General features: G+C 66.1%; 103 protein-coding genes and 1 pseudogene (2 of these 104 running past the window's edge). 61 read left to right on the forward strand and 43 right to left on the reverse strand.

Features of this window, described 5'->3' with window-relative positions; all coding sequences use genetic code 11:
• On the reverse strand, positions 1-1,350 hold the 5' portion of the coding sequence (locus ACZY0R_RS21520; protein ID WP_488861062.1) for a 3-hydroxyacyl-CoA dehydrogenase. The gene continues 174 nt to the left of window position 1, outside the view; 1,350 of the gene's 1,524 nt are visible here — the first part of the coding sequence; the start codon lies at positions 1,348-1,350; the stop codon falls past the left edge of the window.
• Between the two features lie 221 nt (positions 1,351-1,571).
• On the opposite strand from ACZY0R_RS21520, the gene ACZY0R_RS21525 reads away from it, so the two are divergent.
• Positions 1,572-2,213: a glutathione S-transferase gene (locus tag ACZY0R_RS21525; protein WP_488861064.1), complete on the forward strand. Its 642-nt coding sequence runs from the start codon at positions 1,572-1,574 to the stop codon at positions 2,211-2,213.
• Positions 2,214-2,359: 146 nt separating this feature from the next.
• Here ACZY0R_RS21525 and ACZY0R_RS21530 read toward each other — a convergent pair whose 3' ends face one another.
• Both ACZY0R_RS21530 and ACZY0R_RS21535 read right to left on the reverse strand, forming a co-directional pair.
• A complete protein-coding gene (locus tag ACZY0R_RS21530) occupies positions 2,360-3,556 on the reverse strand; it encodes a pyridoxal phosphate-dependent aminotransferase (protein WP_488861066.1) in 1,197 nt (398 codons plus the stop codon).
• A gap of 54 nt (positions 3,557-3,610) precedes the next feature.
• Entirely contained in the window at positions 3,611-4,159 is a 549-nt protein-coding gene (locus tag ACZY0R_RS21535; RefSeq protein ID WP_488861068.1) for a putative toxin-antitoxin system toxin component, PIN family, read from the reverse strand.
• 39 nt (positions 4,160-4,198) lie between these two features.
• Between ACZY0R_RS21535 and yaaA the strand changes: the two genes are divergently transcribed.
• Both yaaA and ACZY0R_RS21545 read left to right on the forward strand, forming a co-directional pair.
• Complete coding sequence (yaaA, locus tag ACZY0R_RS21540; protein ID WP_488861070.1) at positions 4,199-4,984, forward strand: peroxide stress protein YaaA; 786 nt, start codon at positions 4,199-4,201, stop codon at positions 4,982-4,984.
• A 111-nt stretch (positions 4,985-5,095) separates the two neighbouring features.
• Positions 5,096-6,238, forward strand: coding sequence for a M14 family metallopeptidase (locus tag ACZY0R_RS21545; RefSeq protein ID WP_488861072.1), 1,143 nt, complete (start codon positions 5,096-5,098; stop codon positions 6,236-6,238).
• A gap of 82 nt (positions 6,239-6,320) precedes the next feature.
• Here the strand turns inward: ACZY0R_RS21545 and ACZY0R_RS21550 are convergent, their stop codons facing one another.
• The 3 genes from ACZY0R_RS21550 to ACZY0R_RS21560 all read right to left on the reverse strand — a co-directional run bounded on the left by ACZY0R_RS21550 (position 6,321) and on the right by ACZY0R_RS21560 (position 9,270).
• Positions 6,321-7,142, reverse strand: coding sequence for a BspC domain-containing protein (locus ACZY0R_RS21550; RefSeq protein WP_488861074.1), 822 nt, complete (start codon positions 7,140-7,142; stop codon positions 6,321-6,323).
• A gap of 256 nt (positions 7,143-7,398) precedes the next feature.
• Positions 7,399-8,271: an N-formylglutamate amidohydrolase gene (locus ACZY0R_RS21555; RefSeq protein ID WP_488861076.1), complete on the reverse strand. Its 873-nt coding sequence runs from the start codon at positions 8,269-8,271 to the stop codon at positions 7,399-7,401.
• A 12-nt stretch (positions 8,272-8,283) separates the two neighbouring features.
• The gene (locus tag ACZY0R_RS21560; protein WP_488861078.1) at positions 8,284-9,270 is read right to left on the reverse strand and encodes a tripartite tricarboxylate transporter substrate binding protein BugE; all 987 of its coding nucleotides are present in this window, start codon (positions 9,268-9,270) and stop codon (positions 8,284-8,286) included.
• 129 nt (positions 9,271-9,399) lie between these two features.
• Between ACZY0R_RS21560 and gcvA the strand changes: the two genes are divergently transcribed.
• The 3 genes from gcvA to ACZY0R_RS21575 all read left to right on the forward strand — a co-directional run bounded on the left by gcvA (position 9,400) and on the right by ACZY0R_RS21575 (position 13,265).
• A complete protein-coding gene (gcvA, locus tag ACZY0R_RS21565; protein ID WP_045238105.1) occupies positions 9,400-10,302 on the forward strand; it encodes a transcriptional regulator GcvA in 903 nt (300 codons plus the stop codon).
• A gap of 423 nt (positions 10,303-10,725) precedes the next feature.
• Positions 10,726-12,111 (forward strand): DUF1800 domain-containing protein, encoded by a 1,386-nt coding sequence (locus ACZY0R_RS21570; RefSeq protein ID WP_488861080.1) that lies wholly within the window; start codon positions 10,726-10,728, stop codon positions 12,109-12,111.
• A gap of 5 nt (positions 12,112-12,116) precedes the next feature.
• Positions 12,117-13,265: a DUF1501 domain-containing protein gene (locus ACZY0R_RS21575; protein ID WP_488861082.1), complete on the forward strand. Its 1,149-nt coding sequence runs from the start codon at positions 12,117-12,119 to the stop codon at positions 13,263-13,265.
• Between the two features lie 47 nt (positions 13,266-13,312).
• Here the strand turns inward: ACZY0R_RS21575 and ACZY0R_RS21580 are convergent, their stop codons facing one another.
• The 3 genes from ACZY0R_RS21580 to ACZY0R_RS21590 are packed head-to-tail and all read right to left on the reverse strand — an operon-like array spanning position 13,313 to position 16,082.
• A complete protein-coding gene (locus tag ACZY0R_RS21580; RefSeq protein ID WP_035868545.1) occupies positions 13,313-14,488 on the reverse strand; it encodes a vWA domain-containing protein in 1,176 nt (391 codons plus the stop codon).
• Between the two features lie 52 nt (positions 14,489-14,540).
• Positions 14,541-15,155 carry a GNAT family N-acetyltransferase gene (locus ACZY0R_RS21585; protein ID WP_488861084.1) on the reverse strand — a complete coding sequence of 205 codons (615 nt, stop codon included), beginning with the start codon at positions 15,153-15,155 and terminating at the stop codon, positions 14,541-14,543.
• Between the two features lie 48 nt (positions 15,156-15,203).
• A complete protein-coding gene (locus tag ACZY0R_RS21590; RefSeq protein WP_045238101.1) occupies positions 15,204-16,082 on the reverse strand; it encodes an AAA family ATPase in 879 nt (292 codons plus the stop codon).
• A gap of 408 nt (positions 16,083-16,490) precedes the next feature.
• On the opposite strand from ACZY0R_RS21590, the gene ACZY0R_RS21595 reads away from it, so the two are divergent.
• Both ACZY0R_RS21595 and ACZY0R_RS21600 read left to right on the forward strand, forming a co-directional pair.
• Entirely contained in the window at positions 16,491-16,838 is a 348-nt protein-coding gene (locus tag ACZY0R_RS21595; protein ID WP_045238100.1) for a c-type cytochrome, read from the forward strand.
• A 12-nt stretch (positions 16,839-16,850) separates the two neighbouring features.
• Complete coding sequence (locus ACZY0R_RS21600) at positions 16,851-17,249, forward strand: c-type cytochrome (protein ID WP_045238099.1); 399 nt, start codon at positions 16,851-16,853, stop codon at positions 17,247-17,249.
• A 143-nt stretch (positions 17,250-17,392) separates the two neighbouring features.
• Here ACZY0R_RS21600 and aroG read toward each other — a convergent pair whose 3' ends face one another.
• Both aroG and ACZY0R_RS21610 read right to left on the reverse strand, forming a co-directional pair.
• Positions 17,393-18,472, reverse strand: coding sequence for a 3-deoxy-7-phosphoheptulonate synthase AroG (aroG, locus tag ACZY0R_RS21605; protein WP_488861087.1), 1,080 nt, complete (start codon positions 18,470-18,472; stop codon positions 17,393-17,395).
• 314 nt (positions 18,473-18,786) lie between these two features.
• Positions 18,787-19,098 carry a helix-turn-helix domain-containing protein gene (locus ACZY0R_RS21610; protein WP_488861089.1) on the reverse strand — a complete coding sequence of 104 codons (312 nt, stop codon included), beginning with the start codon at positions 19,096-19,098 and terminating at the stop codon, positions 18,787-18,789.
• 216 nt (positions 19,099-19,314) lie between these two features.
• Here ACZY0R_RS21610 and ACZY0R_RS21615 point away from each other — a divergent pair, with 216 nt between their 5' ends.
• The gene (locus tag ACZY0R_RS21615) at positions 19,315-20,370 is read left to right on the forward strand and encodes a class I SAM-dependent methyltransferase (protein WP_488861091.1); all 1,056 of its coding nucleotides are present in this window, start codon (positions 19,315-19,317) and stop codon (positions 20,368-20,370) included.
• 36 nt (positions 20,371-20,406) lie between these two features.
• Here the strand turns inward: ACZY0R_RS21615 and tldD are convergent, their stop codons facing one another.
• From tldD to ACZY0R_RS21630, 3 genes are all read right to left on the reverse strand, one after another.
• Entirely contained in the window at positions 20,407-21,867 is a 1,461-nt protein-coding gene (gene tldD / locus ACZY0R_RS21620; protein ID WP_276287790.1) for a metalloprotease TldD, read from the reverse strand.
• 103 nt (positions 21,868-21,970) lie between these two features.
• The gene (locus ACZY0R_RS21625; protein WP_488861093.1) at positions 21,971-22,819 is read right to left on the reverse strand and encodes a carbon-nitrogen hydrolase family protein; all 849 of its coding nucleotides are present in this window, start codon (positions 22,817-22,819) and stop codon (positions 21,971-21,973) included.
• Between the two features lie 152 nt (positions 22,820-22,971).
• A complete protein-coding gene (locus ACZY0R_RS21630; protein ID WP_488861095.1) occupies positions 22,972-27,291 on the reverse strand; it encodes a YhdP family protein in 4,320 nt (1,439 codons plus the stop codon).
• Between the two features lie 231 nt (positions 27,292-27,522).
• Here ACZY0R_RS21630 and glnE point away from each other — a divergent pair, with 231 nt between their 5' ends.
• Positions 27,523-30,360, forward strand: coding sequence for a bifunctional [glutamate--ammonia ligase]-adenylyl-L-tyrosine phosphorylase/[glutamate--ammonia-ligase] adenylyltransferase (gene glnE / locus ACZY0R_RS21635; RefSeq protein WP_488866093.1), 2,838 nt, complete (start codon positions 27,523-27,525; stop codon positions 30,358-30,360).
• Complete coding sequence (rrtA, locus tag ACZY0R_RS21640; protein WP_488861097.1) at positions 30,357-30,983, forward strand: rhombosortase; 627 nt, start codon at positions 30,357-30,359, stop codon at positions 30,981-30,983. Before glnE ends, rrtA begins: the two co-directional genes overlap by 4 nt.
• 45 nt (positions 30,984-31,028) lie before the next feature.
• Here the strand turns inward: rrtA and ACZY0R_RS21645 are convergent, their stop codons facing one another.
• From ACZY0R_RS21645 to ACZY0R_RS21660, 4 genes are all read right to left on the reverse strand, one after another.
• The gene (locus ACZY0R_RS21645; protein ID WP_488861099.1) at positions 31,029-32,702 is read right to left on the reverse strand and encodes a S8 family peptidase; all 1,674 of its coding nucleotides are present in this window, start codon (positions 32,700-32,702) and stop codon (positions 31,029-31,031) included.
• Between the two features lie 193 nt (positions 32,703-32,895).
• Positions 32,896-33,330, reverse strand: coding sequence for a hypothetical protein (locus tag ACZY0R_RS21650; RefSeq protein WP_035868517.1), 435 nt, complete (start codon positions 33,328-33,330; stop codon positions 32,896-32,898).
• Positions 33,331-33,376: 46 nt separating this feature from the next.
• Positions 33,377-35,101 (reverse strand): DNA repair protein RecN, encoded by a 1,725-nt coding sequence (gene recN, locus ACZY0R_RS21655; RefSeq protein ID WP_488861101.1) that lies wholly within the window; start codon positions 35,099-35,101, stop codon positions 33,377-33,379.
• An 81-nt stretch (positions 35,102-35,182) separates the two neighbouring features.
• The gene (locus ACZY0R_RS21660) at positions 35,183-36,100 is read right to left on the reverse strand and encodes an NAD kinase (RefSeq protein ID WP_488861103.1); all 918 of its coding nucleotides are present in this window, start codon (positions 36,098-36,100) and stop codon (positions 35,183-35,185) included.
• 114 nt (positions 36,101-36,214) lie between these two features.
• Between ACZY0R_RS21660 and hrcA the strand changes: the two genes are divergently transcribed.
• The 3 genes from hrcA (at position 36,215) to ACZY0R_RS21675 (ending at position 38,909) form a co-directional block, all read left to right on the forward strand.
• Positions 36,215-37,252, forward strand: a complete 1,038-nt coding sequence (gene hrcA, locus ACZY0R_RS21665) for a heat-inducible transcriptional repressor HrcA (protein WP_488861105.1) — start codon at positions 36,215-36,217, stop codon at positions 37,250-37,252.
• 112 nt (positions 37,253-37,364) lie between these two features.
• Positions 37,365-38,480 carry a ferrochelatase gene (gene hemH, locus ACZY0R_RS21670; RefSeq protein ID WP_488861107.1) on the forward strand — a complete coding sequence of 372 codons (1,116 nt, stop codon included), beginning with the start codon at positions 37,365-37,367 and terminating at the stop codon, positions 38,478-38,480.
• A gap of 33 nt (positions 38,481-38,513) precedes the next feature.
• Complete coding sequence (locus tag ACZY0R_RS21675; RefSeq protein WP_035868507.1) at positions 38,514-38,909, forward strand: RNA-binding S4 domain-containing protein; 396 nt, start codon at positions 38,514-38,516, stop codon at positions 38,907-38,909.
• 44 nt (positions 38,910-38,953) lie between these two features.
• Here the strand turns inward: ACZY0R_RS21675 and ACZY0R_RS21680 are convergent, their stop codons facing one another.
• The gene (locus ACZY0R_RS21680; protein WP_035868505.1) at positions 38,954-39,109 is read right to left on the reverse strand and encodes a hypothetical protein; all 156 of its coding nucleotides are present in this window, start codon (positions 39,107-39,109) and stop codon (positions 38,954-38,956) included.
• Between the two features lie 275 nt (positions 39,110-39,384).
• On the opposite strand from ACZY0R_RS21680, the gene grpE reads away from it, so the two are divergent.
• Positions 39,385-39,939: a nucleotide exchange factor GrpE gene (gene grpE / locus ACZY0R_RS21685; RefSeq protein WP_035868503.1), complete on the forward strand. Its 555-nt coding sequence runs from the start codon at positions 39,385-39,387 to the stop codon at positions 39,937-39,939.
• Between the two features lie 89 nt (positions 39,940-40,028).
• On the forward strand, positions 40,029-40,469 hold the full coding sequence (locus tag ACZY0R_RS21690; RefSeq protein WP_488861110.1) for a thioredoxin family protein: 441 nt from the start codon (positions 40,029-40,031) through the stop codon (positions 40,467-40,469).
• Between the two features lie 33 nt (positions 40,470-40,502).
• Here ACZY0R_RS21690 and ACZY0R_RS21695 read toward each other — a convergent pair whose 3' ends face one another.
• Together ACZY0R_RS21695 and ACZY0R_RS21700 are read right to left on the reverse strand one after the other, a co-directional pair.
• Entirely contained in the window at positions 40,503-41,816 is a 1,314-nt protein-coding gene (locus tag ACZY0R_RS21695; RefSeq protein WP_488861112.1) for a phospholipase A, read from the reverse strand.
• Between the two features lie 137 nt (positions 41,817-41,953).
• Positions 41,954-42,385 carry a DUF1841 family protein gene (locus ACZY0R_RS21700; protein WP_488861114.1) on the reverse strand — a complete coding sequence of 144 codons (432 nt, stop codon included), beginning with the start codon at positions 42,383-42,385 and terminating at the stop codon, positions 41,954-41,956.
• Positions 42,386-42,522: 137 nt separating this feature from the next.
• Here ACZY0R_RS21700 and ACZY0R_RS21705 point away from each other — a divergent pair, with 137 nt between their 5' ends.
• Both ACZY0R_RS21705 and ACZY0R_RS21710 read left to right on the forward strand, forming a co-directional pair.
• Positions 42,523-43,467, forward strand: coding sequence for a DMT family transporter (locus ACZY0R_RS21705; RefSeq protein ID WP_488861116.1), 945 nt, complete (start codon positions 42,523-42,525; stop codon positions 43,465-43,467).
• Between the two features lie 84 nt (positions 43,468-43,551).
• Positions 43,552-44,139, forward strand: coding sequence for a malonic semialdehyde reductase (locus tag ACZY0R_RS21710; RefSeq protein ID WP_035868490.1), 588 nt, complete (start codon positions 43,552-43,554; stop codon positions 44,137-44,139).
• 83 nt (positions 44,140-44,222) lie between these two features.
• Here ACZY0R_RS21710 and nth read toward each other — a convergent pair whose 3' ends face one another.
• Positions 44,223-44,867, reverse strand: coding sequence for an endonuclease III (nth, locus tag ACZY0R_RS21715; protein WP_488861118.1), 645 nt, complete (start codon positions 44,865-44,867; stop codon positions 44,223-44,225).
• Positions 44,867-45,688, reverse strand: coding sequence for an electron transport complex subunit RsxB (gene rsxB, locus ACZY0R_RS21720; RefSeq protein WP_488861120.1), 822 nt, complete (start codon positions 45,686-45,688; stop codon positions 44,867-44,869). The genes nth and rsxB overlap by 1 nt, the downstream gene beginning before the upstream one ends.
• Positions 45,689-45,891: 203 nt before the next feature.
• Here rsxB and ACZY0R_RS21725 point away from each other — a divergent pair, with 203 nt between their 5' ends.
• The gene (locus ACZY0R_RS21725; RefSeq protein ID WP_045238081.1) at positions 45,892-46,527 is read left to right on the forward strand and encodes a TetR/AcrR family transcriptional regulator; all 636 of its coding nucleotides are present in this window, start codon (positions 45,892-45,894) and stop codon (positions 46,525-46,527) included.
• 71 nt (positions 46,528-46,598) lie between these two features.
• On the opposite strand, the gene ACZY0R_RS21730 is transcribed toward ACZY0R_RS21725, so the two are convergent.
• Both ACZY0R_RS21730 and ACZY0R_RS21735 read right to left on the reverse strand, forming a co-directional pair.
• Positions 46,599-47,840: a polyhydroxyalkanoate depolymerase gene (locus tag ACZY0R_RS21730; RefSeq protein ID WP_488861122.1), complete on the reverse strand. Its 1,242-nt coding sequence runs from the start codon at positions 47,838-47,840 to the stop codon at positions 46,599-46,601.
• A gap of 274 nt (positions 47,841-48,114) precedes the next feature.
• Positions 48,115-49,311, reverse strand: coding sequence for an amino acid aminotransferase (locus ACZY0R_RS21735; RefSeq protein WP_488861124.1), 1,197 nt, complete (start codon positions 49,309-49,311; stop codon positions 48,115-48,117).
• Between the two features lie 157 nt (positions 49,312-49,468).
• On the opposite strand from ACZY0R_RS21735, the gene uvrB reads away from it, so the two are divergent.
• Both uvrB and ACZY0R_RS21745 read left to right on the forward strand, forming a co-directional pair.
• Entirely contained in the window at positions 49,469-51,568 is a 2,100-nt protein-coding gene (gene uvrB, locus ACZY0R_RS21740; RefSeq protein ID WP_441629996.1) for an excinuclease ABC subunit UvrB, read from the forward strand.
• An 83-nt stretch (positions 51,569-51,651) separates the two neighbouring features.
• Positions 51,652-51,951, forward strand: coding sequence for a putative quinol monooxygenase (locus ACZY0R_RS21745; RefSeq protein ID WP_045238077.1), 300 nt, complete (start codon positions 51,652-51,654; stop codon positions 51,949-51,951).
• Between the two features lie 72 nt (positions 51,952-52,023).
• Here the strand turns inward: ACZY0R_RS21745 and ACZY0R_RS21750 are convergent, their stop codons facing one another.
• Entirely contained in the window at positions 52,024-52,434 is a 411-nt protein-coding gene (locus tag ACZY0R_RS21750) for a hypothetical protein (RefSeq protein ID WP_156177099.1), read from the reverse strand.
• Positions 52,435-52,662: 228 nt separating this feature from the next.
• On the opposite strand from ACZY0R_RS21750, the gene ACZY0R_RS21755 reads away from it, so the two are divergent.
• The 11 genes from ACZY0R_RS21755 to iscX all read left to right on the forward strand — a co-directional run bounded on the left by ACZY0R_RS21755 (position 52,663) and on the right by iscX (position 61,519).
• Positions 52,663-53,154: a low molecular weight protein-tyrosine-phosphatase gene (locus tag ACZY0R_RS21755; RefSeq protein ID WP_488861127.1), complete on the forward strand. Its 492-nt coding sequence runs from the start codon at positions 52,663-52,665 to the stop codon at positions 53,152-53,154.
• A 47-nt stretch (positions 53,155-53,201) separates the two neighbouring features.
• Positions 53,202-55,292 carry a site-specific recombinase gene (locus ACZY0R_RS21760; RefSeq protein ID WP_488861129.1) on the forward strand — a complete coding sequence of 697 codons (2,091 nt, stop codon included), beginning with the start codon at positions 53,202-53,204 and terminating at the stop codon, positions 55,290-55,292.
• Positions 55,293-55,372: 80 nt separating this feature from the next.
• Complete coding sequence (gene iscR, locus ACZY0R_RS21765) at positions 55,373-55,927, forward strand: Fe-S cluster assembly transcriptional regulator IscR (RefSeq protein WP_488861131.1); 555 nt, start codon at positions 55,373-55,375, stop codon at positions 55,925-55,927.
• Positions 55,928-55,989: 62 nt separating this feature from the next.
• Positions 55,990-57,213 carry an IscS subfamily cysteine desulfurase gene (locus ACZY0R_RS21770; protein ID WP_276288603.1) on the forward strand — a complete coding sequence of 408 codons (1,224 nt, stop codon included), beginning with the start codon at positions 55,990-55,992 and terminating at the stop codon, positions 57,211-57,213.
• A 48-nt stretch (positions 57,214-57,261) separates the two neighbouring features.
• Positions 57,262-57,666 (forward strand): Fe-S cluster assembly scaffold IscU, encoded by a 405-nt coding sequence (iscU, locus tag ACZY0R_RS21775; protein ID WP_045238072.1) that lies wholly within the window; start codon positions 57,262-57,264, stop codon positions 57,664-57,666.
• A 31-nt stretch (positions 57,667-57,697) separates the two neighbouring features.
• Entirely contained in the window at positions 57,698-58,018 is a 321-nt protein-coding gene (iscA, locus tag ACZY0R_RS21780; protein ID WP_017229301.1) for an iron-sulfur cluster assembly protein IscA, read from the forward strand.
• A 34-nt stretch (positions 58,019-58,052) separates the two neighbouring features.
• Positions 58,053-58,274 (forward strand): DUF3565 domain-containing protein, encoded by a 222-nt coding sequence (locus ACZY0R_RS21785; protein WP_488861134.1) that lies wholly within the window; start codon positions 58,053-58,055, stop codon positions 58,272-58,274.
• A 121-nt stretch (positions 58,275-58,395) separates the two neighbouring features.
• Entirely contained in the window at positions 58,396-58,914 is a 519-nt protein-coding gene (hscB, locus tag ACZY0R_RS21790; RefSeq protein ID WP_488861136.1) for a Fe-S protein assembly co-chaperone HscB, read from the forward strand.
• Between the two features lie 113 nt (positions 58,915-59,027).
• A complete protein-coding gene (gene hscA / locus ACZY0R_RS21795; protein WP_045238070.1) occupies positions 59,028-60,893 on the forward strand; it encodes a Fe-S protein assembly chaperone HscA in 1,866 nt (621 codons plus the stop codon).
• A 42-nt stretch (positions 60,894-60,935) separates the two neighbouring features.
• Positions 60,936-61,274, forward strand: coding sequence for an ISC system 2Fe-2S type ferredoxin (fdx, locus tag ACZY0R_RS21800; RefSeq protein ID WP_045238069.1), 339 nt, complete (start codon positions 60,936-60,938; stop codon positions 61,272-61,274).
• A 50-nt stretch (positions 61,275-61,324) separates the two neighbouring features.
• Entirely contained in the window at positions 61,325-61,519 is a 195-nt protein-coding gene (gene iscX / locus ACZY0R_RS21805; protein WP_428177879.1) for a Fe-S cluster assembly protein IscX, read from the forward strand.
• 70 nt (positions 61,520-61,589) lie between these two features.
• On the opposite strand, the gene ACZY0R_RS21810 is transcribed toward iscX, so the two are convergent.
• From ACZY0R_RS21810 to prfB, 4 genes are all read right to left on the reverse strand, one after another.
• A complete protein-coding gene (locus tag ACZY0R_RS21810; RefSeq protein WP_488861139.1) occupies positions 61,590-62,348 on the reverse strand; it encodes a glycine zipper 2TM domain-containing protein in 759 nt (252 codons plus the stop codon).
• Between the two features lie 266 nt (positions 62,349-62,614).
• Positions 62,615-64,153, reverse strand: coding sequence for a lysine--tRNA ligase (lysS, locus tag ACZY0R_RS21815; RefSeq protein ID WP_488861141.1), 1,539 nt, complete (start codon positions 64,151-64,153; stop codon positions 62,615-62,617).
• A 39-nt stretch (positions 64,154-64,192) separates the two neighbouring features.
• Positions 64,193-64,951, reverse strand: a complete 759-nt coding sequence (locus ACZY0R_RS21820) for an SDR family oxidoreductase (RefSeq protein ID WP_488861143.1) — start codon at positions 64,949-64,951, stop codon at positions 64,193-64,195.
• An 84-nt stretch (positions 64,952-65,035) separates the two neighbouring features.
• A protein-coding gene (gene prfB, locus ACZY0R_RS21825; RefSeq protein ID WP_276285680.1) for a peptide chain release factor 2 occupies positions 65,036-66,140 on the reverse strand; the annotation gives its coding sequence in 2 pieces (ribosomal slippage) (positions 65,036-66,058 and positions 66,060-66,140; 1,104 coding nt in all).
• A 208-nt stretch (positions 66,141-66,348) separates the two neighbouring features.
• Here prfB and ACZY0R_RS21830 point away from each other — a divergent pair.
• Positions 66,349-67,083: a peptidoglycan DD-metalloendopeptidase family protein gene (locus ACZY0R_RS21830; RefSeq protein WP_488861145.1), complete on the forward strand. Its 735-nt coding sequence runs from the start codon at positions 66,349-66,351 to the stop codon at positions 67,081-67,083.
• 21 nt (positions 67,084-67,104) lie between these two features.
• On the opposite strand, the gene recJ is transcribed toward ACZY0R_RS21830, so the two are convergent.
• Both recJ and ACZY0R_RS21840 read right to left on the reverse strand, forming a co-directional pair.
• Positions 67,105-68,802 carry a single-stranded-DNA-specific exonuclease RecJ gene (gene recJ, locus ACZY0R_RS21835; RefSeq protein ID WP_488861147.1) on the reverse strand — a complete coding sequence of 566 codons (1,698 nt, stop codon included), beginning with the start codon at positions 68,800-68,802 and terminating at the stop codon, positions 67,105-67,107.
• Positions 68,803-68,826: 24 nt separating this feature from the next.
• Positions 68,827-69,951, reverse strand: coding sequence for a hypothetical protein (locus ACZY0R_RS21840; protein WP_488866095.1), 1,125 nt, complete (start codon positions 69,949-69,951; stop codon positions 68,827-68,829).
• Between the two features lie 149 nt (positions 69,952-70,100).
• On the opposite strand from ACZY0R_RS21840, the gene ACZY0R_RS21845 reads away from it, so the two are divergent.
• From ACZY0R_RS21845 to ACZY0R_RS21860, 4 genes and pseudogenes are all read left to right on the forward strand, one after another.
• Positions 70,101-71,351 (forward strand): lipoprotein-releasing ABC transporter permease subunit, encoded by a 1,251-nt coding sequence (locus tag ACZY0R_RS21845; protein WP_488861149.1) that lies wholly within the window; start codon positions 70,101-70,103, stop codon positions 71,349-71,351.
• Positions 71,344-72,090 carry a lipoprotein-releasing ABC transporter ATP-binding protein LolD gene (lolD, locus tag ACZY0R_RS21850; RefSeq protein ID WP_488861151.1) on the forward strand — a complete coding sequence of 249 codons (747 nt, stop codon included), beginning with the start codon at positions 71,344-71,346 and terminating at the stop codon, positions 72,088-72,090. Before ACZY0R_RS21845 ends, lolD begins: the two co-directional genes overlap by 8 nt.
• 27 nt (positions 72,091-72,117) lie before the next feature.
• Positions 72,118-73,005: a TatD family hydrolase gene (locus ACZY0R_RS21855; RefSeq protein ID WP_488861153.1), complete on the forward strand. Its 888-nt coding sequence runs from the start codon at positions 72,118-72,120 to the stop codon at positions 73,003-73,005.
• A 64-nt stretch (positions 73,006-73,069) separates the two neighbouring features.
• A pseudogene (locus ACZY0R_RS21860) lies at positions 73,070-75,508 on the forward strand (DNA internalization-related competence protein ComEC/Rec2).
• Here the strand turns inward: ACZY0R_RS21860 and ACZY0R_RS21865 are convergent.
• Positions 75,420-76,358, reverse strand: a complete 939-nt coding sequence (locus tag ACZY0R_RS21865; protein WP_488861155.1) for a MurR/RpiR family transcriptional regulator — start codon at positions 76,356-76,358, stop codon at positions 75,420-75,422. The pseudogene ACZY0R_RS21860 and the gene ACZY0R_RS21865 sit on opposite strands and share 89 nt — an antisense overlap.
• 302 nt (positions 76,359-76,660) lie before the next feature.
• Between ACZY0R_RS21865 and edd the strand changes: the two genes are divergently transcribed.
• From edd to ftsB, 12 genes are all read left to right on the forward strand, one after another.
• Entirely contained in the window at positions 76,661-78,547 is a 1,887-nt protein-coding gene (edd, locus tag ACZY0R_RS21870) for a phosphogluconate dehydratase (protein ID WP_488861156.1), read from the forward strand.
• A gap of 189 nt (positions 78,548-78,736) precedes the next feature.
• Positions 78,737-79,246, forward strand: coding sequence for a gluconokinase (locus tag ACZY0R_RS21875; protein ID WP_488861158.1), 510 nt, complete (start codon positions 78,737-78,739; stop codon positions 79,244-79,246).
• A 298-nt stretch (positions 79,247-79,544) separates the two neighbouring features.
• Positions 79,545-81,017 carry a circularly permuted type 2 ATP-grasp protein gene (locus ACZY0R_RS21880; RefSeq protein WP_045238055.1) on the forward strand — a complete coding sequence of 491 codons (1,473 nt, stop codon included), beginning with the start codon at positions 79,545-79,547 and terminating at the stop codon, positions 81,015-81,017.
• Between the two features lie 94 nt (positions 81,018-81,111).
• On the forward strand, positions 81,112-82,065 hold the full coding sequence (locus ACZY0R_RS21885) for an alpha-E domain-containing protein (RefSeq protein WP_488861160.1): 954 nt from the start codon (positions 81,112-81,114) through the stop codon (positions 82,063-82,065).
• Positions 82,066-82,104: 39 nt separating this feature from the next.
• Positions 82,105-82,929 carry a transglutaminase family protein gene (locus tag ACZY0R_RS21890; protein WP_488861162.1) on the forward strand — a complete coding sequence of 275 codons (825 nt, stop codon included), beginning with the start codon at positions 82,105-82,107 and terminating at the stop codon, positions 82,927-82,929.
• Between the two features lie 130 nt (positions 82,930-83,059).
• On the forward strand, positions 83,060-83,881 hold the full coding sequence (locus ACZY0R_RS21895) for a proteasome-type protease (RefSeq protein ID WP_488861164.1): 822 nt from the start codon (positions 83,060-83,062) through the stop codon (positions 83,879-83,881).
• Positions 83,882-83,896: 15 nt separating this feature from the next.
• The gene (locus tag ACZY0R_RS21900) at positions 83,897-84,718 is read left to right on the forward strand and encodes an alpha/beta fold hydrolase (protein WP_488861166.1); all 822 of its coding nucleotides are present in this window, start codon (positions 83,897-83,899) and stop codon (positions 84,716-84,718) included.
• A 149-nt stretch (positions 84,719-84,867) separates the two neighbouring features.
• Positions 84,868-86,520, forward strand: coding sequence for a CTP synthase (gene pyrG, locus ACZY0R_RS21905; RefSeq protein ID WP_045238051.1), 1,653 nt, complete (start codon positions 84,868-84,870; stop codon positions 86,518-86,520).
• 28 nt (positions 86,521-86,548) lie between these two features.
• On the forward strand, positions 86,549-87,421 hold the full coding sequence (gene kdsA / locus ACZY0R_RS21910; RefSeq protein ID WP_045238050.1) for a 3-deoxy-8-phosphooctulonate synthase: 873 nt from the start codon (positions 86,549-86,551) through the stop codon (positions 87,419-87,421).
• Between the two features lie 90 nt (positions 87,422-87,511).
• Positions 87,512-87,802 (forward strand): DUF1330 domain-containing protein, encoded by a 291-nt coding sequence (locus ACZY0R_RS21915; protein WP_006160203.1) that lies wholly within the window; start codon positions 87,512-87,514, stop codon positions 87,800-87,802.
• 88 nt (positions 87,803-87,890) lie between these two features.
• Entirely contained in the window at positions 87,891-89,180 is a 1,290-nt protein-coding gene (gene eno / locus ACZY0R_RS21920) for a phosphopyruvate hydratase (protein ID WP_035859187.1), read from the forward strand.
• Between the two features lie 68 nt (positions 89,181-89,248).
• Positions 89,249-89,587: a cell division protein FtsB gene (gene ftsB / locus ACZY0R_RS21925; protein WP_035859184.1), complete on the forward strand. Its 339-nt coding sequence runs from the start codon at positions 89,249-89,251 to the stop codon at positions 89,585-89,587.
• A gap of 48 nt (positions 89,588-89,635) precedes the next feature.
• Here ftsB and ACZY0R_RS21930 read toward each other — a convergent pair whose 3' ends face one another.
• The 3 genes from ACZY0R_RS21930 to ACZY0R_RS21940 all read right to left on the reverse strand — a co-directional run bounded on the left by ACZY0R_RS21930 (position 89,636) and on the right by ACZY0R_RS21940 (position 91,767).
• Positions 89,636-90,067, reverse strand: coding sequence for a hypothetical protein (locus tag ACZY0R_RS21930; protein WP_488861169.1), 432 nt, complete (start codon positions 90,065-90,067; stop codon positions 89,636-89,638).
• Positions 90,068-90,174: 107 nt separating this feature from the next.
• Positions 90,175-91,203, reverse strand: a complete 1,029-nt coding sequence (hslO, locus tag ACZY0R_RS21935; protein WP_045238046.1) for an Hsp33 family molecular chaperone HslO — start codon at positions 91,201-91,203, stop codon at positions 90,175-90,177.
• Positions 91,204-91,242: 39 nt separating this feature from the next.
• Positions 91,243-91,767, reverse strand: a complete 525-nt coding sequence (locus ACZY0R_RS21940; protein ID WP_006160208.1) for a gamma carbonic anhydrase family protein — start codon at positions 91,765-91,767, stop codon at positions 91,243-91,245.
• A 188-nt stretch (positions 91,768-91,955) separates the two neighbouring features.
• Here ACZY0R_RS21940 and ACZY0R_RS21945 point away from each other — a divergent pair, with 188 nt between their 5' ends.
• Positions 91,956-92,807 carry a ferritin-like domain-containing protein gene (locus ACZY0R_RS21945; RefSeq protein WP_488866097.1) on the forward strand — a complete coding sequence of 284 codons (852 nt, stop codon included), beginning with the start codon at positions 91,956-91,958 and terminating at the stop codon, positions 92,805-92,807.
• Between the two features lies 1 nt (position 92,808).
• Here ACZY0R_RS21945 and ACZY0R_RS21950 read toward each other — a convergent pair whose 3' ends face one another.
• A complete protein-coding gene (locus tag ACZY0R_RS21950) occupies positions 92,809-93,264 on the reverse strand; it encodes a hypothetical protein (RefSeq protein WP_488861172.1) in 456 nt (151 codons plus the stop codon).
• A 232-nt stretch (positions 93,265-93,496) separates the two neighbouring features.
• Between ACZY0R_RS21950 and ACZY0R_RS21955 the strand changes: the two genes are divergently transcribed.
• Positions 93,497-94,522, forward strand: coding sequence for an IS1595 family transposase (locus tag ACZY0R_RS21955; protein ID WP_488861174.1), 1,026 nt, complete (start codon positions 93,497-93,499; stop codon positions 94,520-94,522).
• A 316-nt stretch (positions 94,523-94,838) separates the two neighbouring features.
• Here ACZY0R_RS21955 and ACZY0R_RS21960 read toward each other — a convergent pair whose 3' ends face one another.
• Entirely contained in the window at positions 94,839-96,572 is a 1,734-nt protein-coding gene (locus ACZY0R_RS21960) for an acetate--CoA ligase (RefSeq protein ID WP_488861176.1), read from the reverse strand.
• A gap of 154 nt (positions 96,573-96,726) precedes the next feature.
• Here ACZY0R_RS21960 and ACZY0R_RS21965 point away from each other — a divergent pair, with 154 nt between their 5' ends.
• Entirely contained in the window at positions 96,727-97,620 is an 894-nt protein-coding gene (locus ACZY0R_RS21965; protein ID WP_488861178.1) for an alpha/beta fold hydrolase, read from the forward strand.
• A 27-nt stretch (positions 97,621-97,647) separates the two neighbouring features.
• On the opposite strand, the gene ACZY0R_RS21970 is transcribed toward ACZY0R_RS21965, so the two are convergent.
• A complete protein-coding gene (locus ACZY0R_RS21970; protein WP_488866099.1) occupies positions 97,648-98,784 on the reverse strand; it encodes an NAD(P)/FAD-dependent oxidoreductase in 1,137 nt (378 codons plus the stop codon).
• Between the two features lie 213 nt (positions 98,785-98,997).
• Between ACZY0R_RS21970 and ACZY0R_RS21975 the strand changes: the two genes are divergently transcribed.
• The 8 genes from ACZY0R_RS21975 (at position 98,998) to ACZY0R_RS22010 (ending at position 106,359) form a co-directional block, all read left to right on the forward strand.
• A complete protein-coding gene (locus ACZY0R_RS21975) occupies positions 98,998-99,843 on the forward strand; it encodes a 3',5'-nucleoside bisphosphate phosphatase (protein ID WP_488861180.1) in 846 nt (281 codons plus the stop codon).
• A 111-nt stretch (positions 99,844-99,954) separates the two neighbouring features.
• Positions 99,955-100,578 (forward strand): L-threonylcarbamoyladenylate synthase, encoded by a 624-nt coding sequence (locus tag ACZY0R_RS21980; protein ID WP_276289521.1) that lies wholly within the window; start codon positions 99,955-99,957, stop codon positions 100,576-100,578.
• Between the two features lie 77 nt (positions 100,579-100,655).
• The gene (locus tag ACZY0R_RS21985) at positions 100,656-101,321 is read left to right on the forward strand and encodes a site-2 protease family protein (RefSeq protein ID WP_441630060.1); all 666 of its coding nucleotides are present in this window, start codon (positions 100,656-100,658) and stop codon (positions 101,319-101,321) included.
• 75 nt (positions 101,322-101,396) lie between these two features.
• Positions 101,397-102,599, forward strand: a complete 1,203-nt coding sequence (locus ACZY0R_RS21990) for a tryptophan--tRNA ligase (RefSeq protein WP_488861183.1) — start codon at positions 101,397-101,399, stop codon at positions 102,597-102,599.
• A gap of 14 nt (positions 102,600-102,613) precedes the next feature.
• A complete protein-coding gene (locus ACZY0R_RS21995) occupies positions 102,614-103,195 on the forward strand; it encodes a class I SAM-dependent methyltransferase (RefSeq protein ID WP_488861185.1) in 582 nt (193 codons plus the stop codon).
• A gap of 150 nt (positions 103,196-103,345) precedes the next feature.
• The gene (gene dapA / locus ACZY0R_RS22000; protein ID WP_045238036.1) at positions 103,346-104,230 is read left to right on the forward strand and encodes a 4-hydroxy-tetrahydrodipicolinate synthase; all 885 of its coding nucleotides are present in this window, start codon (positions 103,346-103,348) and stop codon (positions 104,228-104,230) included.
• 46 nt (positions 104,231-104,276) lie between these two features.
• Positions 104,277-105,491 carry an NlpB/DapX family lipoprotein gene (gene bamC / locus ACZY0R_RS22005; protein WP_488861187.1) on the forward strand — a complete coding sequence of 405 codons (1,215 nt, stop codon included), beginning with the start codon at positions 104,277-104,279 and terminating at the stop codon, positions 105,489-105,491.
• 79 nt (positions 105,492-105,570) lie between these two features.
• Positions 105,571-106,359: an MBL fold metallo-hydrolase gene (locus tag ACZY0R_RS22010; RefSeq protein ID WP_488861189.1), complete on the forward strand. Its 789-nt coding sequence runs from the start codon at positions 105,571-105,573 to the stop codon at positions 106,357-106,359.
• A 112-nt stretch (positions 106,360-106,471) separates the two neighbouring features.
• Here ACZY0R_RS22010 and ACZY0R_RS22015 read toward each other — a convergent pair whose 3' ends face one another.
• Both ACZY0R_RS22015 and ACZY0R_RS22020 read right to left on the reverse strand, forming a co-directional pair.
• Positions 106,472-106,702, reverse strand: a complete 231-nt coding sequence (locus tag ACZY0R_RS22015; protein ID WP_082094877.1) for a hypothetical protein — start codon at positions 106,700-106,702, stop codon at positions 106,472-106,474.
• Positions 106,703-106,901: 199 nt separating this feature from the next.
• Positions 106,902-108,110 (reverse strand): JmjC domain-containing protein, encoded by a 1,209-nt coding sequence (locus ACZY0R_RS22020; RefSeq protein WP_488861191.1) that lies wholly within the window; start codon positions 108,108-108,110, stop codon positions 106,902-106,904.
• 11 nt (positions 108,111-108,121) lie between these two features.
• Between ACZY0R_RS22020 and ACZY0R_RS22025 the strand changes: the two genes are divergently transcribed.
• On the forward strand, positions 108,122-108,655 hold the full coding sequence (locus ACZY0R_RS22025; protein ID WP_045238033.1) for an FKBP-type peptidyl-prolyl cis-trans isomerase: 534 nt from the start codon (positions 108,122-108,124) through the stop codon (positions 108,653-108,655).
• A gap of 109 nt (positions 108,656-108,764) precedes the next feature.
• Here the strand turns inward: ACZY0R_RS22025 and ACZY0R_RS22030 are convergent, their stop codons facing one another.
• Positions 108,765-109,742, reverse strand: a complete 978-nt coding sequence (locus ACZY0R_RS22030) for a hypothetical protein (protein WP_488866101.1) — start codon at positions 109,740-109,742, stop codon at positions 108,765-108,767.
• Positions 109,743-109,855: 113 nt separating this feature from the next.
• Positions 109,856-112,278, reverse strand: partial view of a DNA mismatch repair protein MutS gene (gene mutS / locus ACZY0R_RS22035; RefSeq protein WP_488861193.1) — the 3' portion only. Its footprint extends 271 nt past the window's final position; the window shows 2,423 of its 2,694 coding nt (coding positions 272-2,694); its start codon lies off the right edge, out of view; its stop codon occupies positions 109,856-109,858.

Below are 112,278 nucleotides of genomic sequence, written 5' to 3' on the forward strand. Positions count from 1 at the left end.
GAGGTTGACGGCGAGATCGATGTCGATCGGCGTGGCAATGCGCTGCTGCGCGATGTCGCTGGCGATATTGACGATGCAGCTGACAATGCGCTGGGCCACGAAACCGGCCGAGTCGCGGATCACGGTGACGGGCACGCCATCGCTGCCGAACAGGCCGTGCGCGGCCTCGCGCATGGCGGCGGAGGTGGCGGGCGTGGTCATCAGCGTGCGGCGCTTGGTGGCTTCGAACGGCAGCAGGGTGTCGATGGCGACCACGCGGGCCGGGTCCAGGCCTTCCTGCAGCGCGCAGGTGGTGGCGTCCAGGCCCAGCGGCGTGACCACGATCAGGGCGTCGCCGGAGGGATGGTTGCCGGCTTCCGGCGTCATGCCCAGCGCGAGGATCAGCTTGACGGCCATGTCATGGCCGCGCTCGTCGGCGCGGCTCACCCAGACGCTGGCGGGGCGCGCGGCCGGCACCGCGACTGCGGCGGGCACCTGCTTCTGGCCATCCGCGTATTTGTAGAACCCGGCGCCGGCCTTGCGGCCGATCAGGCCGCCCACCGAGCGGATCGCCGTGATGGGCGACGGGCGGTAGCGCGGCTCCTGGTAGAACTGGTTGTAGATGGATTCCATCACCGGGTGCGAAACGTCCAGCCCGGTCAGGTCCATCAGCTCGAAGGGGCCCATGCGGAAGCCGGCCTGCTCGCGCATGATGGCGTCGATGTCGGCGAAGTCGGCCACGCCTTCCTGCGCCACCTTCAGGCCTTCGATATTCATGCCGCGGCCGGCATGGTTGACGATAAAGCCGGGCATGTCCTTGCAGCGCACCGGCGTGTGGCCCAGGCGGCGCGACAGCGCCATCAGCGCATCACCCACGGCGGGGTCGCCCGAGAGGCCGTCGATGACCTCGACCACCTTCATCAGCGGCACCGGGTTGAAGAAGTGGTAGCCGGCGATGCGGCCGGGCTGCTTCGCGCCGACCGCGATCGCGGTGATCGACAGCGACGACGTGTTGGAGGCAATTACCGCATCCGGACGCAGGATGGCTTCCAGCTTTGCCACCAGGTCACGCTTGACTTCCAGCTTCTCGACGATGGCCTCGAGCACCATGTCGCAGCCGGCCAGGTCGTCCAGCGTGGCGCAGGGCAGCACGCGGGCCAGCGCCGCTGCGCCGTCCTCTGCACTCATCTTGCCCTTTTCGGCCAGCTTGGCGAAGGTGTCCTGCAGGTATTGCCGGGCCGCCGCCACGGCTTGCGCGTTGGTGTCATACAGGCTGACGGTCAGGCCGGCTTGCGCGGCGATCTGCGCAATGCCACGGCCCATGGCGCCCGTGCCGACGATGCCGAGGGTGTCGATGGTGAAAGTGCTCATAGTGCTTCCAGAAAAGTGTGGTTAAATTAGCACGATCGTACGTTTTTTGCATCATCCGCGACAGTGGGGCGATGCAAGCGGCGTGCGCTGATCGGCCAGAGCGGACCACCAGAGTCTGTCATGGCTCACAATGCCTGTTGATCAGGTATGCGCAGGACACGACGCCCCTGATTCCATCGCGATCCCCCCTTTGGATCGCAAATAACGAGGAGAGAGACGACATGCTGAAACTTTGTGGCTTTGCCGCCAGCAACTACTACAACAAGGTCAAGCTGGCCTTGCTGGAGAAGAACCTGCCGTTCGAGGAGGAACTGGCCTGGATCGGCAAGACCGATCTCGAAGCCTCGCCCTTGGGCAAGGTGCCCTACATGATCACCGATCACGGCCCGCTATGCGAGTCCGAAGTGCTGGACGCCTATATCGAGTCGACCTATCCGCAATCGCCGCTGCTGCCGGCGGACCCTTACCAGGCCGCGAAGGTACGCGAACTCATCACCTTCCTGGAGCTTTACCTGGAACTGACCGCGCGCGAGCTTTATCCGGAAGCGTTCTTTGGCGGCAAGGTGAGCGATGGCGTGAAGGAGCGCCAGAAGAAGCTGCTGGAGCGGTATATCCCCGCGTTCGCCAAGCTGGCGAAGTTCTCGCCTTACCTGGCTGGCGATACCTTCACGCTGGCGGACTGCGCCGCGGTGGTGCACTTCCCGCTGATTTCGTCGTGCACCAAGATCATCTACGGTACGGACATGCTGTCCGACCTGCCGGTCAGGGACTACCTGAAGCGGATGTCCGAGCGGCCCACCGTGCAGAAGGTGAATGCGGATCGCAAGGCGAATACGGAGCTGATGCTGAGCGGCCGGAAGTAAGTCAGGGTTTGCACCAGCCAGGTAAAACGCCCGCGATCAGCGGGCGTTTTGCATTGATGACTTTGCATCAGGGGCGGGAGCGGCTCGCAGGACCGATACTGCTCGAGTCACCACCGCCGAACGCAGTCCCGCAGGCGCTCTTGCTCCTACAGTGCCTTCAACCTCGCCAGAGCCAACGCCAGCGTCTCCTCCTTCTTGGCAAAACAGAACCGCACCAGGCCAGACTCGCGCGGCTGCGAATAGAACGCCGACACCGGGATCGCCGCCACCCCGATCTCGCGCGTCAGCCACATCGAGAAATCCGCCTCGCTCATATCGGAAATGGCCGAGTAGTCTACGCACTGGAAGTAGGTGCCATCCGACGGCAGCAGCTTGAAGCGCGTGGTGGCCAGCCCGGTGCGGAAGAAGTCGCGCTTGGCCTGGTAGTAAGCCGGCAGGTCCAGGTAAGGCGCGGGGTCCGCCATGTACTCGGCCAGCCCGTACTGCACCGGCGTATTCACCGTAAACACGTTGAACTGGTGCACCTTGCGGAATTCCGCGGACAGCGCTGCCGGCGCGGCCACATAGCCCACCTTCCAGCCGGTGACGTGATATGTCTTGCCGAAGCTCGACACCACGAAGCTGCGCCGTGCCAGTTCGGGATGGCGCGATACCGACTGGTGAAGCTGGCCGTCGAACACCATGTGCTCGTAGACCTCGTCGGACAGCAGCAGGATATCGGTGCCTGCCAGCAGTTCGGCCAGGCGCTCCATGTCGCCCGCGCGCCAGATGGTGCCGGTGGGGTTGTGCGGGGTGTTGATCAGCAGCATCCGCGTGCGCGGCGTGATGGCGGCGGCGAGTCGGTCGAAGGGGATGCGGAAGTGCGGCGCGTCCAGCGCGACCGATACCACCTTGCCGCCGGCCAGTTCGATGGCGGGGATGTAGCTGTCGTAGCAGGGCTCCAGCACGATCACTTCGTCGCCCGGGTGCACCGCGCACAGGATGCTGGTGAGGATGCCCTGGGTGGCGCCGGCCGTGACCGTGATCTCGCTGTCCCAGTCGTAGGCATGGCCGTACAGTTTGCCGATCTTGTCGGCGATGGCCTGGCGCAGCCTGGGCACGCCCGCCATCGGCGGGTACTGGTTGAGGCCCGAGCGCATGGCGTGCGCGACCGCATCGACGATCTTCGGGTCGCAGTCGAAATCCGGGAAGCCCTGGCCCAGGTTCACCGCGTTGCGCTCGGCGGCCAGCGCCGACATCACGGTGAAGATGGTGGTGCCGACCTTGGGCAGGCGCGACGGCGGCGGGGTGAGCGGAGCGAGGGTGCTGGCGCCGGACTGGGCGCTCGGATTGGTGGTGGGCATGGGAGGCAGCGTCAGGCTGGACGGTCTGGATGGACGAAAAACGTTGCTGGCATTCTAGCGGGGATCGGCCTGCGCCTGCGCATGGCGTTCCGCGCGTGCCGCCAGCCAGCCGGCGAAGGCCTGGGGCAGCAGGATGTCCACGCCGCTCTGGCGGCGCAACCGGCCCTTCAGCTTGAGCACAGCCTTGTCCTTGGACACCAGGCAGGCCGCCTGGGCAAAGTGCGCCAGTTCGATGAACTTCTGGTCGTCGGTGTCGCGGCAGCGCGGCAGGCGCGCCGCCAGCGTCTCGGTTTCCTCCGGGATGGCGAAGGCGGTGGTCAACTGGTCCACCGTGGCCATGGCGGCGGGAATGTCGACGCCGAAATGGGCAAATTGCGGATAAGCCAGCACACGGCGCAGTTCCTCGCGGCAGTCGGGGCGGATCACCGCGGCGATGGCGCCGCTGTGCAGCGCGGCCCGGATGGGTTCGACATGGGGGTCGGCAAAGACCAGCAGGTCGACCCAGATATTGGAGTCGAGCACGACCCGCGGCGCGGGCAGGGCGGCAAAGGCTGGCTCGGCCGGCGGGGAATTGGCGGGTACTGCGGTGGATTCGGGGTGCATTCGTTACAATCTGGCCTTTGTGTTTGCCGCGATTTTGCCATGCTCATCGTCCTATCCCCTGCCAAGTCGCTCGACTACGAGACGCCCCCGCGTCTGAAGACCCATACGCTGCCCCGTTTCATCGACCGCTCGGCGGTTTTGATCGAGCGCCTGCGCAAGCTCGCGCCGCAGGATATCGGCGCGCTGATGGACATCTCCGACAAGCTCGCGGTGCTCAATGCCGTCCGCTACGGGGACTGGTCGCCGGAGTTCACCGCGGCCAACAGCAAGCAGGCCGTGCTCGCCTTCAATGGCGACGTGTACGACGGCCTGGACGCTTCCACCCTGTCCTGCGAAGATCTCGCCTTCGCGCAGAAGCACCTCCGTATTCTTTCCGGGCTGTACGGCGTATTGCGGCCGCTTGACTGGATGCAGCCCTACCGGCTGGAAATGGGCACGCGCCTGGACAATGTGGCGGGCAAGGATCTCTATGCCTTCTGGGGCGACGACGTCACCCGCTTGCTGCAGGAGGATTTCAAGGAGCAGAAGAACGAGGGCAGCCCCACCCTGGTCAACCTGGCCTCCGAAGAGTATTTCAAGGTGGTGCGGCCCAAGGTGCTCGGGGCCAGGATCGTTACGCCGGTATTCGAGGACTGGAAGGGCGGCCGCTACAAGATCATTTCCTTCCACGCCAAGCGGGCACGCGGCTATATGGCTCGCTATGCAGTGACCCACCGCATCACCGAACCGGCAAAGCTCAAGCGCTTCGCCGAGCATGGCTACGCCTTCGACGCGGCGGCCTCCGACGACGCGCGCTGGGTATTCCGCCGGCGGCTGGAAGACTGAAAAGCAAACAGACCAACGCCGGCCGGCCTGTTGCCGGCCCGCTCCCGAACCCAGCGCCAGGGCTTGCCGAGAGAACGGTATCCCGGCGCGAACCCTGCGAGATTCCACGCCATGACCAGAGCCCTGCATATCTCCGCCAGCTTCGATGCGGGCGCCATCGAAGTCGCGTCGCTCGCCCAGGCCGACGACATCCGCCTGCGCATCCGCGCCGACTCGCACGCCGAATTTCGCCAGTGGTTCCATTTCCGCTTGCAGGGCGCGGCAGGGCAGGCCTGCCGCCTGCAATTCCTGAATGCCGGCGACTGTACCTACCCCGATGGCTGGCGCGGCTACGAAGCCGTGGCCTCGTACGACCGCGCACACTGGTTCCGCGTGCCGACCAGCTTCGACGGCAGCACCATGACGGTGGCTTTCACGCCAGAGCACGACAGCGTCTGGCTCGCCTACTTCGAGCCCTATTCCGACGACCGCCACCTGTCGCTGCTTGCCGGTTGCCAGCGCTCGCCGCTGGCGCGCCTGTCGCACCTGGGCAGCACCGTGGATGGCCGCGACATGACCGCGGTCACGGTGGGTACGCCAGGCGACGGCAAGAAGACCATCTGGATGATCGCGCGCCAGCATCCCGGCGAAACCATGGCGGAGTGGTTTTGCGAGGGTGTGCTGCAACGCCTGACGGGCACGGGCCTGTGGGCCGGGGACCCGGTGGCGCGCCGCCTGCTGGAGCGTGCTGTCTTCCACATTGTGCCAAATATGAATCCCGACGGCTCGGCGCGCGGCAACCTGCGCACCAATGCGGCCGGGGCCAACCTCAACCGGGAATGGATGGCTCCCAGCCAGCAGACGAGCCCCGAGGTGTACCACGTGCGCCGCGCCATCGAGGCCACCGGCTGCGACATGTTCTTCGACATCCATGGCGACGAAGGCCTGCCCTATAACTTCGTCGCCGGCAGCGAGATGCTGCCCGGCTTCACCGAAGCGCAGCGCGCCGAACAGCTGCGTTTCATCGACGCGTTCAAGCGCGCGACGCCGGACTTCCAGGACGTCCACGGCTACGCCGCCAGCAAGTACAACGCGGACGCGCTCAAGCTGGCCTCGAAGTACATCGGCCATACCTTTGGCTGCCTGTCGCTGACGCTGGAGATGCCGTTCAAGGACAATGCCGATCAGCCCGATCCGGCGGTGGGCTGGAACGGCGCGCGCAGCGCTTTGCTGGGCGCGGCAATGCTGCAGGCCATCCTGGAGCAACTTGGCTGAACGCACGGATGGACAGATAGCCGCCCGGCGGGCGGCTATCTGGCGGGGCGCATCAGTTCGCCTTAATGCGCGTTAGTGCGTATTAATTCGTCTTTTTGGTGGTCGACTTGCTGCTGCTCTTGCTGGCCGGCTTGGCGCTGCTGCTGCTACTGGCTTTGGAAGAGGTTGCCTTGGTGGACTTGGTGCTGGTGGTGGCCTTGCCCGAGCCCGACTTGCTGCCCTTGTGGGCTTTGCTGCTGGTGGCCTGGCGCGTAGTCGCGTTGCTGCGTACGGCGGGCGCGGCGGCCGGTTCGCTGATGATGGTGCCGCTGCCATCGAGCAGTTCGTAGGCCAGCATCATGCCGTCGGCATAGCCGCAGCGCACCTTGACCGGTTCCCACTGGGCTTCGGCACGGCGCTTGTGGGCGGTGGCGGTAAAGGTCACCACAGCGCTGACCGGAACCGCCTGCTTGCCTTGCGAGAAGCGGCCATCCCAGGGTTCCACGGTGGCCTGGCCGGCGCCGAGCGCGCCGGTGGGGATCTTCAGTGCGTCGTAGCTGGCCGAGCGGGGCACCACCCAACTGGCGTGCGCGGCGCAATCGGCCACATCCGCGCTCGCATTCTCGGTTTGCATCAGTTGCTGGCGCATCTGCGCACGGTACTCGGCCAGGCTCACGCGGCCTTGCGCGGGTAGCGTCACCGTCGTGGTGGGCGGTGACGCAGTGGCGGCAGCCACGGGCGGGGCAGGGGTTGCGGGTTTGGCGGCGGCCGCGGTGGCGGCCTGGGTGGCGATGCCGGGTGTTGCCACGGCGTCGCGATCATTGAGCGGAGTATCGGCGCAGCCCACCAGGGCGATCGCACCTGCCACTGCAGCAGCGAGCGAGCACAGCCGGCTGCTGATGAGGTCAGAGAGTCGTCGGATCACGGGATCGTCTTGCTTTGGAGCATAAGGGGTTGGCAAAGGTCTGCCATGATAGAGGAAACCCATGCAGCAAAGTTCCGAAATCTCCCGGCGTAAGGGTTCCACCCGAAGCGGGTTGCTGCCGGGTTGCAGCCGAGTGCAGCCTTCGGCGCGGCGGCAAAGACCGCCGCGGGAGCGGCGGTGCGGGAATTGGCGCGAGTTGCGGTGCCAGTGGGGCCTGCCCTGCATTGCACGGCGGGCCGCATGGTTTCCGGTGCGCTTAAGCGGCCTTGACGAAGACCTTGAGCTCGTCCAGCAGCGCGTTGAGATCGGCCTTTAGCTTGCCGAACCCGGCGTTGTGCACGAGGCCGACTTCGTCCATGTACAGCTTGCGGTTGATCTCGAGCTGCAGGCTGTGGCGCTTCTGTGCCGGCTGGCCCACCACGCGCACGATCTCCACGCCCTTATAGGGGTGGTTGCGCCAGACGTCGTAGCCCATCTCCTTGAGCACGCCTTCGACGCGGTCCGTGAAGCGCGTATCGCAGGTGGTGCCGTCGCGGTCGCCGACCACGAAGTCGGGGTGCTGCAGCCCCGGATGCTCGGTGGCGTACTGCGCAGCCTCGCTGGGCATCGAGTGGCAGTTGATGTGCCACGCGCTGCCATGGCTGGCGATAGCCTGGTCGGCCAGCTTCTGCAGTTGGGCGTAGTAGGGCAGGTAGTACTGCGCAATGCGCGCCTGCACCTCGGCCACGCTCAGCTTGCGGTCGTAGATGGCTTCGCCGGTATCCAGCACGCGCCACACCAGCCCCTTGCCGAGTCGGGTCTTGGAGGTTTCCTGGCGCGGGCCGGGCCAGGGCGTGTCCAGCAGGGCCTCGTCGATTTCCTCGATGCCGCGGTTGGCATCGAGGTAGCTGCGCGGGAAGCCCGCGCACAGCAGCGCAATGCCGCGTGCGGGAGCGTCAGCGTACAACTCGTCGACGAAGGTGTCTTCGGCCTGGCGCAGCAGCGCCAGGGGCAGGCCGGCGGCCGGCCGGAAATCAGCCGGATAGCTGGTGGCGCTGTGCGGGGAATCGAGAAAGAGCGGGCTGCTCTCGCCTTGCGGCAGTTGCAGGAGGTAAGGGCTGAGCCCGGTCTTTCGGTCTGCTTCCGTCATGATGGGTGTCGGTTAATCCAGGGTGATCTTGGCTGCGGCGGCGATGCGTTTGTTCTTCGCCACTTCGGATTTGATCTGCGCGGCGAACTCGGCCGGTGTATTGCCAACCGGCACCGCACCCAGCTTCTCCAGCTTAGCCTTTACTTCGGGCATCGCCAGTACCTTGATGGCGGCGTTGTGCAGCTTGGTCTGCACGTCGGCGGGCAGACCGGCCGGCGCGATCAGGCCGAACCAGGCGGCATCGTTGACTTCGGGCAGGCCGAGTTCGGCAAAGGTCGGCACATTGGGCAGGGCCGGCACGCGCTTGGGCGACGCTACGGCCAGGGCGCGCAGCTTGCCGCCTTCGATAAACGGCAGCGACGAGGGCAGGTTGTCGAACAGCACCTGCACCTGGTTGGCCAGTGCGTCGTTCAGCGCGGGGCCCACGCCCTTGTACGGCACGTGCAGTAGTTCGGTCTTGCTGCTCATCTTGAACAGTTCGCCCATCATGTGCGAGACGCTGCCGTTGCCGGCCGAGCCGTAGGCCATCTTGTTCGGCTGGCTCTTGGTCAAGGCGATGAAGGTCTTCATGTCGTTGGCCTTCACTGCCGGGTTGATGCTCATCACGTTGGGCACCGAAGCCAGGTTGGTGATGGTGGTGAAGTCCTTGGTGGCATCGTAGGACAGGCGCGGGTACACAGCGGGGTTGATGCCATGCGTGGAAGCCGTGGCGATGCCCAGGGTGTAGCCGTCCGGCGCGGCCTTGGCCAGGTAGCCGGTACCGATGCTGCCGCCGGCGCCGCCCCGGTTGTCCACCACCACGGTCTGGCCCAGCTGCTGGCCGAGCTTGTCGGCCACGATGCGCGCGACGATGTCGGTGGTGCCACCGGCGGGGAACGGCACGATCAGCGAGATCGGCTTGGTCGGGTAGGTGCCCTGGGCCGCGGCCGAAAGCGACAGGCCAGCGGCGGCGGCGCCAGTGGCGGCGGCAAGGAGGCGGAGCATGTTACGGCGTTGCATGGTGCGGTTCCTGAATGGGGGAGAGAGGAGAAGAAGGGCTTCCGCGATTCTGCTTGTTCGAGCAATGAGACCGCAAACGAATTAAAATCGTGGGATCATTCCATTTGGTAGTGAAGTAAGGGGTTATCTATGCGGCGCTTGTGTCCGTCGCTGACTGAATTGCAGGCCTTCGAGGCCGCCGCCCGCTACAACAGTTTTACCGCCGCGGCCCGGGAGCTCCACGTCACGCAGGGTGCGGTGAGCAAGCAAGTCCGCAGCCTGGAAGCCTTTCTTGGCGTGGAATTGTTCGAACGCGTGCGCCAGCGCCTGATGCTCACGGATGCCGGCCAGCGCTACCTGGACCGTATCCGGCCCAGCCTGACCGAGATCGAAGCCGCCACGGTGGAACTGATCGCCCGGCAAGGCCGCGGCGGCACCTTGCACATCGCCAGCATGCCCACGCTTGGCGCCAAGTGGCTCATCCCGCGCCTGCCGCAGTTTTTCGAGAAACATCCCGACGTCAGCCTGGAGTTCGTGCCGCATGCGCAGGGCTACGATTTTTCCCAGCCCGATCTCGACGCCGCCATCCGTTTCGGCGACGGCATGTGGCCGGGCAGCCTGGCCGACTACATGACCGGCCGCGAAGTCCTGCCGGTGTGCCGGCCCGCCCTGCTGGCGGGCGAGCCCGGAGGGATGGCGCGCACGCCTTCGTCCCTGCTGCGCTTCCCCCTGCTGCATCACACCACCGTGCCCGAAGCCTGGCCCGACTGGTTCGCCGAGCTTGGTGTCGCCACCCGCAAGGCGTGGAGTGGCGCGCGCTTCGACCAGTTCTCGCTGCTTACCCAGGCGGCGATGTCGGGGCTTGGCATAGCGCTGATCCCGCGCTGCCTGATCGAGGAAGAGCTTGCCACCGGCGTGCTGGTGGTGGCGCATCCGGCCCGGGTGTTGAGCAAGAAGGGCTACTACCTTTGCTATCCGGAGCAGAAACAGCATCTGCCGGCGCTCCAGACCTTCCGCCAGTGGGTGATGGAAGGGGTCGACGTGGTGGCATGACGGACCCTTTGTAATCAAGACTTACGTTTTTCCGCAAACGATTTTACGGCCGACTGCGTTTAAGAGACATGTCAGGCATGACGACCCCGGGGGCTAGTGGCGCCGGGGCCTGGACTGGACAATCTCATGTGCGGGTCGACATTTCCCTTCCCTGTTTTGCCCACGGCCAGCCTCGTACGGATTGTCGACGCTACGCTGTCCGGCTGCGCGATCTTGCCGGCGCGGCCTGCCACCACTATCGCGCGCCGGTCTTTGTCTACTGACGCGGCGGGGCCGCGCCCGGCCGGGGGCAGGCGCGGCATTCACGGAGGATGAACCGACAACGCGGGACCACAGCCATTGAGCGACAAAGCAGCAACCAGTAGGGCGGCAGGTCGCCACGCCGCCCTGGTTCAAGACGCCGGACTTCCGGGAGAGCAACGCATGACCACCACCGCCATGACAACCGCGGCCATCGCGGTCAACCGCTTCGGGCTGGGCGCGCGCCCCGACGAATCCCTGCCCGCCGATCCACGTGGCTGGCTGCTCGGCCAGTTCGAGCGCTACCAGGCCAGGCCGGCGCCCTGGAGCGGGCAGCCCGATACGGCGGCGCTGGCCGGCGCGTATGGCGCCCAGCAGCGCGAGGTCCGCCAGTCGCAGGCTGACGTCAAAGCCGCCGCTCGCCAGCAGTTGCAGCGCGAGACGCGCGAGGCCTATCGCAATGCCGTGGACGCACGCGTGACCAGCGCGCTGGTTACGCCCGCGCCGTTCGTCGAGCGGCTGGTGCACTTCTGGTCCAATCACTTCGCGGTCTCGGTCGAGAAGCCGGCGGTAGCCGCGCTGGCTGGCGCATTCGAGGCCGAGGCGATCCGCCCGCACGTGCTCGGGCGTTTCGAGGACATGCTGGTGGCGGTGGAGCGGCATCCCGCCATGCAGATCTTCCTGGATCAGGTGCGCTCGATCGGGCCGGACAGCATGGCCGCGCGGGTGGCCGCGCAGCGCGCGCCCGAACGGCAGCTCGGGCTGAACGAAAACCTGGCGCGCGAAATCCTGGAGTTGCATACGCTGGGCGTGCGCAGCGGCTACCAGCAGGCCGACGTCACCGAGTTCGCGCGCGCGCTGACCGGCTGGAGCATTGGTGGCCTCGGCGCGCGCGCAGAAGGCGAGCCAGGGCACTTCGAGTTCCGGCCGCGCCTGCATGAGCCCGGCGCCCGGACCATCCTGGGCCGCACCTACGCGCAGCAAGGCGAGGCGCAGGCACTGGCGGTGCTGCACGATCTCGCGCACAGCGAAGCCACCGCGAACCATCTGGCCACCAAGCTGGCACGGCACTTCGTCGCCGATACGCCGCCGCAGGCCCTGGTGACACGTTTGGCCGATGCATACCTGCGCAGCGGCGGCGCGCTGTCCGAGGTGTATCGCGCACTGGTGGAATCGCCCGAGGCGTGGGCCGGCGCGCCGGCCAAGTTCAAGACGCCGTGGGAGTGGGCCGTGTCCTCGCTGCGCGGGCTGGGGCTGCGCGAACCGGGCGCACAGCATTTCGCGCCAATGCTGACCCAGCTCGGCCAGCCGGTCTGGCGGCCGGGATCGCCCGCGGGCTACGACGACCTCGCCGCGAGCTGGGCCGCGCCCGACGCGCTGGTGCGGCGGGTGGAACTGGCGCAGCGCCTGGCCGCGCGCGTCGGCGACCGGCTCGATGCGCGCGAGCTTGGTCCCCGGCTGCTCGCCGGTTCGTTGTCCGCACCGACCGCCGGCGCCATCGCACGCGCCGAAAGCGCCCAGACCGCGCTGGCCTTGCTGCTGGTCTCGCCCGATTTCCAAAGGAGGTGATCGCCATGTTTTCCCGCCGAGATTTCCTGCGCGTCACCGCCGGCGCGGGCGCCATGCTTGCACTGCCACGCCTCACGCTGGCCAGCGTGGATTCCGACCGGCGCTTTGTCTTCGTCATCCAGCGCGGCGCCGCCGACGGCCTGAACACCGTGATCCCCTACGCCGATCCCGGCTACGCCCGCCTGCGCGGCGCGCTCGCCATCGACGCCACGCAGGCCACGCGGCTCGACGGCACATTCGCGCTGCATCCCGCGCTGGCGGAGACGGCGCGTCTCTATGCCGCCGGGCAGGCGCTCTTCGTGCACGCGGTGGCATCGCCTTACCGCGAGCGCTCGCACTTCGACGGCCAGAATGTGCTGGAGACCGGCGGCAACGCGCCCTACCAGGTTAAGGACGGCTGGCTGAACCGGCTGGTGGGCTTACTACCGAAGCGGACCGATAACGCGATCGCCTTCGCGCCGACCGTCCCGGCAGCCCTGCGCGGGACGGCCGATGTCAGCTCCTATGCGCCATCGGCCTTGCCGGCCGCGCCGGATGACCTGCTGGCGCGTGTCGGGCAGCTCTACGAGATGGATGCGCAACTGCATCCGCTCTGGAACGCGGCTATGCAAGCCCGCGGACTCGCCGGCGATGCCGGCGCGCGACAGGACCCGGCCAGCCTGGGACGGCTTGCCGCCGGCTTCCTGGCGCGGGCGGACGGGCCCCGCATCGCCATGATCGAAACCGGCGGCTGGGACACGCACAGCGCACAGGCACCGCGGCTGGCTGCCAGGCTCAAGGCGCTGGACGCCATGCTGGCGGCGCTGCGCGACGGGCTGGGTCCGTCATGGGAGCGCACCACGGTACTGGTGGCTACCGAGTTCGGACGCACCGCTGCCGCCAACGGCACCGGCGGCACCGATCACGGTACGGCGGCGGCGGCGATGCTGATGGGCGGCGCCGTCAAAGGCGGGCGGGTGCTGGCCGACTGGCCGGGCCTGGCGCCGGGTGCGCTCTACCAGGGACGCGATCTCGCGCCAACGACGGAACTGGACGGATTGATCGCCGCGGCAGCGGCACAAAGCTTCGGGCTGGATGGCGAGCGCGTGGCGCGCACGCTGTTCGGAGGCGGGGGCGGGCAGGGGGGAATGCTGGGCGGACTGCTGCGCGCCTGAGTCAGGCGCGCAGCAGTCCAGGCCCGGGTGATGCCGGATATTGCCGGTTACTTGGAGAGCAGGCGCATCGCCTGCTCCAGGCCGGCGAGCGTGACGGGATACATCCGCGACTTCATGATCTGGTTGATCACCGTCACCGATTGCCGATATTGCCACAGCCCTTCCGGTTCAGGGTTAAGCCACACAAAGCGCGGGAACTGCTCGATCAGCCGGTTGAGCCAGACCGCGCCCGCTTCCGGATTGTTGTACTCCACCGACCCGCCGGGCTGCAGGATTTCATACGGACTCATGGTGGCGTCGCCCACAAAGATCACCTTGTAGTCCGGCGTGTACTTGTGGATCAGGTCCCAGGTAGCGATCTTCTCCGCATGGCGGCGGCGATTGTTCTTCCACACGTAGTCATACACGCAGTTGTGGAAGTAGTAGTACTCAAGGTGCTTGAACTCGGTCTTGGTCGCCGAGAACAATTCCTCCACGCGCTTGATGTGGTCGTCCATCGAACCGCCCACATCCATCAGCATCAGTACCTTGACCTTGTTGTGGCGCTCCGGCCGCAGCTTGATATCAAGCAGGCCCGCGTTGGCCGCGGTCGAGTGGATGGTGTCGTCCAGGTCCAGTTCGGTCTCGGCGCCTTCGCGCGCGAACCGGCGCAGGCGGCGCAGCGCCACCTTGATATTGCGCGTGCCGAGTTCGACCTGATCGTCGTAATCCTTGTACGCCCGCGTCTCCCACACCTTGATGGCGGTGCGGTTGCCCTTGGAGGGACCGCCGATGCGGATGCCTTCCGGGTTATAGCCGCCATGCCCGAACGGCGAGGTGCCGCCCGTGCCGATCCACTTGTTGCCGCCCTCGTGTTTTTCCTTTTGCTCGTCGAGCAGCTGCTTGAGCCGCTCCATCAGCTTGTCGAGCCCGCCCATGGCTTCGATCTTGGCTTTTTCCTCGGCCGACAGCTCGCGCTCCAGCGTCTTCTGCAGCCAGTCCAGCGGAATGTCGGATTTCCAGTCGACCAGGCTTTCCACGCCCTTGAAGTAGGCCGCGAAGGTCTGGTCGAACTTGTCGAAGTGCTTCTCGTCCTTGACCAGCGTCATGCGCGACAAGTAGTAGAACTCGTCGATCGACGGCGTGATGACCTCGGACTTGAGGGCCTCCAGCATGGTCAGGTATTCCTTGACCGACACCGGCAGCTTGGCGTGGCGCAGCGAGAAGAAGAAATCGATCAGCATGGTGGTCTCGCTTAGAGTTTTCCGGAGCGGGGGCGGTGGTTCGCGGGCGTGTTCACGATGCGCGCCCCGGCAGGTCCAGGCGGTATTGCAGGTGGCGCTTCACGGTCGGCCATTCGCTTGCGATGATGGAGAACACCACGGTGTCGCGCAAAGAGCCGTCGGGCATGCGCTGGTGGTTGCGCAGCACGCCGTCCTGCTTGGCGCCGAGACGGGCGATGGCGGTGCGGCTCTGATGGTTCATCCAGTGCGTGCGGAATTCCACCGCGATGCACGCCAGCTGCTCGAACGCGTGCGTGAGCAGCATCAGCTTGCATTCGGTATTGACCGCGCTGCGCTGCACGCGCTGCGCGTGCCACGTATGGCCGATCTCGAGGCGCCGGTGCGTGCCGTCGACGTTAAAGTAGCGGGTCGCGCCCACCACCGCGCCCGGCACGCCGTCGCGGATCTCGCGGATCACGAACGGCATCGCGCCCTGCTGCTCGCGCATCTGCAGCGCGGTGTCGAGCCAGGCGCGGACCTGGTCAGGCGCCGGCACCGAGGTGTACCACAGCTTCCACAGTTCGCCGTCTGCGACCGCGGCCTGTACCTCCGCTTCATGCTCGGGACGCAGCGGTTCCAGCAAGGCGTGCCGGCCGCGCAGGGTGGTGGGTTCGATAAAACGTGCCATGGCTTGGTGGTCCGATGCCGTTGCGGGCTTAGCGGTGCTTAGCGGTGCTTAGCGATTGGCGCGGTTCATGAACACCAGGCGCTCGAACAGGTGCACATCCTGTTCGTTCTTCAGCAACGCGCCGTGCAGCGGCGGGATCGCGGCCTTCTTGTCCGGGCTCTTGAGCGCTTCGGGCGGGATGTCCTCGGCCATCAGCAGCTTGAGCCAGTCGATCAGCTCGGAGGTGGAGGGCTTCTTCTTCAGGCCCGGCAGGTTGCGCATTTCATAGAAGGACTCGAGCGCGGCGGCCACCAGTTCGCGCTTGATGCCGGGATAGTGCACGTCGACGATGCGCTGCATGGTCTCGGCGTCGGGGAACTTGATGTAGTGGAAGAAGCAGCGGCGCAGGAAGGCGTCGGGCAGTTCCTTCTCGTTGTTCGACGTGATGATCACCAGCGGGCGGTGGCGCGCCTTGACCAGCTCGCGCGTCTCGTACACATAGAACTCCATGCGGTCGATTTCGCGTAGCAGGTCGTTGGGGAATTCGATGTCGGCCTTGTCGATCTCGTCGATCAGCAGCACCACTTGCTGGTCGGCCTCGAAGGCCTGCCACAGCACGCCCTTGATGATGTAGTTGCGGATATCGTGGACACGGTCATCGCCCAGTTGCGAGTCGCGCAGGCGCGACACCGCGTCATATTCGTACAGGCCTTGCTGTGCCTTGGTGGTGGACTTGATATGCCACTGCAGCAGCGGCATGCCGAGCGCCGCCGCCACCTCCTCGGCCAGCATGGTCTTGCCGGTGCCGGGCTCGCCCTTGATCAGGAGCGGGCGCTGCAGGGCGCGGGCGGCGTTGACGGCCAGCTTGAGGTCATCGGTGGCGACATACTGCTGCGTGCCTTCGAAACGGGACTGCTGGTTCTGGCTGGCGTTGGTGGTGTTGGACATGAGGCAACCTGAGGGGTTTGTGCGTGTCGGAATGGGCCAGTATAAAAGAGCTTTCCGGTTCGCGTGTGGCTGGCCGCTCCATGCTGGACTGCCACGTGCAGCCTGCTGTACAATGCGGCGGTTTGACGCGCCCCCCACGTCCACGACTCCACCCCCCCGCTCTGTCCGCCTTGTCACTCCCGCGGTCCTTGCCGGGAGGCGGCGATCGACAAGAGATGGTTCCAGAATGAGGCGGAGACAGCGCCGACATGCCTGGCAGTGCCAGGTGTCCGGCCCAAGCTGGCGGCCCACACTGGCAGCGCCGCATCCGGCCGCAGGCCGATGCGATCCTGCCGGACGCATTCTGAAGCCATTTCCGACCGGTCGGGCAGGTCACGCAGGGTTTAACACTTCCAATCAGCTACGACAATGAAAAAGCTCCTCACGATGGTGGTGCTGGGCGCGGCCGCAACGGCTGCGCAAGCCCAGGAAGTCAAGGGCAATGTGGACGCCGCCAAAAACAAGGTTGCGATGTGTATTGGTTGCCATGGTATTCCCGGCTATCGGGCCTCCTTCCCCGAGGTGTACCAGGTGCCCCTGCTCGGTGGCCAGAACGCCAAATACATCGAGAACGCGCTGAAGGAATACCAGAAGGGCGACCGCAAGCACCCGACCATGCGTGGCATTGCCGCGACCCTGACCGACCAGGACATCGCCGACGTGGCTGCCTACTACGCGCAGCAGACCTCCGGCTCGCAAAACAACACCCAGAAGTAAGAGGACCCATCCATGAATACGCTTAAGACGCTTTCGCTCGCGATCGGCGCACTCGTGCTGGGCGCCTCGGCCATCACGGCCTCGGCTGCCGACCTGGCCGCCGGCAAGGCGCTGGTGGAGAAGGGCAACTGCGTGGCCTGCCACGGTGCCGGCATGAACGCGCCGATCAGCCCGGATTACCCGAAGCTGGCCGGCCAGCACGCCGACTACCTGTACCACGCCCTGGTTGCCTACCAGATCACCACCAACCCGCAGGTGGGGCGCTCCAACGCCATCATGGCTGGCCAGGTCAATGCCAACCCCGGCGTGACGGGCAAGGACGGCAAGCCGCGGCCCTTCACGCGCGAGGAACTGAAGGACATCGCCGCCTACATCGAGTCGCTGCCGGGTGGCCTGGTTCTGAAGAAGTAAGCACCCCGCCGCCGGCACGCGCCGCGCGACGAAGAAAGAAAGCCGCTGATGTCCAGCGGCTTTTTTCTTGCTTGCGGCTTGTGACACGAGGGCGGGACCTGCCCTGGAGCGCCTCGGCGCTCCGGGCCAGGTACCGGGCCGGATCAGTTGCCGGTGCTCTCGGCCAGGCGCCGTGCCTTCACGGCATTGGCCAGCGTTTCCAGCACCTTCACCGAGTCATCCCAGCCGATGCAGGCATCGGTGACCGACTGGCCATAGGTGAGGTCTTCCACCGGCGTGCCCTGGATGTGATCCTGGCGGCCGCCTACCAGGTGCGACTCCACCATCACGCCGACGATGCGCTCGTCGCCCGCTGCCATCTGGCGGCCGATGTCCTCGCAGACCGGGATCTGGTTCTCGTGCTTCTTGCTGCTGTTGGCGTGCGAGGCATCGATCATCAGGCGCGCGGCCAGGCCGGCCTTGGAGATGGCTTCGCAGGCTTCCTGCACGCTGGCGGCATCGTAGTTGGGCGTCTTGCCGCCGCGCAGGATGATGTGGCAATCCTCGTTGCCGGATGTCGAGACGATGGCTGAGTGGCCGCCCTTGGTCACCGACAGGAAATGGTGGGGTTGCGAGGCGGCCTTGATCGCATCGACCGCGATCTTGACGTTGCCATCGGTGCCGTTCTTGAAGCCGACCGGGCACGACAGCCCCGAGGCCAGTTCACGGTGCACCTGGCTCTCGGTGGTGCGCGCGCCGATGGCGCCCCAGCTGACCAGGTCCGCAATGTACTGCGGGCTGATCATGTCGAGGTATTCGGTGCCGGTCGGCACGCCCAGTTCGCTGATGTTCAGCAGCAGTTCGCGGGCGATGCGCAAGCCATCGTTGATCTTGAAGCTGCCATCCATATGCGGATCGTTGATCAGCCCCTTCCAGCCCACCGTGGTGCGCGGCTTCTCGAAATACACCCGCATCACCACTTCCAGCTCCCCGGCGAAACGGTCGCGCTGGACCTTGAGCAGTTTGGCGTACTCGAGCGCGGCGCGGGTGTCGTGGATGGAGCAGGGGCCGATGATGACGATCAGGCGGTCATCCATGCCGTGCAGGATCCGGTGCATGGTCTGGCGAGCACCGTAGATCACGTCGGACGCCTTTTCGGTGCAGCCGAATTCGCGGATCAGGTGCGCAGGCGGCAACAATTCCTTGAGTTCGCGAATGCGCAGGTCGTCGGTGTTCTTCAGCATGATGGCTCCGGATTTTGTAGGGTCGTGTGTTTGGGGTGTCTGGGCAAGAGCTTGGTGCGGGCCGGGATAAAAAAAACCGCCAGGTTCGCTGGCGGCTTTTTTTGAATTCTGGAGGCACTTACGATCGTCCCTCTCCATCCGCCAGCGGTGCGAGATCGCTAAAAAAGTAAAAATAAAACTTAGCGGACATGGATGGGATCAGGCTCAACTGGCGTCGGTTATTTGCGGCAACGCGTCACGAGATGGCAGAAAATTGCGCCAAGCCTGCCAAATCTGCGGGCTGCGGCGGTTGATCATCGGGCAACGAAGCATCTTTATAGCGCGTTTTCAGGGGCTTGGCAAGCATCCGGCAGTACCCCCGGCACATTTTCGAGCCGCCCCGTGGCGGGCCCCGGATCGAGCTCCAGCCCGCGCATCACGGCGGCAGTGCGATTCTCCACCCCCAGCTTCACGTACACATGCTGCAGGTGCTTTTGCACGGTGCGGGCACTGATGCCGAGCATGGCGGCGATCTCGCGATCCGTCTTGCCATGCGCCAGCCAGCGCAGTACCTGCTGCTCGCGCACGGTCAGCCTGGCGAGCATGGAGATCGCATGGATGTCCTGGCTAAGGCTCGATGTACGCATTGCGGCAGGTAGACGGCCAGCGCGGCGGTACGCAATGCTGCGTATTGGCGCGCTCCCGTGTGTGAACCAACATGGATGAGGCCAGTATAGGCGCAGCCGGCGCGCGCAGCGGCGCGGTGGTGGCCCCTGCACAGGTTTGCCCGGGGGAAGGCAGGCGAACGTGGCGTGCCAGGCTCGTCCGGCACGGGCGGGGCCATTTGGGGGGAGTAAAACACCATGCCGATCGACGAAGGGAGGCTGAAGGCCTTCATGGACCAGTTCGTCCAGGATTTGGGGGCGGTCATGCATGCCGCGACCATCGTGCTGGGCGATGCACTGGGTCTTTACAAGGCCCTGGCCGAGAAGCCGATGACCGTACAGGTGCTGGCCGAGAAGACGCACACGGATGAACGCTATCTGCGTGAGTGGCTGTCCGCGCAGGCGGCCAGCGGCTATGTCGTCTATGACGCGGCGGGCGAGATGTTCAGCCTGACGGAGGAGCAGGCATTCGCGCTGGCCCAGGAGGGCAGTCCCGCCTTTATCCCCGGCGCGTTCCAGATCGCGGTGGCGCAGTTCAAGGCGATCCCCAAGATGGTGGATGCCTTTCGCAACGGGCACGGGCTTGGCTGGCATGAGCACGATCCGTCGCTGTTCCACGGCACGGATCGTTTCTTCCGGCCGGGCTATGCCGCGCACCTGACCTCGGAGTGGATTCCGGCGCTCGAAGGCGTGCAGGCCAGGCTGCAGGCCGGCGCGCGCGTAGCCGACGTGGGCTGTGGGCATGGCGCCTCAACCATCATCATGGCGCAGGCTTATCCCGCATCGGAATTCCACGGCTTCGACTACCACGAGCCATCGATCCGCTTCGCCACGGAGGCGGCGGCGCGCGCCGGCCTGCGCGACCGGGTACATTTCGAGGTGGCAAAAGCCAAGGAGTATGGCGGCAAGGACTACGACCTCGTGGCCGTGTTCGATTGCCTGCACGATATGGGCGATCCGGTTGGCGCGGCCGCCCACGTGCGCGAGACCTTGCGCCCGGACGGCACCTGGATGATCGTCGAGCCTTTCGCCAACGACCGGCTGGAGGAGAACCTGAATCCGGTCGGGCGGGTGTACTACTCCGCCTCGACCTTCATCTGCACGCCGGCGTCGCGTTCGCAGGAGGTGGGCCTGTGCCTGGGCGCCCAGTCGGGCGAGGCTCGCATGCGCTCGGTGGTGCAGCAGGGCGGTTTTTCGCGCTTCCGCCGGGCAGCGCAAACGCCGTTCAATCTGATCTACGAGGCGCGGCCCTGAAGGGAAGAGCGGCCGCGCACGGCCCCAAGCCTGGCCTCAGGCGGTGCCGCCCACCGTCATGTTTTCGATGCGCAGGGTCGGCTGGCCCACGCCCACCGGCACGCTCTGGCCTTCCTTGCCGCATACGCCGACGCCCGAGTCCAGGCGCATGTCGTTGCCGATCATGGTGACGTCCTTGAGCGATTCCGGACCGTTGCCGACCAGCGTGGCGCCCTTGACCGGCGCGGTGATCTTGCCATCCTCGATCAGGTAGGCCTCGCTGGCGGAGAAGACAAACTTGCCGTTGGTGATGTCGACCTGGCCGCCGCCGAAGTTGACCGCGTAGAGGCCGCGCTTGACGCTGGCGATGATCTCCTGCGGATCCCGGTTGCCGTTGAGCATATAGGTGTTGGTCATGCGCGGCATCGGCAGCGCGGCGTAGCTTTCGCGGCGCGCGTTGCCGGTCACCGGCATCTTCATCAGGCGTGCGTTGAGCGTGTCCTGCATATAGCCCTTGAGGATGCCGTCCTCGATCAGCGTGGTGCACTGGGTGGGGTTGCCCTCGTCGTCGAGGTTGAGCGAGCCGCGGCGGTTGGCCAGCGTGCCGTCGTCCACCACGGTCACGCCCTTGGCCGCCACCCGCTCGCCCATGCGCCCGGCGAAGGCCGACGAGCCCTTGCGGTTGAAGTCGCCTTCCAGCCCGTGGCCGATGGCTTCGTGCAGCAGCACGCCGGGCCAGCCCGGGCCGAGCACGACCGTCATGGCGCCGGCGGGAGTCGGGCGTGCCTCGAGATTGACCAGTGCCGAGGCCACCGCTTCATCCACATACTTCTGCAGCAGTTCGTCGCTGAAATATCCGTAGGCATAGCGGCCGCCACCACCTGAGGAGCCGATCTCGCGGCGCCCGTTCTGCTCGGCGATCACCGTGACGGAGACCCGCACCAGCGGCCGCACGTCGGCGGCGATGACGCCGTCGCTGCGCGCCACCAGGACCACGTCGTACTCACCGGCCAGGCCTGCCATGACCTGCACCACACGCGGGTCCTTGGCGCGTGCCATGCGTTCCACGCGCTCGAGCAGCGCTACCTTGTCGGCGGCTTCCATCGAATCGAGCGGGTCGTTGGGCGAGTACAGGTTGCGCCCGCCCTGGGAGGCCATCTTGCCCGCCACCTTGACGCGGCCGCTGCCGGCGCGGCCGATGGTGCGGGTCGCGGCCCCGGCTTTCAGCAGGGCGTCGAGGCTGATGTCGTCGGAGTAGGCGAAGGCCGTCTTGTCGCCGGACACGGCGCGTACGCCGACGCCCTGGTCGATGCTGAAGCTGCCCGACTTGACGATGCCTTCTTCCAGGCTCCACGCTTCATTGCGGGTGTACTGGAAGTACAGGTCGGCGTAGTCGACCTTATGGGTGAAGATGTCCGCCAGCACGCGCTGCAGCTTCACTTCGTCGAGGCCGTAGGGAGCCAGCAGCAATTGCTGGGCGGTGGCGAGGTTGCGGATTCCGAGGTCGCCGGCGTTCATGGTTGTCCTTTATCGTCGTGCCGCGGCGGCGCCAAGGCGCCGCCGCGTGGAAATCTGGGGATGTTGGCGGCTCCGGGGAGCCGGCCTTGTCTGGTTGTACATGCTACAGCACGCGATGGCGCAGCGCAGGCAGGTTCTGCCTCACTTCGTCCAGGCGCGCGGGATCGATCAGTCCGCTCACCACGCCTTCGCCTTCCGGCAGCACCGCCATCACCTCGCCCCAGGGATCGATCAGCATGGAGTGGCCCCAGGTGCGGCGGCCGTTCTCGTGCTTCCCGCCCTGTGCCGCGGCCAGCACATAGCACTGGTTTTCAATGGCGCGGGCACGCAGCAGGATTTCCCAGTGCGCCTGGCCGGTGGTGTAGGTGAAGGCGGCCGGCATCAAAATCAAGCTGGTGCCGCCGCCAGCGGCGGCGAGCTGGCGATAGAGTTCCGGGAAGCGCAGGTCGTAGCAGACCGACATGGCGACGCGGCCGCAGGGCGCCTCGAAACTGGCCGGGGTATTGCCGGCCAGGATGGTACGCGATTCGTCGTAGCTTTCGGTGCCCCGCGTAAAGCCGAACAGGTGGATCTTGTCATAGCGCGCCACGCGTTCGCCGCGCGGGTCGTAGGCGAGCGAGGTGTTGTGGACGCGTGCCTCATCCTCGCACCACAAGGGCAAGGTGCCGCCTACCAGCCAGATGCGGTGGCGGCGCGCGGCGCCGGCCAGGAAGGCCTGGATCGGACCGTCGCCGTCGCGCTCGCGGATGGCGACCTTGTCGCTTTCGCGCAGGCCCATCATGCAGAAGTACTCCGGCAGCAGCACCAGTTCGGCGCCGCCCTGCGCCGCTTGCGCGATCAGCGCTTCGGCGCGGGCCAGGTTGGCCTCGGGCGAGACACCGCTGACGGTCTGGATGGCAGCGACGCGAAATGGTGCCGCGCTGGCGGCTTGGGCGGAGGCGTTTGCGGTCATGAAGCGGTTTCCTTGGCTGGCGGCGGCTGCAGGGGAGCGAATCCGCCCCATCCGTGCGGCTCGGCCAGATCCTGGCGGCGGCGCAGCCGGACCGGCCGGGCATCGGCGATCGCTTTGGACCCGGGCCTTAGCCGTTCATGCAAACGGGGCGGTCATGGTGCCGGGTAGACGCGATTCGACGGGCCCTGCACAGGGGGCGTGTCGGCCCTATTCTCCCCCACTTTGGTAATCTGCGGGTTCGCCCAGCTGCCGCTGATGTGGTACCGGCGGCTAAAGGCCTTGGAGAATTCATCGGCGAACATCAACTGGGCAGCCAGCGTGCCGATGCCCAGCGCCGGATTGATAAAGGCTGCCGCCACCGAGGCGGACGTGGCGTTGATACGCGGCACCACCGTCACGTCGAGGTCCTGCGTCTCGCGCGGGATATTCGCGCTGCCCGTCATCGAGGCGCGCAGTTGCGCACCCTTGAGCGCGAAGTCCTTGGTGCTGGCCACGCCGCTCTCGATGGTACCGGTGCCCGTGATCTCGTCGAACACCATGCCCTGGCCCGCCACGCCGCGGAAATCGAAGGTGGCCAGCCGCATCAGGCCCTGCAGGCTGAGCACGCCCAGCAGCTTGGCCGCGCCCGGATCCACGCTGAGGATCTGGCCATTCTCAAGCTTGAGCTTCATCTGGCCCGTCAAGGTGGGGTAGTCGATTGACATCGGCGAACCGCGCCACGCCACCCGGCCCTCGAAAGTGCCGTGGCTGTCGGCCAGGATGTGCGGCAGGCCCATGCGTTCAAGCACCTGGCCGCCGTTGCGGACATCGAGCTTGAAATCGAGCCGCGTGCGGCGCTCCGCATCGGCGCCTTCGCGCAGCCGGCGCGGCAGGCGCCAGCTGCCGCTGCCGGTGAAGGTGGCGCCGGGTTGTTCGATGACGAGGCGCTCCAGCGTCCATGCAGGCTCGCCGCCGCTTTCGCCAGAGTGCGCCTTGACCTCCAGCTTGCCGAAATCGCGGCCGTGCAGTTCGAAGCGATCGGCCACCAGGTCAATCGCGGGCAAATCGCTCGTATTGTCCGCCAGCGTCTCGGCAACGTTGCCCGCATCGGTGGTGTCGGGGATATTCAGGCGCGAAAGACGCAGCGTCAGCGCCCCTGCCGGCGTGGCTGCATCGTTACGCCAGCGCAGGTTGCCTGCGATCTGGCGAGAATCGATCTGAACGGTCCAGCCGGCGCTCTCGCGGCTGGCCTCCAGCACGACATCGTCGAGTTGCCGGCCATAGGCCTGCAGCGCGCGCACCCGCGCGGAGAACTTCTCCGGCATGAACGCGGAGGGAACGGTAACCGCGCTGGCGCCGGCCTTGCCGCTATCCGTGAGCAGGCCATGCCAGGCGTCGAGGTCGAAGCGGCCGGCGGTCAGCGCCGCCACGACGCCGCTGGCCGGTTGCGGCGCCGGCTGTTCGACGCCGATGCCGCCCGACTGCACTTCCACGCCATCGGCGTTGCGGCGCAGCAGATAGCGCGCATTGAGCACGTTGCCATACTGCAAGAGCATCTCTTCGCTGCCGGCGCGAGCCGCGGCGGGCCGGAGCTCAAAGCGCAAGGGCAGGGCCTGGCTGGCGCTCTTGGCCACCGGGGCAGGCATGCCCACCGCCAAGCCGGTCAGTTCCGAAGTGACCGTGATCTGCGGCTGATGCTCGCGCACCCCGATCACCGCGCTATAAGCGGTACTGCCTTCCAGTTTCTGCGCCAGGCCGGCCATCGGCGAGCCGGTGAGCGCCTCGCGAATGCCCTGGGCGCTGGCATTGCCGCCGGCATTGACGCGTACCGTGCCGTCCGCCTGGCTGCCGCCGCTGGCGCGAATCTCGCCGCCGAGGAAACGGGCGCGCAGATCGTTGAGCTGGAAGCCGTGCTCGTTGAAGGCGACGACGCCGGTGGTGCCCGCCAGCACGGGCAATTGCGGGGTGAGCACCACATCGTTGCCCGGTAGCCGGAACTGGCCATCGACCTTGGCGTCCTGCGCCGCGGTGAGGGGAAGATCCAGCTTGAGGCGCAGCTCGCCATTGCCCTGGGCGCGCATGTCGCTGGTCACCTGGCCGGTCCAGTCGCGTACCGGGCTGGCAGCCACGAAATGCAGGAAGCCCGTCATCGCTCCGCTGGCGCTGCCGTCCAGCACCAGGCGGCCGTGATCCGCGAGGTCGGCGATGCGGCCGTTGACATCCTGCAGCGTGACGCCGGCAACGCCTTGCACGCCGGCGCGCTGTGCCACGAAGGACAGCCCGCCGCGTTCGAACAGCAAGCGGCCGCTGATGTCGGTGAAGTCCGGCCACGCCTTGCCGCCGTTGCTGGCGGCGCTGCCCGGCGCCGCGCTCAGGTGGGGCGCGATCTGGTAGCTGACATGCTGGATCGGCACCTCGACCCGGAAGTCGCCGGCGCCTTCGTGCGGGCTGTGGAAGGGGAAGTGTTCCAGGTCGCCCTTGAGCAGGAACTTGACGTCGCTGGCTTCGCCTGTCACCAGGGCGCCGGCCAGGTACTGGCGTGTCGCGGCGGGGATGCCCGTGGGCAGGTAGCGCGGCACCCGGTTGACCTGGGCGCGCACCAGTTCACCCGTGAGATCGGCAATGCCGCCGTGCCCGTCGCCGCCGGCATGCCAGGTGCCACGCACGCTGCCCGCGGTATCCGCGTTGGCAAACTGGACGCCGTCGGTGCGCATCGCCAGCTTGCCGTTGTCGTTGGTCCAGCGCACTTCGCCGCTGATCTGGTCGAAGGGCAGGCGTGGCTCGTCGAACATGCCGGGGAACACCAGGGCGGAATTGCTGCCTTCGAAGCGGGCGCTGCCCTGCCGTTCGTCGAAACTGAAGCTGCCGGAGAGCCGCGAAAAGCCAGGCACGCCCAGGTGGGGCTTGCCGTTGGCACCTGTCGGCGGGTTTGCGGGCTGGCTCAGCACCGAGACGTTGCGCAGCGTGCCCTGCACGTTGAAGTGGCGCTGGCCATCGCGGCGGCTGAGTAAGCCCTGGCGATCGCGGGTCCAGTTCACGTCCAGGTTGTCGATATGGCCGGAGGGCTGGAGCGCGCGCAGCTGGCGCGACAAGGCGGTGTCGAGCGGCAGAGAGGTGGCTAGTGCGCGCACGGTGTTCAGGTCGAACGTGGGTGCCTTCAGCGTGAACTTGCGCAACTGGCCTTTGTTGTCGGTGGCCCAGCCCACCACCACCTTGCGCATGCCTTCGCGCCAGGCGCTTTCCCCGCTCGCCACGCTGGCGGCGGCGCCCGCCTCGGCGGCGGCGGCCGACGCCGCCGAGGCAGGCTGGTCTTGCCGTGCCAGCGGCACGGCCGGACCCTCGGCGGGTTCGGGCTGCCACAGCAGGGTGTCGATGGTGAGGATGTTGTCGCGGTCGCGGCCGGCACGGTGCAGGACGAAGGCCTGGGCGCTAGCCAGCTTGAGCTGTTCGGGCGCGCCGGCCAGTTTCAGGTCCACGCCATTGGCGCGCAGCCTCGCCTGGCTGCGGGTGATCTGGCCGCCGCGGAATTCGATCGTGCCGTCGGTGCTGAAGGTGCCGCGCGCGACCCGCTCGAAGATCGCAGTGTAGCGTTGCAGTACCGGCAGCTCAAGCCGGCCAAGGTCCCAGCTGGCCTGCCCGTGCCAGTTGTGCCAGTCGCCGGTGCGATGCAGGTAGTCATGGCGAAAATCTGCCTGCACCACAAGGGGGCGGGGCGCGAGCGTCGCCGACTGCGCTTCCAGTTTGAGGAGGTGGCGCGAGCCCAGGCGCTGCACGCTGAGCTGGATATTGCCGACGTCGAGCTGGGGCAGGTGGTTCTTGTCGTCGAGCCAGCGCAGCTTGCCGTCGGTGAGCTCGACCTTCCCCTGGGACAGCAGCCAGTCGAACAGCCGGTTGTCTTGCGGCTGGGCACCGGTGGTGTCCACTGCCAGCCCGGCTACCTGGAGCTTGCCGTCGGCGGAACGCCGTACCAGCAGGTCGGTATGGCTGGCGGATATCCGCTGGAACAGCACGTCCATGCTTAACAGCGATCGCCATGACAACTTGCCATCGAGCGCGCCGGCCGCCAGCAGCACACGCTGTTCGGCGTCGACCGCCTTGACGTCGCGGGCACGGAAAGCAGGGTGCCAGCCGTCCCAGTAGGTGTCCAGCTGGCCGATGCTCAAATGGGCCGCCAGCGCCACCGAACCGCGCTGTTCCAGCCAGATGCGGGCCGCCGAGGCCTCGGGCCAGAGCACGAAGCGGATCAGCAGGCCGGCCAGCAGGGCGACCAGCAGCAGCGACAGGGCCAGGCGTATCAATACGCGGCCCAGGCCGCGCCACATGGGATGGCGCAAGGCTGCGAGCAGGGCGCGGCCGAGCGCGCGCGCCAATGCCAGCGGGCGGCGCCTGGAAAGTTGCAAAGGAGTAGAGCCTGCACCGGCGGCCCCGTCGAGCGCCGGCGTGCCGCCGGTGGTCGGGGCGGGCTCGGCGGGTGGGGTGGCGCGGCTGGACATGCGCAGATTATCCGACAATACTAGGCGCTCTCCAATTCGGTGCCTGACCGGCCGTGCATAACGCGCGGGCCGGCACAGTGCCGGCTCACGCGCTTCCAAGTAACAGGAATGACTTCCACTGATCCGACGAGTTCCACGGCTGCGCCCAATCCCGCCGCTACCGACGCCGGCGCCGCCGGCGAACATGCTTCCGGCAACACTTCCTGCGCTGCCAGGCAAGCGGTGGCCGACATGGCCACGGGCCTGTACGCGACGGTGGCCGCCGCGGAACTCGTGCCGGTCGACTGCGCCGGCATAGCATTGTACTCGCCCGCCTATTCGTATTACACCCGCCGTATCGTGCAAGCCCGCCCGGAGCTTGCCGGAACCGTTGCGCGCGTCCGCGAGCAGCCGCTGACGCGGGCCTGGATGGACGCGCGGCTGAAGGCGCTGCATGAGCCGTCGGCCGATGTTGATGAGGCCATCAAGCGCGCGTTGCGCCGCTTGCGCGCCGAAGTGATGTGCGTGGTGATCGAGCGCGACCTGCGCGGCCTGGCGACTCTGGGCGAGGTCACTGGCGCGATGACGGACCTGGCCGAACTGGGCATCCAGTATGGCCTGGCCATGCTGGAAGCGGACCTGGCGCCGAGCTATGGCCGGCCTGTCGGGGAAAGCAGCGGCGAGGTCCAGGAACTGGTGGTGGTCGGCATGGGCAAGCTCGGCGGCCGCGAGCTCAATGTGTCGTCCGACATCGACCTGATCTTCCTGTACGACGAAGACGGCGACACGCGCGGCGGCCAGCGCAGCCTGTCCAACCACGAGTACTTCATCCGCCTGGGACGCCGCCTGATCAACCTGCTGGCCGACGTGACCGCCGATGGCTACGTGTTCCGCGTCGACATGCGCCTGCGCCCCAACGGCGACGCCGGGCCCCTGGCGTGCAGCCTCGGCATGCTGGAGCAGTACCTGATGGTGCAGGGGCGCGAGTGGGAGCGTTACGCCTGGATCAAGGGCCGGGTGGTATCGGCGCTGGACACGCCGCATGCGCAGCGCACTGCGGCGCAGCTGTCTAGCCTCACCACGCCCTTCGTGTTTCGCCGCTACCTCGATTACGGCGTGATTGCCGCGATCCGCTCGCTGCACGCGCAGATCCGCGCCGAGGCCGCCAAGCGCAGCGGCGGGCTGGCGGCGCCCGGCGGCGGGCAGCGCGTGAACCAGCGTGCCTTCAATATCAAGCTGGGCCGCGGCGGTATCCGCGAGATCGAGTTCATGGCCCAGGTCTTCCAGCTGATCCGCGGCGGGCAGGACCCGGCGCTGCGCATCCGGCCCACGCTGGAAGTCCTGGCGGTGGCCGTGGATCATGGCTTGCTGCCTGCCGGCCAGGCCGAGCAGCTGGCCGATGCCTACCGCTTCCTGCGCCAGCTCGAGCACCGCCTGCAGTATCGCGACGATGCCCAGACCCACCACCTGCCCACCGCCGCGGATGAGCAACTGGCCGTGGCGCGCATGATGGGCTGCGCCGACTGGCCGGCTTTGCTGGAACGGCTGTCGTCGCTACAGGATCCGGTGGCGCAGCAGTTCGAAGCCACCTTCTCCGATCCCGATGAAGCCCACGCGCCTTGCGAGGCGCTGTGGCCGGCGTTGATACAGGAAGAGCAGGACGAACCGCCGTGCGAGCGCCTGGCGGGTGCCGGCTTTCAGGATTGCAACGCATTGCTCGACCGCTTGCGCGCCATTGGCGCCTCGCTGCGCTACCGGGCGTTGTCGGAGCAGAGCCGGATGCGCTTCGATCTGCTGGTCAACCGCGCGCTCGACCTGGCTTCGCGCCAGGACGACGCCGACCGCACCATTGCGCGCTTTGTCGACTTTCTCGATGCCATCAGCCGCCGCGCGTCTTACCTGTCGCTGCTGTCGGAATACCCGCAGGCGATGGCGCGCGTGGCCGACACGCTGCACGCATCGAGCTGGGCGGCAGCCTATCTCACGCGTCATCCGCAACTGCTCGACGAGCTGCTCGACAGCGATGCGCTGGCCGGCGCGCCCGACTGGAATGGCTTCCGCAGCCGCCTGGCCGCACGCCTCGATGCGGCCGACGGACAGATCGAAGCGCAGATGGACATCCTGCGCCGCGAGCACCATGCCGAGACCTTCCGCATCCTGCTGCAAGACCTGCAAGGCATGCTGACGGTGGAGCAGATCGCCGACCGTCTGTCGGACCTGGCCGATGCCATGCTCGACGTGACCTTGCAGGCCGTCTGGCGCCAGCTTGCCACGCGGCATGCCGAGCAGCCGCGCTTTGCCGTGATCGCCTACGGCAAGCTGGGCGGCAAGGAGCTGGGCTATGCCTCGGACCTCGACATCATCTTCCTCTACGAGGACGAACACGAACGCGCGCCCGACGTCTATGCCGCCTACGCGCGCCGGCTGATCACCTGGCTGACCAGCCATACCGCTGCCGGCACGCTGTTCGACGTCGACACGCGCCTGCGCCCCAACGGCGAGGCGGGGCTGCTGGTGACCAGCTTCGAAGGCTTCCGTCGCTACCAGCAGCGCGAGGGCGACAACACTGCCTGGGTGTGGGAGCACCAGGCCCTCACGCGCGCACGTTTTTGCGCGGGAGACCCGGCGATCGGCGCGCACTTCGAAAGCCTGCGCGACGAGATCCTGCGCCAGCCTCGCGATGCCGCCACGCTGCGCGGCGAGATCGTCGCCATGCGCCACAAGGTGTCCGAGGGGCATCCCAACCCAAGCGGTCTGTTCGACCTCAAGCACGACCGTGGCGGCATGGTCGACATTGAGTTCACGGTGCAATACCTCGTGCTGTTGCACAGCCACGACCATCCCGCGCTGACGCGCAATGCCGGCAATATTGCGCTGCTGCGCACCGCCGGCGAGCTTGGCCTGATCGATGCCACGCTGGCGCGCGAAGTGGGCGACGCGTATCGCGTATTCCGCGCGCGCCAGCACCAGTTGCGCCTGGATGGCCAGGCTCACGCACGTGTTGCGCCGGGCGCCGTGGCGCCGCAGGCGGCGCAAGTCCGCTCGCTCTGGCAGGCGGTGTTCGGCGAGCCGGCAGAGCCCGGAAAATGAATCCGCCCGTGGCCGGCGCCGTGCGCTGGCCGGCTTTGCTGGCCGCGCTGGCGGCGACTGCCGCCCTGAGCGCCGCCTTTACCTTCGTACCATGGCTGCATGCGCAGGGACTCTATCTGCGCGACGCGGTCATGGGCCACGGCGCGGCCGGCCAGTGGTGGCGCCTGTTTACGGCGATGTGGGTCCACCTCGGCTGGCAGCACTGGCTGGCCGACCTGCTGGCTGCCGCGGGCCTGATGCTGCTGGTCGGGCGCGAGGCGCGCGCCGGCGCGATGCTGGCGGTGCTGGTTGCCTGCGGCATAGCGGTGCAGTTGGCGCTGTGCCGGGTTCCCTCGGTGGGCTGGTATGGCGGATTGTCCGGCGCGCTGCACGGGTTGGCCCTTTGGGGTGGTCTGCGCCTGCTGATTGGCAGTGGCGTGTCGCGCGTGCTTGGGGTGGTGCTTTGCCTGGGCGTGCTGGTCAAGATCTGGCTGGAGCAGTCGTGGCTCGCGCCGGTGGTATTCGACGCGCAGTGGGGCTTCGGGGTGGTGCGTATCTCGCACGCGGCCGGCACGGTGGCCGGCCTGGCGCTTTGGCTGGTGCAGGAGTGGTGGCAACGCCGTCACGGCCAGTCAGCCGCATAGGCATGCCGGAGGCAGGATGCCCGGCCTCGGCACAGCGTCATTCGCTTAGCGCGGTTTCGCCGAACGCCGACGCCGTCCGGACCAGCTCAGCAGCAAGCCAAGTGCGCACAGGCCCAGCGCGAGCGGCCACGACAGCGCACCGCCGCCACCGCCACCGCCGCCACCGTCGGAGGATGTGCCGGGCGTGCTGGGCGGAGGCGGCTGGGCCAGCTGCGTGGCGGCGATGACGGCGGCGTTTGCATCGAGCAGGCCTGCACCACATTTGCCGGTACCCGTGGTGGTCGTGCAAAACGTGCCTGCAGGGTGGGGGCGCGCAGAACTCTTCAGGGTGGCAAGCACCTGGGCGGGTGTCAGCGCCGGATTGGCCGCGAGCATCAGCGCTGCCACGCCCGACACCAGCGGCGTGGCAAAGCTCGTGCCCTGGGAACTGGTGACCGTGTAATTGCCAAGCGACGTGGTGCCGTCATTGGAGAGGGTGCGGATGAAGGAATTCGCCACCGAACACGTATTGCCGTTGCTGCCTTGCACGACTTTGGAATTGCCGCAGCCACCGCCAGGCGCGCTCAGCGAGACTTGCGGTCCCACATTGGCATAGCCGGCGTTCTCGCCGTCGTTGGCGTGGGCCGTGACGGCCACCACGCCACTGCAGTCGGCTGGCGCCTCGACCGCACTGGCGCTGTTGCCTGTGGCGGCAACCACGATCACGCCGTTGGCGGCGAGGTCGTTCACGGCCTGCTGCTCGATGCTGGAGCAGGTGCCGCCGCCCAGGCTCACGTTGATCACGCGCGCGGGGGTGGGGTTGGCCGGAGCATTGGGCACGGCGAGGCCGCCGGCCCACCGCATGCCATCCACGGTGTCGGACAGCAACGCGCCGCAGCGGCCGGATACGCGCACCGGCTGGATGCGCGCGTTCCAGTCCACGCCGGCGATATTCACCCCGTTGTTGGTCAGCGCTCCCAGCGTCCCCGCCACGCGGGTGCCGTGCCAGCTATTGTTGGTGGCAGTGGTGGTTGGCGCCGATGTGCCGGGACAGGTGAATCCGCTCGGTACGCCGTCGCCAGCATCGGTAGCATCGGTGTCGCGCCCGTCGCCGTCATTGGCGATGCTGGTGTCGGTAATGAAGTCATAGCCAGGCACGATGCGCGCGGCCAGGTCCGGGTGCGGCAGGTAGCCGGTATCGAGCACCGCGATCACGAGGCTGCTGCTGCCGCGCGTGCGGTCCCATGCCGGCGGCAGGTTGACGCCGCCCACCACTTGCGCGGGCGTACCGAGGTACGGCTGGTTGAGCGCGAATTCGGGATCGTTGGGTGCCGTGTCATGCAGGTGCAGCCAGCGGTCCGGCACCACCTCCGCGATGCGGGGATCCTGGCGCAGCCGGGCGGCGGTGGCCTCGGGGTCGGCGGCATCGCTGCCGGAGACGCTCAGCAATTGCAGGCTGCCGCCCATCTGGCGCTTGACCGCGAGCGCCACGCCAGTATTCTGGCGAACGCTCAGCATGCGGTCGGGCTGGCCGCTGGCGGCAGCGCTGCTGCTGCCGTCGCGCCAGCGTACGATGAAGTTGCCGCTGTAGCGCGGCGCCGGGCGTGCGGCGGGGTCGGGAGCCGCGCTGGCGGAGGCCGGTGCCCCCAGCCAGAGGGCGGCGCCCAGCGCCAGCAGCAGGGCGCCGTGGCGCGCTATGCGTCTTGTGCCGCATGACCGGTACTGAAGCGGTTGCTGCATGTCTGCCTTCTCCCGTTAAGCCCGCGTCGGACTGACCGCGGTGGGGCTTTCCCTGCGGAGCGCCCCGGAATCTGCAAGAGCGCGATCGCGCCGGGAACCACGGTTACAGCATTCAACCTTCAACGTTCAAGTCAGGGAAACCGGCTACAGAGCCTGCCCGCCCCGCCATGCCCGCAGTGCGGGCGCGCCGGCTTCAGCCCGGCGGCATGTCGCGTCCCATGGGCATGGTGCGATTCGGCTTGAGCACCCGGTCCGGTTCGGCCAGCTCGATGCGGGGAGCGGCTCGCAGCGTGGCCACGGCCTGATCCATCGTAGCATCACCGGATTGCGAAATGGCAGTGACCAGCCAGACGCCGCCCGACATCGGCCGCTTGACGACGAAACGGATCGGCCCGGAAATCGACTCCAGCAGGCGGCCGGCCTCTTCGGAGCCGGTCACCGGCGGCGCGCTGAAGCGCACCATGATGTCGCCCACGGCACGGTCGGCGCTGATACTGCTGGCCGGCGCGTAGGGGCGCTGCTGCGCCTGGCAAGCGGTGAGTGCGAGCAGTGCCAGCAGGCCGCAGGCGGCGGTGATCCGCAGCGGGCGAGCCATTGAGCGGGAGTGCGGCAGTTTGCCGGTTGACATGGGATAACTCCTGGATGGTTACTGGGCCGGTGCGGGACGCGGGCGATCAGCTTGCGCTCCGGCGCGAACGGCGCACTTCCCGGGCCGTGCCGGTGGCGCCGCGCACGCCTTGCGCGAGCATTTCCTCGGCGTGCTGCACGGTGGTGGCGGTCACGGTGGTGCCGCCCAGCATGCGGGCGGTCTCGACCACGCGGCCGGCCGGGTCGAGTGCGCGGATGCGCGAGCGGGTGACCGAGCCCTTGCCTTCGGGCTGGCTGGTCTCCTTGCTGACCAGCAGGTGGGCGCCGGCCTGGGCGGCGACTTGCGGCAGGTGGGTCACGCACAGCACCTGGCGGGCTCGGCCAAGCTCCTGCAGCCGGCGGCCTACCACTTCGGCCACCGCACCGCCGATGCCTGTGTCGACCTCGTCGAAGATCAGGGTCGGGGTAGGCGCGGCCTCACTGGTGATGACGGAGATCGCCAGGCTGATACGGGCGAGTTCGCCGCCCGAGGCCACCTTGGCGAGGGGACGCGCGCTGACGCCGGCATGGCCGGCCACCAGGAACTCGACTTGTTCCAGGCCGTGGCTTTGCCCTTCGTCGAGCGGGTGCAGCGCCACCGCGAAGCTGCCGCCCGCCATGGACAGGCCTTGCATGGCGTCCGTGACGGCGGCCGACAGACTTTCGGCCGCCACCTTGCGGGCGGCGCCGAGGTGCTGGGCGATGGTCAGGTAAGCGGCTCGGGCCGCGGCCTCGCGCGCCATCGCCTTGTTCAGGTCCTGGGCGGACTGGAGGTCGTCGAGCTGCTGGCGGCGGGCCATCAGTTCGTCGGGCAGTTGCTCAGGCGGCAGCCGGTACTTGCGCGCGGTGGTGTGCAGAGCCTGCATGCGCGCTTCCACCAGTTGCAGGCGTTCGGGGTCGAGATCGAGCCGGTCGACATAGCGGTTGAGCGAGTGAGCGGCTTCCTCGACCTGCACCAGGGCCGGGTCCAGCGCCGCCAGCACGTCGCCCAGGCCGGGATCGACGCCCGCCAGCTGCCGCAGGCGCTGCACCACGCTGTTGAGTGCCGACAGTACCGAGCCATCGGCCTCGGACAGCGCTTCCAGCGCGGCGCGGCTGCCCTCGATCAGCCCCGCGGCGTGCGACAGCCGGTTGTATTCGGCCTGGATGTCTTCCCACTCGCCAGGTTGCGGCGCCAGCTTCTCGAGTTCGCCGACCTGCCATTCGAGCCGTTCGCGCTCAAGCTGCATCTCGCGCGAGCGGTGCTCGATGGTTTCGCGCTGGCGCACGCAGGCACGCCACGAGCGCCAGGCCTCGGCTACGGCGCCCGCCTGGGCGGTAAGGCCGGCATGGGCATCCAGCAGCAGGCGCTGGGCGTCCGGGCGCAGCAGCAACTGGTGGGCATGCTGGCCGTGGATGTCGACCAGGCGGTCGCCGATGTCGCGCAACTGGCCCAGCGTGGCGGCGGCGCCATTGATAAAGGCCTTGCTGCGCCCGCTGGCGTCGACGGTCCGGCGCAGCAGCACGGTGCCATCGTCGCCGGTGAGGTCGTGTTCGGCCAGCCATTCATCGAGCCCGGCGGGGGTGGCGAAGGTGGCGCTGATGCTGGTCCGGGCGGCGCCTTCGCGGACCACGCCGGCGTCGGCGCGCTCACCCAGCACCAGGGCCAGCGCATCGATCAGGATCGACTTGCCGGCGCCGGTCTCGCCGGTGAAGACGGTGAAGCCCGGGGAGAAGTCGAGGTCGAGCGTATCGACGATGACGAAATCGCGGATGGACAGGCTGCGCAGCATCGTGGGCGATGGGTCGGGGTCAGGGGCGGATTCGGTTTGGGGGCGGCGGATCTGGGCCGGATCGGTCAGGATCGGCGCGGCTCAGAGCCGGTTGTCTTCGCTCGGGTACTCGTGCCAGTGCAGCTTCTTGCGCAGCGTGGCGTAATAGTTGTAGCCGATCGGATGCAGCAGGTTGACGGTCTTGGCCGACCGGCGAACCACAATGCGGTCGCCCGGCAGCAACGAGGTCAGCGACTGCATGTCGAAGTTGACGCTCGCGTCGCGCGCCGTGGCCACCTCGATCGAGACTTCGGCGTCATGCGGCAGGACGATCGGGCGGTTGGACAATGCATGCGGGGCAATCGGCACCAGCACCAGCCCCGACAGGGTGGGGTGCAGGATCGGGCCGCCCGCCGACAGCGCATAGGCGGTCGAGCCGGTCGGCGTCGAGACGATCAGGCCGTCCGAGCGCTGGTTGTACATGAAGTGCCCGTCCACGGAGACCGCCAGTTCGACCATGCCGGAGATGCCGGAACGGTTGACCACGACGTCATTGAAGGCCAGCGCGGAAAAGATCACGCCGTCGTCGCGTACCACCTGCGACTCCAGCAGCATGCGGGTCTCCGACTCGTAGCGGCCTGCAAGCATGTCGGGCAGCACCGAATGCACGTCTTCCAACGGGATGTCGGTCATGAAGCCGAGGCGCCCGTGGTTCACGCCGATCAGCGGCACCGGGTAGCCGGCCAGCTGGCGCGCCAGGCCCAGCAAGGTACCGTCGCCGCCGAGCACAACCGCCACATCGGCATGCTTGCCGATCTCGTCCGGCGCCAGCGCCGGATAGTCGGTCAGCCCGGTAGCCATCGCGGTTTCGCGCTCGAACACGACATCCTGGCCGTTCCGGAGGATGCAGGCGGCCAGATCCTCCAGCGGGCCCTCGATGCCGGCAGTGGCGTACCTGCCGATCAGGGCGACGGTGCGAAAGGGCGCGCGCGCGGCGCCGGGCGTGGGGAGCGAAGACATGCCGGGATTAGACCATACCGCCGCGACCATTGTCAGCAGATGGGCACCTGCGGCCGGGCCGGAACACGGATGAGCCGCCCGAACGGGGTAAACTTGCGTAAAATCGGGAACATCATGGATGAACGTGCAAAAACGCTTCTCAAAACCCTGATCGAGCGCTATATCGCCGAGGGACAACCCGTGGGCTCACGGACCTTGTCGAAGTACTCCGGGCTCGATCTGTCCCCTGCCACCATCCGCAATGTGATGTCGGATCTGGAGGAGATGGGGTTTATTGCCAGCCCGCATACCTCGGCCGGGCGCATTCCGACGCCGCGGGGTTATCGCTTGTTCGTCGACACCATGCTGACCGCCCAGCCGCTGGATGGCGCGCTTAACCTGGCTGAACTGACCGGCAAGATCCAGGGCCAGTTGCGCGGCCAGCAGCTTGGGCCGCAGCGGATGATCACCTCGGCGGCTCATACCTTGTCCAACCTGTCTCAGTTCGCCGGCGTGGTGATGACCCCGCGCCGCGCCCAGGCGTTCCGCCAAGTGGAATTCATGCGGCTCTCGGACAAGCGCATCCTGCTGATCATCGTCACGCCGGAGGGCGATGTGCAGAACCGCATCATCCAGACCGAACTGCCATATACCCCGTCGCAACTGGTCGAGGCGGCCAATTTCATCAACTCGCACTTTGCCGGCATGAGCTTCGACAACGTGCGCGACCACCTGCGCGGCGAACTGCAGGCGCTGCGCATGGATATGTCGCAGCTGATGCAGGCCGCGGTGGAGGCGGGCAGCAACGCCATGGCCGAGGAAGAGGACGATCACGTCTTTATCTCGGGCGAGCGCAAGTTGCTCGAAGTGGAGGATCTTTCCTCCAGCATGGAAAAACTGCGCAAGCTGTTCGACGTGTTCGAGCACAAGACCGGCCTGCTCAAGCTGCTCGATGTCTCCAGCCACGCCCAGGGCGTGCAGATCTTCATCGGCGGCGAGAGCAAGCTGGTGCCGCTGGAAGACATGGCGGTCATTACCGCGCCCTACGAAGTCGACGGCCAGATCGTCGGCACGCTCGGGGTGATCGGGCCGACCCGCATGGCCTACGAGCGGGTGATCCCGATCGTCGACATCACTGCGCGCCTGTTGTCCAGCGCGCTCAGCCAGAACTAGTGTCGTCCTGGTCCGGTCTCACAGACTGCCTGTTCCGTTCATCCTGTAAGCTCGGCGAGACCTGGCGGCCGCGCGCCCTGTGCCCGCGCCGCTCCGCCACACCGGAAATTACATGACGTTTACTCCCGAGCCGGCCTATCAGCATGGCCAGGCGCCGCGCACGGCGATCCTGCTGATCAACCTCGGCACACCCGATGCGCCGACGCCTAAAGCGGTCGGCAGCTACCTCAAGCAGTTCCTGTCGGATCCGCGCGTCGTGGAGATTCCCCGCGCCGCGTGGCTGCCGATCCTGTACGGCCTCATCCTGCCGCTGCGCTCGCGCGCGTCGGCGATGAAGTACGAATCGATCTGGCTGCGCGAAGCTCATATGACGGGGTCGCCGCTGCTGGTGCACACCGAGCGCCAGGCCCATGCCTTGCAATTACTGCTCAACCAGCATGGCCACGAAGTTACCGTGGCGTGCGCCATGCGTTATGGCAACCCCTCGATCGGGTCGGTGCTGGAGGCGCTGCGGCGCCAGGGGACCGAGCGCATCCTGCTGCTGCCCCTGTACCCGCAATACTCAGGCACCACCACCGCGACCGCCTTCGACGAGGCGTTTCGTGTGCTCAAGGCGTGGCGAAACCAGCCGGAGTTGCGGCTGGTCAAGCATTTTCACGACCATCCGGCGTACATTGCGGCCTTGCACCAGCAGGTCGGGGCATACTGGGCGCAACACGGCACACCGGATTTCGCGCGTGGCGACAAGCTGATCCTGTCGTTTCACGGGGTGCCGCGCAGGACGCTGGAACTGGGCGATCCCTACCACTGCGAATGCCTGAAGACCGGGCGCCTGCTGGGCGAGGCGCTGGGTTTGCAGCCCGGGCAGTACCAGGTCACGTTCCAGTCGCGCTTCGGCAAGGCGGAGTGGCTGCAGCCCTATACCGCGCCTACCCTGCAAGAGCTAGGCAAGGTCGGTACCGGCCGGGTCGACGTGTTTTGTCCCGGCTTCCCGGCGGACTGCCTCGAAACGCTCGAAGAGATCGCCATGGAAGGGCGGTCCGCGTTCCAGGTGGCTGGCGGCAAGGTATTCCACTACATTCCTTGCCTCAATGATGCGGAAAGCTGGATCGCCGGGCTCGCGGAGATCGGATTGCAGCACCTGCAAGGCTGGCCGCTGCGGATGCCCCATCCGCATGAACTGGAAGCCCGGCGCACACAAGCCCAGACCCGCGGTGCGGCGGCATGAGCGGCGCGGGAGCAACGGCATGGAGGTGAATGCATGAACGTATCTTTTGAGGCCGATGCCCGCCTGCGCATCGATAAATGGCTGTGGTGCGCGCGATTCTTCAAGACGCGCTCGCTGGCGGCCGAGGCGGTGGAGCGAGGCAAGGTCCAGGTCAATGGTCAGGCCTGCAAGAATTCGCGCGAGGTCAAGCCGGGCGACACGGTCGTACTGGAGGCGCACCAGCAACGCTGGGAAGTGGTGGTAAAGGGCGTTGCGGGAGCCCGCGGTCCGGCAACCGTCGCCCAGACCCTCTATGCGGAAACCGAGGCCAGCGAGGCGCGCCGGCGCCAAGACGCGGAGAACAGGCGGCTCAACGATGAACCGGCGTCGCGCTTGCAGGGCCGACCGACCAAGCGCGACCGGCGACAGATCGATGGAGTCAGGGGGTGAGGAGGGCAGCCGCGCGGGCGGTCGCCCGGACTCACCTGGCTGGGTCAGCGAACGTAGGGGATGATGTAGTGCTTGAAAACCGCCTTGCCGCTGCCGTACTCGGTGTCTCGCGGCGTGAACGCGCCGGAAAGGCAGATAAAGGCTGTCATCACCGATAATGCGGCGAGTAGGAAGACCGTCAGAACAGGCAGCTTATGCATGGCTAACCTTTCGAGAGTGGCCCGACGTGTGATGCATCTTCGACCCCGTTATTTTTGTCATTTTTATACCTTTTCATCTTAGGGTGTGCGCTGCTGCAAAGCAATATGGCCCCTATTTTCACGCACCTCTCTTTGTAACCTTGTGTTTCACTGCACCATCCCGGTGCGCCCTTGAAAAACAGACGCTTGCCACCAACTGCAGGCTACATTTGCCGATTGACCACCCGGCGGCCTGCGACCAGGCAGGCCGCGTCCTTGTATTGATACGGATCGACATGGAAGAACAGAAGCAGACGCCACCCACCACGCCGCCGCTCACGCCCGCCAGCGAGGAGCTGAACACCGCCCCGGCCGGCCAGGCCGAGAACGCCGCTGGCGACGTGGCGGCCCAGCTGGCCGCGCTTGAAGCCAAGGCCAAGGAGCACTATGACATGTTCCTGCGGGCAACTGCCGAGGGCGAGAACATCCGCCGCCGCGCCCAGGATGATGTCACCAAGGCGCATAAATTCGCCATCGAAAGCTTCGCCGATTACCTGCTGCCCGTGATGGACAGCCTGCAGGCCGCGCTGGCCGATGGCTCAGGCGATATCGCCAAGCTGCGCGAAGGGGTCGAGCTGACAGCGCGCCAGCTCCTTAGCGCCTTCGAGAAGGGCAAGATCGTCGAACTGAATCCGGTCGGCGAGAAATTCGACCCGCACCGCCACCAGGCCATTTCCATGGTGCCCGCGCCGCAGGAACCCAATACCGTGGTCACGGTACTGCAGCGTGGCTACATGATCGCAGACCGCGTACTGCGTCCGGCACTGGTAACGGTGGCGGCGCCCAAGTAAGCGCAACGCCTCGGCTGTCCGCCCATTTGGCCGGCACAAGCAACGCCCGGTGCCGCTGGCCCGGGCGTTTTTCATTGCAGGAGAAGCCTATGTCCATCAAGCCAGACAATGCCGCCGCACTTGGCGCCGCTGCCGACGCGGCGGCGCACCTGGATCACCGCGCGTTCGATGCGTTTGGCATGCGCGAAGTAGCGAGTGACGACATTGATGCCGCCATTGCCGTTGCCGGCGACGCGCTCGTTTGTGTATTTTTCTGGGGCGTGGACTGTTTTAACTGCGAGATGGCGAAGAAAGCCATGCTGGCCAATCCCGAGCCGGTGCGTGCCCTCGAACTGCACTGGCTGCACGCCAACGTCTATGCGCATCCCGAGTTAGGCAAGCGCTTCGGCCTGCATGGCATTCCCGTGTTCATGTTCTTCCACAAAGGCAAGAAGCTGGGGCGGGCCACCGGCTGGCACGGGCAAGGCCAGTTTGCAGCGGCCGTAGCCAACGCCCGCCTGAAGGCCAGCGGCAAGCCGCTGGCGGGCTGAACGCGACCTGGGCCGTTGCGGACGGCGGCCAGCTCAGCGCGACAGTGCGTACCCTAGCCGGAATTGCCACGGCAGCTTGCGGTTGTAGTCCAGCAAGCTCTCACCATAGCCGACAAAGTAGCCGGCCATCAGATACCCCGCCGTGCCCGGGATCAGGCGTGCCAGCGGGTAAGTCACCGCCGCGTCGACGCTGCCGTAGTACTTCTGCGTGCCCTTGCGCAGGGTGGCGGCAAATTCCCATGAGTCGGGCTTGCCGTAGGCCAGCTTCAGATCCATGAAGCCACGGTAGCTGGCGATGTCCGGGTTGTCGTTCTTCTCGACGTAGTAATACAGCTTGGGCGAGATGCTCCAGTGCCAGTTGGTCAGGTCGCCCAGGTAGAAAGTGGGTTTTACGAACACGGTATTGATGCTGCGCGACTGGCCGCCATCACGGCCATTCGACTCGTGCTCCACGCCCGTTGCCAGCGAGAGCCGGCTGATGGCGCGGTTGTGCACGCCAGTGTCCGAGAGGTAATAGAACAGGCTTGGCCGATAGTTAGTGTCGCGGAAGGGGCGCGAATCGCCGGACAGATCCCACAGCGAAAACTGCGTGTAGCCGAAGTACAGGTTTTCAAGCAGGCCGCGCGAAGCCGGGTTCTCGCCCTGGTAGATGCGGAACTTGAAGCTGAACTGGAACTTCGCATTGGCGCCGTCGTGCGCACCCAGGATGAAATACATCGGGTCATTGAAGGTGAGCCGTCCCTGGTCGCGGAGGTCCGGCTGGACCGGCGCTGCCTGGCTGGCAGAAGCCACCGGAACTACCGGGACCACGGGGCTAGCGCCACCGGCGCTTGGCTCCGGTGCGGTTCCCGCTGGCGGTGTACTCGCGACCTGGGCCGCAGGCGGATCATCCGCGCGCGGCGCGCGATTGAGCGTGACGAGAACCGGGGCGGCATCGATGTCAACCGGATCCAGCCGCACCAGGCCGCGCAAGTTGGGTGGCAGTTCCGCGCCATATTCGATGGTGCGGTACTCCCCCTTGCGCAGTTTGAGGGTCGACGGGCCTGCGGTGACGCGCCGCATGCCAAGCCGCACAGGCGCCTGCAGGTCGGCAGAAGCCATGACCTCAAGGGTTTCGGGCACGAGGAAACTGCGGTTGGCGCTATTGGCGCTCAGTAGCAAGGTCAGGGTCAGTGGCTTGGTGCCATCGACCACCTTTGGCGGTTGCAGCAAGGCGATGGCGGCGTGGCTGGACAAAGGCCAGCCGGCCGCGATGGCGATAGCCAGCAGGAGAGCGGGCCTCGCGCCGGGGAGGCGCCGGATGGGCGCGCCGGCACCCGCCTCCGGTTTGGAGGTACTAGGTGGCATTGAGATCTGGACGCCGCATTCACCGGGAAAAGTGATGCATGCGCTGCGTGATATTGCGACGCGGTAAAGCCTATCATGCTCCGCATCACAACTTTGTGATCATTTGTACGCAGCCCGGATGCGTGAGGTCGTGTGCCTCAGCGGCTGGCGCGGCGCTGGATCGATGCGATGTATTGCTCGCCGTCGGGCGGCATGCCGGTGCGTTGTGCCTGCCAGAGCATTTCGCCCAGGCACTCCATCACCTGGTGCTGCGCCTCGTGGGGCGAATCCAGGCGCTGGGCCAGGGACTCGTAGGCCCGGCGGATGCCAGGAGGCTGGTCGATGGAAACCTGCTCGGAGATGGACAGGTGCATGGCCAGGTGCAGGAAGGGATTCGTCTGGCCGCCTTCAGGCGTGTAATCCTGGGTCAGCGCGCCTTCCGTGTCGGTGAGCAGGCTGTGATACTCGGGGTGCTCGCCGATCCAGTCGACTGCAATGACTTCGAGTGGCGTCAGGACATTGCCTGCGCGCTGCTTTTGCCATGCTTCGCAGAAAAAACGGCGGACTTCTTCGCGGGAGGGATTGAACATGATGCCGGTATTGTAAACGAGCTCTCCCGCTGCTGCAGCGCAGTTCGCCCGCCAGAGCGCTGCCCGAATCGGACCGCCAGCTACTAGAATGCGGCGTTGCCCGGCGCCGCCGGGCTTGTCCTTGTCCGCGCACCGCCATGCCTGCTTCCCGATCTTCCGCCACCGCTGGCCACCAGCCCGTCCACAACGCCCGCGAGCAATTCGCCGGCGTATTGCTGATCGCCCTGTCGGCCAGCGCCTTTGGTGCCATGGCGATTTTCGCGCGCTTTGCCTACGAGGCCGGCACTGACGTCTACGGCTTGCTTGCGGTGCGCTTCGTGCTGGCAGCCGGCGCGCTGGCGATGGCGATGCGCCTGCGCGGGGTTGGCCTGCCGGGCTGGCGCAAGGTACTCGCGCTAGCCGCCATGGGCGGCATTGGCTATGTCGGGCAGTCGTTCTGCTTCTTTACCGCGCTCAACCATGCCCAGGCCAGCCTGGTGGCCTTGCTGCTTTACCTGTATCCGCTCTTTGTCACCATCCTCGCCGCCGTTTTCCTCAAGGAGCGCCTGAGTACGGCGTCCGTGATCGCGCTTGTGCTGTGCTCGGTCGGGGCGGGGCTGACCGTGGGCGGCGGCCAGGGCTCGGCGCTCGGCATTGCGCTGGGCCTGGCCTCGGCCGCGATCTACTCGGTCTACATTATCGTGGGCGCGCGCGTTACGGCGGGTGTCAACCCGCTGGCGACCACTACCGTGGTGTGCAGCGCCTCGGCCGCGGTTTATGTCGTGGTGGGCCTGGTGCGTACCGGGGCGGGCGTGCCGCCACAGTTCCCACAGAGCTTCGCGGGCTGGCTGGCGTTGCTGGCGATCGCACTGTTGTCGACCGTCCTGGCCATCCTGACCTTTTTCGCTGGCCTGCAGCGGCTCGGCGCGGCGCGGGCCTCGATGCTGTCCACGCTGGAACCCGTGGTGACGGTGGTGCTGGCTGCACTTCTGCTGGGGGAGCACGTCGGGCTGACGCAGGCGCTAGGCGGCGGGCTGATCCTGGCGGGTGTGTTGTGGCTGACGCGCAAGGGTGCCGGCGGCCAGGTTGTGCAACAGAATTGAACCCCTTGCTCAAATCGCTTGGGGGGAGGAGTGCGGCGATTTCGATACAATCCGGCTCTCACTTCTTGTTCAGGAACCGAACGCATGAAATCGATCGATCAGGCCGCTATCGCCCAGCTGTTCACCGAAGCCCGCACCCACAATGTGTGGCAAGACCGCAAGGTGGACGATGCCGCGCTCCATCAGATCTATGACGCGATGAAGTTTGGCCCGACCGCGGCAAACGGTTCGCCGGCACGCATCGTCTTCGTGAAGAGCGCCGCCGAGAAGGCACGCCTGGTCGAATGCGTTTCCGCCGGCAACGTCGAGAAGACGCGCTCGGCGCCGGTTACCGCGATCGTCGCTTTCGATAACGACTTCCATGACCAGTTGCCCAAGCTGTTCCCGCACGCCGATGCCCGCTCGTGGTATGCCGGCCAGCCGGAGAAGATTGCCCGTGATGCGCTGATGAACAGCTCGCTGCAAGGCGGCTATTTCATCCTGGCCGCGCGTGCCCTCGGCCTGGATTGCGGTCCGATGGCCGGCTTTGATGCCGCGAAGCTCAATGCGGCGTTCTTCCCCGATGGCAAGTGGTCGGTCAATTTCCTGGTGAACCTGGGTTATGGCGAGGCCGACAAGCTGTTCCCGCGCAGCCCGCGCCTGTCCTTCGACGAAGCCTGCCGCATCGTTTGAACGGCCGCGCCTTCGCGGCGCCCACGGTTCAAGAAAAGACCCGCTTCATGCGGGTTTTTTTCGCCTGCCCGGCGCGCTCGCACTTAAATGCGCGGCGCCTCGGTCTTCTCGCGGTATTCGCAGAGCGGCTCGATCGCGCAGTGCCAGCATTCGGGTTTGCGTGCCTTGCACACATAGCGGCCATGCAGGATCAGCCAGTGGTGCGCGTCGTGCAGGAATTCTTGCGGGACCACTTTGAGCAGCTTGTGTTCGACCACCTGCACGTTCTTGCCGGGCGCCAGCCCGGTGCGGTTGGCCACGCGGAAAATATGCGTGTCGACAGCGATGGTGGCCTCGCCGAAGGCAGTGTTGAGCACTACGTTGGCGGTCTTGCGGCCCACGCCCGGCAGGGCTTCGAGCGCGGCGCGGTCGCGCGGCACCTGGCCGCCGTGCTGCTCCACCAGGATGCGGCAGGTGGCGATGACATGCTTGGCCTTGGTCTTGTACAGGCCGATGGTCTTGATGTATTCGATCAGCCCTTCCTCGCCCAGGTCCAGCATCTGCTGCGGGCTGTGCGCCACCGGGTACAGCTTGCGCGTTGCCTTGTTCACGCCTACGTCGGTGGCCTGCGCGGACAGCAGCACCGCAATCAGCAGCTCGAACGGCGAGCTGTACTCCAGCTCGGTGGTGGGGGTCGGGTTGACTTCGCGCAGTGTCTCGAACAAGGCGCGGCACTTGGCTGCGTTCATTAGTCCTTGGTGGCTGGGTTGGCGCCGGACGTGGCATCGGGATCAGCCTGGCCTGGCTTGGCGCCCGGGCCCGCCTTGGCGCGGCGGGCTTCGGCGGCATCGATCTGCGCCTGCACGGCAGGGGAGACGTTTTCAGTATTGCGCGGCTTGACGGCTTGCTGCTTCAGGCGCGCACGTTCGATGGCGGCCTGGATGATGGCCTGCTTGCGCGCTTGCGCCGCCCGTTCCTCCTCGCTTTGCGCGGTCTCGGCCTGCAGCGCTTCCAGCTTGGCGGCTGCCTTGGCCGCGAGGCGCGCATCGTTCTCCTCGCGCTCGCGCACCAGCCGCGAGCGGCGCGCCATATAGCGCGCGTGGGCTTCGTCAGCTTGTTCCTGCGACCACGCGGCCCAGCCGGTGCGTTCGGCGGTGACGGGAACCATGGCGATGCAGTCAACGGGGCAAGGTGCCACGCAGAGATCGCAACCGGTGCACCAGTCTGCCAGCACCGTGTGCATCTGCTTGGGCGCACCGACGATGGCATCGACCGGGCAGGCCTGGATGCACAGCGTGCAGCCAATGCAGAGCGCCTCGTCGATCACCGCTACCGCGCGGGCCTGTTCCATGCCGCGCTCCGGGTCCAGTGGCAGCACCGGGGCGCCCAGCAGAGCCGACAAGCGGCGGATGCCCTCGGCCCCGCCCGGCGGGCAACGGTTGCAGGCCGCGTCGCCCGCTGCCATGGCTTCGGCATAGGGGCGGCAACCATCGAAGCCGCACTTGGTGCACTGGGTCTGCGGCAGCAGGGCTTCGAGGCGATCGGCGAGGGTCGGGCGGTTGGCAGTCACGAATATTCTGGGGTTTGCGGGGGCAGCTAGGCGCCGCTCTCTTTTTCTTGCCCGGCGGGCAGGCCGGCTGGAACGGGTGCGCGGCAGGGATTATCCCCGATTTCGCCGCAGTGCAGAAACGCGAGATGATGCGCCCTTTGCCGGGGCCGCTGCGCGCAAGTTGCCCTGTGCCATAATCCGCGCAACGATTCACCAGCCGTCGCATGCGAAACGAAACCAGAACCAAGCGGGACCCCGAAGGAACGCGCCGCCGCATCCTGGATGCGGCCACCGAAGAATTTGCCAAGGGTGGACTGGCCGGCGCACGCGTCGACCAGATTGCACGCCGCGCCGAGACGAACGAGCGCATGCTGTATTACTACTATGGCAGCAAGGAAGGCTTGTTCCTGGCCGTCCTGGAAAAACAATATGCGGAGTTTCGTGCCGCGGAGGAGCAACTGCATATCGTCGAGGAAGACCCGGTGGCGGCCGTACGCACCCTGGCCCGCTTCGTGTGGGACTGGTACTACCGCAATCCGGAGTTCATCCGCCTTGTCAACAGCGAGAATCTTCACGAGGCCCGCCACCTGAAGAAGTCCACGCAGCTGCACCAGTTGATCAACCCGGTGGTCAATGTGCTTGCCGATATCGTCAAGCGGGGGCAGAAGAAGGGCGTGTTCCGCGACAATGTTGACGTTTCGCAACTCTACCTGACCATTTCGGCGCTCGGTTACTACGTGCTTTCCAACCGTTACACCATCAGCGCCGTGATCGGGCGCGATGTGGCGGCCCAGGACGAGCACGAGCGTTTCGCCGAGCTGCACACCGATATGCTGCTTTCCTACTTGGAACGCCGCTGACTTTGCCGCTGCGAGAGCCCCATGAAAAACGCCCGCTTGCGCGGGCGTTTTTCATGGGTGGCAGCCGTGGCTCAATGGTGCTTGAGCACGAAGTTGCGCAACTCCGGATAGATCTCCTGGCGCCAGCGGCGGCCGGAGAATATCCCGTAGTGACCGCACTTGGTGGCCGTGAGGTGCTGCTTGCGATCCTTGGGAATCCCGGCGCAAAGTTCGTGCGCCGCCGCCGTCTGGCCGGCGCCCGAGATGTCGTCCAGTTCGCCTTCGATGGTCAGCAGCGCGGTGCCCTTGATGTCCTGCGGACGGACCGGCTTGCCTTCGATTTCCCACGTGCCATTGGCAAGGCGGAATTCCTGGAACACCTCGCGGATGGTGTCGAGGTAGTACTCGGCGTCCATGTCCAGCACCGCGTTGTACTCGTCGTAGAAGCGCACATGGGCTTCCGCGTCGTCGGCATCGCCTTCGACCAGGTTCAGGTAATAGTCGTAGTGCGAGGACAGATGACGGTCGGGGTTCATCGCGACGAAGCCGGCGTGCTGCAGGAATCCCGGATACACCTTGCGGCCATGGCCAGGGTAATTCGCCGGTACCGTGTAGATCACATTGTTCTCGAACCACTCGAACGACTTGTTGGTCGCCAGCGAATTCACCGCAGTCGGGCTGCGCCGCGCATCGATCGGGCCGCCCATCATGGTCATGGTCTTGGGCGTCTTCTCGCCGGCCGAGGCCAGCAAGGAGATGGCCGCGAGCACCGGCACCGTAGGCTGGCACACCGAAATCACATGCAGGTTTTCCGCGCCGATGTGGCGGATGAATTCCTGGATGTAGTGAATGTAGTCGGCCAGGCCGAAGCGGCCGTCCTCGACCGGCACCATGCGGGCATCGATCCAGTCGGTCACATAGACCTTGTGATCCTGCAGCAAGGTTTTCACCGTGTCGCGCAGCAGCGTGGAATGGTGGCCCGACAGGGGCGCGCACACCAGTACGACCGGCTCATCCTTGAGCAGCTTGATGGTCTCGGGGTCGTCCGCATAGCGCTTGAAGCGCACCAGTTTGCAGAAGGGCTTTTCGATGATGGTCTGTTCGACGATCGGGATGTCCCTGCCGTTGGAGCGTACCGACTTGATATCGAAGCCTGGCTTCTCATATTCCTTGCCGAGCCGGTACAGCAGTTCGTAGCCGGCGGCCAGGCGCGTGGCGCCGGGCACCAGGGACATCGGACTCAGGGGATTGGTGAAGGTCTTGGCTGTGGCCTGCGCCCACGCGGTAAGCGGGTGCAGCATCGAGCGCTGGAATTCGTGCAGCTGGTAAAGCATGACGGGTCCCTATCAGGCTGGGGGCGAAGCTGGAATTCAACGCCTTGATGTTACAAATACAGCAAACACAGAATGGCTAATGTGTTACCGATTATGCTCGTTATCGAACAATCGTGCGATGCAGCATATACCCTAAGGTACGCTTGCATCGGAAAAAGACAATAGGACAAACGCTGTACTTCTGGCTGACAAATCCAAAAGATTGTAAAAAAATGCGGTCAGACGTGGAAAAGGCGACCGAAGTCGCCTTTTTATCCACTTTACGCGTGTACTGTTACAGCACGGCGGCGATGGCGTCGACCACCGCGTCGATGTTGCGGCTGTTGAGCGCTGCTACGCAGATGCGGCCGGTGCCCACGGCGTAGATGCCATGCTCGTTGCGCAGGCGGTCCACTTGCGCCGAGTTCAGGCCCGAGTACGAGAACATGCCGCGCTGGGCCTTGACGAACGAGAAGTCGCCCGGCACGCCCTTGGCTGCCAGCTTGTCCACCAGCGCATGGCGCATCAGCTTGATGCGGTCACGCATTTCGCCAAGTTCCTGTTCCCACATGGCGCGCAGCTCGGGGCTGTTCAGCACGGTGGCGACCACGGTGCCGCCATGGGTCGGCGGGTTCGAGTAGTTGGTGCGGATGACGCGCTTGACCTGCGACATCACGCGCTGGGCTTCTTCCTTGCCCGTGGTGACGATCGACAGCGCGCCCACGCGCTCGCCGTACAGCGAGAAGCTCTTCGAGAACGAACTCGAGACGAAGAACGGCAGGCCGGATTCGGCGAACAGGCGCACTGCCGCGCCGTCCGGGTCGATGCCATCGGCGAAGCCCTGGTAGGCCATGTCGAGGAACGGGATCAGGTTGCGTTCCTTGATCAGTTCCACCACTTGCTTCCATTGCTCGGGCGAGAGGTCGACACCGGTCGGGTTGTGGCAGCAGGCGTGCAGCACGACGATGGTGTTGGCCGCGTACGACTTCAGCGATTCCACCATGCCGGCGAAATTCAGGCCGTGGCTGGGGGCGTCGTAATAGGTGTAGTTGATCACGGGGAAGCCGGCTGCCTCGAACAGGGCGCGGTGGTTTTCCCAGCTCGGGTCGCTGATGGCGACCTTGGCGTCCGGATACAGGCGCTTGAGGAAGTCGGCGCCGATCTTGAGCGCGCCGGTGCCGCCGAGTGCCTGGGCCGTCACTACGCGGCCTTCGGTGATCAGCGGCGATTCCTTGCCGAACAGCAGGGTCTGCACGGCCTGGTCGTAGGCGGCGATGCCTTCGATCGGCAGGTAGCCGCGCGGAGTGGCGGTGGTCAGGCGGGCCTTCTCGGCTTCCTGCACGGCGCGCAGCAGAGGGATTTTCCCTTCGTCGGTGAAGTACACGCCAACACCCAGATTGACCTTGGTCGCACGGGTATCGGCATTGAAGGCTTCATTCAGGCCCAGGATCGGGTCGCGCGGGGCCATCTCGACGGCAGAAAACAAACTCATTTGGGATCTCGTGGTCAGCTATGTAACAAAACGGGAAGGCGTAGAATGCTCCGGACTGCGCTCTGGAGTGCGGGCGGCCCCCATCTTGATACCTGGCCGCCAACCCCAAGATTCTAGCGTATCTGCCCGTTTTCCTGAGGTTTTCCCTTACCAGCCTATGTCGAATCTCGTTGAAGTCGCGCCCGCGCTGGATGAAGAGAAGTTCGCGACCTTTCCCGGCTCGCCGTTCCAGCTTTACCAGCCTTATCTGCCGGCGGGCGACCAGCCCGAGGCGATCCGCCAGCTGGTCGAGGGGGTGGAGGACGGCCTGTCTTACCAGACCCTGCTGGGGGTGACCGGTTCGGGCAAGACCTTCACCATGGCCAACGTGATTGCCCGCATGGGGCGTCCGGCCATCGTGTTCGCGCCCAACAAGACGCTGGCCGCGCAGCTGTATTCCGAGTTCCGCGAGTTCTTCCCGCGCAATGCGGTGGAGTACTTCGTCAGCTACTACGACTACTACCAGCCCGAAGCCTACGTGCCGCAGCGCGACCTGTTCATCGAGAAGGATTCCTCGATCAACGAGCATATCGAGCAGATGCGGCTGTCGGCCACCAAGAGCCTGCTGGAGCGGCGCGACACCATCATCGTGGCCAGCGTCTCCGCCATCTACGGTATCGGCAACCCGTCCGAATACCACAAGATGATCCTGACGCTGCGCACGGGCGACAAGATCAGCCAGCGCGATGTGATCGCGCGCCTGATCGCCATGCAGTACACCCGCAACGAGACCGATTTCCAGCGCGGCACCTTCCGCGTGCGAGGCGATACGCTGGATATTTTCCCGGCCGAGCATGCCGAGTTAGCGGTGCGTGTCGACATGTTCGATGACGAGATCGATTCGCTGCAGTTCTTCGATCCGCTCACCGGGCGCGTGCGCCAGAAGATCCCGCGTTTCACGGTCTATCCGTCGAGCCATTACGTGACTCCGCGCGAAACGGTGCTGCGGGCGATCGAGGACATCAAGGTCGAACTGCGCGAGCGCCTGGACTTCTTCTACAAGGAGAACAAGCTGGTGGAGGCGCAACGGCTGGAGCAGCGCTCCCGCTTCGACCTGGAAATGCTGTCCGAGCTGGGTTTCTGCAAGGGCATCGAGAACTATTCGCGCCACCTGTCGGGCGCCAGGCCGGGCGACCCGCCGCCCACGCTGGTCGACTACCTGCCGTCCGATGCGTTGATGTTCCTGGATGAGTCGCATGTGCTGATGGGCCAGTTCAACGGCATGTACAACGGCGACAGGGCGCGCAAGACCACCCTGGTCGACTATGGCTTCCGGCTGCCGTCCGCGCTGGACAACCGTCCGCTGAAGTTCGCGGAGTTCGAGGGCAAGATGCGGCAGGTCATGTTTGTCTCGGCCACGCCGTCCAACTATGAGAACGAGCATGCGGGGCAGGTGGTGGAGCAGGTGGTGCGGCCCACGGGGCTGGTCGATCCGATCATCCACGTGCGTCCGGCGACCACGCAGGTCGACGATCTGCTGTCCGAGATCCACCAGAAGGTATCCGTCGGAGAGCGCGTGCTGGTGACCACGCTCACCAAGCGCATGGCCGAGCAGCTCACGGAGTTCCTGACCGAGAACGGCGTCAAGGTCCGCTACCTGCACTCGGACATCGATACCGTGGAGCGCGTGGAGATCATCCGCGATCTGCGGCTGGGCACCTTCGATGTGCTGGTCGGCATCAACCTGCTGCGCGAGGGCCTGGATATCCCGGAAGTCTCGCTGGTGGCCATTCTCGACGCGGACAAGGAAGGCTTCCTGCGGGCAGAGCGTTCGCTGATCCAGACCATCGGCCGCGCTGCCCGTAACGTGAATGGCACCGCCATTCTCTATGCCGACCGGATGACCGATTCGATGAAGCGGGCAATCGGTGAGACCGAGCGGCGGCGAGCCAAGCAGGTTGCCTTCAACGAAGCCAACGGCATCGTGCCGCGCGGCGTCGTCAAGCGTATCAAGGACATCATCGACGGGGTCTACGACCCGGGCGAGGTGAAGGCGGAACTGCTGGCTGCGGAAGAGCGCGCCAAGTACGAAGACATGAGCGAGAAGCAGGTCGCGAAGGAGATCAAGCGGCTGGAAAAGCAAATGTTCGAGCACGCCAAGAATCTCGAGTTCGAAAAGGCGGGGCAGGTGCGCGACCAGTTGGCCAAGCTCAAGCGGCAGGTATTTGGCGCCAGCGGCGACGGGGAACACCTGCCGCCGGCCGCGGCCGCGTCCTGAGGGCGGTCGAACCTGTGGCATGCCGGCGCCGGACTTGCTACCGTCTATAGTTGGAATCCCGGACAGTAGTGAGGAGATGGCTCATGGTCAAGTTCGCTCTGTGGGTTCCGCTGCATGCGAAGCCCGGCAAGGAAAAGGAAGTGGAGGAATTCCTGCTCGGCGGCCTGCCGCTGGTGCAGGAGGAAACCGGCACCACTGCATGGTTCGCGCTTCGCCTCGGGCCGTCCATGTACGGCATCTTCGATGCGTTCCCGGATGAGGCCGGACGCCAGGCCCATCTCTCGGGCAAGGTCGCGGCAGCCTTGATGGCCAAGGCCCCCGAGCTGTTCGCCAAACCGCCTTCCATTGAGAAGCTGGACGTGCTGGCGGCCAAGCTGCCCTGAGTCGTACCGTCGCCGGCCAGTCCTTCGGGCTGGCCGGCCCGCGCAGCTGCAAAGGCAGGCGAGGGGCGTGGCCTAGCCCTTTGGTGGGAGCGATCGCAGGCGCTTGTTGACTTCCAGCAAGGTTTCGCACGCGTCGGCATCGGCCTCGTGGCGCTTGCCAATGAAATCCACGATGGCGCGCAGCGGTTCGCGTTGCGCAGTGCACGCAGCGCCCTGCCCCGGAATCGAGGCCGGGCATGCCGAGCCGATTTCATCCTCCAGGCTACGCCGGACGACCGCAAGCAGGCTTTCACAACCTGCATCGGGGGTGGCATCCACGGCCGGTCCGGCGGCGCCGGCAAGGCTTGCGCAAAGCAAGATGGGTGATATTAGGAGATGGCTAGGACGGATATTCACCGCGCGATTATGAGGGGGTGACGACTTTGCGTCATCTAATTTGCCACGATGCAGCGTGCCGGGTGACCTGATCGCAATTTCGATCATTGGTTTCTCACGGCCCTCAGCGCTTTTTCGACTCCGAATCGCAACTGCGGCGCTTCCTGGTCCCGGCAGTTCGCGTGGACGGCAGCGGGTAGAATTCGGCTTGCGAAATTCGTGAAGGCCTGCCGCGGCTGCTCAAGGTGTGCTGCAAGCGATGGATTTCATTGAGGCGTTTCTTTGGTTCCGCGCTGCACTTGCGCTTCCTGAATGAACCTCAGGTATCTGATTCCTATGAAGAAATACGCCATTCTCATGTGCTGCATGGGCAATATTTGCCGCTCGCCGACTGCTGAAGGCGTGATGCGCGCCAAACTGGAATCGGCGGGGCTTGCCGATCTGGTCGAGCTGGATTCGGCGGGCACGCATGGCTACCACGTCGGGCGGGCACCGGATGCGCGCTCGCAGCGCCATGCGCTGGCCCGTGGCTACGATCTCTCCGCGCAACGTGCGCGGCTGGCGGTGGTGCAGGATTTCGCGCGTTTCGATCTGCTATTGGCCATGGACCATGACAATCTGGCGGCTCTGCGCGCAATCAGCCCGCCTGGCAGCCAGGACAAGTTGCGTATGTTGATGAGCTTCGCCAGCCGCCACGCCGCGGATGAAGTGCCGGATCCCTACTATGGCGAGGGCGACGGTTTCGAACGCGTGCTCGATTACGTGGAGGACGCGTGCGATGGCGTGGTCGCCATGCTGCTCGCAAAGAGGCTGGACGGCGCGGCCTGACCGGGGGCGCGAACCTTCCGGCCGTTGTTTAATTTTCATGAGGTTTCATGTTTCGTTCCCTGTTCCGCAAATGGCGCGAATCGCGCAATGCCAGCCTGCAACTCGACGCAATCCTGGCGGCCGCGGACCCGGAGGCACCGCTGGCGGACCGTAACAGCTGGCTGATCGAACTGGGCTACTGGATCCGGCGCGACGGGCTGCCTGGCGCCGAAGGCATGGCGGCCGACAAGAGCCGCCGCGAGCACGTTCGGCTGCGCTACCTGCTGCAGGTGCTTGGCCGCAACCCGAAAGTGGCGGGGCGCTTTGCCAGCATGGTGCGCTCGCTGGTGCGCGACAACGATCCCACTACCTTGCTTTGCGATACCGGCGTGGCGTCTCACCCGGGCTTCTGGAGCGAGGTGCTTGATCGGCTACAGGCGCGCGTCCTGCCGCCGCCGCCCAATCGCGGCGATCTGGCGGGCCTGTTTGCGCTGCTGTTTATCGACGGCAACGATGCCGACTGGGTCGAGGCGCTGGACGGCGAGTTGCTCGAGCGGCTGACTGCCGTGTTGCGCGCGGACGACCCGGAGGCAGCGGGCGATGCCGTCGCGGTGCCGGAATGGGATCGTTTTGATCGCACGCTGGCCACCAGCATCCAGGTACTGGTGAGTCAGGTTCGTGCCACGGGGCTGAGCCAGGCGATCCGCTCGCGCCTCAATGGCAAGGTGCAGGACACGCCGTTCTTCCGCCTGGGCAGCGCCGCCGAGGCCTTGTGCGAGGAAGGGGCCGCGCAGCACGGTGGCGAGGCGTTCGCGCACCGCCTCAACTATTTCCGTGCACTGCTCGACGGCTGCCACCAGGCGGCCCAGCGTGTGTACGACGATCTCGAAGAGAATGGCGTTTCTGTGGAGGTCGTGTTCCAGATCGAGCGCATGAAAGTGCGGCTCGCGCGCATCGAGCTGTTGCTGGCAACCTGGGTCGAGCCGCAGCGGCGCGACCGGCATGCCCATCTGATCGCGGCGTTGATTCGTTCCACCCAGGCGCGCCGCAGCATCGTCCATCTGGCCGGCACTTCGTTCTCGCAACTGGCGCGCAAGGTGGTGGAGCGCTCTGCCGAAACCGGCGAGCACTACATCACGCGCGACCGCCGCGAGTACCGCGATCTGATGCGGGCCGCGGCTGGCGGCGGCCTGATCACCGTGGGCACGGTCTATCTCAAGTTCCTGATCTACGGGCTGCACCTGGACAAGTTCATCGAGGGCCTGCTTGCCTCGCTCAACTATGCGGGCAGCTTCCTGGTGATTCACTTCGCGCATTTCACACTGGCCACCAAGCAGCCGGCGATGACCGGCCCGGCGCTGGCGCACCGGCTCGACGCGGTCGGCAGGCCAGAGGGCCGGGAGATCTTTGTCGATGACACCATCGCAATGATTCGCTCGAACGCCGCGGCGATTTTCGGCAACCTCGCGGCAGTGTTTCCGGTCGCGCTGGCTATCCAGTGGCTGGCCAATCGCTTCCTGGGTGCCAACCTGATCACACCGGCGAAGGCGATCGCCACCATTGAGTCCTTCTCCATTCTCGGTCCCACGCCTGTCTATGCCATCTTCACCGGCGTGCTGCTGTGGCTGTCCAGTCTGGTGGCAGGCTGGGCCGACAACTGGTTCGCGCTGCACAAGGTGCACGACGTGATGGCGTACAACCGCCGCCTGCGCTATGTGCTGGGCGTGCAGGGTGCGGCGCGCATGGCGGATTTCTGGAAGCGCAATATGTCGGGGGTCGCGGCCAATGTCTCGCTTGGCCTGCTGCTCGGTCTGGGGCCGGAGATCCTCAGCTTCTTCGGTCCGCATATGGAGGTGCGCCACGTCACGTTGTCGACCGGGGCGGTGGGCACCTCGATTGGCGTGCTGGGTCTCGGCGTGCTGAAAATGCCTTCGTTCTGGCTGGCGGTGGCGGGCATTGCGCTGATGGGCTTGCTCAATGTGGCAGTGAGTTTCGCCCTGGCCTTCAATATGGCGTTGCGCTCACGCAGCCTGCGTCGGGTAGACCGCCGGGCGCTAAGCGCGGCCGTGCGGCAGCGCATCCTGAAAAACCCCTGGTCCCTGATCGTGCCTCCGCGCGCGCCAGAGACGGCGGCGCCGGTAGGGGAGGGGCGGGTTTGATGCAATGCGGCAGGGGTACTTGACTGAATTAGTCGACTTCTTTTATACTTGACCAAATTGATCAAGTACTCCCCAGCATCATGAGACTGACGACCAAAGGCCGCTTCGCGGTAACCGCCATGATCGACCTGGCCATGCGCCAGGATCAGGGCCCCGTTACGCTAGCGGGCATCAGCCAGCGCCAGAAAATTTCCCTCTCTTACCTCGAGCAGCTGTTCGGTAAGCTGCGTCGCCACGAGATCGTGGAGAGCGTGCGCGGCCCGGGCGGCGGCTACAGCCTTGCCCGCAAGGCGGAGGACGTCACGGTGGCCGACATCATCATCGCTGTCGACGAGCCGCTCGACGCGACCCAGTGCGGCGGAAAAGGTAATTGTAACGGAGATGATGGAACCGGTCGCTGCATGACTCACGAGCTGTGGGCCACGCTGAACCAGAAAATGGTCGAGTATCTCGATTCGGTCTCCCTGAAGAACCTGGTCGACCAGCAGCGCGCCAAATCCCCCGCGTTGTTGCACGACATGCGCGAAGAGTCGGTGGCGCAAGCCGTGGCCGTGCCGCTGGGCAAGGCGGACAAACAGGAAAAGCCCGCGCGTCCGCGGGTGGTGAATTCGGTTTTCAGCCTGGCTCAGTCGTAAGACGGGCAGCCGGCCAGAGAGCACAGAGAAACATCAAGCATAGCGGTCCCTAAAAGGCAGTCATAACGATGAGCACCCCACATTTCCCCATCTACATGGATTACTCGGCCACCACGCCGGTAGACCCGCGCGTGGCGGACAAGATGATTCCGTACCTGCGCGAACAGTTCGGCAATCCGGCTTCGCGCAGCCACGCCTACGGCTGGGATGCCGAACGCGCGGTGGAAGAGGCACGTGAGCAGGTGGCCGCACTGGTTGGCGCCGATCCGCGCGAGATCGTCTGGACGTCGGGCGCAACCGAGTCCAATAACCTCGCCATCAAGGGCGCGGCCAATTTCTACTCTGGCAAGGGCAAGCACCTCATCACGGTGAAGACCGAGCACAAGGCCGTGCTGGATACCACGCGCGAGCTGGAGCGCCAGGGCTTTGAGGTGACGTATCTCGACGTGCAGGAAAACGGCCTGGTCGACATCGAAGTGCTCAAGGCGGCGATCCGCCCTGACACGATCCTGGTGTCGGTGATGCTGGTGAACAACGAGATCGGCGTGATCCAGGATGTGGCGCAGATCGGCGAGATCTGCCGCGCCAAGGGCATTATTTTCCATTGCGACGCGGCCCAGGCTACCGGCAAGGTGGCGATTGACCTGAACACGCTGAAGTGCGACCTGATGTCGTTCTCGGCGCACAAGACTTATGGTCCCAAGGGCGTTGGCGCGCTGTACGTACGCCGCAAGCCGCGCGTGCGCCTGGAAGCGCAGATGCACGGCGGCGGCCACGAGCGCGGTATGCGCTCGGGCACGCTGGCCACGCACCAGATCGTCGGCATGGGCGAAGCCTTCCGTATTGCCCGCGAGGAAATGGCCACGGAAAACGAGCGTATTCGCATGCTGCGCGACCGCCTGTGGCGCGGCCTGTCGGGCATGGAAGAGGTCTACCTGAATGGCGACCTGGAACAGCGCGTGCCGCACAACCTGAATGTCAGCTTCAACTTCGTCGAAGGCGAATCGCTGATCATGGCGATCAAGGACGTGGCGGTGTCGTCGGGCTCGGCCTGCACCTCGGCGTCGCTGGAGCCTTCGTACGTGCTGCGCGCCCTTGGCCGCAACGACGAACTGGCACACAGCTCGATTCGCTTTACGGTAGGCCGTTTCACCACCGAAGAAGAAGTCGATTACACCGTCGAACTGCTCAAGAGCAAGATCGCCAAGCTGCGCGACCTGTCGCCGCTGTGGGAAATGTTCAAGGACGGTGTGGACCTGAATTCCATCCAGTGGGCCGCGCACTAAGCGCCAAGACCCCCGCAAGACCCCATAATTACGCCAAGAGGTAGCCAAATGTCATACAGCACGAAGGTTCTCGACCACTATGAAAACCCCCGCAACGTGGGCTCGTTCGACAAGAACGACGACGCCGTGGGAACCGGCATGGTCGGCGCGCCGGCTTGCGGCGACGTCATGAAGCTGCAGATCAAGGTCAATGAAGCTGGCGTGATCGAAGACGCCAAGTTCAAGACCTATGGCTGCGGTTCGGCCATCGCATCGTCGTCGCTCGTGACCGAGTGGGTCAAGGGCAAGACCGTGGATCAGGCACTGGAAATCAAGAATACGCACATCGCCGAAGAACTGGCGCTGCCGCCGGTGAAGATCCACTGCTCGATCCTGGCCGAAGACGCCATCAAGGCGGCGGTCGAGGATTACAAGAAGAAGCACGACGGCGCCACCGAACAGAAGGCCGCCTGAGTTCCGCGATCCATCAAGGGATAAAGCACCGATGATCACGCTTACCGAGAAAGCCGCCAAGCATGTGGCGCGCTACCTGGACCGCCGGGGCAAGGGCGTTGGCCTGCGTCTCGGCGTCAAGACGACCGGCTGCTCGGGCCTTGCCTACAAGCTGGAATACGTCGATGACCTGTTGCCGGAAGACAGCGTATTCGAGTCGCACGGCATCAAGGTGATCGTCGATCCGAAGAGCCTGCCGTATATCGATGGCACGGAGCTGGACTTCGCGCGCGAAGGCCTGAACGAGGGGTTCCGTTTCAACAACCCCAACGTCAAGGACGAATGCGGTTGCGGAGAGTCGTTCCGGGTCTGAGCGCGCGACGGCTGACGTCTTTGCGCAGAATGCGATGAAACGCGGCATAGTCGGCTTCCACCAGGATGACGAAAGCCATTGGGTGGCAGAGCTGGATTGCGGCCATGGCCAGCATATGCGCCATGACCCGCCCTGGCAGATGCGTCCGTGGACGTTGACGGCGCAGGGCCGGACGGCACGGATCGGCGAGGTGGTGAACTGCCTGAAGTGCGATCGGGCGGAGCCGCCGGCAGATTGGGCGGCGCGAAGCGCGTAGCGCGTTGCCGACCGGTGCCTGCGCAACTTATTGCGGCATCGCCGGCGCGGCCGGCGTGCCGCTTTTACGCTGAAGGAAGTTCAAAGGGGCGGCGCAGCCGCTCTTTTTGTTGGGGAAGGTGTTGAAAGACGATTATTTCGCCCTGTTTGGCTTGCCGGTGGGGTACGCAGTCGACGAGGCGGCGCTGGATGCCGCCTACCTGACCGTGCAGTCGCAGGCGCACCCGGACCGCTTCGCCAATGCCGGCGACGCCGAGCGCCGCGTGGCCATGCAGTGGGCCGCGCATGCCAACGAGGCGTACCGCACGCTGCGCCAGCCGCTCAAGCGCGCGATCTACCTGCTGACGCTGCGCGGCGTGGATATCCAGGCCGAGAACAATACGGCCATGGCGCCGGCTTTCCTGATGCAGCAAATGGAATGGCGCGAGGCGCTGCAGGGAGCGGTCGAGGAAAAAGACATCGCCCGGCTCGACGCGCTGCTGCGCGAGTTGCGCAGCGAGAAGCGCGAGCGCCACGCGGCGCTGGGCGCACTGCTGGATGCCGGTGATGACGCGGCAGCCGGCGGCGCGGCCAGGCAATTGATGTTCATCGAGAAAATCGAACACGACACCAGCGAGGCGATTGACCGCCTGGAAGGCTAGGGATTCAGCGCCTCCGGGCACGTTCGCCGCCGCCATGCCACAATGGCGCCCCGGCGCAAGACCGGCCTGTGTGACAGGCTGCCTTGCCACCGCACGAATAAAGACGATTCATCATGGCACTGCTCCAGATCTCAGAACCCGGCATGTCGCCGGCACCCCACCAGAAGCGGCTAGCGGTCGGCATCGACCTCGGCACGACCAATTCGCTGGTGGCGGCGGTTCGCAACAGCATTCCCGAAGTCCTGACCGATGAAAGCGGCCGCGCTCTGCTGCCTTCGGTGGTGCGCTACCTGCCCAACAAGGGCACGCAGATCGGCTACCGCGCGCAGGAAGAGGCAGTGCACGACCCCAAGAACACCATCGTCTCGGTCAAGCGCTTCATGGGGCGCGGCCTGCGCGACGTCGCGCATATCGAACATAGCCCCTACGATTTCGTTGACGCGCCTGGCATGGTACAGATCAAGACCGTGTCCGGCGTGAAGAGCCCGGTTGAGATTTCGGCGGAGATCCTGGCCACGCTGCGCCAGCGTGCCGAAGACTCGCTGGGCGACGAACTGGTCGGCGCGGTGATTACCGTGCCCGCTTATTTCGACGATGCGCAGCGCCAGGCCACCAAGGATGCCGCCCAGCTCGCGGGGCTGGAAGTGCTGCGCCTGCTGAACGAGCCGACGGCGGCGGCGATCGCCTACGGGCTGGACAACGCGTCCGAAGGCATCTACGCGGTGTACGACCTCGGTGGCGGCACCTTCGATATCTCCATTCTCAAGCTCAGCAAGGGCGTGTTCGAGGTGCTGGCCACCGGCGGCGACTCCGCCCTTGGCGGGGACGATTTCGATCAGCGCCTGATGTGCTGGATTGTCGAGCAAGCTGCGCTGCAACCGCTCTCGGCCGAGGATATGCGCTTGTTGATGGTGCGCGCGCGTGCCGCCAAGGAAGCGCTGTCGGAGGCCGATTCCACGGTGATCGACGCAGTGCTGGACAGCGGCGAGATCGTGCACCTGACGCTGTCGGCAACGGCCTTCGTAGAGATGACCGCGCCGCTGGTGCAGAAGACCCTGGCGCCGGTGCGCAAGGCCTTGCGCGATGCGGGCGTGGCGGCCGACGAAGTCAAGGGCGTGGTGCTGGTCGGCGGTGCGACCCGCATGCCCTCGGTGCGCAAGGCAGTGGGCGATTTCTTCGGCCAGCGGCCGCTGACGAACCTCGATCCCGACCGGGTCGTGGCGCTGGGCGCGGCGATGCAGGCCAACCTGCTGGCCGGCAACGGTGCGCCGGGCGAAGACTGGCTGCTGCTCGACGTGATCCCGCTGTCGCTGGGCGTGGAAACCATGGGCGGACTGGTCGAGAAGATCATTCCGCGCAACAGCACCATCCCGGTGGCGCGCGCGCAGGAGTTCACCACGTTCAAGGATGGCCAGACGGCGATCGCCATCCATGTGCTGCAGGGCGAGCGCGAACTGGCAAGCGACTGCCGCTCGCTGGCGCGCTTCGAGTTGCGCGGCATTCCGCCGATGGTGGCCGGCGCGGCACGTATCCGCGTGACTTACCAGGTCGACGCCGACGGGCTGTTGTCGGTGTTCGCGCGCGAGACGCAGTCGGGCGTGGAAGCGACCATTGCCGTCAAGCCGTCCTACGGGCTCGCCGACGACGAGATCGCCCGCATGCTGCAGGACAGTTTCCGCGAAGCCGAGCACGATATGAAGAGCCGCGCGCTGGCTGAAGAGCGCGTGGACGCCGCGCGCCTGATCGAAGCCACGCACCGCGCGCTGGAGCTCGATGGCGACCTGCTCTCGGACGAGGAGCGCGCTGGCGTGGAGCGGCTGATCGCGGCAGCGAGCGACATTGCCAAGGGCGAGGATCACCATGCCATCAAGGCGGCGGTGGAAGCGCTGTCCCACGGCACCGACGAATTCGCCGCCCGCCGGATGGACCGCTCGATCAAGAGCGCGCTGGCTGGCCGCAAGGTGGAGGACCTGGGCTGATCCCCGAGGACTCTCGCACCGTATCTAAATCCAGGACATTTCATGCCACAGATCATCGTATTGCCCCACGTCGAACTCTGTCCCGAGGGCGCCGTGTTTGAAGCCAAGACCGGAACCAGCGTCTGCGATGCCTTGCTCAGCAATGGCATCGAGATCGAGCATGCCTGCGAGAAGTCGTGCGCCTGCACCACCTGCCACGTGGTGGTGCGCGAGGGCTTCAATTCTCTCAACGAGCCGGAAGAGAAGGAAGAGGACCTGCTGGACAAGGCTTGGGGGCTTGAGCCGAATTCGCGGCTCTCGTGCCAGGCTATCGTTGCCGACGAGGACCTTACCGTGCAGATTCCCAAGTACACCATCAATTACGCCAAGGAAGGACACTGAGCGCCTGTGCGCCTGCTCGTCCCGTTGCCGACCTGACAGAGAGAATCTCCATGAAGTGGACCGATACCTACGACATCGCCGCCGCCCTGTACGACAAGTACCCGGACGTGGACCCTGCCACGATTCGATTCACCGACCTGCACCGCTGGGTCCTTGAGCTTGACGGCTTCGCCGACGTGCCCGAGCGTTCGGGTGAAAAGATCCTTGAAGCGATCCAGGCTGCCTGGATCGAAGAGGCGGAGTAAGGGAACGTCAAAGTAAAAGGGCCGGTGATCCGGCCCTTTTTTTTGACTTTTGTTCCGGGAGTCCGGCCGGTCAGGCCGTCACCAGGACACCATCCTGCAAGCGCACGCGCTGGCCTACCTGCACGCCAGGATCGGCATGATAGGTGAAGGTGCGGTAGCTGCCATTGTCCATCTGCACGCGCACCTGGTAGGAAGTGTCCTTGCGCACGGTCTTCTCGATCTGGTTGCCGGCAAAGCCGCCGCCTACCGCGCCGGCCACCGTACCCAGGATGCGGCCGTTGCCCTTGCCAATCTGGTTGCCCAGCAGCCCGCCGACCACCGCGCCACCGACGGCGCCCAGGCCACTGGCCGGCTTGGCGGTCTCGATCGGCGTGATGGCCACGATATGGCCGGTGTACGCGCTGCCTTGCGCTGGCTGGCGTTGGGCGGGGGCGCCGTTGTCAGCGCGGCTCGGCTCGGGGCCATATCCTGCTTCCGGGTTGCCGTTGCGCTGGGTGGCCCTCCCTGCCGTGGGCGCCTGGGTGGGCGGGGCGGCTGGCGCCTGCGCTAACGCGGGGCCTGCTGCTTCGGGCGGACGCGTGGTACTGCCTGGCGCCATTTGCTGGACGGCTTGCGCATTGTTGGCGGCGATCGGCGCGGTCAGCGATTGCGGCGCATCCTGCGTCGCCTTGCTAACGGGCAGCACGCCGGTCATCGCGGCGACGGCGGTCAGGCTGGCGATCACGATTGCCACCGCGGTGGCGCCCACCAGCGGATGCAGGCGGCGCTGCGCCGGCGGCGAAGAAGGCAGGGCGGGTTCGTTCGATGGCTGCAAGGTCGGGTTCGGCATATTGTTTTCCTCGCGAAGCGCCGCCAGTCAGGGGTGCTGCCGGCCAACGTCTCGATGAGACCAGTGTGGCCGAACGGGGCGCCGTTTTCCGTTTGATTTTGTAAGTTTATGTAGACAGGAAAACCGTTTTAAATCAGTAACTTGCTGCGTGATTCCGTTGGCCTCGGCGTTGGCTGTTTGTAACAAGCCGGCGCGCAAATGAAAAACCCCATCGCTTGGATGGGGCTTTTTCGTTGCTGGCGGGCAGCCTTGGCTGCCACCGTGCTTTAGTCCTCGCGGCGCAGATGCGGGAACAGGATCACGTCGCGGATATTCGGGCTATCCGTCAGCAGCATCACCAGGCGGTCGATGCCGATACCGCAGCCGCCCGTCGGGGGCATGCCATATTCGAGCGCGCGGATGTAGTCGGCGTCGAAGTACATCGCTTCCTCGTCGCCCGCATCCTTCTGGTCCACTTGCTTGCGGAAACGCTCGGCCTGGTCCTCGGCATCGTTCAGCTCGGAGAAACCATTGGCGATTTCGCGGCCGGTGATGAACAGCTCGAAGCGCTCGGTGATGCCCGGCTGGGTGTCCGAGGCGCGCGCCAGCGGCGAGACTTCCACCGGGTAGTCGACGATGAAGGTCGGCTCCCACAGCTGGCTCTCGGCGGTTTCCTCGAACAGCACCAGTTGCAGCGTGCCCAGGCCGGCGTTGAGGAATTGCGGCGCGCTGGTGTTGATGCCGAACTTCTTCAGCTCCGCGCGCAGGAATTCGGTATCGGCCAGTTGCGCGTCGGTGTACTGCGGCGCGAATTTCTGGATCGCCTGGGTGATGGTGAGGCGATGGAAGGGCTTGGACAGATCCAGCTCGCGGCCCTGGTAGTTCAGCACGGCGCTACCGCGCGCGTCGATGGCGGCCTGGCGGATCAGGTTCTCGGTGAAGTCCATCAGCCAGCGGTAATCCGTGTAGGCCGCGTAGAACTCCATCATCGTGAACTCGGGGTTGTGGCGCGGGCTCACCCCTTCGTTGCGGAAGTTGCGGTTGATCTCGAACACGCGTTCGAAGCCGCCGACCACCAGGCGCTTCAGGTACAGCTCGGGCGCGATGCGCATGAACATCTGCATGTCCAGCGCATTGTGGTGGGTGATGAACGGCTTGGCCGTGGCGCCGCCCGGGATCGGGTGCAGCATGGGCGTTTCCACTTCCATGAAGCCGGCGTCGGCCATGTGACGGCGCAACGAGCTGATCGCGTTGGTGCGGGCGCGGAAGGTGGCGCGCGTTTCCGGCGACACGATCAGGTCGACATAGCGCTGGCGGTACCTGGTTTCCTGGTCGGCCAGGCCGTGGAACTTGTCCGGCAGCGGGCGCAGGGCCTTGGACAGCAGGCGCAGTTCCTGCACCTGTACCGACAACTCGCCCTTGTTGGTGCGGAACAGCACGCCGCGCGCGCTGATGATGTCGCCCAGGTCCCAGTGCTTGAAGGCCGCGTAGACGTCTTCACCGACCTTGTCGCGCGTGATGTAGAACTGGATCTGGCCGCTGCCGTCCTGCACGGTGGCGAAGCTGGCCTTGCCCATCACCCGCTTGAGCATCATGCGGCCGGCGATGGCGACTTCCACCGGGGTGGCTTCCAGCGTGGGCTGGTCGGTCTCCCCGTGCTGCTGGTGCAGCGCGGCGGCCTGGTGGGTCGGGCGGAAATCGTTGGGGAAGGCCACGCCTTGCTGACGCAGGGCCTGCAGCTTCTCGCGCCGTTCCGCGATGATCTTGTTTTCGTCGGCTGCGGCCGGGGCGTTGGCCTCGGCGGGAGCGCGGTTGGATTCGGTCATGATGTCTTGGTGAGTCGCGCGGCCCAGGCCGCGCGAGGTTCAGGTATTGCGGATGTCGTCGAGCTCGGTGCTGCCGAAGTCCGGCCGCTCCAGGTACGCGGCGATGCGCTGCGCGGTGTCGTCGGCCGAGGCCAGCTGGTCATTTTCCTTGAGGTCGCGGAAGCGCTGTACCTGCGCGAAATCGGCATCGCGGATGGTGGCCTGCATGTTGGTGTCGACCACGCCCGGCGCCAGCGCCACGGCACGCACGGCGCGTTCGGCCGGGGCCTGCGCGTACTCCGCGTTGATCGAGCGCACGAACATGTCCAGACCCGCCTTGCCGGCGCAATAGGCGCTCCAGCCTTCAACCGGCCGGCGCGCCGCGCCGGACGAGATCGCCAGGATCTTGCGCGGGCAGCCGAAGCGCTCGGTGTGCGCCAGGAAGGCCGCGGTCATGGTCATCGGCGCGGCAAGATTGGTCAGCAGGTGCGGCACCAGCGTCGGTTCACGCAGTCTGGTGATCGGGCCGATCGGCTCGATCATGCCAGCGTTCAGGATCAGCGTGACGCTGGCCGGCGTTTCCTCGACCGCGTCGAGCACGCTGCCGAGCCAGGTCGCGGCCGGGCCGGGCTGCGACAGGTCCTGCAGGTGCCAGGCCACCTTGACGCCGCTGGCGGTTGCGATGCGTTCCAGTTCGGGATTTCGGCCGCGCGCCACGCACAGCAGGCGGTTGCCCGGTTTGAGCAGTACCTGTGCCAGAGCGGCGCCAAGCCCGCGCGAGGTGCCCGTGATGATGATCAGATGCGATGCTGCGGTCATGGTCGAGTTTGTCCCGGCGGGTGTGTGGCCGCACCGGCCGCCGCGCCATGCCCCGGCGCGGCGGCGTGGCGCCGCTGCTGCGTATTACAGCCCTTGCTTCAGGCTGGCTTCGATGAACGGGTCCAGGTCGCCGTCCAGCACCTTCTGCGTGTTGGACATTTCCACGTTGGTGCGCAGGTCCTTGATGCGGCTCTGGTCCAGCACGTAGGAGCGGATCTGGTGGCCCCAGCCCACGTCGGTCTTGGACGACTCCAGCTTGTCGGCCTCGGCCTGGCGCTTGCGCATTTCGTGCTCGTACAGGCGCGATTTCAGCATCGACATGGCTTCGGCGCGGTTCCGGTGCTGCGAGCGGTCGTTCTGGCACTGCACCACGATGCCGGTCGGGATGTGCGTGATCCGCACTGCCGAATCGGTCTTGTTGATGTGCTGGCCGCCCGCGCCGGAGGCACGGTAGGTGTCGACCCGCAGGTCCGCCGGATTGACCTCGACCTCGAAGGAGTCGTCCACCTCGGGGTAGACGAACACTGACGAGAACGACGTGTGGCGGCCGCCCGACGAGTCGAACGGCGACTTGCGCACCAGGCGGTGCACGCCGGTTTCCGTGCGCAGGTAGCCGAACGCGTACTCGCCCTCGACCTTGATCGTGGCGCTCTTGATGCCCGCCACGTCGCCTTCGGATTCTTCCAGCACCTCGGCCTTGAAACCCTTGCGCTCGCAGTACTTCAGGTACTGGCGCAGCAGCATCGAGGCCCAGTCGCAGGCTTCGGTGCCGCCGGCGCCGGCCTGGATGTCGATAAAGGCGTTGGCCTGGTCCATCTCGCCGGCAAACATGCGGCGGAATTCCATGTCCGCGACGATGGCTTCGAAGCCCGCGACGTCGGTCTCGATGGCTTCCATCGTGTCGTCGTCGCCTTCCTCGCGCGCGAGCTCGAACAGCTCCTCGGCGCCGCTGAGATCATCGGTGAGCTTGCCGAGCACGCCGACCACGCCCTCCAGCATTTTCTTTTCCTTGCCGAGATCCTGGGCCCGCTTGGGGTTGTTCCAGACCTCGGGATCCTCGAGTTCGCCGTTGACTTCGTCGAGTCTTCCTACTTTGACATCGTAGTCAAAGATACCCCCGTAGATCTTCCGTTCGCGAACGGAGATCGGAGATGGCACCGGAGATGGCGTTGAGGCGTTCTGCTTCCATGATGTTCCTGCGCTTTCAAAACCTCGAATTATAGCGGATCGGGGCCTGTCTTCCCCCGCCCGGATGCAGTCTGTTGCATGATTTCGAACGGTTCGCCTCGCGAACGGTCTACAGTTGCGGGTGCCTCATGGCAGACGTGAGGGTGCTGGCGGGCGCAACCGGCTTCAAGATATGGACAGTATGGACAGGGAGGAACGATAAGTACGTGATGAAGCAAAGCAACCACGACAAGACGACCGCGCGCCGCCGCGCGCTTGGCCTGCTGGCCGCCGCGGCCGCGGCTTGCCTCGCGGCCGGCTGTGGCACCCTGGCCAGCGAACCCGCGCCCGACGGCTACTACCGGGTGCAGAGCGGCGACACCTTGTATACCGTCGCCCGGCGACACAAGCGCTCGGTGCGCGAGCTGACGCGCTGGAACCAGTTGCCCAGCGCCGATCGCATCGAGGTAGGGCAGTTGCTGCGGATTCGCCCACCGGCCGGCGCCGGCACCAGCGCCAGCACGGGTGGCGGGGCCAGCGGCGGCCCGGTGGCGGTGGGGGATACCCCGCGCGTGGACAACAGCGCGCCGTCGCGGGCGCCGGCCACCAGCATCCGCCTGCAATGGCCGGCTGACGGCCGCGTCACCGCGGGCTACGGGCCGCCCGCAAGCAAGGGCCTGCGCATCAACACGGCGCCTGGCAGCGCGGTGCGCGCCGCGGCGGGGGGCAAGGCGATCCACGTCGGCAACCTGCGCGGCTACGGCATGCTGGTCATCATCAAGCACGACGACAACTGGCTGACGGTCTACGGCAACCTGGACAAGCCCTCGGTCAGCGAGGGCGCGCAGGTGTCCGGCGGGCAGGAGGTGGGCCGCATGGGCACGGCCGACAGCGAGCTGCACTTCGAGGTGCGCAGCAACGGCAAGCCGGTCGATCCGGCAGGACTGCTGCCCGCACGCGGCTGACGTCCGGGCGGGGCGCGCACGCTACTGCGCGTGCTCGATCACCATCTGCACGCGGGTGACGCCATTGAAGGTGTTGTTATCGAGCCGGTATGCCACCAGCGCGCTGGCGCCCAGCGATTCGGCATGGTTGAACCAGATGGCGTCGAAGCGCTGGCTGCCGCGCCCGAGCTGCAGCTTGAGGTGCTTGCCCTTGAGCACGCTCTGGCGCAAGACATCGAACTCGCCGCAGAAGGTGGGCGCCGGGAAGCCCTGGCCCCATACCTGCTGCTCCAGCAGCGAAACGAACTCCGGGCTGAAGCAGGCATCCTCGATATCGCCATCGGTTTCGATCACACGGGCAAGCTGCTCGTCGCTCAGCCATTCGCGTCCCACGGCCTCGAACGCCTCCATGAACTGCGCGAAATCGCCCGCGCCCAGGGTCAGGCCGGCCGCCATGGCGTGGCCGCCGAATTTCTTCAGCAGGCCGGGGTGGCGTTTGGATACCAGGTCCAGGGCATCGCGCAGGTGGAAGCCCGGGATCGAACGGCCCGAGCCCTTGATCGTATCCTCGTCGCCCGGCGCAAAGGTGATGGTGGGGCGGTGGTATTTCTCCTTGAGGCGCGAGGCCACGATGCCGATCACGCCCTGGTGCCAGGTGTCGTTGAACACGCTGATAGTGAAGCGCGCGGCCGGGTCCAGCGCGCCCAGCGGGCCTTCCAGGATCTGCAGCGCTTCCTGCTGCATGCCGGCCTCGATATCGCGCCGCTCGCGGTTCATGCCGTCAAGTTCCTGGGCGATTTCCCAGGCGCGGTTGGCGTCGTCGGTCAGCAGGCATTCGATGCCGAGCGACATGTCGGCCAGGCGCCCGGCGGCGTTCAGGCGCGGGCCTACGCCAAATCCCAGGTCGAAGGTGTTGGCGCGCGTCGCCTCGCGCCCGGCGGCGCGGAACAGGGCGGCCACGCCGGCGTGCATGCGGCCGGCGCGCATGCGCTTGAGGCCTTGCGCGACCAGGATGCGGTTGTTGCTGTCTAGCTTGACCACGTCCGCCACGGTGCCCAGCGCGACCAGGTCGAGCAGGGTGTCGAGGCGCGGCTGGGTCTGCGTGTCGAACACGCCGCGGCGGCGCAGTTCCGCGCGCAGCGCCAGCAGCACGTAGAACATCACGCCCACGCCCGCCAGGTTCTTGCTCGGGAATTCGCAGCCTGGCTGGTTGGGGTTGACGATCACTGCGGCGTCGGGCAACTGGTCGCCGGGCAGATGGTGATCGGTCACCACCACATCGATGCCGAGCGCATTGGCGGCCGCGACGCCGTCGACGCTGGCGATGCCGTTGTCCACGGTGACGATCACATCCGGCTGCTGCTTGGCGGCCAGCGCCACGATTTCCGGGGTCAGGCCGTAGCCGTACTCGAAGCGGTTGGGCACGATGTAGTCGATGCGCGCGCCCAGCATGCGCAGGCCGCGCACGCCGACCGCGCAGGCGGTGGCGCCGTCGCAGTCGTAGTCGGCCACGATCAGCAGGCGCCGGCCGGCGGCGATGGCGTCCGCCAGGTAAGTCGAGGCCTCGTCGATGCCCTTCAGGGCGGCCGGCGGCACCAGGCCCGGCAGTTCAGTGGCGAGTTCGGCGGGTTCGCGCACCCCGCGCGCCGACAGGATGCGCGCCAGCGTGGGATGCAGGCCGAGTCCGGCCAGCTTGCCGGCATTTTCAGTGGAGAAGGAGCGAACGGCGATTCGGGTCATGTACGGCTTGCGGGAAAACGGTGATCAGGCGGCATAGGCGAGGTCGCACAGCAGCGCGCGCCAGTCGCCGCGCTGGCCCAGGCCGCGCCAGAATTTGCGCAGGTCGGCGCGGCGCACGGTGAATTCGGCGTAGTGGTTGTCGCCGGCCAGCATCAGCGTCGCCGCTTGCAACTGGCCGCCTTCGAGTGCGGCCAGCGCCGGGGCGAACCATTCGGCATCGAGTGCGTGCATGCGCTCGATCCACAGGCCCCAGTCTTCGGCGATATGGGCTTCGATGGCGTCCTCAAGCAGCACCATGGCGCTGCCCTCGATGCCTTCGATGGCCTTGAAGCGCGCCGGCGCGGGCTGGCACGCAGCGCCGCCGGCCAGCGCCAGGCCGTGCAGGAAAGCGTCGCCTGTCAATATCGTGTCGGCCAGGCGCGGCACTTGTTGCAGGGTGCCGCCGCCGTAGAGCCAGACAGAATTGATGGAGAGCTCTCCGGCGGCTTCCCTGGCCTGGTTCACCGGATGGTCGTACCAGGTCATCTGGATTTCGTTCTGGATCCGGCGCCAGTCGCGGGCGCGCTCGCCGGACTGCATCCATACATCGATATTGCGGCCGGTGGCGCGCAGCGGGCTGGCCGCCACAAGTGGCCCGAACACGGCTTCCGGGATGTACCAGCGGGCCGGATGCGGCGTTTCCAGCAAAATGCCGGACTCCCGCAGCAGGTCAGACACGGCGGCGTGCAGGGCCGCCGACTCCTCGGCCCGGACGTGCAACTGGGCCGGGTCCATCAGCACTAGGTGGTCGCGCGCGGCGTGGATGTGTACCGGCTGCAGGCAAGCCCACGCCTGGCCGTCGTTCGCGCCGGCGCCCGCGCCGGCTGCGCTCATGTCCGCCAGGCGCATGAACGGGGCGCTGGGCACGCGGGCGGTGTCGAGCCCGGCACGTCCGGCCAGCCAGCGCTCATGCGGCAGCGAGCGCTGGAAGGGATCGTCGTGGCGCTCGCGCGGGCCGGGGCTGGCGCGGGTAAGCAACTTTCCCAGCGCCGGCAACTCCAACTGCCGCAGCAGGGCTTCCAGCATGGCGTCGTTGCCCCCGCCGTCCGCGTCGATCGCGGCGCCGGGCGGGACGGAAAAGGGCACAATCAGGGTCAGGTGCGTCATCATGGTGCCGAGATTGTAAACTTGCGGCTGGCGGCCGGCGGAAATATCGTCCCACGGCCCGGCCGGGACAGTGGCGCGAGCACGCAGCCAGTAAGCCATATGCGGCGTTGGCGATGTGGTGCCGGCGTTACTCCCTAACAACAGGAACCCTCTTGAACTTTCCTTACGAGTGGCAGATCGGTTGGCGATACACCCGCGCAAGCAAGCGCGCCAGCCGCAACACCTTTATTTCCTTTATCTCGATGATTTCCATGGCCGGCATCGCGCTGGGCGTGGCGGCGCTGATCGTGGTGCTGTCGGTGATGAATGGTTTCCAGAAAGAAGTGCGCGACCGCATGCTCTCGGTGCTGTCGCACATCGAGGTGGTCGGGCCCGGGGCGCTGCCCGACTGGCAAAAGACCGCCGCAGAGGCGCTGCGCAACAAGGAAGTGATCGGTGCTGCGCCCTATGTGGCGGCGCAGGCCATGCTGACCCGGGATGATGCGGTGCGCGGCGTGCTGCTGCGCGGGGTCGAGCCTTCCGAGGAACCCAAAGTGTCCGATATCGGCAAGCAGTTCCGGGGCGGCGGCATGGATCGCCTGCTGCCGGGCGAATTCGGCATCGCGCTGGGCAACGAACTGGCCAATGCCATGGGTGTGCAGGTGGGCGACAAGGTCACGGTGGTCGTGCCGCAGGGCACCATCACGCCGGCCGGGGTGCTGCCGCGGCTCAAGCAGTTCACGGTGGTCGGGGTGTTCTCGTCGGGCCATTTCGAGTTCGACAGCGCGCTGGCGCTGATCAATATCCGCGACGCCGAAGCCATGTTCCGCCTCGCCGGGCCCACCGGCGTGCGCCTGAAACTGACGGACATGCAGCGAGCGCCGCAAGTAGCCGACGAGCTGGCCGGCACGCTCTCGGGTGAGCTCTACCTGCGCGACTGGTCCAAGCAGAACCGCAACTGGTTCGCCGCGGTGCAGACCGAGAAGCGCATGATGTTCATCATCCTCACGTTGATCATCGCCGTGGCCGCGTTCAACCTGGTGTCCACGCTGGTCATGACCGTGACGGACAAGCAGGCCGACATCGCCATCCTGCGCACCATGGGCGCCCAGCCCGGTTCGATCACCAAGATCTTTATCGTGCAGGGCGTGGCCATCGGCTTTATCGGCACGCTGGCGGGCGTGGCCGGCGGCGCGCTGATCGCCTTCAACATCGACATGATCGTTCCCTTTATCGAGCGGCTGCTGCATGTGCAGTTCCTGCCGCGCGACATCTATTTCATTAGTGAATTGCCCTCGGATCCCCGCGTGAACGACATTGCCACCATCGGTATCGTTTCCTTTGTACTGTCCATCCTGGCCACGCTCTACCCAAGCTGGCGCGCTGCCCGCGTCAATCCGGCGGAGGCGCTGCGCTATGAGTGAAACCCTGTTGCGCGCCGAACCGGCCGGCAGCGCTGCCAATGCACCGGGCAAAGCCAACGGCACGCCCGTCCTGCTGGGCGAGGGCCTGACCAAGCGTTTCCGCCAGGGCGGCCTGGACGTGACCGTGCTCAAGGGCGTGGACGTGCGGGTCGAGGCGGGGGAGAAGGTTGCCATCGTCGGCGCGTCCGGCTCCGGCAAAAGTACCTTGCTGCATGTGCTGGGCGGACTCGACAACCCTGACAGTGGCCGGGTTGCCTTGCAGGGCCGGCCCTTTACGGCACTGCGCGAGAGCGAGCGCAATATCGTGCGCAATCGCGAGCTGGGATTCATCTACCAGTTCCACCACTTGCTGCCTGAGTTCACGGCGCTGGACAACGTGGCCATGCCGATGCGCATCCGCGGGCTGCGTCAGCCCGAGGCGCGGGCGGCGGCGATGGCGGTGCTGGAGCGGGTGGGCCTGGGCGACCGGGCGCAGCACCGGCCCGGCGAGCTGTCCGGCGGCGAACGGCAGCGGGTGGCGATTGCCCGCGCGCTGGTCGGCAGCCCGGCGTGCGTGCTGGCCGACGAGCCCACCGGCAACCTGGACGACCACACCGCGGGCGGCGTCTACGACCTGATGCTGGAGCTGTCGCGCACGCTGGGCACCAGCTTCGTGATCGTGACCCACGACCTCGACCTGGCCAGCCGCTGCGACCGCGTGCTGCGCCTGCGCGACGGGCACCTCCACGCCGAACGCTGAAGCGCATCGCCGCGCCGGCACACCGCCATGTGGATCGATACCCATTGCCACCTCGACGCCGGCGAATTCGACGCCGACCGTGATGCCGTGGCCGCCGCCGCCGCCGCGGCTGGCGTCACCGGCATCGTGCTGCCGGCGGTGGCCGTGTCCAATTTCGCCGCGGTGCGCGCGCTGGCGCAGCGGCACGATAGCTGCGTCTACGCCTTGGGTATCCATCCGCTGTGCACGCCGGGTGCCGCGCAGTCCGATCTCGATGCCTTGCGACGGGAGGTGCAAGCCTCGCTAGCCGATCCGCGCTTCGTCGGCATCGGCGAGATCGGGCTGGATTTCTTTGTGCCCGGCCTCGATGCCGCGCACCAGACGTGGATCTACACCGAGCAGCTCAAGATTGCCCGCGAGTTCGACTTGCCGGTGCTGCTGCATGTGCGCAAGTCGCAGGACCAGGTGGCGGCGCAGCTGCGGCGCGCCGGCGTGCGCCAGGGCATCGCCCATGCCTTCAACGGCAGCGTGCAGCAGGCGCGCGGCTTTGTCGATCAAGGCCTCAAGCTGGGCTTTGGCGGCAACCTGACTTTCAGCCGCGCGAAGCAGATCCGGCGCCTGGCGCTGGAGTTGCCACTCGACGCCATCGTGCTCGAAACCGACGCGCCCGACATCGCCCCCGCATGGCTGTCCGACGACCAGTTCGGCGAGCAGCACAAGGCGCGCAATACGCCTGCCGAAGTGGTGGGCGTGGCCAGGGTGCTGGGCGAGTTGCGTGGTCTCGATGCCGCGGCGCTGGCACCGGCGATGTGGCAAAACTCGGTGGCTGCGCTGCCGCGCCTGGCTGCCTTTGCGGCAACCATGTTCCCATCGGCATTGCCTGCTTCGGCCTCGACTCCGGCCGAAACGACCGGCAACCTTCCCGTCTCATCCTGACAAGTTTCGCGGCCGGTGACGGCGGTATAAGCAAACACATCTGACTTCCCGTCCGGGAGCTGGCATGCGTTTGATCCTGCTCGCCTTCATGGCGGGATGCTGGTGGCTGCAACAACAGGGCTCGCTGCCGCGCGGCACCTCGGCATGGTGGCTGGTTGCCGCCGGGGTTGCGGTGGCCCTGCTCGCGCTACGCGGGCGCCGCTCCGGCCGGGTTCGCGCGGCCTTGTTCGTGCTCTCGGTGCTGGCAGGTTTCGGCTGGTCGGCATGGCGCGCCGAACTCAGGCTGGAGGAACGTCTGGCGCCCGAACTCGAAGGCGTGGACCTGATGCTGAGCGGGGTCGTCGCGGGCCTGCCGGCCCAGGCGCCACGCGGCCAGCGCTTTCTGTTCGCGCTCGATGAGACGCAGGTCCATGGCATGGCGTCCGGCATTCCCTCGCACATCCTGCTGAACTGGGACGATGCGCCGCCCGCGTTGCGCCCCGGCGAGCGGTACGTCTTTTCGCTACGTCTGCGCCGGCCGCACGGACTGGCCAATCCTCATGGTTTCGACTACGAATACTGGCTGATGGCAGCCGGAATCGGCGCTACGGGCTACGTGCGCGACGTGCGGCGCGAGGCGCAGGAGGCAGTCGGTGAGCAACTGGAGTGGAGGATCGCGCGATGGCGGATGCAGGTACGCGACCACGTGCTGGGCAGCCTGCCTCCGGATGCGCGATTTGCCCCGGTCCTGGCGGCGCTGGTGGTGGGCGACCAGCGCGGTATCCAGCAGCGCGACTGGACCTTGTTCACGCGCACCGGCATCGGCCACCTGATCAGCATCTCCGGGCTGCATATCACCATGATTTCCGGTCTCTTTTCCAGCTTCGCGTACTGGTTGTGGCGGCATTCGTTCGGCCTTGGCCGTTGGCTGCGGCGGCCCTTGCCGCTGTATTGGCCCGCGCGCCGCGCCGCACTGGTGGCGGCTGTGATGGCTGGACTCGTGTACGGCCTGCTGGCGGGCATGCAGGTACCTGCGCAACGTACCGTGTCGATGCTGGTCGTGGCGGCGCTGGCGCTATGGAGCGGCCGCACGCCGCCGGCCTCCCTGGTGCTGGCCTGGGCTGCGTTCGTGGCGATCGGGCTCGATCCCTGGGCGGTGCTGTCGCCTGGCTTCTGGCTGTCCTTCGGCGCGGTGGGCGTGATCTTCCTGGCCGCGGCGCAGCCCGCCGATCATGCCGCGTCCTCGTGGTGGCAGCGTCTGCGGTCCACGCTGGCGCAGGCCACGCGCACGCAATGGGCCGTCACCATCGGGCTGGTGCCGTTGACTCTGTTGCTGTTCCAGCAGGTCTCGGTGATCTCGCCACCGGCCAATGCGGTGGCGATTCCGCTGGTCAGCCTGCTGGTGACGCCGCTGGCCCTGCTGGCGGCGGCCCTGCCGGCACCGCTGGCGGGCTGGCTGCTCGTCCCGGCGCACCTGCTGCTGCACTGGCTGGTGATGGGCCTGGAGTGGCTGGCGGCGCCGCCGTGGGCAGTGTGGCAGGCCGCGCGCGCGGGTCCGTTCGCGCTGGCGCTGGCGGTGCTCGGCACGCTGCTGTTGCTGGCGCCCGTGCGTTGCGGCGCGCGCGCGCCTGCGCGGCGTCGTGCTGCTGCTGCCGATGGTGCTGGCGGGGCGCCAGCCGGTGGCGCAAGGCGAGTTTCGCGCCACCGCGATCGATATCGGGCAGGGCACCGCGGTGCTGGTGGAAACACGCTCGCACGTGCTGCTCTACGATGCCGGCCCGGCCTACGGATGGGGCGCCGGACGTGGCGAGTCGGGCAGCAGCGCGGGCGCGCGCGCCATCGTGCCGTATCTGCGTGGCGCGGGCTCGACGCACTGGTGATCAGTCATGAAGATGCCGATCACGCAGGCGGGGCGCGCGACGTGATGGCGGCGTTGACGGTGGACAGCCTGCTGTCAGGTGCGGCGCCAGGGCATCGGCTGCTGGCGCCGCCTGCGGGCGCGGCCTCGCCACAGGCCCGGCCCTGCGCGGCGGGGCAGCGGTGGGAGTGGGATGGGGTTCGCTTTGTCATGCTGCATCCCTTGCCGGGCGTGGCGCAGAACGCTGCCATCGACAGCAATGCGCGCAGTTGCGTGCTCAAGGTGGAGGCCAGCGCGCGCAGCCTTCTGCTGACCGGCGATATCTCACGGCGCGACGAAGCGGCGCTGCTGGCGCGGCTGCCGACGCAAGACCTGCGCGCCGATTTCCTGCAGGCGCCGCACCATGGCAGCAACACCTCGTCCAGCGGGTCGTTCCTGTGAGTGGTGGCGCCCGAGCTGGCGCTGTTCCAGGTGGGCTATCGCAATCGCCACCGGCATCCGCGCCCGGAGATCTGGGATCGCTACGGCTCGCACGGCATCGCGCGCTATCGCAGCGACGAAACCGGCGCGATCCAGATCATGACGCGCGGCGAGTCTTACGAGGTGCTGGCTTACCGCCAGCACGAGCGGCGCTACTGGCGCGCGGCGCCGCCAGCGCCTCGCTGAGATGCGCGGGCTCGGCCTGGGCGATGCGGCGCTCGCGCAGATGGGCCTTGGCGCGCTGCAGGCCGGCGGAGACGGTGTCGGCGCGTTCCAGCGCGACGCCGGCCGCAAGCACGTCGCCCAGCACCAGGTGGCAGATGCGGGAGGTCATCGGCGTGTAGACCTCGCTGTCTTCTTCCACGTCCGAGAACACGCATACGTCCGCCAGCGCGGCCAGCGGCGAACCGCTGTGGGTCAGCGCCAGCACGCTGGCGCCGCTGGCGCGGGCCAGGGTGGCGGCTGCCAGCATGTCCCAGGTGCGCCCGCTGTTGGAAACCAGCACCGCCACATCGCCGGGGCCGAGCAACGCCGCGGACATGCTGAATACATGCGAATCCGAGTACGCAACGGTGGGAATGCCGAGGCGGAAGAACTTGTGCTGGATATCAAGCGCGACGATGCCAGAGTTGCCGCAGCCATAGAATTCGATGCGCCGCGCCGCCGCGAGCAGCTGGATGCCGTGCTCGATCTGGTCCGCGGACAGCGCATTGCGCACTGTCATCAGCGTGGCGATGGTGCGGTCGAACACCTTGCCGGCGATGTCGGCGGGACGGTCTTCGGCCTTGACGTCCTGGTGCACGAAGGGGGTGCCGCCGCCCACGTTCTGGGCGAACTGGAGTTTGAACTCGCGGAAGCCGTCATAACCGAGCGCGGCGCAAAAGCGCGCGATGGTGGGCTGGGATACACCGGCTCGCTCGGCCAGTTCTGGCATCGACAAACGGATCACGCTGGCGCCGTGGCGGGCAACGTAGTCGGCAAGGCGGCGTTCGGAGGGGCGAAGCGTGTCGTAGACGGCAAGGATTCGGTCGCGCATGGTAGGGAGGGCTGTCTGTGCCGGGGCATTCTTGTGCCTTTGGCCCCGGTATCCGGGGTTCGGTAGTTCGCACTGCATGTAGATATTCTACATAATCAACATCGAAATCGCCTCGGCTTCCGGCGGGCTTCGGACTAGGGATTTCACCTATTTTGTCGATTTTTGCCGTGAATGCGGCGCTTTGTGATGCGTGCACATGGTGTTTTCAAATAGCCTTTCGATATAATGTAGAAAATCTACAAACAAACGCGTTCCCCAGTCCTCCCGGATACGATCAGGCATCACGACCAGGAATCCCACGCATGTCAAAAGCCCTCCACGCCGAAGTTCAGTCCGTCACCGCGCGCGTGATCGCGCGCAGCCAGCGCAGCCGTGCCGCCTACCTGGCGCGTTGCGAACGCGCCCAGCAGGAGCTGGGTCCCTTGCGCGGGCTGTCCTGTGCCAACCTCGCGCATGGCCTGGCCGCGTTGCCAGTGCATGACAAGCTCAAGCTGCGGGTCGAGCATGCCGCCAATCTCGGCATCGTCACCGCCTATAACGACATGCTGTCGGCCCACCAGCCGTACGAGCGCTACCCGGGCGTGATCCGCGAGGCCGCGCGCGCCGTTGGCGCGGTGGCGCAGGTGGCGGGCGGGGTGCCGGCGATGTGCGACGGCATCACGCAGGGCAATGCCGGCATGGAGTTGTCGCTGTTCTCGCGCGACGCCATCGCGATGGCGACCGCGGTCTCGCTGTCGCACAACACCTTCGATGCCGCCGTGATGCTCGGCGTGTGCGACAAGATCGTGCCGGGCCTGCTGATGGGCGCGCTGCAGTTCGGCCACCTGCCGGTAGTGTTCGTGCCGGCCGGGCCGATGTCGACGGGGTTGTCCAACAAGGAAAAAGCGCGCGTGCGCCAGCTCTACGCCACCGGCCAGGTCGGCCGCGAAGCCTTGCTGGAAGCCGAGTGCGAGGCCTATCACGGGGCCGGCACCTGCACCTTCTACGGCACCGCCAACAGCAACCAGTTCCTGATGGAGATCATGGGGCTGCATATGCCCGGCGCGGCCTTTGTGCATCCTGACAGCGGTCTGCGCGATGCGCTCACCGCCGCCGCCGCGCAACGCGCGCTGGCCCTGACGGCGCGGGGTGCCGACTACCTCCCGCTGGCGCGCATCGTTGACGAACGCGCCGTGATCAATGCCGTGGTGGGCCTGCTGGCCACCGGCGGCTCGACCAACCACACCATCCATCTCGTGGCGATGGCGCGCGCGGCCGGCATCATCATCGACTGGGACGACTTCGACCGCCTCTCGCGCATCACGCCGCTGCTGGCGCGGGTCTATCCCAACGGCTCCGCCGACGTGAACCATTTCCACGCCGCCGGCGGCGTGGCCTACGTGATTCGCCAGTTGCTCGACGCAGGGCTGCTGCATGAGAACGTGGAAACCGTGGCCGGGCATGGCCTGGCCCGCTACACGCAGGAACCCGTGATGATCGACGGCGTGCTGCAGTGGCGCGACGGTGCCGCCACCAGCGGCGACGCGACGGTTCTGGCCACCGCGGCCGAGCCGTTCTCCGCCGAGGGCGGCCTGCGCTTGCTGCAGGGCAATCTCGGCCGCGGCATGATCAAGGTGTCGGCGGTGGCGCCGGAGCATCGGGTGGTGGAGGCGCCGGCGCGCGTCTTCGATTCCCAAGAAGGCTTGCAGGCCGCGTTCGATGCCGGCGAGCTGGCTGGCGATGTGGTCGCGGTGGTGCGCTTCCAGGGGCCGAACGCCAACGGCATGCCCGAGCTGCACCGCCTGACGCCGGTGCTGGGCGCGCTGCAGGATGCGGGCCACAAGGTGGCGCTGGTGACCGACGGGCGCATGTCCGGCGCTTCGGGCAAGGTGCCGGCAGTCATTCATGTGGGTCCGGAGGCACTTGCTGGCGGCCCCTTGTCGCGAGTGCGCGATGGCGACCGCCTCCGCGTGGATGCCGTCGCCGGCACCCTGGAATGGCTCGGTGGCGCCGACGGCGACGCCAACTTCACGGCGCGCGCCTCGGCGGTACTGCCGGACGACGCTTTCGCCAGCTTCAGCGTCGGCCGCGGCCTGTTTGGCCTGTTCCGCCGCAATGCGCGGATAGCAGAAGAGGGCGGCAGCGCGCTGGACCTGTCCGAAGCCGACGCGCACGGCGCTGTCCAAACCGGCGCGGCCGTCGCACAATAGGCAGCGCGCCCCGATATTTGTGTCATTTGTGTCCCCGGCAGCCAACGGCTGGCGGGGACGACCCCGAGCCGGCCCATGCGGGTCCTATCATGGCTTCATGGCCGTATGCTTCCGGACACTGCCGGCGGCCGGCGCGGGGACTACCGACAAGGATGGGCAAACCATCCGAACACGATCGCTGGAGCAGACATGATCTACATCCTGATGGGCGTTTCCGGCAGCGGAAAGAGCACCGTCGGCCAGATGCTGGCCGAGACCCTGCATTGCGGCTTTCACGACGCCGACGATTTCCACAGCGCCGCCAACAAAGCGAAGATGCACAACGGCATCCCGCTGACTGATGAAGACCGCTGGCCCTGGCTGGCCGCCATGCGCGCGGCGATCGATGCGGCCCGCGCCGAAGGGCGCACCCATGTGTTTACCTGTTCCGCGTTGCGCCAGACCTATCGCGACCGGTTGACGCCGCCCGACGGCGGCGTGACCTTTGTCTATATGAAGGGCGACGCCGCTGTGATCGGCGGCCGCCTGGCCGAGCGCAGCGAGCACTTCTTCAATCCGGCGCTGTTGCAGAGCCAGTTCGAAACGCTGGAGGAGCCGCGCGACGCGCTGGTACTCGATATCCGCCAGACCCCTGAAGCCCTGGTGCGGTACATCCTGGCCGAAGTGCCGGCATGCAAAGGCGCGGCCGTGGCGCGTTAGCGCGGCGCGGTTGCCCCCCGCCCGGACCGTTCCCGGGTGCCGTCTTTGTGTGCGTTGAGGAGGGCTGGCAGACATCTTGCTTAATCCATGTTTGATGGCGCGAATGCCCGCCGCTTGCGGCTTTCGTGGCCATAGGTATCCTATAGGTACAGCACTTCGAAGCATGACGAGACGGTCCGCGGCTGCGCCGCCGGGCCGCGGGTGGTGACCTCGAGGTGCTGTGCCGGGAACAAGAAGCCAATCAAAACGGGATTGCCGGCAGTTTGGGCGGCGCCCAAATCATGGGGGAACGGCCATCATGGCGGCGCGGTTTTTCGACGAGATGCTCGATTGGCAAGATGGCGTGGCGGCATCGATCCACGCGGGAGAGTCCCTGCCGGCAGGCGCCGTGCGGGGGCATTACAAGCAGTTTGCGGACTGGCTGGCGCGACAGTCCGAAGGCACCATGGGCAATAAGCGCGCGGAGGCGGACCTGATCTTCCGGCGTGTGGGCATCACCTTCGCCGTGTATGGCGAAAAGGATGAGTCCAACAGCGGCACCGAGCGCACCATCCCGTTCGACGTGATTCCCCGGATCTTTCCCGCCAGCGAGTGGGCCACGCTGGAGCGCGGGCTGCGCCAGCGGGTCTCCGCGCTGAATCGCTTCATCCACGATATCTATCACGGCCAGGACATCATCCGCGCCGGTGTGATTCCCCCGGACCAGATCTACAACAACGCGCAGTACCGGCCCGAAATGCTCGGCATCGACGTGCCGCGCGATATCTATGCCCACGTTGCGGGCATCGACGTGGTGCGCGCGGGCGAGGGCGAGTTCTACGTGCTGGAAGACAACCTGCGCGTGCCCTCCGGCGTCTCCTACATGCTGGAGAACCGCAAGATGATGATGCGGTTGTTCCCCGACCTGTTCGCGCGCAATCGCGTGGCGCCGGTGGCCCACTATCCGGACCTGTTGCTCGACATGTTGCGCGGGGTCTCGCCGCAGAACATCGCAGATCCCACCGTGGTGGTACTGACGCCCGGCATGTACAACTCCGCCTACTTCGAGCACGCCTTCCTGGCCCAGCAGATGGGCGTGGAGCTGGTCGAGGGCAGCGACCTGTTCGTGCAGGACGATCATCTCTACATGCGTACCACGCAGGGCCCGCAGCGCATCGACGTGATCTACCGCCGGGTCGACGACGACTTCCTCGACCCGCTGGTGTTCCGGCACGATTCCACGCTGGGCGCGGCGGGGCTGCTGTCGGTCTATCGCGCCGGCAACGTCACCATCTGCAATGCGATCGGCACCGGCGTGGCCGACGACAAATCGATCTATCCCTATGTGCCGGACATGATCCGCTTCTACCTCGGCGAGGAAGCGATCCTGAACAATGTCCCGACCTATATGTGCCGCCGTCCCGACGACCTGCAGTACGTGCTCGATCACATGGAAGAACTGGTGGTGAAGGAAACCCACGGCGCCGGCGGCTACGGCATGCTGGTGGGCCCGGCAGCCACCCGCGCCGAGATCGATACCTTCCGCGAGGTCGTGCGTGCGCGCCCTGAGCAGTACATCGCGCAACCCACGCTGGCGCTGTCAACCTGCCCGACTTACGTCGAGTCCGGCATCGCGCCGCGCCACATCGACCTGCGCCCATTCGTGCTGTCGGGCAAGGACGTGCGCATGGTGCCCGGCGGATTGACGCGCGTGGCGCTGCGGGAAGGCTCGCTGGTGGTCAATTCCTCGCAGGGCGGGGGCACCAAGGACACCTGGGTGCTGGAGCGCTGAAGCGCGGCGCTCGCAAGGATTGTTTGAGATTCCCGCGCCGGCCGCCTCGATGCCGGCGGCGCGCGGGCGAACAGCGCAGTACGAGGGGACTGACATGCTTAGCCGCACTGCCGACCATCTGTTCTGGATGGCGCGCTACACCGAACGCGCGGAGAACACCGCGCGCATGCTCGATGTGAATTACCAGACGTCGCTGTTGCCGCAATCCGCCGAGGTGGCGGAGCAGGGCTGGTGGGCCATGCTCGATATTTCCGAGCTGACCACGGTGTTTGACGAGAAGTACGGCCTGCTGACGCGCGACGATGTGATCGACTTCATGGTGCGGGACATGACCAATGTCTCGTCGATCATGAGCTGCCTGCGCGCGGCGCGCGAGAATGCGCGCGCGGTGCGCGGCTCGCTGACCACCGAGGTGTGGGAGACCATCAACACCACCTGGCTCGACGTGCAGCGCATGATCGCTGACGGCATCCTGTCCGACGATCCCGCGCAGTTCTTCGAGTGGGTCAAGTTCCGCTCTCACCTGGCCCGTGGCGTGCAGTTCGGCACCATGCTCAAGGACGATGCTTTCCACTTCATGCGGCTGGGTACGTTCCTGGAGCGCGCCGACAATACCGCGCGGATCCTCGATGTGAAATTCAAGGCCGGCACGCTGGACGACAGCGATCCCAATCGCGACGCCAATGATTTCTATCACTGGGCGGCAGTGCTGCGCTCGGTGTCCGGCTTCGAGGTCTACCGCAAGATCTACCGCACTGTGATCACGCCCGAGCGCGTGGCTGAGCTGCTGATCCTGCGGCCGGACATGCCGCGTTCGCTGGTGTCGAGCATGGACGAGGTGGTGGCGATCCTGTCGCTGGTCGGGAACCAGCATTCTTCGGAGACCGAGCGGCAGGCTGGTAAACTCCACGCTGATTTGAAATACACGCGCATCGACGACATCTTCGCCGTCGGGCTGCATGCTTACCTGACCAGTTTCCTGGAGCGCATCGGCGACCTCGGTAACGGCATCAGCCGGGATTTTCTCGTGCCGCTGCTGGCTGCCTGAGCCACTTCACGTGGGAGGTTGTGCCGGCCTCGCCATATCGTGAAATACAAGATTCATCACAAGACGGTTTACCGTTACGCCGAGCCGGTCCGGCGCAGCGTGCACGAACTGCGGCTCGCGCCGCGTTCGGGCCCGTTGCAGGCCGTGCAAGGCTGGCAGCTATCGGTGCCGGGCAACCTGTCCGAGGCCCGCGACGGCTTTGGCAATATCGTTCACAGCTTTACCGTGGCGGGCCCTGCGCATACGCTGGTGATCGAGGCAGGCGGCGTGGTGGAAGTGACGCCGCCTGCCGACGGAGAAGTGCCGCTTTTCTGCGATGCGCCGCCGGCGGGCGAGGCGCGTGTCTCGCCGCTTTACTACCTGGGCAGCACGCCGCTGACCGCCGCGCATCCGGAAATGGTACGTTTTGCCTCACCCTACCTGGCGGCGGGGCACGAGGTGCCGGCCCTGCTGGCTCTGGCCGGTGGCATAGCCGAGCGGGTGCGGTACAAGGCAGACAGCACGGATGTGGGCACGTCAGCCAGCGAGGCCTTCGGGCTGGGCAGCGGGGTTTGCCAGGATCAGGCGCAAGTGATGGTGGCATGTTGCCGCGCCCTCGCTATTCCGGCGCGCTACGTCAGCGGCTATTTCTACGACCCGGCGGCCTCCGAGCTGGCCAGCCATGCCTGGGCCGATGTCTGTGTGGACGCGGACAGGGAGCTGTGGTGCAGTATCGACGTGACGCACGCTTGCCTGAGCGACACGCGTCATGTCCGGCTTGCGGTCGGGCGTGATTACCGCATGGCCGCGCCGGTGCGAGGCATTCGCGAGGGAGGCAGCGGCGAGCAGCTGGCGGTTGAGATTGCCATTGCACCGCTGGCGTGAGCGAGGTGGTGCGAAGCGCACCAGGAATGGGCGTGATACGGTGTTCCAGCCGCGCAGGGGCGGCACTAGAATGCGGCCTGGCTCCGGGCGGTGCGCCGGGCGCGGCCATGCACCATAACAAGACGAGATCATGACGTACTGTGTAGCCATGCGGCTGGATGCCGGTCTGGTGTTCCTCTCCGATTCCCGCACCAATGCCGGGGTCGACGCCATTTCGACCGCGCGCAAGATGACTGTGTTCGAGGAGCCGGGCGACCGCGTGATGGTGCTGCTGACGGCGGGCAACCTGGCGATCAGCCAGGCGGTGCGCCAGATACTCGCAGAAGGCCGCGACGAGAAGCGCTCCCTGTGGACCGCGCGCGATATGTTCGAGGCGGCCGCCATCGTCGGCGACGCCGTGCGCCAGGTGCACAAGCACGATGCCCACGCCTTGCGCGAGGCTGGCATCGAGTTCAATGTGAGCCTGATCTTCGGCGGGCAGATCCGTGGCGAGCGGGTGCGCCTGTTCCATGTGTACGCGGCGGGGAATTTTGTCGAGGCCACGCCCGAGAACTGCTATTTCCAGATCGGCGAGGCCAAGTACGGCAAGCCCATCATCGATCGCGTGGTGGAACCCACGCTGCCGCTTGGCCAAGCCGCCAAATGCGCGCTGATCTCGATGGACTCCACCCTGAAATCCAATATCTCGGTGGGCCTGCCCCTGGACCTGCTGGTCTACGAGGCCGATTCGCTGCGCGTGACCCGCTTTGTCAATATCGACGAGAAGAACGCCTACTTCCGCATGATCCGCGATACCTGGGGGCATCGCCTGCGCCAGGTCTTCGGCGAGATCAACGATCCAGAATGGGATGCCTCCGCCCCGGCGGAGTTTCCGCTGGCGCGCCAGGGCGAAGGCGACCGCTGGGGGCAGCCGGTGCGCGCCACGCGCGAACGCGCCGGCACCCAGGACTGAGGGCGGATATCCCAGATGCGTGACATCCTGCATTTTTCGCATGCCAACGGCTTTCCCGTCAGCACCTACCGCAAGCTGTTCGCAACGCTGGAAGACGATTTCGAGATCTGCGCCGTGGACCGCTACGGCCACGACCCGAAGTTCCCGGTCACGCGCGAGTGGCCGCACCTCGTCGATGAGTTGCTGGCTTCCGTGGAGCAAAAGTACCGCGAGCCGGTGTGGCTGGTGGGGCATTCGCTCGGTGGCTTCCTGTCGCTGATGGCCGCGCTGCGGCGCCCGCAATGGGTGCGCGGCGTGGTGATGCTTGATTCCCCCGTGATCGCCGGCTGGCGTGCCGCCTTGCTAAAGGCCGGCCAGCGCTTCGGCCTGGACGAACGGCCCGGCCCCGCGGCGGTGACGCGGCGGCGCCGCACCCACTGGCCGGATGCCGAGGCGGTCTGGGAACATTTCCGTTCCAAGCCGGTATTCGCGGCCTGGGATGAGGAGGTGCTGCGCGACTACGCCATGCATGGCACCGAGCCGACCGGCAACGAAGCCGAACGCCGCCTGCGTTTCGAGCGTGAGATCGAGTACCAGATCTACCGCACCCTGCCCACCAGCCTGGGCTCGCGCGTTGCGCGCGGCGCGCCGGTGCCGGTCGGCTTTGTCGCCGGCACGCGGTCGCGCGAAGTGCGCCAGTGCGGGCTCGGTGCCACGCGCAAGCTGGTGGGAGAGCGCCTGCGCTTTATCGAGGGCGGGCATCTTTATCCGATGGAGCGGCCCGGCCAGACGGCCGGATTGATCCGCGATCTCGTCGGCGAAATGCGGGGCAATTCGCCCGCGGCCGCGCGTCCGTAGCCGGGGCCGGGCAGGGCAGCAGCGAGGGCTGGGGCGCGAAGCGGCGAATGCGTCTCAGCGGTTGCCGGGCAAGGCGACTTGTCGCAAATGCGGCGCTGCAGCAGCCGGGCTCTCATGTATAATCCCGATTTCCCCGGCAAGCTCGGTTTATGACCAAATTCGTCTTCGTCACCGGTGGTGTCGTCTCTTCGCTCGGCAAGGGCATCGCTGCTGCTTCGCTCGCGGCCATTCTTGAGTCGCGCGGCCTCAAAGTCACCCTCCTCAAGCTAGATCCCTACATCAACGTCGATCCCGGCACGATGAGCCCCTTCCAGCATGGCGAGGTGTTCGTCACGGAAGACGGTGCTGAAACCGACCTCGATCTCGGCCACTACGAGCGCTTCGTCTCGGCCAAGATGCGCAAGTCGAACAACTTCACCACAGGCCAGATCTACGAGTCGGTGATCCGCAAGGAACGCCGCGGCGAGTACCTCGGCAAGACGGTGCAGGTAATCCCGCATATCACCAACGAAATCCAGGCCTTCATCGAGCGCGGCGCGGCTGCGTCGCACGGTGGCAAGGCGGACGTTGCGCTGGTGGAAATCGGCGGCACCGTGGGCGATATCGAATCGCTGCCGTTCCTGGAAGCCGCGCGCCAGATGAGCCTGCGCATGGGCCGCAACCACGCTGCCTTCGTGCACCTGACGCTGGTGCCGTTCATCGCCAGCGCCGGCGAGCTGAAGACCAAGCCGACCCAGCACTCGGTGCAGAAGCTGCGTGAAATCGGCATCTCGCCGACCGCGCTGCTGTGCCGCGCCGACCGCCCGATCCCGGACGAAGAGCGCGCCAAGATTTCGCTGTTCTCCAATATCCCGCAGGAAGCCGTGATCTCGGTCTGGGACGCGGACAGCATCTACAAGATCCCGCAGATGCTCAACGAGCAGGGCCTCGACCGCCTGATCTGCGAGGAACTGCGTATTGACCCGAAGCCGGCCGATCTCTCCATGTGGCAACGCCTGGTCAATGCCCAGGAAAACCCGCAACATGAGATCACCATCGGCATGGTCGGCAAGTACGTCGACCTGACCGAGTCGTACAAGTCGCTGATCGAAGCGCTGCGCCACGCCGGCATGCACACCGCCACCCGCGTGAACATCGAGTACATCGATTCGGAAGAGCTGGAATCGGGCCACCTCGAAGTGCTCAAGCCGCTGGACGCCATCCTGGTGCCGGGCGGTTTCGGCAAGCGCGGCACGGAAGGCAAGATCCGCGCGATCCAGTACGCCCGTGAGAACAAGGTGCCGTACCTGGGCATCTGCCTGGGCATGCAGCTGGCCGTGATCGAATTCGCCCGCCATGTGGCGGCGATGGCCGATGCCAATTCGACCGAGTTCAACCTGGAAACCGAACATCCGGTGGTCGCACTGATCACCGAATGGGTCGACCGCGAAGGCAAGGTGGAGGAGCGCTCCGCTGAGTCCGACCTGGGAGGCACCATGCGCCTGGGCGCGCAGCGCGTACCGGTCAAGCCGGGCACCAAGGCGGCCAGGATCTACGGCGAAGAAGTCAACGAGCGCCATCGCCACCGCTACGAGGTCAACAATCACTATGTGCCGACGCTGGAAAAGGCGGGCATGGTGATCTCGGCTCGCACCCCGACCGAAGACCTGCCCGAGATGATGGAACTGCCGGAAAGCATGCACCCGTGGTTCGTGGGCGTGCAGTTCCACCCGGAATTCACCTCCACCCCGCGCGATGGCCATCCGCTGTTCAAGGCCTACGTGGAAGCGGCGCTGGCCAGCCAGCAGAGCAAGGCGGGCTGAGCCCGGCACCGCAAGCAGGAGACTAGTGATGAAACTCTGTGGATTTGACGTTGGCCTGGACCGGCCCTTCTTCCTGATCGCCGGTCCGTGCGTGATCGAGTCCGAGCAGATGGCGCTGGATACCGCCGGCGAGCTCAAGGCGATCACCAGCGAGCTCGGCATCCCGTTTATCTACAAGTCCTCGTTCGACAAGGCCAACCGTTCGTCGGGCAGGACCTTCCGCGGGCTGGGCATGGAGAAAGGGCTGGAGATTCTCGCCACGGTCAAGCGCGAGATCGGTGTGCCGGTGCTGACCGACATCCACGAGATCGACGAGGTCAAGCCGGTGGCGGCGGTGGTCGATGTGCTGCAGACGCCGGCCTTCCTGTGCCGTCAGACCGACTTCATCCGCGCGTGCGCGCAGAGCGGCCGTCCCGTCAATATCAAGAAGGGACAGTTCCTCGCGCCGCATGACATGAAGAACGTCATCGACAAGGCGCGCGACGCCGCGCGCGAGGCAGGGCTGCCGGAAGACAGCTTCATGGCTTGCGAGCGCGGCGTTTCCTTCGGCTACAACAACCTGGTCTCCGACATGCGCTCGCTCGCGATCATGCGCGAGACCGGCGCGCCGGTGGTGTTCGATGCCACGCACTCGGTGCAGCTGCCGGGCGGCCAGGGCACCAGTTCCGGCGGCCAGCGCGAATTCGTGCCGGTGCTGGCGCGCGCTGCCGTGGCGGTGGGCGTGGCGGGCCTGTTCATGGAAACGCATCCGGACCCGAGCAAGGCCATGTCGGACGGCCCCAACGCCGTGCCGCTGTCGCGCATGAAGGAACTGCTGTCCGTGCTCAAGGAACTCGATACGCTGGTCAAGCGCTCGGGCTTCCTCGAAGACAATTTCGGCTGGCCCGCGGCCTGCGCCTGAGCGCGCAGCGCCGTTGCCGACATGGCCGTCATCAGGCGGCCATGATCAGCCAAGTAGAATCAACACCATAAAATCACACGGAGATACGCCATGGCCAGCGGCTATATCATTGCCCACGTCGATGTCACCGATCCCCAGCAGTATGAAGAGTACAAGGTGCTCTCCAGCCATGCCATGAAGGTGCATGGCGCCGAGGTGCTGGTGCGTGGCGGCAAGACCGAGAAGCTGGAGGGCGACTGGGCCCCGACGCGCGTGGTCGTGCTGAAGTTTCCCAGCTATGACGCGGCAAAGTCGTTCCACGACAGCGAGGAATATCGCGCCGCGCGCAAGTCGCGCGAGCATGCCGCGCGCATGAACATGATCGTGGTAGAAGGCGCTTAGGCATTAATCAGCGCCCGTCAGCGGTAGTCCAGGGCATGGCGCCCGTGTAGTACGAAGTCATCAAGCATCAACAGTCCAAGAGGAATCCATGAGTGCAATCGTAGATATCATCGGTCGCGAAGTTCTCGACTCGCGCGGTAACCCGACGGTCGAGTGCGACGTCCTGCTCGAATCCGGCGTGATGGGCCGCGCGGCAGTGCCGTCGGGCGCATCCACCGGTTCGCGCGAAGCCATCGAGCTGCGTGATGGCGACAAGTCGCGCTATCTCGGCAAGGGCGTGCTGAAGGCGGTCGAGCATATCAACACCGAAATCTCCGAAGCCATCATGGGCCTGGATGCCTCCGAGCAGGCTTTCCTGGACCGTACCCTGATCGACCTCGACGGCACCGACAACAAGGCTCGCCTGGGCGCCAACGCCACGCTGGCCGTGTCGATGGCGGTGGCCAAGGCCGCCGCTGAAGAAGCCGGCCTGCCGCTGTACCGCTACTTCGGCGGTTCGGGCGCGATGCAAATGCCGGTGCCGATGATGAACATCGTCAACGGTGGCGCGCACGCCAACAACAGCCTGGACATCCAGGAATTCATGATCATGCCGGTGTCGCAGACGAGCTTCCGCGAAGCCCTGCGTTGCGGCGCCGAAGTGTTCCACGCGCTCAAGAAGATCCTGTCCGACAAGGGCATGTCCACGGCGGTTGGCGACGAGGGCGGCTTTGCCCCCAACTTCGCTTCCAACGAAGAGTGCCTGAACACCGTTGTGCTGGCCATCGAGAAGGCCGGCTACCGTGCAGGCGAAGATGTCCTGCTGGCGCTGGACTGCGCGGCTACCGAGTTCTATCACGAAGGCGAAGGCCAGTACCACCTGGAAGGCGAGGGCCTGAAACTGACCTCGACCCAGTTCGCCGACTACCTGGCCAACCTGTGCGACAAGTTCCCGATCGTGTCGATCGAGGACGGCATGGCCGAAGGCGACTGGGAAGGCTGGAAGGTGCTGACCGACAAGCTGGGCAAGCGCGTGCAGCTGGTGGGCGACGACCTGTTCGTGACCAATACCAAGATCCTGAAGGAAGGCATTGAGAAGGGCATCGGCAACTCGATCCTGATCAAGATCAACCAGATCGGCACCCTGACCGAGACCTTCGCCGCCATCGAGATGGCCAAGCGCGCCGGCTACACCGCCGTGATCTCGCACCGCTCGGGCGAAACCGAGGACAGCACCATCGCCGATATCGCGGTGGGCACCAACGCCGGCCAGATCAAGACCGGCTCGCTGTCGCGCTCGGACCGTATCTCGAAGTACAACCAGCTGCTGCGCATCGAGGAAGATCTCGGCGATATCGCCAGCTATCCGGGCAAGAGCGCGTTCTACAATCTGCGCTAAGCGCGTGTCATGCGCCGGCCGCGGCCGGCGCTGACGCAACTTCCTTTTTCGCTTAAGCGCCAGAACCCATGCGCCTGATCTCGTTGCTGTTGTTTGTGCTGTTGCTCGCCATCCAGTATCCCTTATGGCTGGGCAAGGGCGGTTGGCTGCGTGTGTGGGACATGGACAAGCAGGTGCAGGAGCAATCGGCGCGCAACCAGTTGCTCAAGTTGCGCAATGCCAAGCTGGAAGGGGAAGTGAAGGACCTGGAGGATGGCACCGGCGCCATCGAGGAACGTGCCCGCTATGAATTGGGCATGGTCAAGGATGGCGAGGTGTTCGTGCAGTTCGTGGCGCCCGCGCCCAAAGTCAGCGCCACGCCGCCGCTGCCGCCTCCGCCGAATTCCCCGGCGTTCAACCGCCACTGACTGGCGCCAGTCAGTGGCGCCCTGCGCAATGCACGGTGCCAGGCAAACTCACCACCAATACGGATAGCGGCCCCGGCCCCAGTATCCGGGGCCGCTGAAGCCGACTCCGCCACCCCAGTGGCCACCGCCCCACCCTCCGTAATACAGGCTCCAGCTTGGATAGACATAGGCAGCAGCCTGCGCCATGGCCTCGGCCTGTTGCTGGTATGCGATAGCGGCTTCCTGCTCGCGCAGCACCTGTTGGTTCAGGGCGTCGAGCTTCTGCCTTTCTTCAGGGGTGATGGGCGCCGGCGGAACACCGTTGGGCACCAGGCGTGCGGTCGGCGGCGAGCCGTTGATGTCGCGCGGCAACTCCGCGCAGCCGCCGCAGGCCAGCACTGCGCCGAGCAGCAAGACGCCGATCGTGCCCGGCGCGCGGACAAGGCGTGACGCTTTGCGTGCTGCGGCGAGGGCGGACGGGGTTGAAGGCAAAGCGGACATGTTGACTCCCTGACTCTGGTAGGTCGCTGATGCTTGGACCTCGGCGGAGGGCGTAAAGGTTCCTCGTGGGGTGCCTCCCGGGCCGCTCCGCCTTGCAGAGTTGCCGCTTAGTGTTGCTGCGCGGCACCGTCGCCGGCGCCGGTAGCAACGGGGGCCGGCGCAAACAGTTGCGCGCAGTCAACCGGATCGAAGTGATATTGCTGGCCGCAGAAATCGCACTGGATCTCCACTTCGCCGCGTTCGACCAGGATGTCCTCGATTTCCACGCGGCCCAGGTTTTGCAGCATGCCAGCTACCTTGGCACGCGAGCACGAGCATTGGAAGTGCGGCGTGAGCGGCTCGAATACGCGCAGGCCCGTGGCTTGCAGGTCTTCCCAGAACAGGCGGCGTAGCAGTGTATCGGGCGTTTCGGCCAGCAGTTCTTCGTCCTTCAGCGTGGCGCCGAGCTGGCAGGCGCGGTCCCAGGTGTCCAGGTCCTGCGCGCGGCCGCTGTCCGCCAGCGGCGCGCCGGTTTCGCCGACTTCGGCGGGGGCGCGCCCGGCATGGCCTTCCAGCGTGCCACCGTAGGACGGCAGCTTCTGCAGCAGCATGCCGGCGGCAACTTTGTCGTCGGCGGCCAGCCACAACCGGGTGTCGAGCTGCTCGGACGCTTGCATGTAGTGTTCGAGCACGGCAGTCATCGACGCCATCGGGCCGTGTGCATCGGCCAGCGGCACGATGCTCTGGTACGGCTGCTGTCCGGGTAGCTTGTCCTGCGGGTCCAGCGTGATGGCGAAGCGGCCGCGGCCGTTGACGTTGACGAGGTCCGCCAGCGTGGCATCGTCGGCCAGCGCTACGCCTTCGGCGAGCTTGGCGGTCGCCCGCATCGACAGGTCGGACAGGCATTCCACCACCAGCATGCGCACCGGGCCGTCGCCGTGCACTTGCATCACCAGCGCGCCATTGAACTTCAGGTTGGCCGAAAGCAGTGCTGCGGCGGACATCATTTCGCCCAGCAGGCGGCGCACCGGCGCCGGGTAATGATTGCGGCGCAGCACTTCCTGCCAGGTGGTCTGCATGTGCACCAGTTCGCCGCGAACGGGGGCCGCGTCGAACAGGAATTTCTGCAGGGTGTCGGGGGTGGTGGTGTCAGTCACGATGATCCGTCGGTAAATCGGTGCGGGCGGCGCGGCGCCTTAGTCGATGCGTTTGAGTTGCGTCTTGTACATGGCCTGGCGCGTGGCGTAGGTCTCGGCATTGCGGTACAGGTTGGCCACATCCTGCTCGGTGAGCTCGCGCACCACCTTGGCCGGCGCGCCCAGGATCAGCGAACGATCCGGGAATACCTTGCCTTCGGTGACCACGGCCCCGGCGCCGACCAGGCACTCCTTGCCGATCACGGCACGGTTCAGGATCACCGCCTGGATGCCGATCAGCGAGCCTTCGCCCACCGTGCAGCCATGCAGCATGGCCTGGTGGCCGATCGATACCTTGTCGCCGATGGTCAGCGGGCAGCCAGGGTCGGTGTGGAGCACAGTGCCTTCCTGCACATTGCTGGACTCGCCCACCACGATCGGTTCGTTGTCGCCCCGGATCACCACGCCTGGCCAGACGCTGGCACGCGCCTTGAGCGTCACGTTGCCGATGATGGTGGCCTCCGGCGCCACATAGGCATCCGGATCGATGGTGGGGGCAACGTCGCCGAGCTGGTAAAGCGCCATGAGGTCTCCTGCACAAGTTCGTTTGGGTATATGGGGTTTGCCGCCAGGCTTTAAAGGGTCGCGGGCGGACCAGGCATGGAGCGCCACGCGCCGGGCCCTACAATGGTGGCAAACCGGATTTTACGCTTATGCCAGCAAACCTTTCCGATGCCGCCTTTCCTGGCGCCCCTGACTCTGATCGCGGCGGCATGCCGCTTGCCGCACCTGGCTCTTTGCCCGGCGTGGCGGCGCCGTCCTTGCGCCGCCAGGCGCTTGCCATCCTGTGTCTGAGCGATGCGCACGAGAAGGCCACGGCCACGCGCCGGATGCGGCTGGTGGCCGGGGCCATGGCGCCAGAGGCCCTGGGCATCGGCGAGGCGATCGTGGCCGAACTGCCGCTGCCCGGCCGGCCGCCGCTGCCCGAACTGGTGGCGCCGCAACGGGTCGAGCGGCGGCGCTCCATCCATACGCCCGCCGGCCGCGCGGCGCTGATCCACGCGCTCGCACATATCGAGTTCAACGCCATCAACCTGGCGCTGGATGCGATCTGGCGATTCGACGCGATGCCGGTAGCCTTTTACCTCGACTGGCTGCGAGTGGCCGACGAAGAGGCGCTGCATTTCAGCCTGCTGGCGCAGCACCTGGCCACGCTGGGTGCGCGTTACGGCGATTTTCCGGCGCACAACAGCCTTTGGGAGATGGCGGACAAGACCGCCGGCGATGTGCTGGCGCGCATGGCGCTGGTGCCGCGCACGCTGGAGGCGCGCGGCCTGGATGCCTCGCCACCGGTGCGCGCCAAGCTTGCAGCCGCGGGCGATCATGAGGCCGCCGCCATTATCGACATCATCCTGCGCGACGAGGTGGGCCACGTAGCCATCGGCAACCGCTGGTACCGATGGCTATGCGCCTCCCGTGGCATGGACCCCGTCGCCACCTACGCCGAACTGGCCGCGCGGTACCAGGCGCCGCGCCTGCGGCCGCCCTTCAACCTGGCGGCGCGCCGCGCGGCGGGTTTCGACGAAGACGAACTGGCGTGGCTGGAGGGGCAGGCCGCTCAGTAGGTCAGTAGTATTCCGTCACCACGACATAGCCCTGCTGGATGTTGCCGCGACCGGGACCTGATGCGAATTGTACGGGCACGACGGAGGCGCGCGCGGTCTTCAACTGGACTGCCCGGCCAGGCAGCAGCGGCAGGGCGGCGAACTCCGCGGAAAGGGTGCCGTTTGCCGGGCAACTTACCGAGGCGGCCCCGCCCACGCCGATTTGCGTATCGCAGGCGGGCGCGACGATGGCCCCACGGAAGTGGATCACGCCATCCCCGGCCCACGCGGATACCGAAAGCAAAGCACTCGCCAGGGCCAGCGGCAGCCGATGCGCGAAGCGGTGGGAGGCGGCGCGGCCGGAGCTTGCAAACGTGCTCATCGTGATCTCCAGTTCGTCATTAAGTGGAAGCACATTGGGAAATTTCTGTGTGCTCGTTGGGAACTTTATTTCCCGGGATTGGGAAAAAACAATCAAGATAATCCGAATTTTCCTAATACTTTTTTTGCACTACTCTGTTAGGTCAGGTTGCAAAGTGCGATCTTATCCGCTGTGTTGTTGTCCCTGGGGTATAGGAATAATCCTAATCAAATGAGCGAAAAAGAAATGGGCCCGATGGATTTTTATAAGAATAATCCGTGCTTATCCGGTTGTCTCCCAAGCCCTCTACCGATAGTATGTTGGGCATCTGTGCCAACCCGGGGCAGCCATGGTTATTGATGTGCTTGACCGAGGCGATCTGCCGTTTCCGGGCTCGCTGCCGGAGTTTCAGCGGATGTTTCCAGACGAAGCGGCATGCATGGCCTACCTTGAGCGCGCTCGATGGAGCGATGGGTTCATTTGTGACCACTGTGGCTTGCTTGGTGAGCCGTACCGCTTTGCCAATCGCCCCGGCGTTTTCCGTTGTCGCCATTGCACACGCGACACGAGCCTCACTGCTGGCACCGTCATGGAGCGCACGCACACACCGCTGTCGGTTTGGTTCTGGGCGGCGTATCTGGTCGCCAGTCAGACGCCTGGCATGTCGGCAGTTCAGTTCCAGCGCCAACTCGGCCTGTCGCGTTACGAGACCGCCTTCCAGATACTCCACAAGTTGCGCGCCGGCATGGTGCGCCCCGACCAGGATCGGATTGGTGGCAAGCCTGAGGAACACGTCGAGGCCGATGAGGCCTACGTCGGTGGGCGTACTCGCGGCAAAGGCAGGGGCGTGCACCACATGGTTCTTGTGGCCGGCGCTGTCGAGGTTCGGCAACGCAAGCTTTCCGGCAGCCGCAACAAACGCAAGAGCGGACGGTATGCCGGACGAGTTCGGCTCGCTCTGGTTCCTGACCGAAGTGCCCGGTCGCTGGGCGGATTCATCGAGCGTACCGTTGCACCCGGGGCAACCATCATCACCGACGACTGGGGCGGTTATGCCAAGCTGGGCGAGCGCGGCTATGGCCATATCGCCATCGCGCAGCGCGGTGACATGCAAGTGGCCGAAACCTTCCTGCCGATCATTCACCTTGTGTTCTCCAATCTCAAGACCTGGCTGCGCGGTATTCATCACGGTGTCAGCCCGCAGCACCTACAAGCCTATCTCAACGAATTCACCTTCCGCTTCAACCGCCGTTTCTATCCCTTCAACGCGTTTCGCTCCCTGCTCGGCATCGCTGGTGACGTCACCGCGCCGACCTATGCCGAGCTCTATGGAAAAAAATCGCTACCCACTACATCTAGTAGGTTTGGGAGCTAACCGGATAAGCACGGAATAATCCTATAAATTTTTCGGAAAAGACGAGCTGGCATGGATGCCCCCCCTGCGACTGAAACGTGTGGCCCGATCTGCCGATCGGGATGCGCCCTTGCGATGCGCTCCGCATGTCCTTGCTAACGTCAGATTCAGCAAAAACTTGACTGCCGGCAGGGCGGTGATCCGGATACGGGCGATCGGTTGTCCGCGGCGCTGCAGGTTGTGCAGGCCGGGCGCTGAGGGGCAGGGCTTGGGGGCGGGTTTTAGGAGCAGGGACAGGGTCGGGAGCGAGCCTTGCGGCCACACCCGCCTGCCAGCGCTACGGGCGCGTCGGCGTGCCGCGCCGGGCTTCGATCTCGCGCAGTACGCGCCGCTGGATCTTGCCGGTGGTGGTCATCGGCAACTGGTCGAGGAACTCGATCGCCTTGGGATATTCATACGGTGCAAGCTGGCCGCGTACATGCTGCTGCAGTTCGGCGACCAGTTCAGCATCGGCCTGCGCGGAGCGGGCGACTGACGGCACCAGTACGATGAATGCCTTGACCACGGCGCCGCGCTCCGGGTCGGGGGAGGGCACCACGGCGCAATTCGACACGGCGGGGTGCTTGAGGAGGCAATTCTCGATCTCGCTCGGCCCGATGCGATAGCCGGAGGACTTGAAGACATCGTCGGCGCGGCCCTGGTACCAGAGGTAGCCGTCCTCGTCGGCGCGCGCAAGGTCGCCCGTGCGGCACCAGCGCAAACCGTCGCGTTCCAGATATTTGCCCGCGGTGGCCTCCTCGTTGCGCCAATAGCCGAGGAAGAACACGGGGTCTGGATGTCCGTGGTGGTCGGTGCTGCACACGGCAATCTCGCCGTCCTCGCCTGGCCGGCAAGGTTTGCCTTCGTCGTCGACTACGGCGAGGCGGTGGCCGGGGTAGGGCCGCCCCATCGAGCCCGGGCGCGCGGGCCAGCCGAGCTGGCCATCGTCGTTCTGGGCGGTGCAGTTGCCCACGATGTAGTTGATCTCGGACTGGCCGAACATTTCATTGACGACCACGCCGAGCGCGTCGCGGCACCAGGCGAACACGGTTTCCCCGACGGCTTCGCCCGCGCTCATCAGCGCACGCAGGTGCAACTGGTAACGCTCGCGCGGCGCGGGGCAGGTTTTCATCATCTGCTTGAGCGCGGTGGGAAAGAGGAAGGTATTGGTGACCCGATAGCGCTCCATCAGTTCGAAGGCAACCTGCGCCGAGAACCGGCCCTGATAGCCGACGATGGGCTTGCCGAAATACAGTGCGGGCATCAGCGCATCCCACAGGCCGCCGGTCCAGGCCCAGTCGGCCGGGCTCCAGAATACGTCGTCCGCCTGCGGGAACCAGTTTTGCGAACAGACGAAGCCGGTGAGATTGCCGATCAGTGCGCGGTGTGGGATCAGCGCGCCTTTCGGCGGCCCGGTGGTTCCGCTGGTGTAGATCAGCACGGCGGCCTCGTCGGCCTTGGTCTGAACGGCGGTGAACTCCGGTAGCTCGGCGGCCAGCAGCGTGTCCCAGTCATGCTCCGCGCGGCCCACCGCGCCGCCAACACCGATCACCGAGGTCAGCGCCGGGCACTCCGCGCGCGCCGCCAGTACATTGTCGATCGCTGTTTCATCGGCAATGGCCACGCAGGCCTCGCTGTGCCGGAGCCGGTAGGCCAGCGCTTCCGGTCCGAACAGCATCGACAAGGGCGTGGCGATGGCGCCGATCTGATAGATTGCCATCTGTGCAACCACCGTCTCGATGCGCTGGGGCATCACGATGCCGACGCGGTCTCCCCGCGCCACGCCCAGCGTGCGCAGCGCACGCGAGAGGCGGTCCGCCTCGGCCTGGATGTAGGCGTAGCTGTAGCTGGCGCGGCGTCCGTCCTCGTGTTCGGTGTGGACCGCCACCCGGTCCGCGGTGGCGGGAGAGCGCGCCCAGCGGCCACAGCACACGTCGGCGAGGTTGAAATGCTCGGGCACCTGCCAACGGAATTCATCGTAGAGTGCGCGATAGTCGTCGCGGCGGCTGGCGGGCAGGGCGGGTGCGGCCATGCTGGGTCTCCTGGTTTGCGCTCGATATTGCGCGGATGCGTGCCGGGCCGGCTTGCCGCTATAATCCACGCAAACGAACGATCGTTCTATTTTTTGGCTTCCCCGTTGTCGCGGGTGAAAGCGTCCGCCACGAAAAGGCACCCGGGGAGACACCATGACAATCAGAGAAACCTCGCGCTCGGAATTTATCACGTTGCGAGGTCTCGACATGCACGTGCGGCACTGGGGGCAGCCGGGTGCGCCCACCTTGTTCCTGCTGCATGGCTGGATGGACGTGGCCGCCTCGTTCCAGTTCATGGTGGATGCGCTGGAGCGCGACTGGCATGTGATCGCGCCCGACTGGCGCGGCTTCGGCCAGACCGACTGGCCTACACGCTACCCCGGCGCCGAGTCCTACTGGTTTCCCGACTACATTGCCGATCTCGAGGCCGTGCTCGATCATTACCAGCCGGACCAGCCGGTGAACCTGGTGGGGCATAGCATGGGTGCCAACGTCGCCTGCTTCTATGCCGGCATCCGCCTCGAGCGGGTGCGCCGCGTGGTCGACCTGGAGGGTTTTGGCATGACGGGCACCCGCGCCGAGCAGGCGCCCGGCCGCTATGCGCGCTGGCTGGACGAACTGCGCCAGGGCCAGCCGCTGAAGACCTATGACAGCGTGGAGGCAGTGGCGGCACGGTTGCAGAAGACGAATCCGCGCCTGCCGGACGATCGCGCGGCGTTCCTGGCCGAACATTGGTCGGCCAGGAACGCCGAAGGCCGCTGGGAAATCCTTGGCGACGCCGCCCACAAGATGGTCAATCCCGTGCTGTACCGGCTGGACGAAGTGATGGCGATCTGGGCGAAGGCCACCGCGCCGGTACTGCACGTGGAAGCGCGCGACTCCCAAACGCTCAGCCATATTGCAAAGGGGCAGCCGCTGGAGGAGTTCAAGCTGCGCTTCAAGGCGTTCCGCGATTTCCGCGAGGCCATTGTCGATGACGCCGGCCATATGCTGCATCACGACCAGCCGCGGGTGGTCGCCGGGCTGGTCGAAGCGTTCTGCGCGTGATGTCCGGCCGGCGCCATGCGGCTACGCTCAGGCGTGCGTCAGCTTTTCCTTGAGCGTGGCGTTGTTGCTGGTGTGCACGTGCACCAGCGCCTTCTCGGGGAAGGCATAGTGATAGGCGCGGCGCAAGGCCAGCGCGGCCTCGTGGAAGCCCGACAGGATGAGTTTCTGCTTGTTGGGATAAAACGCGATATCGCCGGCGGCGAAGATGCCGCGCCGGGAAGTCTCGTAGGTGGTGGTATCCACCGCGATACGGCCGGCGCGCATGTCGAGGTCCCATTGGGCGATCGGGCCGGGTTCGGAGACCAGGCCATACAGCGCCACCAGTTCGTCGGCCGGCAGGCTGACGGTGTCGTCGCGGGTGCGGATATCGACGCCGGCCAGGGCGTCGCCCTCGGTCCTGAGCGCGCCCAGCATGCCTACCACGAAGTCCATTTCGCCGGCGGCCACCGCGGCCCGCATGTCGGCCACCGTGCCGTCGGCCGCGCGAAAGCCCTCCCGGCGGTGCACCAGCGTGACGCGCGCTGCGATCTTGCGCAGCGCCAGCGCCCAGTCCAGCGCGGAATCGCCGCCGCCGGCCACCACCACGCGTTTGCCGGCAAAGCGCGCGGTATCGCGCACGGCGTAGTGCAGGTAGCGGTCCTCCAGCGCGGCGGCTTCGGGCAGCGCTACGCGCTGCGGGGCAAAGGCGCCCGCGCCTGCGCAGATCAGCACGGCCGCCACGTCGAAGCGCTTGCCGTTGTCGGTGGTGACCAGCAGGCGGTGCGGGTGTTCGTGGCCGGGCGGGCGAGCTGTGGCCGTGGCGTGCGGTGCGGGCGGAATTTCGGCAAGGCCGTTGGCGCGTTCGTTGAAATGCATGGGAAACGCGAACGGCGCGCATTGTTCGAGCAGGCGATCGACCAGGTCTTGCGCCAGGCAGCCGGGCACGGCAGGGATGTCGTAGATCGGCTTTTCCGGATACAGCTCGGTGCACTGGCCGCCGGCGCGGTCCAGCACGTCGATGAGCTCGCACTTCAATCCCAGCACGCCCGCCTGGAACGCGGCGAACAGGCCGACCGGGCCCGCGCCGACAATCAGGACGTCGGTACGGATCACTTCGGATGGGGCGGCGCCATCGGCAGCATTGCGGGTTTCGGGCGTGGCGGAGTCAGTGGCGTGGATCGGCATGGCTTGGCAGGCAGCGCGCGCGGCGCCGCCAGGGGGGAGGATCGTCAGGCCACAACTATACCGCGCGGGGCGGCGCTCCATGCCTACGCCAGTGTTGGCGGCAGGGCTATCGGCCTGCCCGCGGGCGTGGGCTGTGTGGGCAAGCCCACGTGGCCGCTGGCGCGGGAGTAACACACGATTAACGCGGAATATGCGCGGGAGTAGAATAGACACATGCAAAATCCACACGCAATCAACGCAGACCTGCATTGCCATTCCACCGTATCCGACGGCATGTTGTCGCCCAGGGACGTGGCCGCGCGCGCGCGCGCCGGCGGCGTGGCGTTCTGGGCGCTGACGGACCATGACGAGGTCGGCGGACAGGCCGAGGCGCGCGCCGCTGCCGAGGCGCTTGGCATGCATTATGTGCCGGGGGTGGAGATTTCCGTGACATGGGCCGGCCAGACCGTCCATATCGTCGGCTTGCAGATCGATCCGGCTTGTCCGGCGCTGGTTGAAGGCCTGGCGGCGACGCGCTCCGGCCGCGCGGCGCGGGCGCAGGATATCGGCGAGGCGCTGGCCGCGATCGGCATCGAGGGCGCCTACGCGGGCGCGCTGCAGCATGTCGGCAATCCCGACCTGATCTCCCGCACGCATTTTGCGCGCTGGCTGGTGGAGCAGGGGCGGTGCAAGACCATCGGCGACGTGTTCAGCGAATACCTCGGCGAAGGCTGTCCGGGTTATGTGGGGCACCGCTGGGCCAGGCTGGCCGATGCCGTGGGATGGATCCAGGCGGCAGGCGGTATTCCGGTGATGGCCCACCCGGGGCGCTACAACTACACGCAACTGCAGCATGATGCGCTGTTCGACGAGTTCAAGCAGCTCGGCGGGGCCGCGGTCGAGGTGGTCACTGGCAGCCATACGCCGGACCAGTACCGCCGCTACGTCGATGTCGCGCATCACTATGGCCTGCTGGCCTCTCGCGGCTCGGATTTCCATGGGCCAGGCGAAGGCCGGATCGAGCTGGGCTCGCTGCCGCCGCTGCCGTCCTCGGTCACGCCGGTCTGGCATGACTGGTAAGCCGCGCCGGCCCGTACCATGCGCCCCATTCGCTTCTCCCCATCGCAGAGCTGGCCCGGAGTGCGCGCGGTATTCGCCCCAGGCCCGCGACCGTTCTCCCCTGGCCCGCCTATGTCCCAATATTTTGAAATCCATCCGCTCAACCCGCAAGCCCGCCTGATCAAGCAGGCCGCGCAGATCATCGGGCAGGGCGGGCTGATTGCCTTGCCAACCGACTCCAGCTACGCGCTGGCCTGCCGGCTCGACGACAAGGCCGCGGTGGAGCGGCTGCGCCGCCTGCGCGGGATCGACGACAAGCACCACCTGACGCTGATGTGCAGCGACTTGTCCGAACTGGGCAACTTCGCGCGCGTGGACAACCGGCAGTACCGCTGGCTCAAGGGCGCCACGCCCGGCCCCTATGTGTTTATCCTGGAAGCCACCAAGGAAGTGCCGCGCCGGCTCTCGCATCCCGCCCGCAAGACCATCGGCGTGCGCGTGCCCGAGCACGCCATCCCGCTGGCGCTGCTGGCCGAAGTGGGCGAACCACTGATCTCGGCCACCCTGCAACTGCCTGGCGACGAAGCCCCGCTCAATGAGCCGGAGGTGATTCGCGCCCGGCTGGAAAAGCTCCTGGAGCTGGTGATCTGCGGCGGCGCCGCACCGGCGCAGCCGACCACCGTGATCGACCTCACGGGCGGGGAGCCTGAACTGGTGCGGCAGGGACGAGGCGACATCGAGCGTTTCGGCCTTTGATCCCGACTTGCCCCCGCAGCGCCTCGCCACCTCGGCGGCGGGCGCACTTTCCCGCGTCCCCGGTACAATAGCGCCCCATGGATTCCTCCCTGATTCAGACCATTGCGGTCTATGCCCTGCCGGTCCTGTTCGCCATCACGCTGCACGAGGCCGCGCACGGCTATGTGGCCAAACTGTTCGGCGATAACACTGCCTATGCGATGGGCCGCGTCAGCATTAACCCGGCGCGCCATATCGATCCCATCGGTACCATCGCGGTGCCGCTGCTGCTCTATTTCATGACGAGTGGCCAGTTTGTGTTCGGCTACGCCAAGCCGGTGCCGGTCGCCTTTGACCGCCTGCGCAACCCGCGCTGGCACGGCATGTGGGTGGCCCTGGCGGGTCCGGGCAGCAATGTGCTGCAGGCCTTCCTGTGGGCGCTGGTGGCGATCGGGCTGGTGCTGGGGCAGGTGCAGGAGCCGTTCTTCAGCCAGATGGCGCGGGCCGGCGTGCTGGTCAACCTGGTGATGGCAGCCTTCAACCTGTTCCCAGTGCCGCCGCTGGACGGCGGCCGCGTGCTGACCGCGCTGTTGCCGCGGCGGATCGCCCATGCCGTGTCGCGCATCGAGCCCTACGGCATCTTCGTGGTGCTGGCGCTGGTAGCCGCGGGCGTGATCACCAAGGTGTGGATGCAGCCGGTGATGGGGGCCCTGAGCGGGCTGGTGCAGCTGATGCTGCAACCTGTCCTGGCACTGGTGCAGTAAGCCGAGCGTGCATCCGCGCCGGAGGCAAAACCGGATACGAGTACCAGTACCGATTCCCCATAAAAACAGACAGACATGTTCCCCGATCGCGTTCTTTCCGGCATGCGGCCCACCGGCGCGCTGCACCTGGGCCACTATCATGGCGTTCTGAAAAACTGGGTCCAGCTGCAAGCCGAGTACCCCTGCTTTTTCTTTGTGGCGGACTGGCATGCGCTTACCACGCATTACGAGTCGCCCGAAGTGATTGGCGAATCGGCGTGGGAGATGCTGGTCGACTGGCTCGCCGCCGGGGTCGATCCCGAACGCGCCACGCTGTTTATCCAGAGCCGCGTGCCCGAGCATGCCGAGCTGTTCCTGCTGCTGTCGATGGGCACGCCGCTGGGTTGGCTGGAGCGGGTGCCAACCTACAAGGACCAGATCGAGAAGCTCAAAGAGAAGGATCTCTCCACCTACGGTTTCCTTGGCTATCCGCTGCTGCAGGCCGCCGATATCCTGATCTATCGCGCCGGCCGCGTGCCGGTGGGCGAAGACCAGGTGCCGCATGTGGAGATCACGCGCGAGATCGCGCGCCGCTTCAACTATCTCTATGGCCGCCAGCCGGGCTTCGAGGAGCGGGCGCAGGAAGCCGCCAGGAAGCTGGGTGGCAAGCGCGCAAAGGCCTTTCTCGAACTGCGCCGTGCCTATCATGAACAAGGCAAGGCAGAGGCCCTGGAAGAAGGCGGCGCACTGGTGTCCCAGTCCCAGAGCCTGTCCGCCGAGGATCGCGAATTGCTGCTGGGCTATCTGGGCGGCTCGCGCAAGACCATCCTGGTCGAGCCGCAGGCGCTGCTGACCGCGGCTTCGCGGATGCCGGGGCTGGACGGCCAGAAGATGTCCAAGTCCTACGGCAACACCATCCGCATGCGCGAGGACAAGGCTTCGGTGGAAAAAAAGGTGCGTACCATGCCGACCGATCCGGCCCGCGTGCGCCGCACCGATGCCGGCGAGCCGGCGCGTTGCCCGGTGTGGCAACTGCACCAGGTGTACTCGGATGTGCCCACGCGCGAGTGGGTGGAGCAGGGTTGCCGCAGCGCCGGCATCGGCTGTATCGAATGCAAGCAACCGGTGATCGAGGGCATCCTGCGCGAGCAGCAGCCCATGCTGGAACGGGCGCAAAAGTACATGGACAATCCCGCGCTGCTGCGTGATATCGTCGCGCACGGCTGCGACAAGGCCAGCCAGCTGGCGCGCGAGACCATGCGAGACGTACGCTCGGCCATGGGCCTGGGGTACCGGTGAGCACGGCGGGGGGAGTGGCTTCACACGCGCCACTGGGCGTGCCGTCGCCGTGGGTGACGCGCTGGGCGCACCTGGTGCGCCCGGGCGGCCGGGTGCTCGACCTGGCCTGCGGCAGTGGCCGCCATGCCGTGTGGTTCGCCAGCCGGGGTCATGCCGTGCTCGGCGTCGACCGCGATCCGGCCGTGCTGGCGGCGCTGGCCGCTTCCACGGGTGGGGTTGCCACCCGCATGGCCGACCTGGAGCAGGGCACCTGGCCCCTGGCCGATGAGGCGCCCTTCGACGCGATCGTGGTGACGAACTATCTGCACCGGCCGCTATGGCCCCATCTGCTCGATGCCCTGGCGCCGGGCGGCGTACTGCTCTACGAAACCTTTGCCGCCGGCAACGAGACCGTGGGCAAGCCTTCCAACCCGGATTTCCTGCTGCGGCCGGGTGAGTTGCTGGAGGCCGTGCGCGGCACGTTGCGCGTGGTCGGCTTCGAAGATGGTATCCTCCAAGTGCCTAAAGCTGCCTTCGTGCAGCGGATTTGCGCAGTCAGGGAGGGTGGTGGAAATACGGGGGGCGATGCGCCGCCCCGTTATCCTTTGCCGGGCTGAAGTGCGGCCCGGGCTATTTGCCTGCCAGGTCGGCGAGACCTGGACTTCACGCGTTGAACTGCCTTGGGATTTGCCTGGTCGAAGGTGCGGTCGGAAGGCCTGAGGTATCCGGTACAATCGCGGTATTCGTTTCTCGAATTCTCAAACGTTATGACACAGATTAACGGCAGCATCGTCGCAATCGTGACGCCGATGCAGGAAGATGGCAGCCTGGATTTCCCGGCGCTGCGCGCCCTGGTCGACTGGCACGTGGCCGAGGGCACCGATGGCATTGTGATCGTCGGCACCACCGGCGAATCGCCCACGGTGAACGTGGATGAGCATTGCGAGCTGATCCGCGTCGCCGTGGAGCAGGCCGACAAGCGCATCCCGATCATTGCCGGCACCGGCGGCAACTCGACCAAGGAAGCGATCGAGCTGACCGCGTTCGCCAAGCAGGTCGGCGCCGATGCGTCGCTGCAGGTCGTGCCTTACTACAACAAGCCGACGCAGGAAGGCATGTACCGCCACTTCCGTACCATCGCGGAAGCCGTGGACTTGCCTGTGGTGCTGTACAACGTGCCCGGCCGCACCGTGGCCGACATGCAGCACGACACCATCCTGCGCCTGGCGCAGGTGCCGGGCATCATCGGCGTGAAGGAAGCGACGGGCAATATCGACCGCGCCGCGCAACTGATCAAGGATGCGCCGGAAGGCTTCGCCATCTACAGTGGCGACGACCCCACCGCGATTGCCCTGATGCTGCTGGGTGGCCATGGCAATATTTCCGTCACGGCCAACGTGGCGCCGCGCAAGATGCACGAATTGTGCGTGGCTGCCCTGAAGGGCGATGCGATTACCGCGCGTCGTATCCATATGGAACTGGTTGAGCTGAACAAGGCGATGTTCGTCGAAGCCAACCCGATTCCCGTCAAGTGGGCGCTCCAGCAAATGGGCAGAATGCAGGGCGGTATCCGCCTCCCGCTCACGCCGCTGTCACCGGATTACCACGACGTGGTGCGCAAGGCGCTGTCGAATGCCGGCTTGCTCGGCTGATGGCACCGTGTTTTGCCGTCATCCCATTAACTAGGATTGCGTGTCAATGAAACTCAAGCTTAACCGCCACGGCGCAACGCAAGTTAGCCGTGCCGCCTTGGTCTTGCCCGTGCTGGTGGCGAGCGCGATGACCGGTTGCAGCAGCATCAACGATGCCATGGCGCCCGACAAGATCGACTACAAGTCCGCCGCCAAGCGCACTTCCACGCTGGACGTGCCCCCGGATCTGACCAAGATCGAAGGCGATCGCCGCTATTCCGTGCCGGACCAGAACGGCACCTCGACGCTCTCGACGTATAACCAGTCGAACAAGGTGGCGCAGCAGCAGTCGGGTACCGAAAACGTGCTGCCGTCCACGCAAGGCATCCGCATGGAGCGCGACGGCAACCAGCGCTGGCTGGTGATCAGCAACGGCATGCCGGCCGACAAGCTGTGGCAGTCCCTGCGTGAATTCTGGCAGGAGAGCGGTTTCCTGCTGGTGCAGGACTCGCCAGAGACCGGCATCATGGAAACCGACTGGGCCGAGAACCGCGCGAAGATCCCGCAGGATTTCATCCGCAATACCATCGGCAAGGTTTTCGATGGGCTGTATTCGACTTCCGAGCGCGACAAGTTCCGCACCCGCCTGGAGCGCGCGCAGAACGGCAATATGGAGGTCTTCATCAGCCACCGTGGCGCGCAGGAACAGCTGACCGGCATCGACAAGTCGAACACGATCTGGACGGCGCGTCCTTCCGATCCTGAGCTTGAAGCTGAATTCCTCTCGCGCTTCGCGCAGCGTCTGGGCGTGCAGAAAGAGCAGGCCGATCGCATGGCCAAGAGCGGTGCCGCCCCGGCGCCTGCCGCTGCTGCGGCTCCCGCGGCCGCCGGTGCCGCCAAGGCATCCAGCGCCAACGCCAACCTGACCCAGGTGAACGGCACCCAGGCGCTGCAGTTGGCCGAGCCTTTCGACCGCGCCTGGCGCTCGGTCGGGCTGGCGCTGGACCGCGTCAATTTCACGGTGGAAGACCGTGACCGCGCCCAGGGCCTCTACTATGTGCGCTATGTCGACACGCGCGATACCGTGGACAACCGCGGCTTCTTCTCCAAGCTGTTCACCAAGACCGGCACCGAGGACAGCAAGAAGGCCAAGAAGTACCGCGTGGCGCTGAAGGGTGACGGCACCGGCACGACCGTGACGGTGCAGAACGATGCGGGCCAGCCGGAAGGTACTGAAGTCGGCAAGCGCATTCTTACGCTGCTCGACGAGCAACTGCGCTGACCGGAGTGCCGGTCGCACAAGACTACCCGCGGCGCCCGGCCGCGGGGTGGCCCCGCAAGTTGTCCGGGGAGGCTGGCGCATGATGCGCTTCGCCTTCCTCGGCAGCGGCAGCGAGGGCAATTCCCTGTTGATCGAATCGCAAGAGGGCACCACCACGACCCGGGTGTTGCTTGACTGCGGCTTTGGCATTCGCGAAACCGCGCGGCGCCTGGCGCGGCTCGGCGTCACGCCGGACCAGATCGATGCCGTGCTGGTCACCCACGAGCATGGCGACCATGTCGGCTCGGCGTATTCCTTCGCTGCGCGCCACGACGTGCCGGTGCATACGAGTCACGGCACCTGGCTGGCCACCTCGCATATGCGCGGGGCGGACAAGGCCGATGTACGCGTCTGCTGCGCCGACCATCCACTGGTCGTCGGCGGCATCCACATCCTTCCGTACACGGTACCGCACGATGCGCGCGAGCCGCTGCAGTTCGTGCTGAGCGATGGCGATGCCCGGCTTGGCGTGCTGACCGATGCGGGCATGGAGACGCCCTATGTCACGGCCCGGCTGGCGGGCGTGCATGCGCTGGTGCTGGAGTGCAACCATGATCGCGAAATGTTGCGGAATTCGGCCTACCCGTATTCGCTCAAGCGCCGCATCGGTGGCGATTTCGGGCATCTGGCAAACGAAGTCGCGGCCAGCATCCTGGCAAGCGTGGCGCACCCTGGCCTGCAGCGCGTGGTCGCGGCGCACCTGAGCCAGCAAAACAATACAAGGGAGCTGGCTACCCAGGCACTGGCGGCGGTGCTGGGCACTTCCGCCGGCGAAATCCTGATGGCGGACCAGCACGAAGGCCTGGACTGGCAGCCCGTCAGGGACTGAGGCAGGGTGGCCCGGATCGGCGGTCCGTCGTTGTGATGGCGACGCCCCCGGACGAAAATATGGACGAAAAAAAGCCGACCCGAAGGTCGGCTTTTTTATCGGTCGAGACCGATTACTGCTTAGCAGCCGGAGCCGATGCGTCAGCAGCCGGAGCCGATGCTTCAGCGGCCGGAGCCGATGCCTCAGCAGCGGGAGCGGCAGCAGCCGGAGCCGATGCTTCAGCCGGGGCAGCAGCAGCGGGAGCCGAAGCTTCCGGTGCCGGTGCAGCGGCTTCTTCCTTCTTGCCGCAGGCGGCGAGAGCAACGGCGGCGAGCAGCGATGCGATCAGGAGAGACTTCTTCATTGTTCGTCCTTTAACTTTAATAACAGAAAAACAGGCGATGAATAATTACCGGTAATTATCGCTCTTGAACTGCAAAATAGAGGCTCTCCCGGGTGCCGACAAATGCAGTGGTACACAGTACTAGCCAGCCGACGATTATATCCGCGTTTTCCCGGCTTGTGTAGCGCTCTCTTTTGCTGTTTTTGCTTGTTACGGATTATTACAGGGCAGATGGTGCAAATTGCAGCCATCCTTCCAGCGTCCAGTGATGGAAAGTCTCCATCAGGTCCGGCAAATCCGCGCAGGCGGCCACTTCCGCGGCGCTCAGGCAGCGGTGGTCCGCCAGCTGCCGCAGCCAGCGCGCCAGCGCGCCGGGCGGTTCATAGGCTTCCCCATTGATAAAGAAATGGGTGTGGTCATACAGGGCAATTGATCCCGGCGCAAGCACGATGCCGTGCGCCAGCGCAAGTTTGTTGTATTTCTTCAATGTGATTTCGGATATTTCCGCAAACTCGACACTCGGCTTGGGTTCCGAGAGATGCGCGCCCAGAAACTCCGAGACCATGCCACCCGACCAACGCAGGGCACTCAGCCGTTCGGTCACGGCACGCACCATCTGGGCCGGCAGTTGGGCCGGATGTGCCGTGGCCGCCTCACCCGGATCGGCATAGCGGCCGCCCAGATCCTCGTTGTCCTCGACCGTTTCCGACAGCCAAGCCAGGAAGTGCCCTGCCAGCTCGCGGTACGCGGGAGCCCGGAAGCCGATCGAGTACGTCATGCACTCGCCTTCGGCGACGCCGTCATGGGCGTACTGGGGTGGCAGGTAAAGCATATCGCCCGGCTCCAGCACCCATTCCTCTTCCGGGGTGAAGTCCGACAGGATCTTCAGGGGCAGGTCCGGGACCAGGTCGAGCTTGGCCTGGGACGAGATGCGCCAGCGGCGCCGGCCCGATACTTGCAACAGGAATACGTCGTAGGAGTCGAAGTGCGGGCCCACGCCGCCGCCATCGGTGGCGTAGCTGATCATCAGATCGTCCAGGCGCGCATCGGGGGCGAAACGGAATTGTCCCAACAAAGCCGCGGCTGCACTATCGTGGAGGTTAACGCCCTGCACGAGCAAGGTCCATTGGCGGGCTTTGCGCGAGGGCAGGTTATCGGCGGCGAAGGGGCCTTGCTCGAGCTTCCAGCGGTTGCGGAAGTGCGATATCAGGCGCGACTCGACGTCGTCGCGGTCGGCTAGTTCGAAAAGCGACTCGCGCGATACCGGCGGCTCGATTCCCGGTACCGCTTGTCGGATCAGCAGGGGTTTGCGTTGCCAGATATCGCGCATGAAAGCGGCCGGCGTCATGCCTCCCAGCAAGGCGAGTGGCGCGTCGGGATCGACGGGGCCGGGGGGCAAGGCCTGCGCGTATAATGCGGAATCGTTCATGGAGTCAAGAATTGAAAATCGCTAAGAACACGGTGGTATCCGTGGTGTACAAGCTGTCGGATGCGCAGGGCAATCTGATCGAGGAGTCGGATGAGCCGATGGTTTACTTGCACGGCGGATATGATGGCACGTTCCCCAAGATCGAGGAAGCGCTGGAAGGCCATGAAGCCGGCTTCGAAACCCAGTTGCAGCTCGAGCCCGAGGAAGCCTTCGGCGACTACGACGCCGACATGGTGAAGGTCGAGCCGCGCGACCGCTTTCCCGAGCCGCTGGAAATCGGCATGCAGTTCGAAGGCGTGCCGGAAGACGGCGATGACGAGGACTCGATCATCTACACGGTGACCGACGTCGCGGAAGACAAGGTGGTGCTGGACGGCAACCATCCGCTGGCGGGCATGGCACTGCGTTTCTGGCTGCAGGTGGCCGAAGTGCGCGAAGCTACGGCCGACGAAGTGCAGCACGGCCACGCGCATGGTGCCTCGGGCATCGAAGTCGTGGACGAGGATGAGGACGACGAAGGCGATAGCAGCCGCACCTTGCACTGAGTGCGAGGCGCGCGCGAGACCTCGCTGCAGTACCCACGAATAAGCCGGCCTTGCCGGCTTTTTTGTTGGACTCGCGGCATTGGATGCACCCGATGCGCCCGATGCGTCTTTACTCCGCTTCGGGGCCATCCTTGAGCGTGACTTCGAACAGCGACGGCGAACCAGGGGTGATCACCAGTTCGGCGTACTGGCCGGGAGCGCCGCTCGGCAGGACCACGCGAGAGACGTTACGTAGTGTCTTGCCGCTGGCATCCTTGAGCGGCCTGTCGATGCCGAAGCCGCCCGCGCCGGTGTGCACCAGCAGGACCTGGCCCCGATAGCGACCGGCCAGCTCCCGCAACTGCCGCTTGAACTCCAGGAAGCCGTCGCGCGCGCGCCGGCGCAGGAAGCCATCGAACAAGGAAGGGTTGCCGCGCTGTTCCCAGCCGTTGCCGAACTGCGGGTCGGCATGCGCCATCACCACGATGCCGGGCAGGTTGCGCTGCTGCGCCAGCGAAAAAGCGCGCGCCAGCCACTGGCGGTTGGCCTCGCGGCGATCCTCGAACTCACCGTTGCGGCCGCCTTCCGAGCGATAGTGATTGTTGTCGCCAGGCAGGTTCAGTCCCACCAGCATCACATTGCCGGCGCTCCAGCGCACGTTTTCCCGATAGCTGCGGAAGGTGGCCTGGTCGGATTGCCGCGTCAGCGGAAGGACGCGCTGGCCAAGCGTGGTATCCGCGGGGTAGAACAGCTCACGCAGCCGGTTCAGCCTCTCCACGGCATCGAAGCGGCCGTTCGCGGCGCGTTGGCATTCCGCCCAGTCGGTTTCGCCGGGCAGGTAGACGAGCGGCAGGGGCGACTGGTCGAGCAAGCGCTGGCGGACGGTGAGCAAGGCATCGCCGCAGGATTCGGTGTCGCCCTTGATCCCGCCCAGATGGACGACGAAATCGAGACGGCGCGCGGCCACGAAATCAAGCAGGCGGGTGGTGCCCGTCTCGGCAGCCGGCCACTGCGGCTGATTGGCAATCAAGGCGACGCGCACCATCTCGGCAGCCGGGCCGCGGGCGCGGTCAGCCAGCGCCTGGCCAGGCAGTGCCTGCAACGCCATCAATATGCCCAGCGTGGCGAACCGCGCCAGGCCGCCAGGCGGCCGCGCATGCGCAGCGGTTGGCCCGGCTGTCCCCGATCGTTGCATGCGCTCGCGCACGAGCCGGATTGGCATCATGCGGTGGCTACTGCGTCCCTGGCGAGCGCCTGCAAGCGATAGAGCGCGTCGAGCGCGTCGCGCGGGGTCAGGCTGTCCGGGTCCAGCTCGGCGACCGCGTCGAGCAGCGCAGCCTGCTGCGGCGAGATGGCGCTGGCCGGCGGCCCGCTGTCCCGCTCCGTGTAGTCGTCGTCATCATCGTCCAGCGGCGACGGTGGTGCGGCAAACAGGTCGAGCTGGGGCGTGGGCGTGGCATCCGCCGATTGCTGCTCCAGCCACGCCAGGTGCTTGCGGGCCGCGCGGATCACCGGCTGCGGCACACCTGCCAGCTGTGCGACCTGCAGGCCGTAGCTCTGGCTGGCAGGGCCATCCTGCACCGCGTGCAGGAACACGATGCCATCGCCATGCTCGACCGCCGACAAATGGACGTTGGCCGCCTGCGTGAATTCCTGCGGCAGTTGCGTCAGCTCGAAGTAATGCGTGGCGAACAGCGTATGGCTGCGGTTGTGTGCCAGCAGGTGGCGCGCGATCGCCCACGCCAGCGCGAGGCCGTCGAAGGTCGAAGTGCCGCGCCCGATCTCGTCCATCAGCACCAGGCTGGCCGGTGTGGCGCTGTGCAGGATGCCGGCGGCTTCGGTCATTTCCACCATGAAGGTGGAGCGCCCGCCCGCCAGGTCGTCGGCGGCGCCGATGCGGGTGAAGATGCGGTCGATCGGACCGATCACCGCGCGCCGTGCCGGCACGTAGGCGCCCACGCAGGCCAGCAGCACGATCAGCGCCGTCTGGCGCATGAAGGTCGACTTACCGCCCATGTTCGGGCCGGTGATCAGCAGTAGTTTGCGCGCTTCGGTCAACTGGCAGTCGTTGGCGATGAACGGCACGGATTCCGCGGCGAGCTGGCCCTCCACCACCGGATGCCGGCCTTGCACGATGTCGATCACGTTCTCGTCGACGCGCTCGGGCTGGGTCCAGTCCAGCGTCTGCGCGCGCTCGGCCAGGGCGGCCAGCACGTCGAGCCGGGCCAGCGCGCCCGCCACGCGTTGCAACTCGCCGATATGAGGCAGCACCTGTTGCAGCAGCGCATCGTAGAGCAGCTTCTCCCGTGCCAGCGCGCGGTCCTGCGCCGACAGCGCCTTGTCTTCGAAGGCCTTGAGCTCGGGCGTAATGTAGCGCTCGGCGTTCTTCAGCGTCTGGCGGCGGCGATAGTCGTCAGGGACCTTGTCGGCCTGGCCGTTGGTCACTTCGATGTAGAAGCCATGCACGCGGTTGTACTCCACGCGCAGGTTGGCGATGCCGGTGCGGGTGCGCTCGCGCGCTTCCAGTTCCACCAGGAACTGGCCGCAGTTCTCGGAGATATCGCGCAGCTCGTCCAGTGTCGCATCGTAGCCGCGGGCGATCACGCCGCCATCGCGGATTACGGTGGCTGGTTCCGGCGCCACCGCGCTGACCAGCAGCGCATGGCATTCCCAGGGCACAGCCAGTTCGCTCACCGTCTGGTTCAGCAACGGCGCGGCATCGTCAGCGCGCAGGCAGGCCTGTACGTCGGGCAGCGCGGTCAGCGTATCGCGCAGCGAGGACAAATCGCGCGGACGCGCATTCATCAGGGCAAGGCGCGCGGTGATCCGCTCCACGTCGGATAGCCGGCGCAGCGCCGCGCGCAGTGCATCGGTGCCCTGGCCGAGCATGGCGCCGATGGCCTGCTGGCGTGCCTGCGGAATCGTGCTGTCGCGCAGTGGATGGTGCAGCCAGTGGCGCAGCAGGCGGCTGCCCATGGCGGTGGCGCAGGTGTCCAGCAGCGAGAACAGCGTCGGCGATTCGCCGCCGCGCAGCGTTTCAGTCAACTCCAGGTTACGCCGGGTGGCGGTGTCCAGGCCGACGAACTCCGACTCGCGCTCCACCGTCACGCCCTTCACGTGGCGCAGCGATTGCCCCTGGGTGGACGCGGCATAGTTGAGCAACGCGCCAGCCGCGCCGAGCGCAGCGCCCAGCCCGGCGCAGCCGAACGGATCAAGGCTGGCCACGGCGAGCTGCTCGCGCAGGCGGCGGGTGCCGGCTTCCTGGTCGAAATGCCATTCGGGCAGCCGGGTCCGCGCGCAGGCCAGGGCCGGCAATTCGATGCCGTCGGCAAACAGCAGTTCGGCCGGGCGAATCCGCTCCAGCTCGCGGCCCAGTTGCGACACCTCGCACTCCATCAGGCGCAGCTCGCCGCTGGCGAGGTTGAGCCAGGCCAGGCCGGTCTTGCTGACGCCGCGGCGCGTGGTTTGCTGATGCACCGCCATCAGGTAGGTATCGGCCTTGTCCGGCAGGAGCGCGGCGTCGGTCAGCGTGCCCGGCGTGACGATGCGCACCACCTTGCGCTCCACCGGCCCCTTGCTGGTGGCCGGGTCGCCGATCTGTTCGCAGATCGCCACCGATTCGCCCAGCTTGACCAGCCGCGCGA

The sequence above is a fragment of the Cupriavidus sp. F041 genome, assembly GCF_057814235.1.

What these genes read in the sequence shown, in the direction of transcription:
- ACZY0R_RS21990 (WP_488861183.1), top strand. Translation starts at nt 101,397, where the DNA reads ATGTTCCCCGATCGCGTTCTTTCCGGCATGCGGCCCACCGGCGCGCTG.
- dapA (WP_045238036.1), top strand. Translation starts at nt 103,346, where the DNA reads ATGACACAGATTAACGGCAGCATCGTCGCAATCGTGACGCCGATGCAG.
- ACZY0R_RS21875 (WP_488861158.1), top strand. Translation starts at nt 78,737, where the DNA reads ATGATCTACATCCTGATGGGCGTTTCCGGCAGCGGAAAGAGCACCGTC.
- ACZY0R_RS21970 (WP_488866099.1), bottom strand. Translation starts at nt 98,784, where the DNA reads ATGCCGATCCACGCCACTGACTCCGCCACGCCCGAAACCCGCAATGCT.
- ACZY0R_RS21630 (WP_488861095.1), bottom strand. Translation starts at nt 27,291, where the DNA reads ATGTCCAGCCGCGCCACCCCACCCGCCGAGCCCGCCCCGACCACCGGC.
- edd (WP_488861156.1), top strand. Translation starts at nt 76,661, where the DNA reads ATGTCAAAAGCCCTCCACGCCGAAGTTCAGTCCGTCACCGCGCGCGTG.
- nth (WP_488861118.1), bottom strand. Translation starts at nt 44,867, where the DNA reads ATGAACGCAGCCAAGTGCCGCGCCTTGTTCGAGACACTGCGCGAAGTC.
- ACZY0R_RS21575 (WP_488861082.1), top strand. Translation starts at nt 12,117, where the DNA reads ATGTTTTCCCGCCGAGATTTCCTGCGCGTCACCGCCGGCGCGGGCGCC.
- ACZY0R_RS21555 (WP_488861076.1), bottom strand. Translation starts at nt 8,271, where the DNA reads ATGACGGAAGCAGACCGAAAGACCGGGCTCAGCCCTTACCTCCTGCAA.
- ACZY0R_RS21955 (WP_488861174.1), top strand. Translation starts at nt 93,497, where the DNA reads ATGGTTATTGATGTGCTTGACCGAGGCGATCTGCCGTTTCCGGGCTCG.
- hemH (WP_488861107.1), top strand. Translation starts at nt 37,365, where the DNA reads ATGACGTTTACTCCCGAGCCGGCCTATCAGCATGGCCAGGCGCCGCGC.
- ACZY0R_RS21645 (WP_488861099.1), bottom strand. Translation starts at nt 32,702, where the DNA reads ATGCAGCAACCGCTTCAGTACCGGTCATGCGGCACAAGACGCATAGCG.
- iscA (WP_017229301.1), top strand. Translation starts at nt 57,698, where the DNA reads ATGATCACGCTTACCGAGAAAGCCGCCAAGCATGTGGCGCGCTACCTG.
- ACZY0R_RS21840 (WP_488866095.1), bottom strand. Translation starts at nt 69,951, where the DNA reads ATGATGACGCACCTGACCCTGATTGTGCCCTTTTCCGTCCCGCCCGGC.
- ACZY0R_RS21535 (WP_488861068.1), bottom strand. Translation starts at nt 4,159, where the DNA reads ATGCACCCCGAATCCACCGCAGTACCCGCCAATTCCCCGCCGGCCGAG.
- uvrB (WP_441629996.1), top strand. Translation starts at nt 49,469, where the DNA reads ATGTCGAATCTCGTTGAAGTCGCGCCCGCGCTGGATGAAGAGAAGTTC.
- iscU (WP_045238072.1), top strand. Translation starts at nt 57,262, where the DNA reads ATGTCATACAGCACGAAGGTTCTCGACCACTATGAAAACCCCCGCAAC.
- ACZY0R_RS21680 (WP_035868505.1), bottom strand. Translation starts at nt 39,109, where the DNA reads ATGCATAAGCTGCCTGTTCTGACGGTCTTCCTACTCGCCGCATTATCG.
- ACZY0R_RS21755 (WP_488861127.1), top strand. Translation starts at nt 52,663, where the DNA reads ATGAAGAAATACGCCATTCTCATGTGCTGCATGGGCAATATTTGCCGC.
- aroG (WP_488861087.1), bottom strand. Translation starts at nt 18,472, where the DNA reads ATGCTGAAGAACACCGACGACCTGCGCATTCGCGAACTCAAGGAATTG.
- glnE (WP_488866093.1), top strand. Translation starts at nt 27,523, where the DNA reads ATGGCCACGGGCCTGTACGCGACGGTGGCCGCCGCGGAACTCGTGCCG.
- ACZY0R_RS21945 (WP_488866097.1), top strand. Translation starts at nt 91,956, where the DNA reads ATGCCGCTTGCCGCACCTGGCTCTTTGCCCGGCGTGGCGGCGCCGTCC.
- ACZY0R_RS21545 (WP_488861072.1), top strand. Translation starts at nt 5,096, where the DNA reads ATGACCAGAGCCCTGCATATCTCCGCCAGCTTCGATGCGGGCGCCATC.
- ACZY0R_RS21940 (WP_006160208.1), bottom strand. Translation starts at nt 91,767, where the DNA reads ATGGCGCTTTACCAGCTCGGCGACGTTGCCCCCACCATCGATCCGGAT.
- ACZY0R_RS21760 (WP_488861129.1), top strand. Translation starts at nt 53,202, where the DNA reads ATGTTTCGTTCCCTGTTCCGCAAATGGCGCGAATCGCGCAATGCCAGC.
- ACZY0R_RS21650 (WP_035868517.1), bottom strand. Translation starts at nt 33,330, where the DNA reads ATGTCAACCGGCAAACTGCCGCACTCCCGCTCAATGGCTCGCCCGCTG.
- bamC (WP_488861187.1), top strand. Translation starts at nt 104,277, where the DNA reads ATGAAACTCAAGCTTAACCGCCACGGCGCAACGCAAGTTAGCCGTGCC.
- hscA (WP_045238070.1), top strand. Translation starts at nt 59,028, where the DNA reads ATGGCACTGCTCCAGATCTCAGAACCCGGCATGTCGCCGGCACCCCAC.
- ACZY0R_RS21585 (WP_488861084.1), bottom strand. Translation starts at nt 15,155, where the DNA reads ATGGCACGTTTTATCGAACCCACCACCCTGCGCGGCCGGCACGCCTTG.
- ACZY0R_RS21725 (WP_045238081.1), top strand. Translation starts at nt 45,892, where the DNA reads ATGCGAAACGAAACCAGAACCAAGCGGGACCCCGAAGGAACGCGCCGC.
- ACZY0R_RS21880 (WP_045238055.1), top strand. Translation starts at nt 79,545, where the DNA reads ATGGCGGCGCGGTTTTTCGACGAGATGCTCGATTGGCAAGATGGCGTG.
- ACZY0R_RS21785 (WP_488861134.1), top strand. Translation starts at nt 58,053, where the DNA reads ATGAAACGCGGCATAGTCGGCTTCCACCAGGATGACGAAAGCCATTGG.
- pyrG (WP_045238051.1), top strand. Translation starts at nt 84,868, where the DNA reads ATGACCAAATTCGTCTTCGTCACCGGTGGTGTCGTCTCTTCGCTCGGC.
- ACZY0R_RS21610 (WP_488861089.1), bottom strand. Translation starts at nt 19,098, where the DNA reads ATGCGTACATCGAGCCTTAGCCAGGACATCCATGCGATCTCCATGCTC.
- ACZY0R_RS21530 (WP_488861066.1), bottom strand. Translation starts at nt 3,556, where the DNA reads ATGCCCACCACCAATCCGAGCGCCCAGTCCGGCGCCAGCACCCTCGCT.
- ACZY0R_RS21965 (WP_488861178.1), top strand. Translation starts at nt 96,727, where the DNA reads ATGACAATCAGAGAAACCTCGCGCTCGGAATTTATCACGTTGCGAGGT.
- ACZY0R_RS21730 (WP_488861122.1), bottom strand. Translation starts at nt 47,840, where the DNA reads ATGCTTTACCAGCTGCACGAATTCCAGCGCTCGATGCTGCACCCGCTT.
- fdx (WP_045238069.1), top strand. Translation starts at nt 60,936, where the DNA reads ATGCCACAGATCATCGTATTGCCCCACGTCGAACTCTGTCCCGAGGGC.
- recN (WP_488861101.1), bottom strand. Translation starts at nt 35,101, where the DNA reads ATGCTGCGCAGCCTGTCCATCCGCGATTTCGTCATCGTCGATACGCTC.
- kdsA (WP_045238050.1), top strand. Translation starts at nt 86,549, where the DNA reads ATGAAACTCTGTGGATTTGACGTTGGCCTGGACCGGCCCTTCTTCCTG.
- ACZY0R_RS22015 (WP_082094877.1), bottom strand. Translation starts at nt 106,702, where the DNA reads ATGAAGAAGTCTCTCCTGATCGCATCGCTGCTCGCCGCCGTTGCTCTC.
- ftsB (WP_035859184.1), top strand. Translation starts at nt 89,249, where the DNA reads ATGCGCCTGATCTCGTTGCTGTTGTTTGTGCTGTTGCTCGCCATCCAG.
- ACZY0R_RS21975 (WP_488861180.1), top strand. Translation starts at nt 98,998, where the DNA reads ATGCAAAATCCACACGCAATCAACGCAGACCTGCATTGCCATTCCACC.
- rrtA (WP_488861097.1), top strand. Translation starts at nt 30,357, where the DNA reads ATGAATCCGCCCGTGGCCGGCGCCGTGCGCTGGCCGGCTTTGCTGGCC.
- ACZY0R_RS21960 (WP_488861176.1), bottom strand. Translation starts at nt 96,572, where the DNA reads ATGGCCGCACCCGCCCTGCCCGCCAGCCGCCGCGACGACTATCGCGCA.
- ACZY0R_RS21600 (WP_045238099.1), top strand. Translation starts at nt 16,851, where the DNA reads ATGAATACGCTTAAGACGCTTTCGCTCGCGATCGGCGCACTCGTGCTG.
- ACZY0R_RS21985 (WP_441630060.1), top strand. Translation starts at nt 100,656, where the DNA reads ATGGATTCCTCCCTGATTCAGACCATTGCGGTCTATGCCCTGCCGGTC.
- ACZY0R_RS21595 (WP_045238100.1), top strand. Translation starts at nt 16,491, where the DNA reads ATGAAAAAGCTCCTCACGATGGTGGTGCTGGGCGCGGCCGCAACGGCT.
- ACZY0R_RS21590 (WP_045238101.1), bottom strand. Translation starts at nt 16,082, where the DNA reads ATGTCCAACACCACCAACGCCAGCCAGAACCAGCAGTCCCGTTTCGAA.
- ACZY0R_RS21625 (WP_488861093.1), bottom strand. Translation starts at nt 22,819, where the DNA reads ATGACCGCAAACGCCTCCGCCCAAGCCGCCAGCGCGGCACCATTTCGC.
- tldD (WP_276287790.1), bottom strand. Translation starts at nt 21,867, where the DNA reads ATGAACGCCGGCGACCTCGGAATCCGCAACCTCGCCACCGCCCAGCAA.
- ACZY0R_RS21865 (WP_488861155.1), bottom strand. Translation starts at nt 76,358, where the DNA reads ATGCGCGACCGAATCCTTGCCGTCTACGACACGCTTCGCCCCTCCGAA.
- ACZY0R_RS21690 (WP_488861110.1), top strand. Translation starts at nt 40,029, where the DNA reads ATGTCCATCAAGCCAGACAATGCCGCCGCACTTGGCGCCGCTGCCGAC.
- ACZY0R_RS21735 (WP_488861124.1), bottom strand. Translation starts at nt 49,311, where the DNA reads ATGAGTTTGTTTTCTGCCGTCGAGATGGCCCCGCGCGACCCGATCCTG.
- ACZY0R_RS21745 (WP_045238077.1), top strand. Translation starts at nt 51,652, where the DNA reads ATGGTCAAGTTCGCTCTGTGGGTTCCGCTGCATGCGAAGCCCGGCAAG.
- ACZY0R_RS21750 (WP_156177099.1), bottom strand. Translation starts at nt 52,434, where the DNA reads ATGATCGAAATTGCGATCAGGTCACCCGGCACGCTGCATCGTGGCAAA.
- ACZY0R_RS22010 (WP_488861189.1), top strand. Translation starts at nt 105,571, where the DNA reads ATGATGCGCTTCGCCTTCCTCGGCAGCGGCAGCGAGGGCAATTCCCTG.
- ACZY0R_RS21915 (WP_006160203.1), top strand. Translation starts at nt 87,512, where the DNA reads ATGGCCAGCGGCTATATCATTGCCCACGTCGATGTCACCGATCCCCAG.
- ACZY0R_RS21930 (WP_488861169.1), bottom strand. Translation starts at nt 90,067, where the DNA reads ATGTCCGCTTTGCCTTCAACCCCGTCCGCCCTCGCCGCAGCACGCAAA.
- ACZY0R_RS21570 (WP_488861080.1), top strand. Translation starts at nt 10,726, where the DNA reads ATGACCACCACCGCCATGACAACCGCGGCCATCGCGGTCAACCGCTTC.
- ACZY0R_RS21710 (WP_035868490.1), top strand. Translation starts at nt 43,552, where the DNA reads ATGAAATCGATCGATCAGGCCGCTATCGCCCAGCTGTTCACCGAAGCC.
- ACZY0R_RS21900 (WP_488861166.1), top strand. Translation starts at nt 83,897, where the DNA reads ATGCGTGACATCCTGCATTTTTCGCATGCCAACGGCTTTCCCGTCAGC.
- recJ (WP_488861147.1), bottom strand. Translation starts at nt 68,802, where the DNA reads ATGACCCGAATCGCCGTTCGCTCCTTCTCCACTGAAAATGCCGGCAAG.
- yaaA (WP_488861070.1), top strand. Translation starts at nt 4,199, where the DNA reads ATGCTCATCGTCCTATCCCCTGCCAAGTCGCTCGACTACGAGACGCCC.
- hrcA (WP_488861105.1), top strand. Translation starts at nt 36,215, where the DNA reads ATGGATGAACGTGCAAAAACGCTTCTCAAAACCCTGATCGAGCGCTAT.
- iscX (WP_428177879.1), top strand. Translation starts at nt 61,325, where the DNA reads ATGAAGTGGACCGATACCTACGACATCGCCGCCGCCCTGTACGACAAG.
- ACZY0R_RS21855 (WP_488861153.1), top strand. Translation starts at nt 72,118, where the DNA reads ATGTGGATCGATACCCATTGCCACCTCGACGCCGGCGAATTCGACGCC.
- ACZY0R_RS21895 (WP_488861164.1), top strand. Translation starts at nt 83,060, where the DNA reads ATGACGTACTGTGTAGCCATGCGGCTGGATGCCGGTCTGGTGTTCCTC.
- ACZY0R_RS21700 (WP_488861114.1), bottom strand. Translation starts at nt 42,385, where the DNA reads ATGTTCAATCCCTCCCGCGAAGAAGTCCGCCGTTTTTTCTGCGAAGCA.
- ACZY0R_RS21830 (WP_488861145.1), top strand. Translation starts at nt 66,349, where the DNA reads ATGAAGCAAAGCAACCACGACAAGACGACCGCGCGCCGCCGCGCGCTT.
- ACZY0R_RS21885 (WP_488861160.1), top strand. Translation starts at nt 81,112, where the DNA reads ATGCTTAGCCGCACTGCCGACCATCTGTTCTGGATGGCGCGCTACACC.
- ACZY0R_RS21820 (WP_488861143.1), bottom strand. Translation starts at nt 64,951, where the DNA reads ATGACCGCAGCATCGCATCTGATCATCATCACGGGCACCTCGCGCGGG.
- ACZY0R_RS22020 (WP_488861191.1), bottom strand. Translation starts at nt 108,110, where the DNA reads ATGAACGATTCCGCATTATACGCGCAGGCCTTGCCCCCCGGCCCCGTC.
- ACZY0R_RS21580 (WP_035868545.1), bottom strand. Translation starts at nt 14,488, where the DNA reads ATGCTGATCGATTTCTTCTTCTCGCTGCGCCACGCCAAGCTGCCGGTG.
- gcvA (WP_045238105.1), top strand. Translation starts at nt 9,400, where the DNA reads ATGCGGCGCTTGTGTCCGTCGCTGACTGAATTGCAGGCCTTCGAGGCC.
- ACZY0R_RS22030 (WP_488866101.1), bottom strand. Translation starts at nt 109,742, where the DNA reads ATGGCGTTGCAGGCACTGCCTGGCCAGGCGCTGGCTGACCGCGCCCGC.
- ACZY0R_RS21980 (WP_276289521.1), top strand. Translation starts at nt 99,955, where the DNA reads ATGTCCCAATATTTTGAAATCCATCCGCTCAACCCGCAAGCCCGCCTG.
- iscR (WP_488861131.1), top strand. Translation starts at nt 55,373, where the DNA reads ATGAGACTGACGACCAAAGGCCGCTTCGCGGTAACCGCCATGATCGAC.
- lysS (WP_488861141.1), bottom strand. Translation starts at nt 64,153, where the DNA reads ATGACCGAATCCAACCGCGCTCCCGCCGAGGCCAACGCCCCGGCCGCA.
- ACZY0R_RS21560 (WP_488861078.1), bottom strand. Translation starts at nt 9,270, where the DNA reads ATGCAACGCCGTAACATGCTCCGCCTCCTTGCCGCCGCCACTGGCGCC.
- ACZY0R_RS21675 (WP_035868507.1), top strand. Translation starts at nt 38,514, where the DNA reads ATGAACGTATCTTTTGAGGCCGATGCCCGCCTGCGCATCGATAAATGG.
- ACZY0R_RS21810 (WP_488861139.1), bottom strand. Translation starts at nt 62,348, where the DNA reads ATGCCGAACCCGACCTTGCAGCCATCGAACGAACCCGCCCTGCCTTCT.
- lolD (WP_488861151.1), top strand. Translation starts at nt 71,344, where the DNA reads ATGAGTGAAACCCTGTTGCGCGCCGAACCGGCCGGCAGCGCTGCCAAT.
- ACZY0R_RS21525 (WP_488861064.1), top strand. Translation starts at nt 1,572, where the DNA reads ATGCTGAAACTTTGTGGCTTTGCCGCCAGCAACTACTACAACAAGGTC.
- ACZY0R_RS21615 (WP_488861091.1), top strand. Translation starts at nt 19,315, where the DNA reads ATGCCGATCGACGAAGGGAGGCTGAAGGCCTTCATGGACCAGTTCGTC.
- ACZY0R_RS21695 (WP_488861112.1), bottom strand. Translation starts at nt 41,816, where the DNA reads ATGCCACCTAGTACCTCCAAACCGGAGGCGGGTGCCGGCGCGCCCATC.
- ACZY0R_RS21660 (WP_488861103.1), bottom strand. Translation starts at nt 36,100, where the DNA reads ATGTCTTCGCTCCCCACGCCCGGCGCCGCGCGCGCGCCCTTTCGCACC.
- grpE (WP_035868503.1), top strand. Translation starts at nt 39,385, where the DNA reads ATGGAAGAACAGAAGCAGACGCCACCCACCACGCCGCCGCTCACGCCC.
- ACZY0R_RS21705 (WP_488861116.1), top strand. Translation starts at nt 42,523, where the DNA reads ATGCCTGCTTCCCGATCTTCCGCCACCGCTGGCCACCAGCCCGTCCAC.
- eno (WP_035859187.1), top strand. Translation starts at nt 87,891, where the DNA reads ATGAGTGCAATCGTAGATATCATCGGTCGCGAAGTTCTCGACTCGCGC.